75 protein-coding genes, 1 tRNA gene and 1 pseudogene are annotated in these 84,426 nt (G+C 70.1%); 38 read left to right on the top strand and 39 right to left on the bottom strand.

Features of this window, described 5'->3' with window-relative positions:
- Positions 1-490: 490 nt before the first annotated feature.
- A complete protein-coding gene (locus tag ACFOGJ_RS06470; RefSeq protein WP_379899009.1) occupies positions 491-922 on the bottom strand; it encodes a CBS domain-containing protein in 432 nt (143 codons plus the stop codon).
- Between the two features lie 276 nt (positions 923-1,198).
- On the opposite strand from ACFOGJ_RS06470, the gene ACFOGJ_RS06475 reads away from it, so the two are divergent.
- Together ACFOGJ_RS06475 and ACFOGJ_RS06480 are read left to right on the top strand one after the other, a co-directional pair.
- A complete protein-coding gene (locus ACFOGJ_RS06475) occupies positions 1,199-1,885 on the top strand; it encodes a DUF547 domain-containing protein (RefSeq protein WP_379899010.1) in 687 nt (228 codons plus the stop codon).
- Entirely contained in the window at positions 1,774-2,106 is a 333-nt protein-coding gene (locus tag ACFOGJ_RS06480; protein WP_379899094.1) for a hypothetical protein, read from the top strand. The genes ACFOGJ_RS06475 and ACFOGJ_RS06480 overlap by 112 nt, the downstream gene beginning before the upstream one ends.
- On the opposite strand, the gene ACFOGJ_RS06485 is transcribed toward ACFOGJ_RS06480, so the two are convergent.
- Positions 2,103-2,900 (bottom strand): alpha/beta fold hydrolase, encoded by a 798-nt coding sequence (locus ACFOGJ_RS06485; RefSeq protein ID WP_379899011.1) that lies wholly within the window; start codon positions 2,898-2,900, stop codon positions 2,103-2,105. The two genes, ACFOGJ_RS06480 and ACFOGJ_RS06485, sit on opposite strands and share 4 nt — an antisense overlap.
- 113 nt (positions 2,901-3,013) lie before the next feature.
- Between ACFOGJ_RS06485 and ACFOGJ_RS06490 the strand changes: the two genes are divergently transcribed.
- The 4 genes from ACFOGJ_RS06490 (at position 3,014) to ACFOGJ_RS06505 (ending at position 7,493) form a co-directional block, all read left to right on the top strand.
- Complete coding sequence (locus ACFOGJ_RS06490; RefSeq protein WP_379899012.1) at positions 3,014-4,543, top strand: acyl-CoA synthetase; 1,530 nt, start codon at positions 3,014-3,016, stop codon at positions 4,541-4,543.
- A gap of 163 nt (positions 4,544-4,706) precedes the next feature.
- A complete protein-coding gene (locus tag ACFOGJ_RS06495) occupies positions 4,707-5,891 on the top strand; it encodes a DUF3734 domain-containing protein (protein ID WP_379899013.1) in 1,185 nt (394 codons plus the stop codon).
- 64 nt (positions 5,892-5,955) lie between these two features.
- The gene (locus tag ACFOGJ_RS06500; RefSeq protein ID WP_379899014.1) at positions 5,956-6,693 is read left to right on the top strand and encodes an acetoacetate decarboxylase; all 738 of its coding nucleotides are present in this window, start codon (positions 5,956-5,958) and stop codon (positions 6,691-6,693) included.
- 17 nt (positions 6,694-6,710) lie between these two features.
- Positions 6,711-7,493 (top strand): 3-hydroxybutyrate dehydrogenase, encoded by a 783-nt coding sequence (locus tag ACFOGJ_RS06505; protein WP_379899015.1) that lies wholly within the window; start codon positions 6,711-6,713, stop codon positions 7,491-7,493.
- A 10-nt stretch (positions 7,494-7,503) separates the two neighbouring features.
- Here ACFOGJ_RS06505 and ACFOGJ_RS06510 read toward each other — a convergent pair whose 3' ends face one another.
- Positions 7,504-8,826 carry a threonine/serine exporter family protein gene (locus ACFOGJ_RS06510; protein WP_379899017.1) on the bottom strand — a complete coding sequence of 441 codons (1,323 nt, stop codon included), beginning with the start codon at positions 8,824-8,826 and terminating at the stop codon, positions 7,504-7,506.
- A 199-nt stretch (positions 8,827-9,025) separates the two neighbouring features.
- Here ACFOGJ_RS06510 and ACFOGJ_RS06515 point away from each other — a divergent pair, with 199 nt between their 5' ends.
- The gene (locus tag ACFOGJ_RS06515) at positions 9,026-9,622 is read left to right on the top strand and encodes a cell wall hydrolase (RefSeq protein WP_379899018.1); all 597 of its coding nucleotides are present in this window, start codon (positions 9,026-9,028) and stop codon (positions 9,620-9,622) included.
- Here the strand turns inward: ACFOGJ_RS06515 and ACFOGJ_RS06520 are convergent.
- From ACFOGJ_RS06520 to ACFOGJ_RS06560, 9 genes are all read right to left on the bottom strand, one after another.
- A complete protein-coding gene (locus ACFOGJ_RS06520) occupies positions 9,577-10,473 on the bottom strand; it encodes an ATP-binding cassette domain-containing protein (RefSeq protein ID WP_379899020.1) in 897 nt (298 codons plus the stop codon). The genes ACFOGJ_RS06515 and ACFOGJ_RS06520 overlap by 46 nt on opposite strands.
- Positions 10,470-11,351 carry an ABC transporter ATP-binding protein gene (locus tag ACFOGJ_RS06525; RefSeq protein WP_379899021.1) on the bottom strand — a complete coding sequence of 294 codons (882 nt, stop codon included), beginning with the start codon at positions 11,349-11,351 and terminating at the stop codon, positions 10,470-10,472. Before ACFOGJ_RS06525 ends, ACFOGJ_RS06520 begins: the two co-directional genes overlap by 4 nt.
- Positions 11,348-12,241 carry an ABC transporter permease gene (locus tag ACFOGJ_RS06530; RefSeq protein WP_379899023.1) on the bottom strand — a complete coding sequence of 298 codons (894 nt, stop codon included), beginning with the start codon at positions 12,239-12,241 and terminating at the stop codon, positions 11,348-11,350. The genes ACFOGJ_RS06525 and ACFOGJ_RS06530 overlap by 4 nt, the downstream gene beginning before the upstream one ends.
- Entirely contained in the window at positions 12,238-13,242 is a 1,005-nt protein-coding gene (locus ACFOGJ_RS06535; RefSeq protein WP_379899024.1) for an ABC transporter permease, read from the bottom strand. The genes ACFOGJ_RS06530 and ACFOGJ_RS06535 overlap by 4 nt, the downstream gene beginning before the upstream one ends.
- A gap of 80 nt (positions 13,243-13,322) precedes the next feature.
- Positions 13,323-14,858 (bottom strand): ABC transporter substrate-binding protein, encoded by a 1,536-nt coding sequence (locus ACFOGJ_RS06540; protein WP_379899025.1) that lies wholly within the window; start codon positions 14,856-14,858, stop codon positions 13,323-13,325.
- A gap of 82 nt (positions 14,859-14,940) precedes the next feature.
- Positions 14,941-16,179: a dienelactone hydrolase family protein gene (locus ACFOGJ_RS06545; protein ID WP_379899027.1), complete on the bottom strand. Its 1,239-nt coding sequence runs from the start codon at positions 16,177-16,179 to the stop codon at positions 14,941-14,943.
- A gap of 127 nt (positions 16,180-16,306) precedes the next feature.
- A complete protein-coding gene (locus tag ACFOGJ_RS06550) occupies positions 16,307-17,098 on the bottom strand; it encodes an enoyl-CoA hydratase/isomerase family protein (protein ID WP_379899029.1) in 792 nt (263 codons plus the stop codon).
- Between the two features lie 102 nt (positions 17,099-17,200).
- Positions 17,201-17,560: a VOC family protein gene (locus tag ACFOGJ_RS06555; RefSeq protein ID WP_379899095.1), complete on the bottom strand. Its 360-nt coding sequence runs from the start codon at positions 17,558-17,560 to the stop codon at positions 17,201-17,203.
- A gap of 5 nt (positions 17,561-17,565) precedes the next feature.
- Positions 17,566-17,979, bottom strand: a complete 414-nt coding sequence (locus ACFOGJ_RS06560) for an MAPEG family protein (RefSeq protein WP_379899030.1) — start codon at positions 17,977-17,979, stop codon at positions 17,566-17,568.
- 162 nt (positions 17,980-18,141) lie between these two features.
- On the opposite strand from ACFOGJ_RS06560, the gene ACFOGJ_RS06565 reads away from it, so the two are divergent.
- The 7 genes from ACFOGJ_RS06565 to ACFOGJ_RS06595 all read left to right on the top strand — a co-directional run bounded on the left by ACFOGJ_RS06565 (position 18,142) and on the right by ACFOGJ_RS06595 (position 26,441).
- Positions 18,142-18,558 (top strand): hypothetical protein, encoded by a 417-nt coding sequence (locus tag ACFOGJ_RS06565; RefSeq protein ID WP_379899031.1) that lies wholly within the window; start codon positions 18,142-18,144, stop codon positions 18,556-18,558.
- A 16-nt stretch (positions 18,559-18,574) separates the two neighbouring features.
- Positions 18,575-20,674 (top strand): hypothetical protein, encoded by a 2,100-nt coding sequence (locus tag ACFOGJ_RS06570; protein WP_379899032.1) that lies wholly within the window; start codon positions 18,575-18,577, stop codon positions 20,672-20,674.
- A gap of 237 nt (positions 20,675-20,911) precedes the next feature.
- Positions 20,912-21,334 (top strand): hypothetical protein, encoded by a 423-nt coding sequence (locus ACFOGJ_RS06575; protein ID WP_379899033.1) that lies wholly within the window; start codon positions 20,912-20,914, stop codon positions 21,332-21,334.
- 11 nt (positions 21,335-21,345) lie between these two features.
- Positions 21,346-24,057 carry a DUF2169 domain-containing protein gene (locus ACFOGJ_RS06580; RefSeq protein WP_379899034.1) on the top strand — a complete coding sequence of 904 codons (2,712 nt, stop codon included), beginning with the start codon at positions 21,346-21,348 and terminating at the stop codon, positions 24,055-24,057.
- Between the two features lie 18 nt (positions 24,058-24,075).
- Positions 24,076-24,468, top strand: a complete 393-nt coding sequence (locus ACFOGJ_RS06585; protein ID WP_379899036.1) for a DUF4150 domain-containing protein — start codon at positions 24,076-24,078, stop codon at positions 24,466-24,468.
- 15 nt (positions 24,469-24,483) lie between these two features.
- On the top strand, positions 24,484-25,695 hold the full coding sequence (locus ACFOGJ_RS06590) for a pentapeptide repeat-containing protein (protein WP_379899037.1): 1,212 nt from the start codon (positions 24,484-24,486) through the stop codon (positions 25,693-25,695).
- A 32-nt stretch (positions 25,696-25,727) separates the two neighbouring features.
- Complete coding sequence (locus ACFOGJ_RS06595) at positions 25,728-26,441, top strand: DUF3540 domain-containing protein (protein ID WP_379899038.1); 714 nt, start codon at positions 25,728-25,730, stop codon at positions 26,439-26,441.
- A gap of 7 nt (positions 26,442-26,448) precedes the next feature.
- Here the strand turns inward: ACFOGJ_RS06595 and ACFOGJ_RS06600 are convergent, their stop codons facing one another.
- The 4 genes from ACFOGJ_RS06600 to ACFOGJ_RS06615 all read right to left on the bottom strand — a co-directional run bounded on the left by ACFOGJ_RS06600 (position 26,449) and on the right by ACFOGJ_RS06615 (position 32,884).
- Positions 26,449-28,353: a tetratricopeptide repeat protein gene (locus tag ACFOGJ_RS06600; RefSeq protein ID WP_379899039.1), complete on the bottom strand. Its 1,905-nt coding sequence runs from the start codon at positions 28,351-28,353 to the stop codon at positions 26,449-26,451.
- Complete coding sequence (locus ACFOGJ_RS06605; protein WP_379899040.1) at positions 28,350-30,221, bottom strand: type VI secretion system Vgr family protein; 1,872 nt, start codon at positions 30,219-30,221, stop codon at positions 28,350-28,352. The genes ACFOGJ_RS06600 and ACFOGJ_RS06605 overlap by 4 nt, the downstream gene beginning before the upstream one ends.
- 133 nt (positions 30,222-30,354) lie before the next feature.
- On the bottom strand, positions 30,355-31,935 hold the full coding sequence (locus ACFOGJ_RS06610; RefSeq protein WP_379899041.1) for an FMN-binding glutamate synthase family protein: 1,581 nt from the start codon (positions 31,933-31,935) through the stop codon (positions 30,355-30,357).
- Between the two features lie 64 nt (positions 31,936-31,999).
- Positions 32,000-32,884, bottom strand: a complete 885-nt coding sequence (locus ACFOGJ_RS06615) for an SDR family NAD(P)-dependent oxidoreductase (protein ID WP_379899042.1) — start codon at positions 32,882-32,884, stop codon at positions 32,000-32,002.
- A gap of 110 nt (positions 32,885-32,994) precedes the next feature.
- On the opposite strand from ACFOGJ_RS06615, the gene ACFOGJ_RS06620 reads away from it, so the two are divergent.
- Together ACFOGJ_RS06620 and ACFOGJ_RS06625 are read left to right on the top strand one after the other, a co-directional pair.
- Positions 32,995-34,455, top strand: a complete 1,461-nt coding sequence (locus ACFOGJ_RS06620) for an amidase (protein ID WP_379899043.1) — start codon at positions 32,995-32,997, stop codon at positions 34,453-34,455.
- Positions 34,456-34,555: 100 nt separating this feature from the next.
- Positions 34,556-35,764, top strand: coding sequence for an ABC transporter substrate-binding protein (locus tag ACFOGJ_RS06625; RefSeq protein WP_379899044.1), 1,209 nt, complete (start codon positions 34,556-34,558; stop codon positions 35,762-35,764).
- Positions 35,765-35,798: 34 nt separating this feature from the next.
- Here the strand turns inward: ACFOGJ_RS06625 and ACFOGJ_RS06630 are convergent, their stop codons facing one another.
- The 3 genes from ACFOGJ_RS06630 to ACFOGJ_RS06640 form a co-directional block, all read right to left on the bottom strand.
- Positions 35,799-36,317 (bottom strand): DUF3291 domain-containing protein, encoded by a 519-nt coding sequence (locus ACFOGJ_RS06630; RefSeq protein WP_379899046.1) that lies wholly within the window; start codon positions 36,315-36,317, stop codon positions 35,799-35,801.
- Positions 36,318-36,388: 71 nt separating this feature from the next.
- Positions 36,389-36,988: a hypothetical protein gene (locus ACFOGJ_RS06635; RefSeq protein ID WP_379899047.1), complete on the bottom strand. Its 600-nt coding sequence runs from the start codon at positions 36,986-36,988 to the stop codon at positions 36,389-36,391.
- Between the two features lie 9 nt (positions 36,989-36,997).
- A complete protein-coding gene (locus ACFOGJ_RS06640) occupies positions 36,998-37,849 on the bottom strand; it encodes an MBL fold metallo-hydrolase (RefSeq protein ID WP_379899048.1) in 852 nt (283 codons plus the stop codon).
- Positions 37,850-38,000: 151 nt separating this feature from the next.
- Between ACFOGJ_RS06640 and ACFOGJ_RS06645 the strand changes: the two genes are divergently transcribed.
- Complete coding sequence (locus ACFOGJ_RS06645; protein WP_379899050.1) at positions 38,001-39,413, top strand: hypothetical protein; 1,413 nt, start codon at positions 38,001-38,003, stop codon at positions 39,411-39,413.
- A gap of 86 nt (positions 39,414-39,499) precedes the next feature.
- On the top strand, positions 39,500-40,939 hold the full coding sequence (locus ACFOGJ_RS06650; RefSeq protein WP_379899051.1) for a protein adenylyltransferase SelO: 1,440 nt from the start codon (positions 39,500-39,502) through the stop codon (positions 40,937-40,939).
- A gap of 7 nt (positions 40,940-40,946) precedes the next feature.
- Here ACFOGJ_RS06650 and ACFOGJ_RS06655 read toward each other — a convergent pair whose 3' ends face one another.
- Positions 40,947-41,822 (bottom strand): enoyl-CoA hydratase, encoded by an 876-nt coding sequence (locus ACFOGJ_RS06655; protein WP_379899053.1) that lies wholly within the window; start codon positions 41,820-41,822, stop codon positions 40,947-40,949.
- 210 nt (positions 41,823-42,032) lie between these two features.
- Between ACFOGJ_RS06655 and ACFOGJ_RS06660 the strand changes: the two are divergent.
- The 3 genes and pseudogenes from ACFOGJ_RS06660 to dusA all read left to right on the top strand — a co-directional run.
- A pseudogene (locus tag ACFOGJ_RS06660) lies at positions 42,033-42,614 on the top strand (glutathione S-transferase N-terminal domain-containing protein); the annotation flags it as partial.
- 192 nt (positions 42,615-42,806) lie between these two features.
- Positions 42,807-45,407, top strand: a complete 2,601-nt coding sequence (locus tag ACFOGJ_RS06665) for a cellulase family glycosylhydrolase (protein WP_379899054.1) — start codon at positions 42,807-42,809, stop codon at positions 45,405-45,407.
- A gap of 95 nt (positions 45,408-45,502) precedes the next feature.
- A complete protein-coding gene (gene dusA / locus ACFOGJ_RS06670; protein ID WP_379899055.1) occupies positions 45,503-46,543 on the top strand; it encodes a tRNA dihydrouridine(20/20a) synthase DusA in 1,041 nt (346 codons plus the stop codon).
- A 30-nt stretch (positions 46,544-46,573) separates the two neighbouring features.
- Here the strand turns inward: dusA and ACFOGJ_RS06675 are convergent, their stop codons facing one another.
- Positions 46,574-47,359 (bottom strand): GntR family transcriptional regulator, encoded by a 786-nt coding sequence (locus tag ACFOGJ_RS06675; RefSeq protein ID WP_379899056.1) that lies wholly within the window; start codon positions 47,357-47,359, stop codon positions 46,574-46,576.
- A gap of 383 nt (positions 47,360-47,742) precedes the next feature.
- On the opposite strand from ACFOGJ_RS06675, the gene ACFOGJ_RS06680 reads away from it, so the two are divergent.
- Both ACFOGJ_RS06680 and ACFOGJ_RS06685 read left to right on the top strand, forming a co-directional pair.
- Positions 47,743-48,525, top strand: coding sequence for an HAD family hydrolase (locus tag ACFOGJ_RS06680; RefSeq protein ID WP_379899058.1), 783 nt, complete (start codon positions 47,743-47,745; stop codon positions 48,523-48,525).
- Complete coding sequence (locus ACFOGJ_RS06685; RefSeq protein WP_379899059.1) at positions 48,522-49,430, top strand: TerB family tellurite resistance protein; 909 nt, start codon at positions 48,522-48,524, stop codon at positions 49,428-49,430. The genes ACFOGJ_RS06680 and ACFOGJ_RS06685 overlap by 4 nt, the downstream gene beginning before the upstream one ends.
- Here ACFOGJ_RS06685 and ACFOGJ_RS06690 read toward each other — a convergent pair.
- A complete protein-coding gene (locus ACFOGJ_RS06690; RefSeq protein ID WP_379899060.1) occupies positions 49,424-49,942 on the bottom strand; it encodes a DUF1523 family protein in 519 nt (172 codons plus the stop codon). The two genes, ACFOGJ_RS06685 and ACFOGJ_RS06690, sit on opposite strands and share 7 nt — an antisense overlap.
- Positions 49,943-50,126: 184 nt before the next feature.
- On the opposite strand from ACFOGJ_RS06690, the gene ACFOGJ_RS06695 reads away from it, so the two are divergent.
- On the top strand, positions 50,127-51,047 hold the full coding sequence (locus ACFOGJ_RS06695; RefSeq protein ID WP_379899061.1) for an NAD(P)H-dependent flavin oxidoreductase: 921 nt from the start codon (positions 50,127-50,129) through the stop codon (positions 51,045-51,047).
- 101 nt (positions 51,048-51,148) lie between these two features.
- Positions 51,149-52,384, top strand: a complete 1,236-nt coding sequence (locus ACFOGJ_RS06700; RefSeq protein ID WP_379899062.1) for an AI-2E family transporter — start codon at positions 51,149-51,151, stop codon at positions 52,382-52,384.
- Between the two features lie 45 nt (positions 52,385-52,429).
- Here the strand turns inward: ACFOGJ_RS06700 and ACFOGJ_RS06705 are convergent, their stop codons facing one another.
- Positions 52,430-53,077, bottom strand: coding sequence for a hypothetical protein (locus ACFOGJ_RS06705; protein ID WP_379899063.1), 648 nt, complete (start codon positions 53,075-53,077; stop codon positions 52,430-52,432).
- A gap of 346 nt (positions 53,078-53,423) precedes the next feature.
- Here ACFOGJ_RS06705 and ACFOGJ_RS06710 point away from each other — a divergent pair, with 346 nt between their 5' ends.
- The 4 genes from ACFOGJ_RS06710 (at position 53,424) to ACFOGJ_RS06725 (ending at position 58,119) form a co-directional block, all read left to right on the top strand.
- Positions 53,424-53,993, top strand: a complete 570-nt coding sequence (locus ACFOGJ_RS06710; RefSeq protein WP_379899064.1) for a hypothetical protein — start codon at positions 53,424-53,426, stop codon at positions 53,991-53,993.
- 92 nt (positions 53,994-54,085) lie between these two features.
- On the top strand, positions 54,086-55,066 hold the full coding sequence (locus ACFOGJ_RS06715) for an NADPH:quinone oxidoreductase family protein (RefSeq protein ID WP_379899065.1): 981 nt from the start codon (positions 54,086-54,088) through the stop codon (positions 55,064-55,066).
- A 12-nt stretch (positions 55,067-55,078) separates the two neighbouring features.
- Positions 55,079-56,356: an acetyl-CoA hydrolase/transferase family protein gene (locus ACFOGJ_RS06720; RefSeq protein ID WP_379899066.1), complete on the top strand. Its 1,278-nt coding sequence runs from the start codon at positions 55,079-55,081 to the stop codon at positions 56,354-56,356.
- A gap of 86 nt (positions 56,357-56,442) precedes the next feature.
- Complete coding sequence (locus ACFOGJ_RS06725) at positions 56,443-58,119, top strand: EAL domain-containing protein (protein ID WP_379899067.1); 1,677 nt, start codon at positions 56,443-56,445, stop codon at positions 58,117-58,119.
- An 18-nt stretch (positions 58,120-58,137) separates the two neighbouring features.
- On the opposite strand, the gene ACFOGJ_RS06730 is transcribed toward ACFOGJ_RS06725, so the two are convergent.
- The 4 genes from ACFOGJ_RS06730 to ACFOGJ_RS06745 form a co-directional block, all read right to left on the bottom strand.
- Entirely contained in the window at positions 58,138-59,448 is a 1,311-nt protein-coding gene (locus ACFOGJ_RS06730; RefSeq protein WP_379899068.1) for an FAD-dependent oxidoreductase, read from the bottom strand.
- A gap of 53 nt (positions 59,449-59,501) precedes the next feature.
- Positions 59,502-60,929: a benzoyl-CoA 2,3-epoxidase subunit BoxB gene (gene boxB, locus ACFOGJ_RS06735; RefSeq protein WP_379899069.1), complete on the bottom strand. Its 1,428-nt coding sequence runs from the start codon at positions 60,927-60,929 to the stop codon at positions 59,502-59,504.
- A 3-nt stretch (positions 60,930-60,932) separates the two neighbouring features.
- Complete coding sequence (gene boxC / locus ACFOGJ_RS06740) at positions 60,933-62,609, bottom strand: 2,3-epoxybenzoyl-CoA dihydrolase (RefSeq protein ID WP_379899070.1); 1,677 nt, start codon at positions 62,607-62,609, stop codon at positions 60,933-60,935.
- A 64-nt stretch (positions 62,610-62,673) separates the two neighbouring features.
- Positions 62,674-63,687 carry a helix-turn-helix transcriptional regulator gene (locus ACFOGJ_RS06745; protein ID WP_379899071.1) on the bottom strand — a complete coding sequence of 338 codons (1,014 nt, stop codon included), beginning with the start codon at positions 63,685-63,687 and terminating at the stop codon, positions 62,674-62,676.
- Between the two features lie 117 nt (positions 63,688-63,804).
- Between ACFOGJ_RS06745 and ACFOGJ_RS06750 the strand changes: the two genes are divergently transcribed.
- The 3 genes from ACFOGJ_RS06750 to ACFOGJ_RS06760 are packed head-to-tail and all read left to right on the top strand — an operon-like array spanning position 63,805 to position 67,019.
- The gene (locus ACFOGJ_RS06750; RefSeq protein ID WP_379899072.1) at positions 63,805-64,278 is read left to right on the top strand and encodes a flavodoxin domain-containing protein; all 474 of its coding nucleotides are present in this window, start codon (positions 63,805-63,807) and stop codon (positions 64,276-64,278) included.
- Positions 64,279-64,312: 34 nt separating this feature from the next.
- Positions 64,313-65,113 carry an alpha/beta fold hydrolase gene (locus tag ACFOGJ_RS06755; protein ID WP_379899074.1) on the top strand — a complete coding sequence of 267 codons (801 nt, stop codon included), beginning with the start codon at positions 64,313-64,315 and terminating at the stop codon, positions 65,111-65,113.
- 43 nt (positions 65,114-65,156) lie between these two features.
- A complete protein-coding gene (locus ACFOGJ_RS06760) occupies positions 65,157-67,019 on the top strand; it encodes a feruloyl-CoA synthase (RefSeq protein WP_379899075.1) in 1,863 nt (620 codons plus the stop codon).
- Positions 67,020-67,052: 33 nt separating this feature from the next.
- Here ACFOGJ_RS06760 and ACFOGJ_RS06765 read toward each other — a convergent pair whose 3' ends face one another.
- A complete protein-coding gene (locus tag ACFOGJ_RS06765) occupies positions 67,053-67,577 on the bottom strand; it encodes a DUF6622 family protein (RefSeq protein WP_379899076.1) in 525 nt (174 codons plus the stop codon).
- 144 nt (positions 67,578-67,721) lie between these two features.
- Here ACFOGJ_RS06765 and ACFOGJ_RS06770 point away from each other — a divergent pair, with 144 nt between their 5' ends.
- Positions 67,722-68,063 carry a hypothetical protein gene (locus tag ACFOGJ_RS06770; RefSeq protein WP_379899077.1) on the top strand — a complete coding sequence of 114 codons (342 nt, stop codon included), beginning with the start codon at positions 67,722-67,724 and terminating at the stop codon, positions 68,061-68,063.
- A 28-nt stretch (positions 68,064-68,091) separates the two neighbouring features.
- On the opposite strand, the gene ACFOGJ_RS06775 is transcribed toward ACFOGJ_RS06770, so the two are convergent.
- Together ACFOGJ_RS06775 and ACFOGJ_RS06780 are read right to left on the bottom strand one after the other, a co-directional pair.
- Entirely contained in the window at positions 68,092-68,994 is a 903-nt protein-coding gene (locus ACFOGJ_RS06775) for a COG3904 family protein (protein WP_379899078.1), read from the bottom strand.
- 12 nt (positions 68,995-69,006) lie between these two features.
- Entirely contained in the window at positions 69,007-70,287 is a 1,281-nt protein-coding gene (locus ACFOGJ_RS06780) for a hypothetical protein (RefSeq protein ID WP_379899079.1), read from the bottom strand.
- A 408-nt stretch (positions 70,288-70,695) separates the two neighbouring features.
- On the opposite strand from ACFOGJ_RS06780, the gene ACFOGJ_RS06785 reads away from it, so the two are divergent.
- Positions 70,696-71,739: a trypsin-like peptidase domain-containing protein gene (locus ACFOGJ_RS06785; RefSeq protein ID WP_379899080.1), complete on the top strand. Its 1,044-nt coding sequence runs from the start codon at positions 70,696-70,698 to the stop codon at positions 71,737-71,739.
- Positions 71,740-71,880: 141 nt separating this feature from the next.
- On the opposite strand, the gene ACFOGJ_RS06790 is transcribed toward ACFOGJ_RS06785, so the two are convergent.
- Positions 71,881-73,101 (bottom strand): FAD-dependent oxidoreductase, encoded by a 1,221-nt coding sequence (locus tag ACFOGJ_RS06790; RefSeq protein ID WP_379899081.1) that lies wholly within the window; start codon positions 73,099-73,101, stop codon positions 71,881-71,883.
- 286 nt (positions 73,102-73,387) lie between these two features.
- Between ACFOGJ_RS06790 and ACFOGJ_RS06795 the strand changes: the two genes are divergently transcribed.
- Entirely contained in the window at positions 73,388-74,518 is a 1,131-nt protein-coding gene (locus ACFOGJ_RS06795) for an HPP family protein (RefSeq protein WP_379899082.1), read from the top strand.
- Positions 74,519-74,532: 14 nt separating this feature from the next.
- On the opposite strand, the gene ACFOGJ_RS06800 is transcribed toward ACFOGJ_RS06795, so the two are convergent.
- From ACFOGJ_RS06800 to ACFOGJ_RS06825, 6 genes are all read right to left on the bottom strand, one after another.
- Positions 74,533-75,591, bottom strand: coding sequence for a YeiH family protein (locus ACFOGJ_RS06800; RefSeq protein ID WP_379899083.1), 1,059 nt, complete (start codon positions 75,589-75,591; stop codon positions 74,533-74,535).
- Positions 75,592-75,715: 124 nt separating this feature from the next.
- Positions 75,716-75,791 (bottom strand) — tRNA-Glu (locus ACFOGJ_RS06805).
- Positions 75,792-75,871: 80 nt separating this feature from the next.
- A complete protein-coding gene (locus tag ACFOGJ_RS06810) occupies positions 75,872-77,014 on the bottom strand; it encodes an acyl-CoA dehydrogenase family protein (protein ID WP_379899084.1) in 1,143 nt (380 codons plus the stop codon).
- A 40-nt stretch (positions 77,015-77,054) separates the two neighbouring features.
- Positions 77,055-77,714: an HAD-IA family hydrolase gene (locus ACFOGJ_RS06815; RefSeq protein ID WP_379899085.1), complete on the bottom strand. Its 660-nt coding sequence runs from the start codon at positions 77,712-77,714 to the stop codon at positions 77,055-77,057.
- Complete coding sequence (locus ACFOGJ_RS06820; protein WP_379899086.1) at positions 77,711-78,229, bottom strand: Mov34/MPN/PAD-1 family protein; 519 nt, start codon at positions 78,227-78,229, stop codon at positions 77,711-77,713. The genes ACFOGJ_RS06815 and ACFOGJ_RS06820 overlap by 4 nt, the downstream gene beginning before the upstream one ends.
- Positions 78,230-78,277: 48 nt before the next feature.
- Positions 78,278-78,724, bottom strand: coding sequence for a DUF6476 family protein (locus ACFOGJ_RS06825; RefSeq protein WP_379899087.1), 447 nt, complete (start codon positions 78,722-78,724; stop codon positions 78,278-78,280).
- Positions 78,725-78,772: 48 nt separating this feature from the next.
- On the opposite strand from ACFOGJ_RS06825, the gene ACFOGJ_RS06830 reads away from it, so the two are divergent.
- Entirely contained in the window at positions 78,773-79,936 is a 1,164-nt protein-coding gene (locus tag ACFOGJ_RS06830; RefSeq protein WP_379899088.1) for an RluA family pseudouridine synthase, read from the top strand.
- A gap of 25 nt (positions 79,937-79,961) precedes the next feature.
- On the opposite strand, the gene ACFOGJ_RS06835 is transcribed toward ACFOGJ_RS06830, so the two are convergent.
- On the bottom strand, positions 79,962-80,108 hold the full coding sequence (locus ACFOGJ_RS06835) for a DUF3096 domain-containing protein (protein ID WP_379899089.1): 147 nt from the start codon (positions 80,106-80,108) through the stop codon (positions 79,962-79,964).
- A 563-nt stretch (positions 80,109-80,671) separates the two neighbouring features.
- A complete protein-coding gene (locus ACFOGJ_RS06840; RefSeq protein ID WP_379899090.1) occupies positions 80,672-82,318 on the bottom strand; it encodes an acyl-CoA synthetase in 1,647 nt (548 codons plus the stop codon).
- A gap of 437 nt (positions 82,319-82,755) precedes the next feature.
- Here ACFOGJ_RS06840 and rpoH point away from each other — a divergent pair, with 437 nt between their 5' ends.
- Both rpoH and ACFOGJ_RS06850 read left to right on the top strand, forming a co-directional pair.
- Complete coding sequence (gene rpoH / locus ACFOGJ_RS06845) at positions 82,756-83,646, top strand: RNA polymerase sigma factor RpoH (RefSeq protein WP_379899091.1); 891 nt, start codon at positions 82,756-82,758, stop codon at positions 83,644-83,646.
- A gap of 76 nt (positions 83,647-83,722) precedes the next feature.
- Entirely contained in the window at positions 83,723-84,217 is a 495-nt protein-coding gene (locus ACFOGJ_RS06850) for a DinB family protein (protein WP_379899093.1), read from the top strand.
- The last annotated feature ends 209 nt before the right edge of the window (positions 84,218-84,426 follow it).

Raw genomic sequence — 84,426 nt, forward strand, 5'->3', positions numbered from 1 at the left:
TTTCCCTAAGCAGACAAGCACTCGTCAGAGCACCGCCGCCCACAAAAATCCTTCCACACTTCCAACAATGTCCAATAACGCGTGACAGGACCGGGTGACCCGAAACTGTCATGTCCCCGATTTCAGCGCGCAAGAGGCCGCCGGCGAAGAGCCGGTAGTGACCCGAATGCGATCCTAGTCGAGGGCCTCGCGGGACTTTCGTCTGCGACGCTGGCTGCCGCCTTGCGCGACCGCCGGGCACCGCCGCCCCGTGAGAGGCCGGCTTCTTACCGAGGCCGGAACAGCGTGTCAAACGCTTTTTTCCGATCGGCAGCTGCCGGCAAAAACGGCGCCAACAGGAACCTGCAGCGCCGCGTCACAAGAAACCAAGATGGGTGATCATCCCCATCCTGTCAACAGGTTTCGAGATCGCGATCTGCACCCCAGGCGTCTGCCCGTCCGGCCTACCCGGGCCGCCGGCCCGCGCCGCCGCGGTTTCCCGCGGAGTGCGTCAGCCGGAGGCGATGTAGGCCTTCAGCGCGTCGGCCTCGGCCTGCTGCTCGGCCATCCGGCTCTTCACCACGTCGCCGATCGAGATCAGGCCGATCAGCTTGCCGTTGCGCCGCACAGGCAGGTGCCGGAACCGACGCTCGGTCATCACGTCCATGACCTGGTCGACATTGTCTTCCGGCGCGCAGAACACGACGTCCCTGGTCATCGCCGCACTGACCGGCAGCTCCATGGCGGCGGCGCCGTCGCGGGCCAGACAACGCACGATGTCGCGTTCCGACAGGACGCCGACGATCCGGTCCGGACCGTCCAGGATCAGCACCGCGCCGATCTTCTCTGCCGCCAGCACGCGCGCGACCTGAAGCAGGCTGTCGTCGGGCCGCGCGGTGACCACCGCGGCCCCCTTGGCACGCAGGATATGCTCCACAAGCATGGGGCGACCTCCCTCGTCTCTTGCACGGCCGCGCGTTGCGGCGCGGGCCTTGCCGGAAAGTGTGTACCCACCCCGGCACCGTGGCAAGACGACGCAGGTTAACGCGCCGGCCGCCAACAGCGATGCCGGGAAGCGATACGGCTCCCACCCGCGCCCGGTGCGGCTGTCCCTCCCGGTGCGCGTCTCCCTGCCGTGCACGCAGGCGTGACCCCGCCTGTGCGGCTCCGCCTGCTATCTGTTGGATATGGGGATGCCACGTGCGGTTGCGAGGGCGTGATGACGGGATTGTCGAAGCTGCCGGGACGCGGGGCCGGAGGCGCTGCATGGGCCCCGCTGCGGTGCCTACTCCTGCTGCTGGCGCTGCCGCTGCTGGCGGGCTTCGGCGGCCTGTCATTCAATGCCGGCCCCGATGCGGAGCTGCTGCCCCACTGGCAGGCGCAGGATGCCGGGTCGACGGTCACGGTCGACCATGCGCCGTGGCAGCTTTTCCTGGACCGCCATCTGCGCCCGAACCCGGTTCCGGGCGGGCCGGCGCTGGTCGCCTATGGGGCGGTCACGGCAGCGGACAGGGCCGCGCTGCGCGCCTATATCGACCGGCTTGCCGGCATCGAGGTCACCGCGCTGAACCGGGCGGAACAGTTCGCCTACTGGATCAATCTCTACAACGCCCTGACCGTTGACCTGGTGCTGGCCCACTATCCGGTCGCAACGATCCGCGACATCGATATCTCCCCCGGCCTTTTCGCCGACGGCCCCTGGGGCCGGGACCTGGTAAATGTGGAGGGGCGCGCCCTGTCCCTGGACGATATCTCGAGCACGGCATCCTGCGCCCGATCTGGCAGGACCCGCGCATCCACTATGCCGTCAACTGCGCCTCGATCGGCTGCCCCGCCCTGCAGGACCGCGCCTTCACCGCCGCCAATGCCGAGGCGCTGCTGGACGCAGGCGCGGCAGCCTATGTGAACAGCCCGCGCGGCGCGCGACTCGATCGCGAGGGTAAGCTCACCGTCTCGAGCCTGTACGACTGGTATGCGGTCGATTTCGGCAACGGCGCCGCCGGCGTGCTGGCGCATCTGCGGGCGCATGCGGCACCCGAACTGCGCCGGCAGCTTGAGAAAATCACCGCCATCGCCGATTCCGACTATGACTGGGCGCTCAACGACGGATCCGGCGGCGCGCGCTAGAATCCTGCCGGCGGCAGATCGGCCAGGAAGGCCTCGAGCGCCGCGTTGAAGGCGGCCGGCCGCTCCAGATTGGAGATATGACCCGCGCCCTCGATCACAACGTAGCGGCTGCCGGGAATCGCCGCGGCCATGCGCTTCATCACCACCGGCGGCGCCACCCTGTCGGCGCTGCCGGCCAGCACCAGCACCGGCATCGACAGCGCGGCCAGCGCATCCCGCCGGTCGAAGACGGTGAGCATCGAGAGCATGCCGCGATAGGTGGCTTCCGGCACGGCGGCCATGGCGGCGGTCGCCGCCGCCTCCGCCGCCGGATCGGCGCCCTTCGCCACCATGTTGCGCATCAGCTCCGGCGCCAGGTGGGCCATGCTGCGGCCGGCATCCAGCGGCGCCAGGCGCTCCGCCAGGAACTTCGCCTGCCAGTCGCCGCTCGCCGGGCCGAAGGAGGGGCTGGTGCCCGACAGGACCAGGCCGCGCAGCCGGTCGCCATGCCGCGCGGCGACCTCCTGCGCCAGCATGCCGCCCATGGAATGGCCGACCAGCACCGTCTGGTCCATCTGGAGCGAATCCAGCAGGCGCGGCACCGCGGCCGCCAGCTCCGCCCAGTCGAACCGCGCCGGCGCAGGGCTGTCGCCATAGCCCGGCCCGTCCCAGGCCATCGCCCGCCAGCCGCGAGCGCCGAAATGGGCGAGCTGGGGGTCGAACAGGGTCCGGTTGCCGCCGATGCCGTGCAGGAACAGCAGCAGCGGCCCCTGCCCTTCCGACTTGAAGGCTGGAAGTGCCCCCGGGTTCGCCATGATGCCGTCCGTTCCGCCGATTGCAGGTCCCTGTCGCCGACGGCAGACTGCCGCGCAACCGGGCCGACGACAATCCGGACCGGGTTGCGAATCCAGTGGGATGGGGAGGAAGAATGGAGCCGTTCCTGCTTTCGGGCGAGCGCCGGCTGTCGCGCGCGCAGATGCTGGAGAACGCGGCACGCGCCGCCACCGGCTTCGACGCCCTCGGCATCGGGCCCGACGACAGCATCGCCTACATGCTGCGCAACGACTTCCCCGCGCTGGAGGTGCTGAACGCCGCCAATCATATCGGCGCCCTGGCGGTGCCGATGAACTGGCATTTCGGCCGGCGCGAGGCCGGGCATGTGCTGCGCGACTGCGCGGCGAAGGCGCTGGTGGTGCATGAGGACCTGCTGCCGCAGATCCCGCTGCAGGACTTCCCAGACCTGAAAGTGCTGGTGGTGCCGACTCCGCCGGAGCTCCGCGCCGCCTATCGCGCGCCGGCGGAGCCGGCAACGGTGCCGGCGACAGCCGCGGAATGGCACGGCTGGGTCGCCGGCCATGCGCCCTGGACGGCACCGCCGCCGCCGGCGCGCGGCTCGATGATCTACACCTCCGGCACCACCGGGGTGCCGAAGGGCGTGCGCCGCAAGCCGGCCGACGCGGCCACCGCCCAGGCCAGCCTCGCCCTACTGGCGCGCGGCTTCGGCGTGGTGCCGGGGATGCGCACGGTGATGACCGGGCCGCTCTATCACAGCGCCACCGTCTCCTATGCCCGCGGCGCCAGCCAGCAGGCGGACTGTTTCGTGCTGATGCCGCGCTTCGACGCGGAAGAGCTCCTGGCGCTGATCGAGCGTCACCGGCTGGGCCGCATGCACATGGTGCCGACCATGTTCGTCCGCCTGCTGCGCCTGCCCGACGCGGTGAAGCGGAAATACGACCTTTCCTCGCTGGAATTCGTCGTCCACGGCGCCGCCCCCTGCCCGCCGGAGGTGAAGCGGGCGATGATCGACTGGTGGGGGCCGGTGATCCACGAATATTACGGCTCCACCGAGGCCAGCATCGTCACCGTCGCCTCCAGCGACGACTGGCTGAAGCATCCCGGCACGGTCGGCCGCCCCGATCCGGAGCGGCGCTTTGCGATCGTCGGCGAGGACGGCCGGGTGCTGCCGCCGGGCGAGACGGGGGAGATCTTCGTCGGCCTGGAGGGGCTGTCGGACTTCACCTACAACCGCATGGACGAGAAGCGCGCCGAGATCGACCGCGACGGCATGGTCACCAACGGCGATGTCGGCTTCCTGAACGGCGACGGCTATCTGTTCCTGTGCGACCGCAAGCGCGACATGATCATCTCCGGCGGGGTGAACATCTACCCGGCGGAAATCGAGGCGGAGATCATGACCCATCCCGCCATCGCCGACTGCGCGGTGTTCGGCATTCCCGACGACGAGTTCGGTGAGGCGATCGCCGCCGCGATCTGCGTGCAGGCGGGCCACGATCTCTCCGCCAAGGATCTCTCCGCCTACCTGGCGGAGCGGATGGCCCGCTACAAGCTGCCGCGGGTGATCGACCTGCATGACAGCCTGCCGCGCGAGGACAGCGGCAAGATCTTCAAGCAGCGCCTGCGCGCGCCCTACTGGGAGAAGGCCGGCCGACAGATCTGAACGCGTTCCCGGTCCCTGCCGCGGCAGCGAGGCAGGGCGAAGATGCCGATTCCGCGGCGGCGCATGTCGAAGCATGTCGCGCGCCGCGAACGCATTGCCAAGCGGCGGCTTCCCGCTCATATTGCACCGCACAAGAGACCCCGAAGACGCGGGAGCGGAAGCCATGAACGTACCGGATTCCCGGAAGCCCAACCGGTCGGGCGACCTGCCCGCGGAATTCGCCAGCCAGACGCCGGCGACCCTGCGGGGCCCCTGCCAGCGGGTCGCGCTGATCCTGCAGGGCGGCGGTGCCCTGGGCTCCTACCAGGCCGGTGCTTACGAGGCGCTGCAGGACGGCGGCTACCTGCCCGACTGGGTGGCGGGCATCTCCATCGGTGCGATCAACACAGCGATCATCGTCGGCAACCGGCCGGAAGACCGGGTGAAGCGGCTGCGGGAATTCTGGGAGCGGATGACGGCCGTGCATCCGCTGCTGGACGCGATCAACTCCGACGCGACCGCCCACCTGATCAATGCCTGGTCGGCTAATTTCACCGCGCTGCGCGGCGTGCCCGGCTTCTTCTCCCCGCGGCTGCCGGCCCCCTTCTTCCAGCCGGTCGGCACGCCGGCGGCGACCAGCTACTACGACACCTCCGCCCTGCGGGAGACCCTGCTGGAGTTCGTCGACTTCGACCTGCTGAACAACGGGCCGGTGCGGCTCAGCGTCGGCGCGGTGAACGTGCAGACCGGCAACCAGGTCTTCTTCGACAATTCGCAGATGGAGATCCGGGTCGAGCATATCATGGCCTCCGGCGCCCTGCCGCCGGGCTTCCCGGCGGTGATGATCGACGGCGAGTTCTGGTGGGACGGCGGCATCGTCTCCAACAACCCGCTGCAGATCGTCCTCGACGAGGAGCCGCGGATCTCCACCCTCTGCTTCCAGATCGACCTGTTCTCCGCCCGCGGCGTGCTGCCCCGCACCCTGCCGGAGGTCGAGGCGCGGCAGAAGGACATCCAGTATTCCAGCCGCACCCGCGCCAATACCGACCGGGTGCGCCGGATGCAGGACCTGCGCCGCAAGCTGCACTATGCGCTGCAGCAGCTGCCGAAGGAGAAGCTGGAATCCAAGGAGATGCAAACGCTCTGGGATGAGAGCTGCGCGGCGCAGATGCACATCGCGCACCTGATCTACCGGCCGCGGCCGGGCGAACAGGCGTCGAAGGACTACGAATTCTCCCGCGCCACCATGCTCTCGCGCTGGCGCCGCGGGCGCTACGACACCCGCTACGGCCTGCGCAACAAGGGCTGGCTGAAGCCGCTGCCCGACAATGAGGGTGTCGCGACCTACGACCTGACCGCCCGGACCTGACCGCAACCTGCGGCCAGCCCGACCGCCACCCCACCGACCGCCCCAACCAGGCAAGAGGCCAGCCGTGACCGAAGACGAAGTGCGCGCCAAGGCGTTCGCGATGCCGCTCTACTGCCCGTCCTACCCGCCGGGGCCGTACCGGTTCATCAACCGCGAGTTCTTCATCATCACCTACCGCACCGACCCGGAGCTGCTGCGCCGGATCGTGCCGGCGCCGCTGGAGGTCGCGGCGCCGCATGTGAAGTTCGAGGTGATCAACATGCCGGACTCCGCCGGCTTCGGAAATTATGTGGAATCGGGCCAGGTGATCCCGGTGACCTACAAGGGCAAGCCCGGCGGCTATGTCCACATGATGTTCCTGAACGACCATCCGCCGATCGCCGGCGGGCGGGAGCTCTGGGGCTTCCCCAAGAAGCTCGCCGACCCGACCTTCGAGGTGGTGCGCGACACCCTGACCGGCACCCTGGACTATAACGGCCAGCGGGTCGCCACCGCGACGATGGGCTACAAGTACCAGAGCCTGGATGCGGCCGAGGTGAAGACCGCGCTGGAAGGCGACAACTACATGATGAAGATCCTGCCGCATGTGGACGGCACGCCCCGGGTCTGCGAGCTGGTCGGCTACAACCTGACCGACATCACGGTGAAGGGCGCCTGGCGCGGCCCGGCGCGGCTGGAGCTGTTCCACAACGCGATGGCGCCGGTGGCCGACCTGCCGGTGCTGGAAGTGATCGACGCGATCCACATCAACACCGACCTGACCCTGCCCTATGGCCGCGTCGTCCACGACTATCTCGCCTGAAAGAGGAGAGGAAGATCATGTCCGTGAGAGACAAGGTTTCCGTCGTCACCGGCGCCGCCTCCGGCATCGGCAAGGAGATCGCCATCGAGTTCGCCAAGGGCGGCGCCAAGGTGGTGATCGCCGACCTGAACCTGGACGGTGCGGAGGCCGCGGCGAAGGAGCTGCGCGACGGCGGCGGCCGGGCGATGGCGGTGGCGATGGACGTCACCAGCGAGGAGCAGGTGAATGCCGGCATCGACAAGGCGGCGTCGGAATTCGGCGGCATCGACGTGCTGGTCAGCAATGCCGGCATCCAGCACATCGCGGCGGTCGACGAGCTGGAATATTCCTGGTGGAAAAAGATGCTGGCGATCCACCTGGACGGCGCCTTCCTGACCACCAAGGCCTGCCTGAAGCATATGTATTCCCAGGGCCGCGGCGGCAGCGTGATCTACATGGGCTCCGTCCATTCCAAGGAGGCCTCGGTGCTGAAGGCGCCCTATGTCACCGCCAAGCACGGCCTGGAGGGCCTCTGCCGGGTGGTGGCAAAGGAAGGCGCGCAGCACAAGGTCCGCGCCAACCTGATCTGCCCCGGCTTCGTCCGCACCCCGCTGGTCGACAAGCAGATCCCGGAGCAGGCGCGCGACCTCGGCATCTCCGAGGAGGAGGTGGTGAAGAACGTGATGCTGAAGAACACCGTGGACGGCGAATTCACCACGGTGCAGGACGTCGCCCAGTGCGCCGTCTTCCTGGCCGGCTTCGAGACCAACGCGCTGACCGGCCAGTCGCTGATCGTCAGCCACGGCTGGTTCATGGAGTGACCCGGACCGCTCAGCCGGGCCTGCGGCCTGCTCCCGCATCGGGGCGCCGCAGGCCCGGCAGGCGGCTTTCCAGCGCCAGCCGGGGCAGGATCACACCGGCGCACATCACGAAGACGATCATCGCCGCGGTGGTGCCGCTCGCCACCGCCGTCAGCAGCAGCCGGGGCGGCGCGGTCGCGCCTGCCCGCGCGATATCGACCAGGGCGGCAGCCGTCTCGAACAGGTAGAGCCCCGGCATCATCGACACCGTGGAGACGAAGGCGAAGGCGGCGAAGGGAAAGCGCAGCCGGTCCGCCAGGACGGCCGCCGCGGTGCCGGCCAGCAGGCAGGCCAGGAAGGTCGATCCTTCCAGGCTCAGCCCCCATTCCAGCAGCCACCAGCGCAGGCCATGCGCCACCATGCCGATCGCCATCGGCACCGGCAGCGCCCGCCAGGGCATGCTGAAGAAGCTGCCGAAGGCGGCGACCGCCAGGCCCGCCGCCAGCATGTCGTGCCACCAGGCGACCTGCACCGCCCCCCCGCCGATCGGCAGCACGCCGCCGGCAAGCGACAGGCCCAGCAGCAGGCCGGCGCAGATCATCAGCACGATCAGCAGCGCATAGCTGACCCGCGCCAGGCCGATCGCCACCCGCAGCCGCGCCAGGTCCACCCCGCCGTTCAGCAGATGCGCGCCGGGCACCAGGATCATGCAGGGACAGACCAGGATAAGGCGCGGGTCGATGCCCAGCCCGGCGGCCGGGCCTGCGGCGATCACGGCGGGCCCCAGCAGGCCGGCCAGCAGCGCGGCGCAGAGCGGCTGCAGCAGCGGATTGTCGCTGACCCGCGCCAGCCCCCGCCGCAGCCAGGCGCCGAGGCCGGCGCTGACCATGATCGCCGCCAGGGTGGCCGGGTCGGCCGCGCCGAAAATCACCCCCAGCGCGGCGGCGCCGAGGGCCGCCATCACAGCGAAACGCAGGGTGGAAGACGGTGACAGGCGGCCGATCCGCGCGAATTCCGTCTGTGCCGCTGCCGGCGCCAGGCGGCCCGTGCATACCGCATCGACGGCGCGCAACCCTTCGGCGATCCGGTTCATGTCGGCGCCGACCGGCCGCGCCCGCACCACCATCGGCAGCGAACGACCGTCGACCAGCAGGGTCAGTTCGCCCCACTGCACCAGCAGGTCGGCACGCAGGCCAAGCGCCGCGCCCAGCCGCGCGATATTGGCGCTCAGCGCCTCGGAAGTCAGGCCGTTGACGAACAGCAGCCGCGCCGCGGTTTCCAGCAGGGCGACGTTGTCCGCAGCATCGGACGGCGCGTGCGGTTCCTGCGGCGGGTCGGATGGGATCTCAGGCAAGGTTCGGTCGTCCGGTGGCGCGGAAGGAGTGGGCAGGGCGCGACGGGAATCCGCTCGCCGCGGCCCATTCTGCGCGCGATCCAGTGCGGCGTCTCCTGCACTCCGCACCCCGGCTGTGGGCGGCGGACCCGCCGCACCTGCCGGAGATCGGCCATCTGCCGGCCCGATTGCCGCCGCAATCCCCGGGCATCCGGTTCGCATGAAGACGTTGACCCTGTTCCTTGCGGCCGCGCTGCTCTGCCTTCCGGCGGCGGCGCAGGCCGACCCCGCCGCGGCCCAGCGGCTGTCCAGTCCCGCCGCCCAGGCGCGCCTGCTGGCCATGACAGAGCCGGACTGCGACCGGCTGCGCGACGAGCCCCTCGCCTGCCTGGCCTGCAACCTCTATCACGAGGCCCGGTCGGAGGGCCGCGACGGCATGCGGCTGGTGGGCAAGGTCACGATGAACCGGGTCGCCAGCCCCGCTTTCCCCGATCGCATCTGCGAGGTGGTCTGGCAGCGCCGGGGGAAGGGCCGCGCCCAGTTCTCATGGACCGACGACGGGCGTGCCGACCTGGTGCGCGAGCCGGATGCCTGGCGCGACGCGGTCGCCAATGCTGCCGTGATGATCCACGACCATTTCGATCCCCACGTCACCGCCCGGATCGACGGCCGCAGCTATGGCCCGGACCTGCTCTGGTATCATACGGACTCGGTCACGCCGGACTGGAGCCGGCATCTGCAGAAGGCAGCCGCGGTGGGCCGCCACATCGCCTACCGCGCGCCGCCGGAACCGCCCGCGGAGGCGCCATCGACCTGATCCGCAGCACCACGGGCATCGTCGAAGATCCAGCCCGGCTGCACCTCCGGCAGCGGGATCGCCGCCAGAAGCTCCTGCGTATAGGGATCGCCGGGCGCGGCGAAGACGCCTTCGCAGGTCCCCTCTTCCACGATGCGGCCGTGGCGCAGCACCACGACCCGGTCGCAGAGCACCCGCACCACCGACAGGTCGTGGCTGATGAAGACCAGGGCCAGGCCCAGGTCGCGCTTCAGCTCGTTCAGCAGCGCCAGGATCTGCGCCTGGCTGGAGACGTCGAGGCCGGAGACCACCTCGTCCGCCACCACCAGGCGCGGCTTCAGGGCGATGGCGCGGGCGATGCCGACCCGCTGCCGCTGGCCGCCTGACAATTCGTGCGGATAGCGCCCGGCGAAGGATGGCGGCAGGCCGACCCGCTCCAGCAGCGCGGAAGCCTGGGCCCAGGCGTCGCGGCGGCCCTTCGCGCGGCCGAAGGCGTGCAGCGGCTGGGACAGGATCTCGCCGATCCGCGCCCGCGGGTTCAGGGAGGATTGCGGGTCCTGGAAGATGAACTGCATGTCCGCCCGCAACGGCCGAAGTGCGCCTTCCCCCAGCCCGGTGATGTCGCGGTCCTCGAAGGTCAGGCGCCCGGCCGTGGGCCGGTAGAGCCGCATCAGGGTGCGGCCCAGGCTGGTCTTGCCGGACCCGCTCTCCCCCACCAGGCCGACGCTCTCGCCCGCGCCAACGGTCAGGTCGATGTCCTGCAGGATGTCGAGCAGCGGCGGGGCGCCGAAGCCGAGCCGGCCGGCACGGGCGCCGCGGTCCGGCAGGCTGAGGCCAAGGCCCTCCGCACGGATCAGCGGTTCGGCGGTCACGTGCCCGCCTCCCCCCGGTCCTGCGCATGCGCCTCGGCCCAGAGCCTGGACAGCAGCTCCGGCGGGATCGGGTGCAGCGCGTCGGCCGGCTGGTCGTAGCGCGGCGTCGCGGCGAACAGGGCCTGCGTATAGGGGTGCTGCGGCGCGGCGAACAGGTCGGCGGTGAGGCCCGCCTCCAGGATGCGGCCGGCATGGATCACGGTGACCCGGTCGCAGATCTTCGCCACGACACCGAGGTCGTGGGTGACGAACAGAATTGCCGTGTCGGCGCGGCCCTGCATTTCCTTCAGCAGGCGCAGGATCTGGCGCTGCACGGTGACGTCCAGGGCCGTGGTCGGTTCGTCGGCGACGATCAGGTCCGGGTCGCAGGCAAAGGCGATGGCGATCAGCACCCGCTGGCGCATGCCGCCGGACAGTTCGTGCGGGTATTGCCGCAGCACCCGGGCCGGGTTGCGGATATGCACTGAGTCCAGCAGCGCCTCCGCCCGGGCCAGGGCCTCCGCCTTCGACAGCGCCAGGTGCAGGCGCAGCACGTCGGTGACCTGGCGGCCGATCCGGTGCACCGGGTTCAGCGCGGTCATCGGGTCCTGCGGGATCAGCGCGATCTTTGCGCCCAGCAGCCGCCGCCGCTCCGCCACCGGCATCGCCAGCAGGTCGCGGCCGCGATAGCGCACCGTGCCGGCGGTCACCCGCGCCGAACCGGGCAGCAGGTCCAGCACGGTGCGGCCCACCATCGACTTGCCGGCTCCGCTCTCCCCCACCAGGCCCAGCACCTCGCCCGGTGCCACCGACAGGTCGACGCCGCGCAGGATCGGCACGGCCGCCCGGCCGCGGCCGACGGACATGTGCAGGCCGGCAACCTCCAATGTCGCCGTCATCGCCGCATCACCGGATCCAGGACCCGCCGCAGACCGTCGCCGAGCGCGTTGAAGCCCAGCACCACGACGATCAGGCAGAGGATGGGGAAGGTCATGATCCACCAGGCGTCGTGGATGTATTGCCGGCCCTCCGCGATCAGCCCGCCCCAGGTCGGTTCGTCGGACGAGATCGACAGGCCGACGAAGCTGAGGATCGCCTCCACGATCACGGCGATGCCCATCTCCAGGGTCAGCAGGGTGATCAAGAGCGGCATCACGTTCGGCAGCACTTCGGTGCGCAGGGTGCGGAACGAGGCCAGGCCCAGGGTGCGGGCGGCCAGGACATAGTCCTGCTCCTTCTGCACCAAGGTCTCCGCCCGGACGACGCGGCAGAAGCGGGTCCAGTCGATCACCGCGATGGCGATGATGACGGCCTCCAGCCCGGTGCCGATCACCGCGACCAGGACGATGGCGAGCAGCACCGCGGGGAAGGCCATCCAGATGTCGACCAGGCGGCTGATCACGGCATCGACCCAGCCGCCGAAGAAGCCCGCCAGCAGCCCCAGCACGGTGCCCATCACCGCGGCGGCCAAAGCCGCCACCACCGCCACGATCACCGCCACCCGGGCGCCGTAGATCAGGCGGGAGGCCAGGTCCCGGCCCAGGCTGTCGGTGCCCAGCGGATAGCCGGGCTCCGCACCCTCGACCCAGAACGGCGGCAGCTGGCCCAGCATCAGGTCCTGCTGCAGCGGGTCGTGCGGCGCCAGCAGCGGCGCGAAGATGGCAGCCAGCAGCAGCAGCGCCGCGACGATGCCGCCGAACCAGACCCGCGGGTTGCGCAGCGCCGCCGCCAGCGCTCCGGTACGCGGCCGTTCGCCCGGCGCTGCCAGGGAAGCAGATGCGCCGCTCATCGCCGCAGCCGCGGGTTCAGGGCCGCATAGCTCATGTCGACCAGAAGGTTCACGACGATGAAGATCACCGCGAAGGTCAGCACCAGGCCCTGGATCAGCGGCAGGTCGCGCTGGATCACAGCGCCGATCGCCATGTTGCCGATACCGGGATAGGAGAAGATGCGTTCGATCAGCACGGTGCCGCCGATCAGGAAGGTGAACTGCACCCCGCCCAGGGTGACGGTCGGGATCGCTGCGTTCTGCAGCGCCTGGTGCAGGATGATCCGCCAGCGGCCCATGCCGCGCGCCTTCGCCATGGCGACGTAATCCTCCTGCAGCACCCCCTGCAGGGAGGATTTCAGCAGCCGCGCCACCGCGGCGACCAGCGGCAGGGCCAGCGCCACCGCCGGCAGCACCAGGTGCGCGACGATATCGCCGAAGATGCGCCATTCGCCGCGGACCAGGCTCTCCACCAGATAGAAGCCGGTGGCGAACTCGAAGCCCAGCCTGGGGTCGATGCGGCCGGAGATCGGCAGCAGCGGCACCGCCACCCCCAGCAGCAGGATGAAGATCAGGCCCCACAGGAAGTCGGGGATCGCCAGGGTCAGGCCGGTGAAGCCGTCGACCAGCACCTCCGCCGGACCGTCCTGCCCCCAGGTGCCGACCAGGGCCAGCGCGACACCCAGCGCGACGGCCAGGACGATGGCGGCGACCGCCAGCTCCAGGGTGGCGGGCAGGCGGCCCAGGATCAGCTCCACCACGTCGCGGCGCATGCTGATCGAGGTGCCGAACTCGCCCTGCAGGATCTCCCCCGCCCAGCGGATGAACTGCTGCCAGATCGGCGCGTCCAGGCCGTAGAGCCGGCGCAGGTTGGCGATATCGGCTTCCGACGCGCCGGGCGGGATCATCATCGCGATCGGGTCGCCGGGGACGACGCGCAGCAGCACGAAGACGATCACCGCGACCCCGATCAGGGTCGGCACGGCGAGCGCCAGGCGTTTCAGGACGAAGGCGGCGGGCATAGTTCAGTCGGAACGCAGAGGGGCGGCCGGACCGCGCCGGCCGCCCCCTGCTCCGCCCATGGACCCGTGAGGCCGCAGCCTCACATGTCCAGCTTCACGTTCTGCGGCAGGACGAAGTTGGCGACATGCGGCGTCACCGTGATCCCGTCGCGATGCACGATCGGCTGCACGTATTGCAGCAGCGGGATCACATAGGCGTTCTCGGCGATATACCTGTCCACCGCCTTGTAGCCCTCGATCCGCTTCGCCTCGTCCGTCTCGCCCCAGAGCGGGCCGATCATCGCGTCCAGGTCGTCGGTGTCCCAGGTGGAATGCGGCGACGGCCCGAACATGGCGAAGCCGGTGGAGGTCGCCGGGTCGCCGATCGCATTGCCCCAGTTGTAGAAGGCGGCCGGCGCCAGGGTGTCCTGCGCGCGCAGTTCGTAATGCTTGGCGATCTCATAGACCTCGATGTCGGCCTCGATCCCGACATTGCGCCACATGCCGACGATCGCCTGGATCATCTCATAGTCCTTCGGCTTGAAGCCGCGGGTCGTCTGGATCGTGAACTTGACCGGGTTGTCCTTCGAATAGCCGGAAGCCGCCAGCAGCTCCTTCGCCTTCTCCGGGTCGTAGGGCACGGACGTGCCGGCGTCGAAGGCCGCATATTCGGGCGCCTGCAGGGTGTCGATCGGCACGCCGTAGCCGCGCAGCAGCCGGTCGACGATCGCCTTCTTGTTGATCGCGAGCGCCGCCGCCTTGCGGACGTTCGGGTCTTCCATCGGACCCACGTCGTTCAGGAAGATCATGCCGATGTCGGAGACCGGGGTGGAGACGCCTTCCAGCCCCTCCTTCTCCTTCAGGCGGTCGAACTGCTCGTAGGGGATCTCGAGCGTGATGTCGGCGGAGCCGCTCTCCACCTCCGCCACGCGGGAGGTGGCGTCGGGCACGAACTTGAAGACCACCGTCTCGAAGTCCGGCTTCGGGCCCCAGTACTTGTCGAAGCGCTTCAGGCGAACGAAGCCGTTGGGCTGGAACTCCTCCACCATGTAGGGGCCGGAACCGATGGGCGCCTTCTCAAAGCCTTCGGCACCGACCTTCTCGTAATAGGCCTTGGGCAGCACGAAGCCGGTCAGGAAGGCCATCCACTTGAACAGGGTCGGCTCGAACTCCTTCACGTCGGCGGTGATTTTGTTGCCGTCGATCTGGAAGTTGCCGATCTTGCCCCAGACGAACTGGATCGGATTGCCGGTGTCCGGATTGCCGGCGCGCTCCAGCGACCAGACCACGTCCTCGGGCGTGACCTTGGACCCGTCATGCCAGAAGGCATCGTCGCGCACGGTCATGTGGACCTTGGTCTTGTCCTCGTTCCAGCCCCATTCGGTCAGAATGCCGGGCTTGAAGCTCAGGTCCGGGTTCTGGTCGATATAGGTGTCGAAGACCGACTTGTAGATCGACTGGATCGTCGGATTGACCGCCGACAACCCGACCGTCGGATCCCAGGACGGCAGGTTGACGTTGTAGGCGATGGTCAGGGTCTTGTCGTCGGCGGCACGGGCATCGCCCGGCACGGCCGCGACCGCCACAGCACCGGCCAGCAGGGCCGTCGCCAGCGCGGTCCGCAGAAGCTTCTTCATGTTCCTCACACTCCCCGTCGTTCGGCTCCGGCCGCCGGTCCCCCGGCGGCCATCGGCTTTCCGTCCCGAAAGTCCGGCGGTTCTATTCTGCCGCCTGGTTCTCGCTCTCCGCCCACCGCTTCATCAGGGTGTTGGAGGGCAGGGTCTCGTCGATCAGCTTCTTCGCCGTCTCCTGGCCCGCCACCGGCAGGTTGGCCGGGTCCAGCAGGCCGATCTGCACCAGGACCGAGGCCTGATCCCAGTAGATATGCTCGTGATAGAGCTTGTCGCCGCGGAAGCAGACGATGGCGACCAGCGGGATCTCGACATACTTGCCCGTCGGCTTCACGCCGGGAAGCATCCAGTCGATCTCGGTATCGTGGGTGAAGCAGAACAGCATCTCGTCCACCACCCGGTCGGCGCCGATGGTGCGGCTGACCGGGATCAGCTTCGTGTCGGCCGGATTGCTGTTCACGAAATGGTGCTGGTAGAAGCGCGCCAGATGCTTCTGCCCCACCCCGCCGGTCATCGTCGGGATGTGGTTGACATAGGGCTCCGCCACCATCGTCGACATCGTCGCCGGCACGTCGCGGGTCGCGAACTCGTAGTAGCAGTGCATGTCCCACAGGGCCGACAGGTCGTAATGCGGTCCCATCACCCGGCGGAACAGGGCGATGGCGCGGGAATGCGCCATGCTGGAGGCCGGCTTGTCGTACTGCGCCCGGCCCTTGGCGGAAAAGCCGTGGTCGGCGCCGGGATAGACATAGACCTCCGCTTCCGGCACGTCCTTGAGGCCGTCGCGGATCTTCTCCACCACCTCCGGCGGGGTGTACTTGTCCAGCTCGCCCAGATGCAGCTGCAGCGGGCAGGAGATCTCCTTCGCCGCGTCCAGCAGCTGCTCGATGCCGACGCCGTAATAGCCGACGGCGCAGTCCACGTCGGTCTTCGCCGCGGTCAGGTAGGCCAGGGTGCCGCCCAGGCAGAAGCCGATCGCACCGACCTTACCCTTGCAGGCCGGATGGGACCGCAGCGCGGCGATGGTCGCCGCGATGTCCGCCACCGCCTGCGGCTGGTCGAAGCGTTCCAGAAAGCCGAAGGCCTTCTTGAAGTCCGCCTCGCCATAGCCCAGGTCGACACCGGGCTCCATGCGCCAGAACAGGTCCGGCGCCACGGCGACATAGCCTTCCTCGGCATAATAGTCGCAGACGCCGCGGATATTGGCGTTGACGCCGAAGATCTCCTGCAGGACCACGATGCCGGGCCCCGAGCCCTTCTCCGGCAGAGCCAGATAGCCCTTGAAGCTGCCGCCGTCGGCGGCCTGGATGTCGATCATCGTCCCCATGGCACCCGCTCCTCAACCAAGATCCGGATTCTGCGCGCCCGCCGCAGCGAAGCGCCTTCGTATGCAAATGGTCGCCGGCCGCCGATGGTAGCCGGCCACTGGGCCCGGCGACAGGCCATTCCGGCGGTCAGCCGCCGACGAAATTCGGCTTGCGCTTCTCGACGAAGGCGGCGATCCCTTCCTGCGCGTCCTGGGTGCGCACGATATTGGCCATGCCGCGCGCCTCATATTCCATCTGCGTGTCGAGCGGCGCGTTCTGCGAATCCAGCAACAGCGCCTTCACCACGCCGAACGCCATCGTCGGCCCGCGGGCCAGGTCCTCCGCCAGGCCGATGGCGGTGTCCATCAGCTCCGCCGCCGGCACCACCCGGTTCACCAGCCCCCAGGCCTGCGCCTCCTCCGCCGACAGCACCCGGTTGGTGAACAGCAGTTCCTTCGCCCGGTGCACGCCGATCAGCCGCGGCAGGAAATGGGTGGAGGAACCGTCCGGCGACAGCCCGGCGGCGGTATAGGCCATGGTGAACTTCGCCTTGTCGGCCGCCAGGATCAGGTCGCCGGTCATCGCGAAGCTGAAGCCGCCGCCGGCGGCGGTGCCGTTCACCGCCATGATCACCGGCGCTTCCATCCGGTTGAAGACCGAGATCGCGCGGTGCAGCTGGCTGGTGATCCGCATCATGAAGCTGGGCAGGTCGGCGGCATTGTCCAGGAAGCCCTTCAGGTCGCCGCCGGCACAGAACATCTTCTCGCCCGCGCCGGTGATCACCACCGCACGAACGGTCGGGTCGGCATCGCAGGCGAGCGCCGCGTCGTGCAGCTCCGTCGCCATCCGCAGGGTCAGGGCATTCGCCTCGTTCGGCCGGTTCAGGGTGATGATCGCCACGGTGTCGCGGCGCTCGATCGTGATGTCCTGGAAGTCCATATCGTCCCCCTCGCAACTGGCCCCGGCAGCCCGGCCGGCGGTTCCGGCGGGCCAGCATAGGCGGTGCGGCGGCGGGCACAAGACGGTGGTGCGGCCATTCCGTCAGCCGAGATCCTGTCCGAACATGATGCGATGGCCGTCCGGCGTGGCGACCGGCATTTCCCGCATCCCCCAGGGCTTGTCCTGCGGTGGCGGGACGGCCGCGCCGCGGGCGGCGATCTCGGCGTGATAGGCATCCACATCGGCCAGCACGACATAGGCGAAATACTGGTGGTCGCCGAGGTCCGCCGGCGGGATCGCGTCCGGGCATTCGCCGAGCATCAGGGAGCAGGCGCCGCGGCGCAGGAAGATCCAGCCCGGCGGTTCCGCCCAGACCTGGAAGCCCATCACCTCCGTCCACCAGCGCGCCGTGGCGGCGATGTCCGGTACCGCCAGGACATGATGCTGGGCGGTCACCTGCATTGCGTTCACCCGCCGGCGCCCTGCAGCAGGCCGGCAATCAGCATGAGGATCGTGGCCAGGAACCCCACAGCCCAGACGACGCTGCGCCACCAGCGCACACCGAACCCGTAAAGCGGGATGTAGACGATGCGGGCCGCCAGATAGGCGATGGCGCAGCCTTCGGTGAAGGGGCCGGAAGCCCCGGCAGCCGTGACGACGATCGCCGCCGGGGCATACATGACGAGCCCCTCCAGCTGGTTGCGGAAGGCGCGCTCCAGCCGCCCCGCCACCCCGGTCAACTGGCGCTGCTCGTCGCGGGCGGAGCCGGTGTAGCGCGGCCCCAGCTGCATGTTCGCCGGCACCGCCATCAGGGCCAGTTGCACTGCGGCCAGCAGGCCCGACCAGCCCAGGACCTGCAGTTCGATCGTCAACGCGTTCATGGCACCCCTCCGGACCCGCCGAGATCCCAGCCTAACCCGCACCGCCAGCTGCGCCCAGACACATTGCCGGCAGCTGCGGACGCAGACGGACATGAAACCGCGACGCGCCTGCTGCTATGGTGCCGGACGGAATCGGCAGCGGGGTACGGAGGACCGGGAAGGATGGGACAGCAGGCCTGGCACCAGAACCCGCCCAAGTCGGAGACGAAGACCGGCGACAGCAAGACGCTGAACATCTCCTTCGGCCTGTCCGGCTGCATCGGCCAGATGACGGAGACCAGCCAGTACGCCTTCAACATCGCGCTCTACGGCCTGGGCCTCAGCCTGACGATGGGCATCGGCCAGATGGACCAGTACCTTAACGCGATGGTGGACCTGGCCGTCGACGGCTCCCTGAACGAGAAGAACGGCCATCACGCCATGAAGGTCACCGGGGTCGCGGCAGAGGTCAACGCGCTGAGCAAGGCATCCGCCGACCTGAAGTCCGGCGCCGTCGGCGTGGACAGCCTGGTGATCGGCACCTTCCAGTCGAAGGCCGCGATCCAGACGAAGATCCCCGGCATCGAGATCAACGGCTAGCGGGAAGGATACCGGAATGGCCCAGCAGCCGGTCTGGTCGGGGACCTATAATGCCGACCAGTACAAATGCACGACCTCCTTCGTCTTCGACTTCAGCCTGGGGGCGTCGTTCACGAAGTACTATGACCGCAACGTCACGATGTATTTCGGCATCTCGGCCTATCTCTATCTCGTCGCGCTGACGAACCTGGAGTTCAGCGGCGGCCCGGCCCTGAAGTTCCTGGCCCCCGGCATGACCCTGGCGAAGACCACGGGCGAGACCGCGATCAAGGGCGCCAGCGCCAAGGCCAATGCGGCAAAGGTCGGGGTGAACAAGAAAAAGCTCTCCGCCGAGGGGCTGCGCAGCCAGATCTATGCCGGAATCCGCGAGAATCTGGGCACCGGCGCCCAAGTCGCCGGCGCCGACATCAATGTCGACGCCCAGCAGCACAACGATGAGGGCGGCGGTGCGCCGCAGGTGCAGGACCCGCCCGGGCCCGGCGTGGGGTCGCTGGCCGCGGTGCCGGTCGGTGCGATCGCCGAGGAGGCCGCCGGCAAGGCCACCCGGGAGGCGGCGGGAACCGCCGCCAAGGATGCGGCCAGGACGGTCGCCGGCGATGCCGGGAAGGATGCGGCAGAGAAGGCGGCGAAGGACGCCGCGGAGACGGCGGCGAAGAAGCCGGCCAAGGAGGCTGCGGAGAAGGCGGCCGAGAAGGCCGCCGCCGAGGGCCTGAACGCCGCCAAGCAGGCCGGCAGGGAGGCGGGGGAAAGGGCCGCGAAGGAGGCGGCCGACAAGGCCGCCGAGGCGGCGAAGGCGGCCCGGGCGGCGGCGGAGAAGGCCGCCGAAGACGCCGCGGAGGCGGCGAAGGGTGCCGCCGCGAAGGTCGCCGAGCAGCAGGCCAAGGAAGCCGCCGAAAAGGCCGCCGAAGAGGCCGCCGGTGCCGCCAGGCAGGCGGCGAAGGAAGCGGCGGAGAAAGCCGCAAAGGCAGCGGAGGCGGCGGCGGAGGCGACGGCGAAGGAAGCGGGCGAAAAGGCCGGCAGCCAGGCCGCCGAGGAGGCCGCCCGGACGGCCAAGGCGGCCGCGTCGACCGCCAGGCAGGCCGCCGACGCGGCCACGAAGGCTGCGGAAGAGGCGGCCAGGACCGCTGCGAAGGAGGCGGCGGAAGCCGCGGCCAAAGCCGGCGGCAAGGATGCCGCGGCCGCAGCGGAAAAGGCGGCCATCGCCGAAGCCAAGGCGGAGATCGCGAAGGAGGCGGCAGCAGCGGCGTCGCACGATGCGGAGGCCGCCGCGGAGCGGGCGGCCGAAAAGGAAGCCGCCGCGGCGGCGGGAAAGCAGGCGGCGGAGCAGGCCGCCAAGGAGACCGCTGCCGCCAAGGCCGCCCGGGAGGCGGCCCAACAGGCCGCGAAGGACGCGGCGAAGGCGCAGGCGGAAGCCGAGGCCAGGGCCGCCGCCGAACGGGAGGCCCGCGAGGCCGCCGCCAAAGAGGCCGCAGACGCCCTGGCCAACGAGATCAAGGCAAATGCCAGGCAGGTCGCGCAGGACAGGGCCTACAAGGAAGCCGAGGAGCAGATCGAGAAGGCGGCGGAAGCGGCTGCCAAGAAGGCCGCCCACGGGGCGGAGAAGCAGGCACTGGAGAAGGCGGCCAGGGAAGCGGCCGAGAAGGCCGCACAGGACGCCGCGAAGGAAGCCGTCGCGAAGGCCGCCACGAAGCAAGCCATCGAGAAGGCGGCGCAGAAGGCCGCGGCCGAAGCCGCGCTGAGCCTGAAGGCCGAGATCCTGCACGGTCTGCCTCTGCTGGCGTTCGACCGCGCGGTGGAGGCCGCGAAACGGTTCGGCTGGGATCCGCACATGGCCAAGAAACTGGAGGAAGAGGCGGAGAAAGCCGGCGAGGCGGCGCATGGCGAAAAGACAGCGGAACCGGCGGCGTCACCGGCCCGGCTGAACGCGGCGCTGAAGGAGGCCGAACGCAGCTATGTCCGGTTCCTGCGCGCCGATGCCGGTACGGGCAGCGACAATGCCGCCTCGCTGATCCGGGCGGAGGAGGCCCTGCAGCGGAGCCTGACCCGGCTGGCCCAAGCGGAGGGCAGGCCCACGCCCCCCGACCTCGCCCGCCTGTTCACCCGCAATGACCGGTAGCGCGGTCCGGTCCGGCGGTCGCCCCATTCCGGCATGCCAGCGGCCACCATGCCAGACGAAAGTCCGGTGACATGGGCGGTGGCGCCGCGACATCCTCCACCGGCTTGGCTGATTGGCCTTGCAGAACCCGGCCCGGTCCCAACAATGACGGGGAACGGTTCGTCGCGGCCGTGACCCGGTGGTGAACCGGTTGTCGCGGGCGGAAGCCGGATCATTGGCAGGCCGGGACGAAGGACGATGGCGAACGACCTGAATGCACAGGGCAAGAAGGACTGGTACTGGCTGAACTTCGGCGTGTCGGAGACCACCAACAACGGGACCAGCACGACCATCAACCTGAGCCTTCTGGCCAGCCCCTATATCGGCATGATGAAGGACATCTACCAGAAGTCCTCGACCGGCATGAAGATCTACCTGCCGGGCATCAATCTGACCATCAATCCGAAGCTCTATGACAAGTTCACGGCCCTGTCGTCGGAGGTCGGCGTCTCCGCCTATGCCAAGGAGGCGGTCGATACCGTCATCGATGTCAAGGGCGTGAGCGCGGCGGTCAGCCCGATGGCGAAGATCGAGACGATCGCCGAGGCGGTACAGAAAGGCGTGAAGGCCGGCACCACCGCAATGTATTGCGGCACCAAGACGATGAAGTCCTCGGTCTGACGGGCCCCGCGGTGAAGGTCTACAAGCCACTGCGCCTGGGCTATCTGAGCCGGGTGGTGATGCATGCCGGGCAGGCCCGGCTGGCAGTCGCCCTGCTGAGCTACTTCCCCTTCGATGCACCGCGGCGCATCGGGCTGGAACAGGACATGTGGCAGGAGATCATGCCGGTCCTGGGCCAGCAGGTGCTCGACCCCTGCGACCCGAAGCCCCGGGCCGAGGTCCTGGTGCACGGCGCCTTCCATGCCGCCGGCGGCCAGGCGGTACCGAGCGGGCATGTGCGCCTGCAGCTGGGCGAGGCGATCGACAAGCGGCTGCGGGTATCCGGCCACCGGGAATGGCTGCGCTCCCCTGTCGGACGGGTCCATGCCAGCGCCCCGGTTCCGCTCGCCAGCCTGCCGCTGGACTGGCGCCATGCGTTCGGCGGCCATGACTGCAGCGACAATCCGGACGGCATCGGCCATTGGGGCCGGGCCAATGCCGACGGGCGCCGGCCGCTGCCCTGCCTAGAATATCCCGACGAGCCGATGGCCCTGCCGGACGACCATATCCGCCCCGCCGCGATGGCGCCGCGGCCGCTGACCCTGCCGGCGCGGCAGAAGCTGGCCGGCACCTACGACGCGCGCTGGTTCCGGCACCACCACCCGGGCTATCCGGCGGACATCGATCCCGACTTCTTCCTGGCCGCACCGCCCGATCAGGTCCTGCCGGGCTATTTCGCCGGCCGCGAAGCGTTCCGGCTGGAGGGCATGCACCCGGACCGGCCGGTCCAGTCCGGCCACCTGCCCGGCCTGCGCGCGCGCTGCTTCGTGGAGCGGAAGCCGGCCGGCACGGCGGCACCCGGTTTCGACGAAGTGCCGCTGCATGCCGACACCCTGTTCCTGTTCCCGGAGATCGGGCGCGGCATCCTGGCCCATCACGGCAGCGTGGCGGTGGAGGGGCTGGACGCGCTGGACATCGGCTACCTGATCGCCGGTTTCGAGTGGCAGGAGGATGCGCCGCGCCCGCCGACCCACTGGCATCAAGCGCTGGAACGGCGGCGCGACCCTGCGGGCGGCGCGATGGCGCTGCTGGCGACCGACGATATCTGCCCCCTGGGCTGGGACGAGCCGACCCTGGAGGCCGCCCGCACGATCCGGCCGCTCGTCCCGCGCGAGAACCAGGGGGTGCCGCCGCGCCTCGTCCGCCTGTTCGACAAGGGGCGCGCGAAGGCCGCCGCGACGATGGCGGCCGCAGGGCTCGCCCCGCTGAAGGAGGAACCGCCGGCAGGTCCGCCGAAGGAACCGCCGGAGCTGAAGGAGATCATGGCCGCGTGCGAGGCGCTGAAGGGATTGACCCTGAACAGCCAGGCGGACGCGGACGCTTTCAACGCGCAGATGCAGGCCATCGCCGAAAAGGTGGAACGCCTGGCGCGCGGCGAGACCTTCGAGACCCTGCGCGCCGCGCGGCAGGTGGCGGGCCGCTTCGGCTATGATTTCGACGACCTGCTGGCGCGGTCGCAGGCGGAGGCGGAGACCGACCCCGACGATGTCGCCGCGCGGATCATGCGCACCCTTCACCAGGGCGACGGAATGCTGCCGCCGGACCGAGCCGGCGAACTGGCAGCCGCACTGCCGCCGGACCTGCAGGGCGAGATGGCCGGCCATCTGCGGGAGGCCGCCGGCGGCATCGCCGCCATGAAGCGCGACGGCGCCCACCTGCTGCCGCCGCCGGCCCGCTTGCCGGCCAGCCGCCAGGCGGCGAAGGCCCGTGTCCTGGCCGCGGCCCTATCCTCGGGCCAGCCGCCGGCGGACCCCGCCATGGCCGGCCTGGACCTGAGTGGCCGGCGGCTGGACGGCATGAACCTGGCCGGGGTCGATTTCACCGGCAGCGACTTCACCGGTGCCTCGCTGATCGGGACAAATCTGGAAGGGGCCGGGCTGGCCCATGCCGACCTGAGCCGCGCGAACCTGTCCGGCGCCAGCCTGAAGGGTGCCAACCTGGACAAGGCGCGGATGGACGCGACCCTGTTCAACGGGGCGGACCTGAGCGGGCTGATCCTGACCGGGGTCGCGGGCGAACGCCTGTCCTTCGACGGCGGCACCCTGACCGACACGCGCTTCGTCGATGCCCGCATGCCTGGCGCCAGCTTCGCCGGCGCCAGCCTGTCGGGCACGATGTTCGACCGCTGCGAGATGCCGACCGCGGACTTCCGCAAGGCGAAACTGGCAGGGGCCACCTTCGCGGCCTGCCGGCTGCCGGGCGCCCATTTCGACGGCGCCGCCGGCAAGGGGCTGCTGATGCTCAACTGCATCGCACCCGGCGCCCGCTTCAACGGCTGCAGCATCGTGCAGTTCGCCGTCGGCGGCACGACGAACCTGGACGGGGCGAGCTTCCTGGGCTGCACGATGCCATCCTGCAACCTGAGCATGGCGTCGCTGCGGGGCGCGATGATCGCCGACAGCCTGCTGACCGGCGGCAACTTCATGCAGAGCGACCTGACCGGCGCGGATCTGTCGGGCAGCCATCTGCGGAATGCCGTGATGATGCGCGCCAACCTGACGGATGCCCGCCTAGAGGGCACCGATGCGATGCGCGCCAACCTGCTGCACGCCCGCTTCGACGGTGCGAAGCTGCAGGGCGCAAACCTCTATGGCGCAAACCTGATGAAGGCCGCGTTCCGCAAGACGGATCTGGGCACGGCCAACCTGGCCAAGACTCAGCTCGACCGGTCGAACGCACCCTGACGGGGGACGAGAAGGCGGATGTTCAACAACACCTCGATGGGCGGGCAGAGCCTGGGCTTTCCCGATGTCTGCAAGACGCCGACCCCGGTCGGCTCGGTGCCGATCCCCTATCCGAACACGGCGGAGGAGCCGCTGAACCTGCCCTTCATGCCGTCGGTCTTCTACGGCTGCGGCCCGGCCCACGTGGTGTCCGGGGTGACCGAACTCAGCGAGGGCGACGAGCCCGGCGTCGGCATGGGGGTCGCCTCGGGCCAGGATTCCGGGCCGGAGCGGACGATCCTGCCCTCGATGACCGTCTTCGTGAACGGCCAGCCGGTCGACAAGATGACCTCGCCCACCAGCCATAACGGCAACAATGCCATCGGCGCCAAGCTGGTCCCCAGCCAGGTGGTGACGATGACCCTGACCTGACGCGGGGCACGCGAGATGGCCGAGAGCGCCCCGAACGAGAGCATCCTGAGTGGGATGCAGCGCGAGATCGAGGAGGCGGTCAGCGGCACCGTCTTCATGTCCCGCGACGAGCTGCTGCACGAATATAACGGCTGCCAGGTGCTGACCCGCATCGACACCGATGGCGAGGATCTGCGCGGCCTCGACCTCAGCCATGCGCTGTGGGAGGGCTGCAGCTTCCGAGGCGCCGACCTGCGCGGCAGCAACCTGTCCTCCGGCGTCTTCAACAACTGCCGTTTCGACGATGCCCTGCTGGACGGGACGGACGCCACCTCCGCGATGTTCAGCGGCTGCAGCTGGGAAGGCACGCAGTTCGGCGCCGCGCAGCTGCCGAGCGCGACCCTGTCGGATGGTTTTCTCCGCGGCGCCGACCTGCACCGGGTCGCGCTGGACGGCGCCATCCTCAGCAAGCTGGACCTCAGCGGCTGCCGCCTGCCCCGGCAGCTGAAGCGCTGCGCCATCGCGAGCACGATCCTGCAGAAGGCTGACCTGTCGGGGGGGACCTACGAGCGCTGCGCCTTCGTCAACTGCGACACAGGCGCCATCGACCTGACCGGCGCCGTGCTGCTGCAATGCGTGCTGGTGAAGCCCGACCTGGCGGAGGCACGGCTGCATGGGGTGCGGCTTAACCGCTGCAACATCGTCGAGGCGGTGCTGCCGGGACGCAGCTTCGACAGCCACGATTTCACTCAGACCCAGTTCATCAAGGCGAAGATGCCGCGCTGCAGCCTGCGCGGCGCCCGCCTCGATCGCTGCAACTTCTTCGCCGCCGACCTGGCGGGCTGCGATTTCACCGGGGCCGGCATCGCCAACGGCATCTTCACCGGTGCCGACCTGACCGGCGCGACCCTGGCGGGCGCGCAGCTGGGCGGCGCCAATTTCACTGAGGCGAAGCTGGCCCAGGCCGACCTCGCCGGGGCGCAGGCGAAGCATGCGAATTTCGGCAAGGCGGTGCTGACCGGCGCCGTGCTGCGGGACTGCGGCCTGGAACATGCGCTGTTCGGCCATGCCGACCTGACCGATGTCGACGGCAGCGGCGCCAATCTCCACCGGGCGCGCTTCCATCGCGCGATCGAGGAACGGACCGACTGGCGGCGCGCGAACCGCAAGGCCGCGCTGGGCGACGACGAGGAACTGAAGCGTGCGGAGGACTGGCCCACCGCGCGCAAGGCCGGGGCGAAGGCCTGATCGCTCCGGGCCGGCACAGGGAGAACCCGAAGATGACCGAGACAAGGCTGGCAGAGGCGCCGCGGAACAGTTCGCCGACCGGTCCGGCACGCGGTACGGACATGGCCGGCGAGCATGTCTTCTCCGCCCATGTGCTGGGCGGCACCGCCGATCCGCGCCGCTTCCACCTGGCCTGCGGGGCCGACGGCGCGGAATCCGAGGCCGGCATGGCCGCCGGCTGCCTGATCCTGCCGGAGCCGGGCGACCTGGTGCTTTGCGGCGCCTGCCGGGACGGCACCGGAACCAGGGTCTACATCCTCTCGGTGCTGGTGCGTGCCGCCGCCGACCGGCCGCCGGTGCTCAGCCCGGCCGGCGGCCTGCATGTCGATGCCGCCCAGGGGCCCCTCACCCTGAGTGCCGGCACCATGGTCCTGGAGGCTGCGACAGCGCTGCAGATGAAGGCGGCCACGGCCGACATGGAGGCCGGCGCCGGCACTTTCCGGATCGCCAGCGTGATGCTGGAAAGCCGCGCGGCGCTGGCCCGGATCGGCAGCCTGCAGCTGCTGGGCGAACGGCTGCTGTCGCTGGTCCGCTCGGTCTCCGGCCGGCACCAGCGCGCCACCCGCACGGTGGAGGAACTGGACCAGCTGAAGGCCGGCGAGGTGGCGGTCAATGCCGAGCGCCTGATCACCAACCAGGCGCACCACATCGTCCATGTCTCGACCGAGGATATGCGCTTCGACGGCGCCCGCATCCATATGGGGTGAGGCGCCCTCAGCCGATCCGGGCGCGCAGCTCGCCGCGGAGATCGTCGACCACGGCCGGCCAGTCGCCGGTGCGGGCGGCGCGGAAGGTCCGCACGCTGGGATAGGCTTCCGCCACTAGGCCGCGCCGGCCCCAGAGCCAGCCGGGCAGCACCGGCAGGGCGGCCCAGCATTCCCGTCCCAATGCGCCGGCCAGGTGCGGGATCAGCCCGTCGGCGGAGATCACCAGGTCCGCCAGCGACAGCGCGGCGGCGACATCGTCCAGGTCCCGGCATAGCCCCGCCAGGTCGCCGATGCCGAAATCCTCCATCAGCGCCGCGTCGTTCGCGCCGGTCTGGTAGCTGAGCGACAGGAAGCGCACCGGCATACCGTCGAACAGCGGCTCCAGGGTCCTGAACGGCAGGTCCTGGTCGGGCCCGAAGGCCGTGCCGGCTTCGCGCCAGCAGACGATGACGACGGGTTCGTTCGCGACGAACAGGGATGCCGGCCAGGGACGATCGCGCCCCGGAGCCGGGACGAGATAGGGAATGTCACCCGGCAGCGCGCGGCCGCGCAGGCCCAGGACCGACGGCAGGGCCGGCAGCGCCAGGCGGGCGTCCTCGGCCGCCCCAGCCGCCGCCTCGAAGCGCAGCTCCGCCACACCGTCCAGCGACTGCAGCAGGGGACCGAAGACCGGCTCGCAGCACAGGACCAGCCGGCCGGCCCGCGCGGCCGCCTGCGGCACCAGGCGGGCGAGCGCGATCACCAGCTGCGGATCGACCCCCGTCGCGTCTATGGTCAGGGTGCCCGGCACCGCCTGCCCGTCCCAGCGCGCGGCACCTGCCGGCCCAGGCCCGGCCTCCGCCGCCAGCAGCGCCCAGGCGTCGGTCTTGCCCTCCGTCATGTCGAGGAACTGCAGCAGGCGGCGGGCATCCGACAGATCCGCGATCTGGCCCAGCAGTTCGCGCGCCTTGCCGAACTTGCCGTCCTCGATCAGGCCGAGCCCGAGGCAGAACTTCGCCGCCCGATGCTCCGGGTCGCGGGCCAGCACTTCCATGCTGGCGGCCATCGACCGGTTGCGCTTGCCGGCCGACAGTGCGGCCTGGGCCAGGGCCGCCCGCGCATCCAGGCTGTCGGGATGGGCCAGGACCGCATTTTCCAGCGCCACGACGGCAAGGCCCCTGCTGCCCAGGGCATCATGCACCTGCGCCTTGGTCATCAGCAGCGGCAGGTCGCGCGGCACCTGCAACTCCGCCCGCTCGACAAGGTCCAGCGCGGCCTCCGCCTCGCCCCGCGCCAATAGAAGCTGCGCCAGATTAACCGCCGCCTGCGCGAATGCGGGATCGCAGTCCAACGCGGCGCGATAGGCGGCGATGGCCGCCTCGATCCGGTCGCTGCCGGGCGCCGCCTCGCGCCAGGCCGCGTCGCTCATCGCCTGGATCGCCAGCGCCATGCCGAAATGGCTCTGCGGTGCGTCCGGCCGCAGCTCTTGCACATCGCGGAAGACGGCGATCGCCGCCGCCGGCTCGCCTGCCTCCACCAGGACGCTGCCCAGGTTGCACAGAATGTCCGGATTGTCCGGCTCCAGCGCATGGGCACGGCGGAAGCTGCCGACGGCCGCCTCGACCTCCTGCACCGCGGCCAGGGCGCCGCCCTTGTTGACGAACAGCCGCGCCGACCCTTGCGGGTGCTGCTTCTGCGCATTGCCATAAGCCATCAGGGCATCGCCCGGCTGGCCGCGCGCCAGCAGCAGGTCGCCGATGCCGACCATTGCCTCGAAGTTGCGCGGCTCCAGCTCCAGGACCCGGCGGTAGACCTCGCCCGCCTCCTCCAGCCGCCCGCGCCGCAGATGCTGGTCCGCCGCGTCGAGCGCCTCGCGCAGCGCCTGCTCCCGCTCCGCCGCCTCGCCGTCCGGTTTGCCGTGGGGGCCGGTCATTCGTGCGTGAAGGTGAAGGAGCCCAGGATCTTCACGTCGACATCGCCCTTGATGACGACCTTGGTGTCGCCCTCGATCGTCAGGGTGTAGCCGCCGCCGATCTGCTCCAGCTTGGCGTCGTGGACATATTCCACCGTCTGGTAGGACGCGGTGGTCCAGCGGTTCGCCGTCATGTCGTCGCGGTCGCGCCCGGCCGTCGTCACCAGCCGCTCCGCGCCCTGGTCGTCGAACATGAAGACCCGGTTGCCGCCGGCATCCGAAATGCCGGTCAGGCGGCGGTGCGGGCCCGACGCCTTGCTGAGCTCGGAGAACTCGCCGCTGCGGCTGGGCTCGAAGGGCATGCGGTTGCGGCTGTTGTACAGGCTGGCGACGATTACCGGCCGGTCCGGGTGGTCGTCGACATAGGCGACCAGCACCTCGTCGCCGACCCGCGGCAGCACCTGCATGCCGTGATTGCCGCCCGCCCAGCCCTGCGCCAGCCGCAGCCGGACCTTTGTGCCCCAGTTGTCCCACTTGAACGACACCAGCGGCCGATTGAACTGGTCGACATCGACCTGCTGGCCGGGGGCGGCGGTCTCCACCACCGCGATCTGCGCGGTGTTGAGCTCCGGATAGGGGGTCAGCTGCGACGGGCTGTACTGGAACTCCAGCTTCTGCGCCTCGAACACGTTGCTGAAATCCGGCTGCTCCAGCCCGTCGCGGGCGTGGCGCACCATGTCGTGCACCACCTGCCGGATGAAGAAGCTGCTGTCGGCGAACTCGCTCGGTGTGCCCCATTCCAGGTCGTAGGGCAGCACCACCTCCTCGCCCGCGGCGATGAACTGGGAGCGCGAGGCGCCGGTGGCCAGCAGCCGGTGCGACTGCTGGGCGCGGTTGCGCCGGGGCGACACCCGGTCGGCGCCTTCCAGCAGTTCGTCGAACATGCCGGGATACTGGAACACCTGCTGCGCATGGTCGATTGTCGGCGCCTTGCCCTGCAGCCGGGCGCCGGCATTGCGCGGGTTGTAGTCGCGGGTGACGTATTGCTGCGGCACGGTCTGTGCCTCGTAGACCAGGTCGGAGACCACGTCCGCCGGCTCGTTGCCGGTGGGTACCCGCCCCTCCGACAGCGCCAGCCGGCGTCCGAACAGCTGGCCGACGCGGAAATGGCCGTTGTCCTGCCCCAGGACGACCTGATAGCCCGCCGGCTCATGCGCGATGTAGTAGAAGATCCCTTCGCGTTCGAAATGGCGGTTGATGAAGTTGTAGTCGCTTTCGTTGTGCTGGATCAGGTATTCGTGATTGCGGGGCCTTGTCTTCAGTCCGGCCGTGTTCACCACCGCACGCGACTTCACGGCGTCGGGATAGTCGTCGACGATCTGGTCCAGCACGTCCAGGATGCTGCCGCTCCAGACCCGCGACTTGCGGCTGAAGGCCAGCGACCAGATCCAGGGATAGACGAACAGGTCGTAGGCGGCCCTGGCCTGGCTGGCGCCGCTGAGGTGGCGGGCGCGGAAGATCTCGCCATGGAAGGTGCGGGAATCGGCGCCGCGGCCGATGGTCAGGCTGGCCGCCTTGTGCAGGATGCGCGACACCCGCATATGGCTGCGCACGCCGGCGCGCTGCACCCGGATCCAGAAATAGAAGGGCGGCGGCGGTCCTTCCGGCAGGCCCAGGCTGGGTTCCAGATGCGGAAAGTCCCGGTCCTGGAACGGCGACAAGGCCGGCGGTGCCGACGGCATCTCGTTGAGCGCAAAGACCGGCGGCCGCGCCGGCAGGGTCTGGCGGATCCCGGACACGCTCTCCACGACCCGGAAGGCGAGGATGTCCTCGTCACGGAATCTCAGGTCGTCGGCGATGAACTCGTAGGTCTCGTACGCGTCGGCCACCGGCACCCTCCCCCAAACGCCCCGCCCGGGCGGCCGGCAGTGGCCGCCCCCGTCCATAATCGCGGGGTGCCGGTTCGATTGCCACCGACTTTGGGCTGGAATCCTGCGCCTGGATGACCGTTTGTGACGCCGCTCAGAAGGCGGAGGCGCTGGCCCGCGCCCATTCAGCGGCATAGACGGGGCTGATCTCCTCCCCCAGCAGCTCGCCCGGCTGCAGGTAGGGATAGATCTCGCCATAGGTCTTCATCGTCTCGTTCTCCACCCGGCGGAAGATATGGCCGGGGCCCAGCGCGTCGGGATGGTCGATGCCCATCGCGCCGCAGATGTCCAGGAAGCTCTCCACCGTCGCGTTGTGGAAGTTCTTCACCCAGACCGACTTCGTCGGCACGTCCACGGCGCGCGCCCGGTTCGGATCCTGGGTGGCGACCCCGGTCGGGCAGGAATTGTCGTTGCAGCGCAGCGCCTGGATGCAGCCGACGGAGAACATGAAGGCGCGAGCCGCGTTGCACATGTCGGCGCCTAGCGACAGCTTGGTCACCATGTCGAAGCCGTTGGCCACCTTGCCGCTGGCGATGACGTGGATCTTCTGGCGCAGGTTCACGCCCACCAGGCAGGAATGCACGAAGGCCAGCCCTTCGTTGATCGGCAGGCCCATATAGTCGGTGAATTCCACTGGCGCCGCGCCGGTGCCGCCCTCGGCCCCGTCCACGGTGATGAAGTCGGGCGTGATGCCGGTCTCCACCATCGCCTTGCAGATCGACATGAATTCGCTCTTCACGCCGATGCAGAGCTTGAAGCCGACCGGCTTGCCGCCCGACAGCTCCCGCAGGCGGGCGACGAATTCCAGCAGCGCCTTCGGGGTGCCGAACTGGGTATGGGCAGGCGGCGAAACGCAGTCCTGGCCGCGCGGCACGCCGCGGATCTCCGAGATCTCGCGGCTGATCTTCGCCGCCGGCAGGATGCCGCCATGGCTGGGCTTGGCACCCTGGCTCAACTTGATCTCGATCATCTTGACGACGTCGAGGGCGGCCTTCTTGCGGAACTGCTCCGGATCGAAGCCGCCATCGGCGGTGCGGCAGCCGAAATAGCCGGTGCCGATCTGCCAGATGATGTCGCCGCCATGTTCCAGGTGGTAGGGGCTGAGGCCGCCTTCGCCGGTATTGTGGGCGAAGCCGCCCAGCTTCGCGCCCCGGTTCATCGCCATGATCGCATTCGGACTCAACGCACCGAAACTCATTGCCGAGATGTTCAGGCGCGAGGCGTTGTAGGGATGCTTGCAGTCCGGTCCGCCGACCGTGGTGCGGCCATCCTCCTCCCCCAGCTTCTTGGGCGAGAGCGAATGGACCGTGCTTTCATAGCCGATGTCGTAGATGTCCTGCTGGGTGCCGAACGGCAGGGTGTCCAGGCTGTGCTGCGCCCGGTGATAGACCAGCTCCCGCTGCTCGCGGTTGAACGGGCGGCCGGACAGATTGGTGTTGATGAAGTACTGCTGGATCTCCGGCCGGATGAACTCGAACATGTAGCGCAGATGTCCGATCACCGGGTAGTTGGCCAGCACGTTGATCCGGCTGAGATGGATGTCGTACAGGCCGAGCGCGATATAGATGGCAACCGGGATCAGCAGCCAGAAGACCCACGGCACCGCCGCGCCGACCACGCAGACCAGGACCAGGCCGATCACCGAGATGTAATAGAAGACGGCACGCTGCGTCACCGATATCCCCCTCCCCGCTTGCGGCGCCGCGCCCGGCCCCGCCGATTCTCGGGCCGCAGTCTAGCTAGGCCGAAGGAGGCGGGCCAGAGCCGCTCTGGCGCCTACGGAAGCGGCCGGAGGCACGCGCCACCAGCGCCGTGGCCAGGGCAGCCGGCATCAGCCGGAAAGCGAGGGCGATGATCCGGTTCACCCGGCCGGTCACCACCACCGGACGGCCCGCCAGGGCCGCGTCGATGCCCTGGCGGGCCACCGCCTGCGCATCCATCCACAGCCAGCGCGGCAGGCGGGCGACCGTCTCGCGGCTGCCGGTGATGTCGTGGAACTCGCTGTAGGTGAAGCCCGGGCAGATCGCGCTGACCGTCACTCCGCTGCCGCGCAGTTCCTGCGACAGCGCCTCGGAAAAGCGGAGCATCCAGGCCTTCGCCGCGCCGTACTGGGTGCTGCCCGGCGCCCCCGGCAGGAAGGCCGCCAGCGAGGCGATGTTGAGGATCTGCCCCCGGCCCCGCGCGATCATCCCGGGCAGGCAGAGATGGCTCAGCTCCGCCACGGCCGTTACCATCACCGTCATGAAATCGCGCTGGGCCAGCCAGAGGCTGTCCGCATAATCGCCCGGCACCGCATAGCCGGCATTGTTCACCAGCATGTCGACCCGCCAGCCGGCCTCCGCCACGGCACGCATCAGGGCCTGCGGCGCCTGCGGGTCGGCCAGGTCGGCCGGCAGCACCAGGCAGGCCGCGTCATGGTCCGCTGCCAGCCGTGCCGCCAGGGCCGCCAGCCGCTCCTCCCGCCGGGCCGTCAGCACAAGGTCGTAGCCCCGGGCCGCCAGCGCCTCCGCGAAGGCCGCGCCGATGCCGGCGGAGGCGCCGGTCACCATCGCGACGGGACGGATCGTCCTGGGCATCGTCACGGCGGCCGCGTCATCCGAATGGGTCGCACCGTCCTGCGTCATCGTGCCATCATCGCCCGCCCGCCGGCACCGAAACAATCTCGGACCGCAGCCCGGCGGAGAATTGCGGCCGGACCGCCCACCGGGGGCGCCGCCCAGAGGGGAGAAACATCGTGACCGATCAGCCGGAGCACCAGGGGACCGCGGCAGCGGCCTCGCTGACCATGACCGCGACGGAGATGCTGCGCCGCTTCCGCGCCGGCACCCTGTCGCCGGTCACGGTGGCGGAGGCGCAGCTGCTGCGCATGGAGAAGGTGGAACCGCAGCTGAACGCCTTCCAGTACCGGGCGGAGGCGGCCGCAGTCCTGGACCAGGCCAGGGCCTCGGCGCAGCGCTGGCAGGACGGCGCGCCCGCCGGGCCGCTGGACGGCGTGCCCGTCACCATCAAGGACCTGGTCGATGTCGCGGGCTGGCCGATGCGGCGCGGATCCGCCACCACCGCCACGCAGCCGGCGACGGAGGATTCGCCCTGCGTCGCGCGGCTGCGGGAGGCGGGGGCCATCTTCCTGGGCAAGACCACAACGCCGGAATTCGGCTGGAAGGCGATGACCGACGGCCCGCTGTTCGGCACCACCCGTAGCCCCTGGAACCTGGACCACAGCCCCGGCGGCTCCTCTGGCGGCGCGGCAGCGGCGCTGGCGGCCGGGGTCGGCACCCTGGCGCATGGCAATGACGGCGGCGGCTCGGTGCGGATCCCGTCCAGCTATTGCGGCCTGGTCGGGCTGAAGCCGACCTTCGGCCGGGTGCCGCATGTCCCGGCGCCGACCCCCTACGCCACCCTGGGCATCAGCGGGCCGATCGTGCGGTCAGTGGCGGATGCTGCCCTGATGCTCAACGTGATGGCCGGTCCGGACCCGCGCGACTGGTACAGCCTGCCTCATCATGGCCATGACTGGCGGACCGATGTCCGCCCCGACATTGACGGCCTGCGGGTCGCCGTCACCACCCAGTTCGGCGAGGCAGAGGTCGAGCCGGAGGTACGGGCGGCGGTGGAAATGGCCGCGGCGAAGCTGGAGGCCCATGGCATCCCGGTCACCCGCATCGACAGCCTGCTGGAGCCGCTGGCGCCGCGCTTCCACGAATACTGGCGGCTGGGCTTCGCGACCCTGATCCGCGACCTGGACGGGGCGCAGCGGGAAAAGCTGGACCAGAATTTCCGCCGCTTCGCGGAAGAGGGCGAAAAGCTGGACCTGGCAGCCTTTTACCGGGGCCATGACGCGCGGGTCGAACTGGGCAGCTTCTTCGGCAGCTTCCATGCCCAGTACGACATCCTGCTGACACCCACCACGCCGACCGCGGCGCCAAGCCTGGACCTGGTCTATGGCAGCGCGACACATGACCGCTACAAGCGGGCGGTACCCTTCACCCTGCCGTTCAACCTGACCGGCCAGCCGGCCTGCTCCCTGCCCTGCGGCCTGACCGATTCGGGCCTGCCGATAGGCCTGCAGATCGTCGCCGCCCGCTTCCGCGAAGATCTGGTCCTGCGCGCCGCACGGCTGATGGAAACCCTGCTGGACTTTCCGCAGCCGCATCCGGCCCTGCAGGCCTCCGTCGCGCGGCTGGCCGGAGCCTGACCTCGCAACGGGACCCTGAATCCGCAGCAAATCCCCTATAGTGGGTCGCGGGCCGCCAACCGAGACAAAGGCCGGCCATGGCCGGGCAAGGGAGAACGCGATGGGGTACCGACCCGCGACGCGCCGCGGCGCATGGGCGATCGCCGCAGGATTTGTGCTGGGCGGCCTGCTGCTGGCCGGCCAGCCGCTGGCAAGCGGCAGCGCCGCTGCCGCCGACCCGATCAAGATCGGCACCGTCTTCAACACCACCGGCGGGCAGGCGATCCTGGACGTCCCCGCCAGCCATGGCGCGCAGCTGGCGATCGGGCAGATCAATGCCGCCGGCGGGGTCGAGGGGCGGCCGCTGCAATGGGTGGCGGTGGACGGCAACAGCGTGCCGCTGGACCTGGCCGCGCAGACCGGTCAGGCGCTGAACGACGATCCCGGCATCGTCGCCTTCCTGGGGCTGTCGGACACCGACAATGTGCTGGCGGCGGCGCCGGTGGCGGCCGCGGCCTCCCGCGTCTTCCTGACCAGCGGCGCCACCTCCCCGCTGCTGCCCGGCCAGGTGCCGACCTGGCTCTTCCTGGCCTGCTTCGGCGACAATGTGCAGGCGGCAGCCGGCGCGGAATGGGCCTACCGGCACCTCAAGGCCCGCCGTGTCGCGATCTTCTACGAGCCCACCGAGAGCTATACGAAGCTGCTGCAGCGCTATTTCGGCGAACGCTTCACCGCGCTGGGCGGCAGGATCGTCGCCACGAAGAAGGTCTATCCCGGCGCGGCGATCCCGCATCTGCCGCGCACCGACATGCTGGCCTCCGGCGATGTCGACCTGCTGTTCCTCAGCGTGCAGACGGCCGAGGATGCCGTACGCCTGGTGCCGCTGATCCGCAGGGCCGGCTATCGCGGGCCGATCCTGGGCGGCGACGGCTACGATGCCGAAGCGGTCTGGGCAAAGCATCCCGACATCGGGGACACCTACTTCACCACCCATGTCTACCTGGCGCCGGACAATCCGAACCCGAAGGTGGGCGCCTTCCTGAAGGCCTATGCCGCGGCCCGTCCGGGCGAGGATCCCGGCGCCTTCGGCGCCCTGGGCTTTGATGCCGCCGGCCTGGTCGCCGCCGCCATGACCCGCGCCGGCGCAACCGACCCGGGCGGCGTGCTGGAGGGGCTGACCGGACTGGAAGGCTATCAGGGCGTGACCGGGACCATCAGCTTCCCGGGGGAGAGCCGGATTCCCCTGAAAAGCGTGACGATCCTGAAGGTCGACAAAGGCCGCCAGGCCTTCGTCGACCAGATCCTGCCAGAGTCGGTGCCGAAACCCTGACCTGGGCGCCCCCCGACCCCGGCTGGGGCCGCACCTATTGCCAGCCGACGCACCAGGGATCGGGCTCGAGGTCGGACGGCCGGCCGGCCGGCTCGGTCCCGGCCTCGCCGGGCGGGGGGAAGGCCTTCTTGAAGGTGAAGGCGAAGGGCGAAGGGCCCTCGCGCTCCAGCAGCTTCAGGCGCTCCAGCGCCTCTTCCGCGGTCGGACGATGGCCTGCGGGCACCCACCACAGCACCTGGTAGGGGCCGTCGGGGCGCGCGAACCATTGCCGGCGGCCCGCCATCACGCCCTGGTGGGCGGTGCGATAGACGAACCGGAACAGGTCCTCGACATTTTCCCAGACCGACATGTTGACCAGGAAGCTGGGATCGTCGCTGACCAGGATGTCGGTGGCGTTGCCGCTGTCGCTCTGCAGGCGCCAGACGAAGCCGGGCGCGGCATCGGCCAGGGCGTTGATCTCGTCCAGCCGGTCCGTGAAACCCGCCATGCGCGGATCCTCCACCGGGTACAGCACATGCCCCACGTTCAACTGGGCAATCTGCCAGGCGCCCATTCGCCGTTTCCTTCCCTGTATCTCCGGCCAGGCGGCCTTCGCCCGATCCGCATGTCCTATACTTGGCCGTATCAGTCCCGCGCCGCAATCGGCCTGTCGCTGACCGCGACGACCGGATGGCCGATGGCCACCTCCCGGAAGCTGTGCGCCAGCGGACCCGGCTCCCAGAACTGCATCGGCGCCAGGCCCGGCCTGGGCACGGTCGCATAGGGGATGTTCCAGCCGGCCTGCGACGGCAGCGCCTTGCGCCGGTCCGGCGTCAGGCGGCCGCGGGTCACGCTGCCGGCGGCCGGGTCGACCAGCCAGATCGCCTCCGGTCCGGCATGCTGCAGCAGCCCCGCGGTCGCGTCAGGCGCGACATAGACCGTCAGGTCCGAGCGCCTGTGCCAGCCAGGAAGGCCCGGGCTCGACCCGGCGGCCCGTCGCGCCCTGTGCCAGTAGGTGGTGCCGTCGGCCTGCACCAGATAGACGGAGCCCTGGTCGGTCTGCAGCCACAGGCGGGTATCGGCGGCACCGGCCGGCGGCCCCTCCGCCGCCGTCGCAACCCGCTCCGCCACCACCCCGGCCCCCAGGATCGCGGCAGCCAGGCAGATCGTCGCGGCAACGGTCTTTGCCTTCCCGCCCCCGGCGCTCCCGCGCCCCGACCCCACGGCATTCGCTTTCCGGATCATGGCCCGGCCTCAGACCTCCAGCCGATAAGCATCGCCGTCGCGGCGCAGCCGCCCCGCCGTGGGCCCCGCGAAATGCGTGCCGATGACCAGGGTCGGGGTTTCCGCCAGCGCCTCGAACATGCGCCGGCGGGTCTGCCGCGCCGCGTCCGGGTCGTAGTCCACCGCACTGGACCAGTCGACATGCGCCATCTGGCAGGGATGGTGGATGAAATCGCCGGTGATCAGCGCCTCCTCCCCGCGGGAGGAGATGCGCACGCTGACATGGCCCGGCGTATGGCCGTGGGTGGGCACCAGCGACACCTCGGGGCAGATCAGGTGCTCCGTGCCGATCAGGTCGACCAGGCCCGCATCGAAGACCGGTGCGACGGAATCGGCAAAGATCGCCGCCTGGTCCGCGCCATGGTCGCCGTCGCGCCAATAGCCGAATTCCGGCGCCGCCATCAGGTAGCGCGCATTGGGGAAGGTCGGCAGCCATTTCCCGTCCACCAGCATGGTGTTCCAGCCGACATGGTCGACATGCAGGTGGGTGCACATGACCGTATCGATGCTGTCGCGCGGATAGCCGGCCGCCTCCAGGTCCGACAGGAAGCTGGTCTGCAGGTTCGACCAGTTCGGGTTCGCCCGCTCCTTGCCGTTGCCCAGGCAGGTATCCACCACGATGCGCCGGTCCGGCGTCTCCACCACCAGGGCATGGACGCTCATCTTCAGGCGCCCCTCCTCGTCCATGAAATGGGGGAACATCCAGTCGATCGGCTGCACCGCCTCCCGGGTCGCCTGCGGCAGGATGAAGCGCGAGCCGCCGGTCGCCTCCAGTTCCAGCACCTTCGTGATGCGGACATCGCCGATCTGCCATCGCTGCATCGCATTCCTCCCTTCCGTTTCCGTCTCCGCCCATTTCCATCTCTGCGAGGCCGCTTGTCTCTGCTAAAGATCTGGCTGCGGCTGCGGGCGCATTGGCCGTGTTCTTGCACGGGCGCCAGCGTGACCGCCACGGAAGCGAAAGGCCAGCCCCTTGGCACTGGGCAAGATCGTCAGACAGATCCTGCGCCGCGAGGCGGAGGAGAAGCCGCCGCCGAAGCCGGCGCGGCGCAGCCCCCTGGAGGACCTGGAGGAGGGCTCGATCTCCCTGGCGGATGTGCTGCGGCACAAGCCGGAGACCCTGGGCGCCGTCCTGCACATCGTCACCGTGCGGAAGATCCGCGAGATCCTGGGCGAGGAATGGCCGGTCTATGCCCAGAAGATCTATGCCCTGGCCGACCGACTGTTCCAGCGGCATCTGGGCAGCTTCGGCATCTATGCCATCCATGAGGAGGACACCTTCCTGTTCTCCTTCGGCGCCACCGCGAAGATCAAGCCGGAGGAGGAGGAGGCCAAGTCGCAGGAGATCGCCAGCGACCTGATGCGCTGGCTGATCGGCGACACCTTCGCCGGCGCCGAGATCGGCATCGCCAAGGTGGCCACGGCCGACGCGCGCAATCCGGACGGCAGCCTCAACACCAAGGTGGTGGAGACCGCCCGGGCTCAGGCGCGCATCATCCGGGCCGTCGACGTAACGCCGGAAGGCAGGACCGGCGGCGGCGGCAGCGTGTCCGGCCAGGGCGACGGAAAGGGCGATGGGGCACCGGGCTGGCGGCCGCTCGCCTGGCCGCCGGACGGCATGAAGCGCGGCCAGGACCCGGTCCTGGACATCGCCCTGCCGCCCGACCTGCGGCTGGGCTTCCGCCCGGTCTGGCAGGCCCGCAACGAACGCCTCGACCTGGCGATCTGCGAGCCGTTGCGCCTGGCCGGGGAAGAAGGACGTCCGGCGCCGCTGGCGGTGCCGCGCAACCCGGACGCCGCCGCCGCCCTGGAGCTGGCGGTGATGAAGGCGGCGCTGGAGCAGATGGAGCGCGAGATCGAGCGGCGCAGCGGCCTGACCCTGATCGTGCCCCTGTCGATGAGCACGGTGACCGGCGCGCGGGAGGCCCTGGCCATGGCGATCGCGGAGACCGCGCCGGCCGGTGCCCGCGGCCGCCACCTGTTCATCGAACTGCGCGGCGTCTCGGAGGTGCCGCAGCAGGGCGGCACGCCGCTGCCGCAGCTGCTGGCACGGCTCCGCGCGCTGAGCCGCGACGTGCTGCTGGATTGCGGCGATGTCGGCGATGCCGCCGTGCTGACCGGGCTGATGCCGCTGGCGCTGGGCACCCGCCTGCGGCCGAAGGTCTCCGGCCCGGCGGCGGCGGCGCACAACGCAACCGAGCTGCGGCGCCTGGCGCAGTTCGCCGAAAGCCTGCCGCTCTACCTCTGGGGGGTATCGCCGGCGCTGGAGCTGCCGGCGGGCCTGCGCCGCCGGCTGGTCTTCGCCAGCGGCCCGGCCGCGGGCGGCCTGGTGCCGGAACCGCCGGTGCCGAAGCCGCTGCCCGCGGCGGACCTGCTGGGGGGCTGAGACCGGCGGGCGGTGGCCGCCGGCCGGTCGCCGCGCTATCTCCGCCCCGGAAGCCATGCCGCGGCCGAAGAACCCCGGAGTATCCCTTGCCCGCCTATCGCCCCTCCGCCCGTCATGCCGAACTCGGGCCGGCCTTCTTCGACCCGGTGGAGGCCGCCGATTTCCCGGTACACGAGCTGCGCTTCCGCAACCAGCGCTGGGCCGCACGGGTCGGCCTGGACGACCTGGACGCGGATGCCTGGATCGCGCATTTCGGCCGCTTCGCCCCCCTCCCGGGCAGCCTGTCGGAGCCCCTGGCCCTGCGCTATCACGGCCATCAGTTCCGGGTCTACAACCCGGACCTGGGCGATGGCCGCGGCTTCCTGCATGCGCAGCTGCACGACCTGGTCGACGGCCGGCTGCTCGACCTGGGCACCAAGGGCAGCGGCCGCACGCCCTGGTCGCGGTCGGGCGACGGGCGGCTGACCCTGAAGGGCGCCGTGCGGGAGGTCCTGGCGACCGAAATGCTGGAGGCCCTCGGTGTCGACACCTCGAAGACCTTCAGCGTGATCGAAACCGGCGAGCAGTTGCATCGGGGCGACGAGCCCTCGCCCACCCGCGCCGCCGTGCTGGTCCGCCTCAGCCACAGCCATATCCGCATCGGCACCTTCCAGCGCCAGCTTTTCCTGGCCGAGCATGACAATATCGCCGCGCTGCTGGACCACAGCATCCGCAGCTACATGCCGGAGCTGTGGCGCGAGGCGGTCGCCGACCGGGCCGCCGCCTTCCTGGCGGAGGTCTGCCGCCGGGTGGCGCGCACCGGAGGCCAGTGGATGGCCGCCGGCTTCGTCCATGGCGTGCTGAACAGCGACAATATCAACATCACCGGCGAGAGCTTCGACTACGGCCCCTGGCGCTTCCTGCCGGAACTCGACCCGGCCTTCACCGCCGCCTATTTCGACCAGGGCGGGCTCTACGCCTTCGGCCGCCAGCCGGAGGCGCTGGCCTGGAACCTCGCCCGGCTGGGCGAATGCCTGCTGCCGCTGGCCAGCCTGGAGCGGCTGCAGGCGGTGCTGGAGGGCTTCGAGCCGGCGCTGCATGCGGCCTTCGCTTTGGCCGTGCTGCGGCGCCTGGGCCTCGCCTCCGCCGGGGCGGAAGCCGACGACGCCCTGGCGCGCGCAATCTGGCACTTCCTGTCAGACAGCCGCGCGCCGTTCGCGCAGGTCTTCCACGACTGGCATGGCGGGGTGGCCGCAGCGCACCGTGCTGCCGGCAGCCCGGCGGCGGACCATTATCACGGCGAGAGCTTCGACCGCTTCCAGACCGCGCTGGAACCCTTCCGGCCCAGCGAGGCGGGGCGGGCCGGCGCCGGACATTTCGATGCCAGCCCGCTATGCGACCTGACCATCGACGAGGTCGAGGCCCTGTGGGCGCCGATCGCAGAGTCCGACGACTGGCAGCCGTTCGAGGTCAAGATCGCCGCGATCCGGGCGCTCGGCACCGCCCTGGGCAACACGCCGGCGATGCCGGATCCGGCGACGGGCTGAACCCCGATCAGCCGCCCGCCTGTTCCGGCCGCGCGGCCAGCGCCTTCCGGGTCGCCTCCGGCAGGACGGTCGGGTCCACCAGCATGTCGAAGACCTTCAGGTTGTGGGTATGCGCCAGCTGGTGCAGGTGGAAGGCGTTGCGCATCGCCACCTCGCGACCCTGGGCGTCCGCCACGCCGTTCACCGCCAGCTTCGTCAGCTTCAGCGCGAAGCGCGACTTCTGCGCGATCTTCCGCGCCATGGCGAGGACCGCCTCCTGCAGTTCGGCGCGCGGCACCACCTTGTTCACCATGCCCAGCGCCAGGGCGTCCGCGGCGGAGATCTCGTCGGAGGTGAACAGCATCTCCTTCGCCTTGCGCAGGCCGACCTCCCAGACATGGGCGAAATATTCCACCCCGCCGACGCCGAAGCTGACCGTGGGATCGGCGAAGGCGGCATCGTCGCTGGCCACGATCAGGTCGCAGGGCCAGGCCAGCATCAGCCCGCCGGCGATGCACTTGCCCTGCACCGCGGCGATCGTCGGCTTGGGGATGTTCCGCCAGCGTTCCGAGAAGCCGATATAGATCTCCTCCTCCCGCGCCATCTGCGCCTCCGCCCCGGCGCAGCCGAAGCCGCAGACCGGCGCCACCGTGGCCTGCGCCCGCATCGCCGCGGCGGTGTCGCCTTCCGCCAGGTCATGGCCGGCGGAGAAATGCTTGCCCTCCGCCGCCAGCACGATCACCCGGATCTCGTCGTCATGGGCGGCGCGGTCGAAGGCGGCGTTCAGTTCATAGAGAAGGACCGTGTCCTGCGCATTGGCACGGTCCGGACGGTTGAGGCGGATGCGCGCGATATGCGGCTCCGGCACCTCGTAGATCAGGGTCGCGAAGGGCTGGTCCGTCATGTTTCCTCCCGTCATTCCCGGTCCTGCGGCGGCCGGCATGCCCATCATGGCATCCGCAGCGGCCGGCCGGCAGCCTCTCATTATTTTTTACTGTTCCGCATATTATTCATTGCGCAGGCCATTTTAATGCGAAATAGTACATAAACATGAACCGACCGGACGGATGCCCGCCATGGACCTCTATTTCGCCCCCTCGCCTGCTCCCTCGCCGCCCGCATCGCGCTGTACGAGGCCGGCCTGCAGGCCGGCTTCCGGCAGGTCACCCTGTCGACGAAGCGGCTCACCGATGGCGGCGGCGACTACTGGCCGGTCAACCCGAAGGGACAGGTGCCGGCCCTGACCCTTCCCGACGGCGGCATCCTGACCGAGGTGCCGGCCGTGCTGCAGTACATCGCCGACCTGGACCCGCAGGGCCGGCTGGCGCCGGCGCAGGGCACCGCGGAACGCTATCGACTGCAGGAATGGCTGAACTTCGTCGCCACCGAACTGCACAAGGGTGTCTTCTACCTGCTGTTCAACCCGGCCGCCCCGCCGGAAGCGAAGACCTTCGCGCGCGAGGCCGTGCTGCCGCCGCGCTACCGCCACCTGTCCCGCCACCTGGCTGACCGTCCCTTCCTGCTGCTGGACTTCAGCGTGGCCGATGCCTATCTGCTGACCAGCCTGAACTGGGCGCTGGCCACCGGGCTGCTGGCGGACTGGCCGGTCCTGGCGGCCTATCGCGATCGCCTGCTGGATCGCCCCGCCGTGGCCCGTGCGGTCGCCGAGGAGACGGCCCTGCGCGACGCCGCCTGAGCGCCGCGCCGGCAAGCGCCTTGCCCCGGCCCCCTTCCATTTGGAGATGCACCGCCTCATTCCCGCCACGATGCGGCAACACTGGCACATGCGGGCTGCGTCACGACGCCCAGCGGTGGCTGTACGACAGACCCTCCCCCGGGCAATGCAGGCCGGCGGGATCGGGTCAACAGCATCCTGGGAAATGAGAAGATGGAATACACCACAGCCGATGCGGCGCTGAACTACGCCGTGCGCGACCAGTGGGGCAGCGGCTTCGTTGCCGATCTGGCGCTTGATGTCGACCAGGCCGTCAACGGCTGGCGCATCAGCTTCGAGCTGGATGCCGATATCGACAATATCTGGAACGCCCGGATCGTGTCCCGCGTCGGCAATGTCTATACGATCGAGAGCCTGTCCTATAACGCCGAGCTGCCGGCCGGCGGCACGGCGGGCTTCGGCTTCACGGCCAGCGGAACCGACACCGCCATCGATCCGGCATCGGTCGCGATCAACGGACAGCCCGCCAGCGACGGCGGCGGCGATCCCGACCCGGTCCTGCCGACCGTCGCCGTGGGCGACCTGGTGGCGAGCGAGGAAGGCGGAGCCGCGCAGGTGCCGGTCACCCTGTCCGCCGCCAGCGATCAGGACGTGATCCTGAACTATGAGACCTATGACCTGACAGCGACGGCCGGCGCGGACTATGTACCGGTCAGCGGCCAGCTGGTGATCCCGGCCGGACAGCTGACCGCGTCCATCGCCCTGGACCTGATCGACGACGCGCTGGTCGATGACGGCGAGAGCCTGGGCCTGCGGCTGACGGCTGTGCAGGGCGCCACCATCGCCGATGCCGAAGCGGTGGTCACCATCACCGACGCCGACACCCCGGACCCGGTCCTGCCACATGCCAGCATCGCCGACATCCAGGTGGTGGAAGGCAACCCGGTCGACGGCGGCGGCGGCACGGGGGGCGGCGCCACCGGCCAGTTCGCCGACGGGCCGCTGTCGACATCCGGCAACCAGATCGTCGACTCCAACGGCGCGCCGGTGGAGATCCGTGCCGTGAACTGGTTCGGCTTCGAGACCCAGAACAATGTCCCGCACGGCCTCTGGGCCCGCAACTGGCAGGACATGATGGACCAGATGCAGGAACTGGGCTTCAACGCCATCCGCCTGCCCTTCTCCGGCCAGCTGGTGCAGGACAATCCGCTGCCCGACAGCATCAACACCAGCCTGAACCCGGACCTGGCGGGCCTGCGCGCCATGGAGATCATGGACAAGATCGTCGGCTATGCCGACCAGATCGGCATGCGCATCCTGCTGGACCATCACCGCAGCCTGCCGGGCAACAGCGCCAACGAGAACGGCCTGTGGACCGCGGACGGCTATACCGAGCAGGACTGGATCGAAGTCTGGCGCAGCCTGGCCCAGCGCTACAACGGCGACGACACGATCATCGGCGCCGACCTGCACAACGAGCCGCACGGTCCGGCCAGCTGGGGCGATGGCGGGGCTACCGACTGGGCCCGCGCCGCGACCGCGGCCGGCGATGCCATCCACGAGGTCAATCCCGACTGGCTGATCGTTGTGGAAGGCATCGGCGACTACCAGGGCAACAACTACTGGTGGGGCGGCAACCTGCAGGGGGTCGCCGACCATCCGGTGGAGCTGGCGCAGTCCGGCAAGCTCGTCTATTCGCCGCACGACTATCCGGCCTCGGTCTACAACCAGCCCTGGTTCAGCGACGGCTCCGACCTGCACCAGGTGTTCCGCGAGACCTGGGGCTATATCTACGAGCAGGACATCGCACCGATCCTGGTGGGCGAGTTCGGCTCCCGGCTGGAAACCGCCGTCGACCAGGCATGGGCCGATGCGATCACCAGCTACATGCAGGGCGATTTCGACGGCGATGGCAGCATCGACAAGCCGGCCGGCGACGGCGATATCAGCTTCGCCTGGTGGTCCTGGAACCCCAATTCCGGCGATACCGGGGGGATCCTGAACGACGACTGGACGAGTGTGCGGCAGAACGCGATGGACCTGCTGCAGCCGATGCTGGCGGAGCCTGCGGGCGATGGCGGCGGCGGGCCGGTGGTGGGCGAGGACGAGGCGGCCCATGCCTTCGCCACCTTCACGATCGCCCTGGACGCACCGGCCGGCGAAGAGGTGGTGCTGGACTACCAGACCGGCGACGGCACGGCGCTGGCCTGGCAGGACTATCTGCCGGAGAGCGGCCAGCTGGTCTTCGCCCCGGGCGAGCAGGAAAAGACCGTCACCGTCGAGATCCTACCCGACAGCCTGGTGGAGGGCGACGAGACCTTCAGCCTGACCGTGACCGGCACGGCCGACGGACCGCTGCAGGCGGTGGCGACGATCGTCGACGATGACGGCGATGGCGGGGGCGATGGCGGCTCCGGGGGCGATGGCGGCTCGGGCGGCGATGGCGGTTCGGGTGGCGATGGCGGTTCGGGTGGCGATGGCGGCGGGTCCGGCGACGGGCCGCTGGAAGCCCAGTTCGTCCTGCGCAGCGATTGGGGATCGGGCGCAACCGTCGACATGGTGCTGACCAACACCGGCAGCGCGTCGGTGAAGGGCTGGGAGGTCGCCTTCGACCTGCCGGTGGAGATCCAGCATATCTGGAACGCCAGCGCAGAGGCGGCGGGCAGCGACCGCTACGAGGTCGCCAATGCCGACTGGAACGGCAGCATCGCACCGGGCCAGAGCGTGACCCTGGGCTTCAACACCGGCGGCGGCGGGCTGGACGCCCAGGCCCTGAACGCGGAGGCCAATTTCGGCTACAGCTACTGGCTCTGAGACCCTGCCGACGACCGGAGGGGGGTAAGGGGGGCGCCGCACGGGCCGTGCGGCGCCCCCTTTCCGTTCCCGTCATTTTCTGCTTCAACCCCGGCATGATGCAGCGATCCACAGAGCAGATCCGGGCCACCACGGCGGCGCCCGCACGGCAGAACCGCGATGCGATGGCGCCGCGGCGCTTCTGCGTTGCGCCGATGATGGACTGCACCGACCGCTTCGACCGCGTGCTGCTGCGACTGATCTCCCGCCGGGCGCGGCTCTATACCGAGATGGTGACCACCGGCGCGCTGATCCACGGCGACCGCGACCGCTTCCTGCGCTTCGACCCCGCGGAACATCCGGTGGCACTGCAGCTGGGCGGCTCCGACCCGCAGGCGCTCGCGGCCTGCACCGCGATGGCGGCGGATCATGGCTATGACGAGGTGAACCTGAACGTCGGCTGCCCCAGCGACCGTGTGCAGTCCGGCCGCTTCGGCGCCTGCCTGATGGCGGAGCCGAAACTGGTGGCCGACTGCGTCGCGGCGATGGCTGCCGCGGCCGACATCGCGGTCACCGTGAAATGCCGCATCGGCATCGATGCGCAGGACCCGGCGGAGGCCCTGCCCCGCTTTGTCGAGACGGTGGCCCAGGCCGGCTGCCGGACCTTCATCGTGCATGCCCGCAAGGCCTGGCTCGACGGCCTGAGCCCGAAGCAGAACCGCGACGTGCCGCCACTGGACTATCCGCTGGTCCATGCCCTGAAGGCGGCGCATCCGGAGCTGGAGATCGTACTGAACGGCGGCCTGACCGAGATGGCGGCAGCGGCCCGGCATCTGGACCATGTCGACGGCGTCATGGTCGGCCGGGAGGCCTATCGCAACCCCTACTGCCTGTCGGTCGTCGACGGGCTGTTCTTCGGCGATGCCCGCCCGCCGCGCAGCCGCGCCGGGGTGCTGGCCGAATACCTGCCCTACGTCGAAGGCTGGATGGCGGAAGGGGTGCCGCTGAAGCATATCACCCGCCACATGGTGGGGCTTTACCAGGGCCTGCCGGGGGCGCGGGCCTGGCGCCGCGCGATCGCCGAGCAGGCGCATCTGCCGGATGCCCGGCCGGCTTTCCTGGAACAGGCCGCCCGGCAGGTGCGCGAGGCGGCCTGACGGCCGCCCGTTCCGGCCGGCCGGCCCTCATCAGGCTTTGCGGTTGCGTTCCCTGGCCGGCTGCCAGCTGCGCGCCAGCTTGGTCTCGAAGCCGAAGCGGCTCTGCGGGAACAGGCTGAGGGAGACGCAGTAGGGCTCGCCGTCGCGCAGCATGCGCCGGACGACGGACAGTGCGGCCAGCGACGGGTCGACCGCCAGGACCTCCGCCTGGCGTGCGCTCATGCGGCGCGCCTCGATGGCCACGTCGATCAGTTCCGCCTGCTCCATGCAGCGCTGCTCCAGCAGCGCGTTGGCCGCGGCCGGCGGCCGGGCGCCGTCGCCGGACAGGACCGACGGGCAGACATAGAGGTCGGTCCAGCAGACCGGCGGCCCTTCCGGCGAGCGGCGCACGATGCCGAACCAGGACCAGGGCCGCCCCTCCACGCAGCCCAAGGTCCGCGCCAGGGCGATGTCGGTGATGATGCTGCCGCGCTCCTGGATGTCGGCGATCAGGTCGCGCGGGATCTCCAGCAGGGCCGCGGTCGACGGCAGCGCCTGCCGGTAGCGCCCCTCCGGATAGCGGGCCCGCACCAGGGTGCCCAGCGCACGCCGCCGCTCCACCAGGCCGCGATTTGCCAGGCGCTTCAGCGCCTCGCGCACGGTATGGCGGCTGACCCCGAAGGTGCGGCAAAGCACCGCTTCCGTTGGCAGGTTCTTCCCCACCGGATAGGTGCCGTCGGCGATCTTGGACTGCAGGTCGGTGGCGATATCGTGATAGCGCGGCGCCCGCCGGCTGTCCGCGCCCCGCAGCACGGTGCTGTCGCGGGTTCGGCCCACCGGTCTGCGGCCGGGGGATTTCTGGACTTTGCCGGTCGAATCCCCGCCTGCCGACATGCGCCGTCCCCTCCGCTCGGTTGCCGCCCCGCCGCGGCTCCCAGATGCCGCGACGACCGATCCAGCCTTGCCCCTGAGTCGCGCCCGCGATCGCGGCGCGCCATTGCGGGCCGGCCGCGAAAGCCCGACCCGAAGGTCGATATTTACATGGAACGGTGATCGACGCGAGAGTGCTCCTGGCAGGCTGCGGGCGGCGCGGGACCGTCGCCCGTCCCTGTCATCCCCCGTCCGCCGTTGCGGGCAGGCCGCGGAGAGCTGGCTCTGGGGGATAAGCCCCGGCCGAGCATGTATACTCGGCCTGCCTGCGGAACATGAGGAAGGCGCGCATGGCGGAAGCCGATCGCATCACCCGCCCCGACAGAATGGCCCGAGGCGCCCCGGACCGGATCGCCGGCCATGGCATTGCCGAAGGCCGTGTCGGCGGCGAGCGGCTGGTGCGCGGCGAGGCCGGCCTGCCGGCAAGCGAGCATGCCGGACATGGCGTTCTCGGCTCGCTTCCGCCCAGCGGCACGGCAGAGGCGGACCGCGCCGCCTTCTTCGATTTCGACGCCACCCTGACCCGCCGCGATACGCTGTTTCCCTGGCTGATCCTGTTGCGCGGCCGCCGCCGCGTCTACCGCGCCGCCGCGCAGGCGCTGGCGGGCCAGGCGATGGGCCGGACGACAGGGGCGGAGGATATGCGCGGCCGGGTGAAGGCTGCCTTCCTGCGCCGCCTGATCGCCGGCATCCCGGTTGAAGAGGCGCGCGCCGCAGCGCTGGACCTGGGCCGCAGCATCGCCTGGAAGTCGCATATCGTGGCGGAACTGCACGAGCATCGGCGGGCGGGCCACCGGGTGGTGGTCGCCAGCGGCTCCCCCATGATCGTCGTCCAGACCATCGTTTCCGACCGGTTCGGCGTCGACGAGGTGATGGCGACCGAACTGGAGGTCGTGGACGGGCGGCTGACCGGCCGGCTGGAGGGCCGCAACTGCATCCGCACCGAGAAGGCGGCGCGGGTGGCCGACTGGCTGCAGGCCCATGGCCCGTTCGTGCAGACCTTCGGCTATGGCAACCTGCCGCACGACCGTCCGATGCTGGATCTTCTGGACCACGGAACGATCGTGCCGTGAGCGGGCGGCGCCAGGATGCCGCCGCCGGCGGGCAGGCGGAGAAGGAGACCGGCGGCGGCACCCTGCCGGCGTCGGCGCCCCAGGCGGGCATGCCGCAGCCGGTGCCGCCGCGCGCCGGTGGCGGGCTCTGGCGTGCGATCCGCGAGACCGGACCGGCGATCCGGCGCCTCGGCGAGCCGTTCGTCGCTCTGGTGGAGGCGCTGGGCCGGACCCTGGGCGGGCCCGCCGGCAGCGGCGGGCGGACCAGCCGCGAACCCACAGAGCGGGTCGGCTTCACCATCGCGGCCATCGCGCTGGCGGCGAAGATGGCGGCCGTGGACAAGCGCCGCTACGAACGCCAGGTGGCCGCTTTCCACGAGGTGTTCCAGGTGCCGGAGGCGGAGAAGGAGAATGTCCGGCGGCTGTTCGACCTGGCGAGCGGGACGACCGCCGGCTACGAGGCCTATGCCGGCCGCATCGCCGACCTGCTGCAGGGCCGCGACGCGGTGAAGGAGAAGCTGCTGGACGCCCTGTTCCACATCGCCTGGGGCGACGACAGGATCGTGCAGCCGGAGATGGACTTCCTGCAGCGGGTGGCGAGCATCTTCGGCTTCGAGGACAGCGCCTTCGAACGCATCGCCGCCGCCCACGGCGTCGGCCAGCCCAGCCCCTACAGCCTGCTTGGTGTCGGCCGGGACGCCAGCTGGCCGGACGTGCAGGCCGCCTATCGCCGGCTGATGAAGGAGCACCATCCCGACCGGCTGATGGCGCAGGGCATGCCGCAGGAACTGGTGCGCCTCGCCCAGGAGCGGGTGGCGGCCTTCGCCGGCGCCTATGAGAGCATCCGCGCCGCCCAGCCGCGTACCGGGCGCGAGGAGGGCGCCGGGCGGGGCGGGCGGACCGCGACCGGTCGTGCGGGTCAGTAGCGCGACGCCCGCCAGCGGCGGATCCGCAGGAACAGGAAGATCGCCAGCGCGGCGAGCAACAGCAGGACGAGGATCGTCGTATAGGGAATCGGCGTATAGTCGGCATCGACCCGGTACAGGCTGACTGCGTTCGGATACAGGTCGAAGATCTCCACCCGCCAGCCATAGTAGGTCACCGCCACGTGGGCCTGCGGGTCGGAGGCGAGGATGTTCTGCACCCGGGTCGTGACGTCGCCGGAATCGAACTTGAAATAGAACGGAAAGCCCCAGCCGGTATCCTCGTTGCGGAAGGTGATCGGCTGGTCGCCGTCGAACGCCATGGCGGAGATGAAGCGGACATCGCGGGTGCGCTCCACGCCGGCGGGGTCCACCTTCTTGGCATCCATCCGCTTCACGTCGGTGCCGGTCACCCGCACCACCTCCGTGGACGGCAGGTAGTAGTTCAGGAAGCCCACGAAGGCGACGGCGAACAAAGCCACCAGGACCCACAGGGCGATCCGCAGCACACGCATGTCGGGGCAACTCCTTCCGCCGATACCTGCCGCCCCGGATATCCGGCCAGAGGATGACCCGCCTCGCTCCGGATGTCCGTCTCGCCTGCCGGCGGCACTTTCGCTTAGATAGGCATTCCGCCATCCCTTGCCAGCATCCGGCAAGCCCGCATCGCCGACCGAGCCACCCAGAGCAGGAGGTACCATGACCCCCGAGCAGCTTCACGCGCGGCTGCGACTGCCACTGATCGCGGCGCCGATGTTCCTGGTCTCCGGCCCCGACCTGGTGGTCGCCGCGTCCAGGGCCGGGATCATCGGCTCCTTTCCGACGGTGAACTGCCGCACGGCGGCGGAGCTGGACGGCTGGTTGCAGCGGATCACGGCCGAGACCGCGGGCGCCGCCCCTTTCGCCGCCAACCTGATCGTCCACCGCTCCAACCCACGGCTGGCCGAGGACCTGGACCTGCTGGTGCGCCACAGGGTCCCGCTGGTGATCGCCAGCGTGGGCAATCCGGAGCCGGTCATCGCGCCGATCCATGACGCCGGCGGCCTGGTCTATGCCGATATCGCATCCGTCCGGCATGCCGAGAAGGCGATCGCCGCCGGTGTCGATGGGCTGATCCTGCTGACCGCCGGTGCCGGCGGCCAGACCGGCTGGGCCAATCCCTTCGCCTTCGTCCGCGCGGTGCGGGACCTGTTCGACGGCCCGGTCGTGCTGGCCGGCGGCATTTCCGACGGCACGGCGCTGCGGGCCGCCCGCGTGCTGGGCTGCGACCTGGCCTATATGGGCACCCGCTTCATCGCCACACAGGAAAGCATGGCGGCGCCGGCCTACAAGCAGATGCTGGTCGACAGCCGCCTGGACGACGTGCTGCTGACCCGGGCCTTCAGCGGCCTGGAAACCAACATGCTGCGACCCTCGATCCGGGCCGCGGGACTGGATCCCGATGCCCTGCAGCCGCGCGACCGCTTCGACGTCAGCGAAAGCATCGATGTCGATAAGGCACGCGCGTCACGCTGGCGTGACATCTGGTCGGCGGGCCATTCTGTGTCCGGCGTCCAGGATCTGCCGACAGTCGCAGATCTGGTCGAACGGCTCGCCGCGGCGTACGAAGCGGCGGCATGACGGACGCCGACAGCGTTCCTGAGCGGCGTCGGCACGGCTAGACTGCGCCGCTCGGCGGACGGACATGTGGGATCAGGACCAGTGACGGCAGGAACGGCAAGGTGAGCGACAGCGATCCGAACAAGCGCGGCAAGACCGAGATCCGCTCGCGCCTGATGCGCGCCTTCGACTTGCGGGACGACGACCGGTCGCCCAGGTCCCCGAGCGCCGATGACGGCCATCTGGGTCCCGAGCTGGGGGAGCGGACGGCGGAAATGGGCGGCCTGTCGGCGCTGCGGCCGGGACTGCCGGCCTCCTTCGGCCTGGCGCTGGCGATCGGCGTGCTGTTCCTGACCGGCTGGCTGCTGGCGGTGGGACGGGACCTTCTGATCCCGATCGCCATCGCCTTCATGATCTGGTTCCTGCTGAACGCGCTGGCCCGCTTCTTCCGCCGCATGCATTGGGGCGGGCATCACCTGCCGGCCGTCGCGGCGATGACATTGTCGATCATCGCCGTGCTGATCGTGCTGGTCTTCCTGGTCAACATGGTCGCCAACAACATTTCCGCCGTGACCCAGGTCCTTCCCACCTACGAGGAAAATCTGGACAAGCTGACGGCGCAGGCAAGCGGCTGGATCGGCAAGGACCTGACGGCCTCGTTCGACAAGATGATCGCCGACATCCCGGTGGCGCAGCTGCTGACCCGGATCGCCGGCACCCTGGCCAATGTCGCCAGCCAGTTCGGCATCGTGCTGGTCTATGTCCTGTTCCTGCTGGTGGAGCAGCAGGCCTTCGACAGCAAGATCCATGCGCTGTTCCCGGACCCGCGGCGGGAACGCCGCGTGCGCGCGGTGCTGAGCGACATCCAGCGGGAGATCCAGACCTATATCTGGATCAAGACCCTGATGAGCGTGCTGACCGGCGGCATCAGCTATGTGGTGCTGATCGCCGTCGGCGTCTCCTTCGCGGAGTTCTGGGCGGTCTTCATCTTCCTGCTGAACTACATCCCCACCATCGGCTCGCTGCTGGGCATCCTGTTCCCGGCGGCGCTGACCCTGATGCAGTTCGGCGCCTTCGTGCCCTTCCTGCTGGTGCTGGTGCCGCTGGCGGTCGCCCAGATCATCATCGGCAATGTTATCGAGCCGCGGCTGATGGGTTCCTCGCTGAACATCAGCGCCCTGGTGGTGATCCTGTCGCTGACCCTGTGGGGCGCGATCTGGGGGATCACGGGCATGTTCCTCAGCGTGCCGATCATGGTTGTGCTGATGATCGTGCTGGGTCACTTCCCGGTGACCCGGCCGATCGCCATCCTGATGTCGGCGGACGGCCGGATCCGCGACGAGGAGGCCGCCCGCTAGGCCCTGCGGACGGGCCCCTGCCGGGCCCGGATGGCTGCTTGAGGCCTAGGGGTACTCGCCGCCCAGCATCTGGTAGACCCGCATGTCGTTGCGGCGCAGGACGAAGGTGGAGTTCGTCCGCTTCGCATGCTCCACCAGTTCGTCGAACATCCGCTTCAGGATCTGCAGTTCCTCGTTCGACAGGTTGAAGCGCTCCGGCACCTCCTCGCCCTTCTGCTCCAGGTGCAGGAAATGCTCCACCAGGAAGATGCAGGGACGGTCGACCATCGGCAGCCCGTCGGGAAACTTGAAGCCGCGATAGGATTCGATCAGGCCGGTATCCTGGAACACCTCGATGAACTGGTTGTAGATGCTGGTCCGGTATCGATCCAGGGTGGCAAAAAAATCGCGCCGGTCCTCAACCCGGGCCGATTCCGCGTCCAGCGGCAGGCCGGCATTCTCGTTCGCCTCTTCGACCTTCGGCACCGCCGGCACCAGTGCCGGCAGCCGGCCCAGCAGGCGGATCCCGGCGACCAGCCATGCCAGGGCCGGCGGCGCCAGCCCGCCGCCGATCATGGCGCCGCACCAGGCCAGCCGCTCCAGCGCGGTGGCAGGCATGCCCCCGTCCGGTGCATGGCCGGTGAGCAGCAGGACGACGGCCGCGACGACCAGGACGAGGCCGTAGGCCAGGGTGGCAATGATCCCAATCCGCATGAAATCCTCAAACGACAGGTGGGAGCGCAACGTGCGAGGGCCAGGGACCGGCGCTGCCGGGCCGATGGCCGGCCGGGAGCCGCGATGGCTGCCCGCCGCCGCAAAAGGACGGGCAGACCGGACCGGACAAATTTGCGCCCCATCGGACAGGCAGGTTCGGTATACTGCCGCGAAGCCGTTACTTACCGCCGTTGCCGGCGCGCCGCCAGTGGCGGGTCCTATGGACGGTGGCGCGGCCCCGGGTCTGCGGCAAGAGGTCGCCGACCCTGCTGCCAAGGTGCAGCGCCCAGAATTGATCGCTGGATGAATCGCCGGCTGGATCGCCGGAGGTCGTCCAGGAACCCGCTTGAGCGTCATGACCCCGCGTGAACGAACGAAATTCCACAACCTGCTGAAGCTCGCCGCGGAAAGCCCGTTTGCCGGCGAGCGGCAGAGCGCCCTGGCGGCGGCGGAGCGCCTGGCGGGGCGGCACGGCATGACCCTGGATGAGGCGGCCGCCATGCCGCAGGACGACGGCCCGCGGCAGAGCCGCGCGCAGGAGCCGGACTTCGATCCGGCCGCCGATCCGTTCGATGCGGCCGACGCGACGCCGGAAGGCCGGCGCTGGGCCCGCGATTTCGCCCAGGCCGCCCATCTGCACGACGCGGTGACCGCTGCCGACAAGGAACGGCGCGCCCGGGCGATGCGGGCGGCCTTCGCCCGCGGCCTGGACCAGAGCCAGACCCGGCGCCACAACCGGCCTTCGCACCACCGCCGCGGCAGCCGCCGGATGAATCCGAAGCGCTTCGCGAAGACCCTGCTGCGGGAGACTCGGCTGCCGTTCCGGGAGATCGCCGCCCTCACCGGGCTCAGCGTGCATGCCGTGGTGGCCCTGAAGCTGCAGATGCGCGCCGGCAGCACCGGCAACGAGGCGTGAGCCGGTCCGCCTTGGCCTTCCCGTCACTCCGCTGCCAGTGCCGCCAGTCCCAGCCGTTGTCCCGATGAAATCCGTCATATGAAGGTCGTCATATGAAAGCCGTCATGGTCCATGCCTGGCTGGAGGAGCCGGGCGCCCTGCAGGTTGAGGATGTGCCCGTGCCGGAGCCCGGCCCGGGCCAGGTGCGGATCCAGGTCGCGGCCTGCGGCGTCAACTTCGCCGACACCCTGATCGTGCGGGGCCGCTACCAGGTGCGTCCCGCCCTGCCCTTCTCGCCCGGCTTCGAGTTCGCCGGCACCGTCGACGCGCTGGGCGACGGCGTCACCGACATCCGCCCGGGCGACCGGGTGGCGGCGCGCGCGCCGCATGGCGGCTATGCCGAATATGCCCTGGCGCCTGCAGCCGCCCTGTTCCCGCTGCCGGACGGCATCGCCTTCGAGGAGGCCGCCGCCATGCCGGTGGCCTATGGTACCGCCGCCTACGCCCTGCGCGACCGCGGCCGCCTGGTCCCCGGCGAAACAGCGCTGATCCTGGGCGCGACCGGCGGGGTGGGCCTGGCGGCCCTGCATGTGGCGAAGGCGGCCGGCGCGACCGTGCTCGCGGCGGTGGGCGGTCCGGCAAAAGCCGAGGCCGCGCTGGCGGCGGGCGCCGACATCGCGATCGACTATGACGGGGCGGTCCCGTTGAAGGACCAGGTCCGCGAACGGACCGGCGGCCGCGGCGTCCATCTCGTCTACGACCCGGTCGGCGGCGACATGCTGGACGAGGCGATGCGGGCCACCTGCTGGGGCGGCCGCTACCTGATCGTCGGCTTCGCCGCAGGGCGGATCCCGGATGTCCGCGGCAACCTGGCCCTGATCAAGGGGATCGAGGTGATGGGCATCAACTGGCCTGCCTTCGCCCAGGAGGAACCGCGGGCGAGCCGCGCCCTGCTGGCCGGCTGCTTCGCCGACCGTCTTGCCGGCCGCCTGCCGCCGATGCCGGTGGAGACGCGGCCGCTGGCCGAGGCGCCGTCGGCGCTGGCCGATATCGCCGCGCGGCGGGTGCGCGGCAAGCTCGTCCTGCAGCCCTGAGCGGCAGAGGTCATGACCGCACCAATCACGGCGGAGCGCATCCCGGAGCTCCTGAAACCGGGCATGCGGGTCTTCGTGTCCGGCTGCCTGGGCGAATCCGCCACCATCCGCAGGGCCCTGCAGGCGGCACCGGAGGCGGCACGCGGCGTCACCTTCTGCGGCGTCCTGGTCCCTGGACTGTCGGACACGGACTATGCCGCGCTGCATCCGGAGGCGGAGGGCGAGAGTTTCTTCCTGCCGCCCTGGCAGCGGGACAGTTTCGACGCAGGGCGGCTGCGCCTGCTGCCGCTGAACTACAGCGCGATCCCGGACTATCTGGAGAACGGGCCGCGGTTCGACCTGGCGATCGTGCAGGTCGCGGCCGACGGCACGGCCGACCACGGCTTTGGCGCCTGCGCCGACTTCCAGCCCTATGCGCTGCGCAACTGCGACCGGGTCCTGGCGCACCTCAACCCGCGGCTGCCGGCGACACGCGGCCATGACCGCCTGCCCGCGGCACGGATCGACTGGCTGCTGGAGGCGGAGGAGGCATTGCCGGACTTCCCGGATGCGGCGCCCAATCCGGTCCAGCAGGCCATCGCCCAAAACTGTGCGACCCTGATCCGTGACGGCGACGTGATCCAGATCGGCATCGGCAAGGTGCAGTCGGCGATCCTGCAGGCGCTGTCGGGGCATCGCGACCTGGGCTTTCATTCCGGCCTGGTGACCGACGCAGCCTGGCAGCTGGTCGAGAGCGGCGCGATCACCGGTGCGCGACGCAACGTGGATCGCGGGCTGCTGGTGGCCGGTTCCGCCGCCGGGACGGCTGCGCTCTACCGCGGCCTGTCGGCGGATTTCGTCGAGATCCGCCCCGTCCGGCGCACCCACATGGTGACCGAGGTCGCGCGGATCGAGAACTTCGTCTCCCTGAACGGGGCGCTGGAGGTCGACCTGTTCGGCCAGGTCAATTCGGAGCTGGTCGATGGCCGCTTCTTCAGCGGCGTCGGCGGCTTCAACGATTTTGTGCGCGGCGCGCGCCTGTCGCCCGGCGGCCGCTCCATCGTCGCGCTGCCGGCCGCCCTGCGCGGCGGCGGCAGCCGGATCGTGGCGAGCCTGTCCGGCGCTGGGCGGCCGGCGGCGCCGCTGACCGGCGCACGGGCGGACAGCGACATCGTCGTGACGGAGTTCGGGGTTGCGGACCTGCGGCATCTCGACCTGGACGGCCGCGCGGCCGCACTGATCGCGATCGCCCCGGAATCCGCACGCGAGACGCTTTCCCGTGCCTGGCAGGCGATGCGCCGGGCGCTGTGACCAGGACCTGCTCCCAACGGATCGTTTACCAATCCGAAATCCCCTGCCACTAGTGTCCATTCCACAGTGTGGATGCGGGGATAGTGATGGCCGACAAGCTGGCTGTGCTGCAAGCACAGCGCGATCGTTTCCTGGCCTTTTCCTTTGCGGCTGCGGATCTTCTGCTGGAGGTCGATTCCGTGGACGGGATCGCCTATGCCAGCGGCGCGACCATGAAGCTGCTGGGCCGCGAGGCGACCGACCTGCAGGGCGGCAGCTTCCTCGACACCGTCGCGCCGACCGATCGCGCCCTGGTGAAGGCGGCCGTCCGGGACATGGGGCCGGGCAAGCGGCTGCCGACTCTCAACGTGCAGCTGGCCCATGGCAACGGAGCCCTGCGGGCCTGGGTGAACGGCTATCGCATGCCGATGGCGGACGGCCGCGCCTATATCGCGATGAGCACCGCGGAGCGCTTCCGGCAGCGCGTGCCGCAGGACGGGGCGCGCGACGGCCAGAGCGGCCTGCTCGACGGGGAGGCGCTGACCCAGGCGCTGGCCCGCGCGGTGGAGAGCGGGGCCACGGAAAATGGCAGGGAGATGCTCACCCTGCTGGAGGTCGAGGGGCTGGACGGGCTGGGGCAGCGGCTCGCCCCGGCTGCCTTCCAGAACCTGATGAGCGAGATCGGCGGCTTCCTCCGCCTGCAGAGCGGCGGCCGCGACCTGGCCGGGCGCCTGGGCGAAAGCCGCTTCGGCGTCGTCCACGAGGGCGGCGACGGCCGTTCCATCGAGGCCCGGATCGCGCAGATGACCCGCGATGCGGACCCGGACGGCAACGGGTTGTCGGTCGTCGCAACCGACATGGCGATGGACGCGCCGGCCCTGACGCCGGCGGAAGCGGCACGCGCCGTCATCCACACCCTGAAGCAGTTCGAGAAGCTGGGCGCCAAGGGTGTCCCCAACGGGGACCTGGCCAGTGCCTTCCACGACCTGCTGAACGGCACCATCGCCAAGCTCGCCGACTTCAAGCAGATCCTGTCGCAGAACGCCATCGACCTGGTCTACCAGCCGATCGTCGGGCTGAACGACGGCCAGCTGCACCATTATGAGCTGCTCGCCCGCTTCCGCGACGGCCGCAAGACGTTCGAATACATCAATTTCGGCGAGAGCATGGGCATGAACGCCCAGCTCGACCTGCTGGTCACCCGACGCGCGATCGAGGACCTGACCACCGACTTCGATGGCACGAAGCTGTCGCTGGCGGTGAACCTGTCGGGCAATTCTCTGCAGGATGCCGGCTTCACCCAGACCCTGCTGGAACTGCTGCGCGATCACGGCAAGCTGTCCGGGCACCTGCTGTTCGAAGTCACGGAATCGGCGGAGATCAACGACCTTGCCGGCGTGAACGAGGTGCTGCAGGACATCCGCGCGATGGGGTTCGAGGTCTGCCTGGACGATTTCGGCGCCGGCGCCGCCTCGTTCCAGTACCTGCAGGCGCTGAATGTCGACTTCGTCAAGATCGATGGCGCCTATGTCCACCGCCTCGCGGATTCCGCCCGCGACCGCCACATGCTGGCGGCGATCACCGCCATGTGCGCCGACCTCAAAGTCGGGGTGATTGCCGAAATGGTGGAGACCGAGGAGCAGGTCCGCCTGCTGCGCGAACTGGGCGCCACCCACGCCCAGGGTTATCTGTTCGGCAAGCCCGCCGCCGAGCCAGCCGGTGTCGAACGCCGCACGGCCGGCCGGGTCGGCCGCCGCTCCGGCGCCCGCGAACTCTGGGCCTGAGGCAGGCGCACCCGCCACTCAGGATTTCGCCGCGGACAGCAACTCTTCCGTCGTCGTGAACTTCTCCCGCGGGGCAGGGTGTTCCGCCGCCGCGACCTCCGCCTCGTCGATGCGGCGCCAGGCGTCGAAATCCACCAGGTCGACCCCCGCCGCCTTCAGAAGCGGCAACAGCGCGGCGCGTCCCGGGCGGCCCTGCGGCGCCAGTTCCGCGGCGATGCGGTCGGCGCTGCGATAGGCCTCCGACTTGTTGGTGGCGATCGTGCCGGTCGGCCCGCGCGCCGCCCAGCCGGCGGCATAGAGCCCTTCGGCAATCAGCCCGTCATCGTTGCGGAAGCGCCCGCCATCGACCTCGAGCTGCTCCAGGGTCGGGCCCTGATAGCCGATGCAGGTCACCACCAGCTGCGCCGGCACCTCCAGCACCTCGTCGGTATCCACCGCCCGGTCGCCCTCCAGCCGGGTCCGGACGAAGCGCACCCCCGAGACATGGCCATCGCCCAGGACCGCCGCGGGCCGGGCGCGGAACAGGAACTCGATGCGCGCCGGCTTCGCCGGGTCGGGCTCGATCGCGGCGAGCCGGCCGAGGATTTCCATCGTCCGCTTCGGCTCGGTGCCTTCCGGCGGCAGCTCCGCCGGGTCGACCACCGGCACCGCCTGCGCCAGCTCGCTGAACTCCCGCAGCTCCGCCGGGCTGAACTTCACATGGGCGGCGCCGCGGCGGCCGGCGATCACCACCTTCCGCACGTTCGTGCGGGCCAGCACCTCGCGCACCGGTCGCGGCGCGTCGGTCGCGGCAAGCTCCTCCGGCGTGCGCACCAGCATACGCGCCGCATCGAGCGCGACATTGCCGTTGCCGATCACGACAGCCGTCTCGACCTTCGGCAGGTCGATATCCAGTTCCGTGAAATCGGGATGGGCGTTGTACCAGCTGCAGAAGCGCGCCGCGCCGGTGACCCCGGGCAGGCCGTCGCCCGGCAGGCCCAGCGGCCGGTCCAGCGGCGTGCCGGTGGCCAGCACGACAACGTCGTAGAAGTCGCGCAGCTGCGCGAGACTGACGTCGCGGCCGAGCTCGACATTGCCGATGAAGCGGGTGGCGGGATTCTGGAAGGCCTGTTCCAGCTTGCGAACGACATTCTTGGTCGTCCAATGGTCCGGCGCCACGCCGGACCGGATCAGGCCGTAGGGGGTGGGCAGGCGCTCGATCACGTCGAGCTCCACCGGCTCCACCAGCTTCAGGAGCTTTTCCGCGAGATAGAGGCCGGCAGGACCGCTGCCGACGATCGCGATCTTCGGGATCTTCTGCGACGCGCTACGCTGTACGCCAGCATTCATGAACGACACCTCCCGCCGCCGGTTGACGGCGGCGGGAGGGCCGCGCCCCGGCTCTAGTTGGCCAGGTGGACGTACTCGTATTCCACCGGCAGATTGTTGATTCCCCGGTCCGGCGGGGCAATCCAGCTTGCCATCTTACCAGGATCGGTGACCTGCACCATGAGGCCGCGGACATGCTGGCGGTCGGCCTCGGTCGGCAGCCATTCGCCGGCCATCGCGGCATGCTTCTCCGGGTCGGTGAACTTGCCCTCCGGCGTGATCGGCAGGCCGGCCCAGGCGCCGATCTTGCGGTTGAACCGCTCGCTCGGCAGGGTCAGCTGGAAGTCCGCGCCGGCCTTCTCGATGGTCCGGTTCCAGCGCTTCACGCCGATCTCGCAGTCGCGGATATAGGCCGACCGGGTGATGTAGTTCATCGCGTTGCGGGTCGGCACCTCTTCCTCGTTGATCCCGCCCTTGCCGTCCGGCACCGGGATCTTCGTTACGGTGTCGGCCTCGACATGGTCCTCGTAGCGGGTCTCGTCCGGCCGGCCCTTCAGGCCGGCGGCGAAGGAGGTCGCGGCGTTCGACGAGATGTCGGCGCCGAACAGATCCAGCGAGGAAGAGAACCAGAAGTTCATGTAGCGCTGGATCGTGGGCAGGTCGATGCCGCCTGCGCGGCGTACCGCCGCCGGATCGTCGGTGCCCAGCTCCTTCATCAGCTCCAGGCAGCGCTTCACCACCCGGCCGATGCCGGTCTCGCCCACGAACATGTGGTGGGCTTCCTCGGTCAGCATGAACTGGCAGGTCCGCGCCAGCGGGTCGAAGCCGGATTCCGCCAGCGACTTCAGCTGGTACTTGCCATCCCGGTCGGTGAAGTAGGTGAACATGAAGAACGACAGCCAGTCGCTGATCGGCTCGTTGAAGGTGCCCAGGATCCGCGGATTGTCGCTGGAGCCGGAATGGCGGGCCAGCAGCAGCTCCGCCTCCTCGCGGCCGTCGCGGCCGAAATGGGCGTGCAGCAGGTAGACCATCGCCCACAGATGGCGCCCCTCCTCCACGTTCACCTGGAACAGGTTGCGCAGGTCGTAGAGCGACGGACAGGTCAGGCCCAGCAGGCGCTGCTGCTCCACCGAGGCGGGCTCGGTATCGCCCTGGGTGACGATCAGCCGGCGCAGGGTGGCCCGATGCTCGCCCGGCACCTGCTGCCAGGCCGGCTCGCCCATATTGTCGCCGAAGCCGATGCGGCGGTCCTCCACCCGGTCGGCCAGGAAGATGCCCCAGCGATAGTCCGGCATCTTCACCGCGCCGTAGGTGGCCCAGCCCTTGGCATCCACCGAGGTGGCGGTGCGCAGGTAGACGTCGGCGGCCTGGAAGCCTTCCGGGCCCAGCTCCATCCACCAGTCCAGGAACTTCGGCTGCCAATGCTCCAGCGCGCGCTGCAGGCGGCGGTCGGAGCTCAGGTCAACGTTGTTGGGGATTCGCTCCTGATAGTTGATGGCCATGGTTCACACCCTTTCCCAGTCGAATTTCGCACGGGAGCCCGAGCCGTAGCTCTGCAGGGCGCCCTCCTTGCCGACCGCGTTGGGCCGGTTGAAGATCCAGTTCTGCCAGGCCGTCAGGCGGCCGAAGATCTTGCTGTGCAGGCTTTCCCTGCCGCCGAAGCGGAGCGAGGCCTCCATGCCGGTCAGCGCGTCGGGGGACAGCGAGGCCCGCTCCTCCACCGCGATGCGGACCTCGTCCTCCCAGTCGATATCGTCGGGGGCGAAGGTCACCAGCCCGGCATCCAGTGCCGCGGCAGCATCCAGCAGCTTGCCGGCGCCGTTGCGCAGCGCATTCAGCTTTTCCTCGTCGCCGCCGAACCGGGTGGTCAGCCGGTCGACGCCGGTCGCCATCAGGTAGGTGCCGAAGTTCATCGGGCTGAGCGCGATCTGCGGCCCTTCGCCATCGCCCTCGTCGGCTTCCGACAGGTCCAGCATGTACGACCGGTCGGCGGCCAGCGCCGCCTCCAGGAAGGTGCCGGCGAAGGCGGAGCCCTCGTCGATCACCGCGATCAGGCTGCGGGAGGAGACGTCGAGCCGGCTTAAGGTGCGCTCCCAGAAGTTCACCACCTCGCGCACCAGCCAGAAGCCGGACTGCTCCGACAGGATCCGGTCCATTTCCAGCACCGCTTCGGCGCTGCCGCGGGAGGCGACGATCCAAGTGCCCAGCTCCAGATAGTTGGTGCGCAGCATCAGGATCGCATCGTCCAGCGCACGGGCCAGCGCCAGCGGGTACCAGTCGGCGCCCGCCGCCTGGATCGCCTCCGGCGTACCTTCGATCGCCCCTTCCGGCGCGTGCAGGACCAGTTTCGCGGTGCGCGCCTGTGCGTCGATCTCCACGTCCAGGTGCGGATAGTGCAGGCCGCTCTCGTCGATGCGCCGCTTCAGCGGGGTCAGGCGGATGCCTTCCGCGTCCGCCGGCCGGTCGCTCTGCGCCGCCAGCGCCGCGGCGCGCTCTGCCACCAGGTCGGCGAACTTCGCCGGCGCGGCATAGCGGTCGACCAGGTTCCATTCCTTGGCGCGCTGCGCCCGGACGCCCTCCGACGTGGTGCAGAAGACATCGGCCAGGTCGCGGCGCACGCGGCGCTTGTCCACCACCCGGGTCAGACCGCCGGTGCCCGGCAGGACGCCCAGCAGCGGCACCTCCGGCAGGCTGACGGTGGAGGAGCCGTCGTCGACCATCGCGATCTCGTCGCAGGCCAGGGCGACCTCGTAGCCGCCGCCGGCACAGGCGCCGTTCACGGCCGCCAGGAACTTCAGGCCGGACTTCGCGCTGGCCTGCTCCATGCCGTTGCGGGTCTCGTTGGTGAACTTGCAGAAGTTCACCTTCCAGCTGTGGGGCGAGGAGCGCAGCATGTAGATGTTCGCGCCGGAGCAGAACATGCGCTCCTTCGCCGAGGTCAGCACGACCGTGCGGACTTCCGGATGCTCGAAGCGGATCCGCTGCAGGATGTCGTTGAGCTCGATATCGACACCGAGGTCGTAGGAATTGAGCTTCAGCACATAGCCGGGCCGCAGCCCGCCTTCCTCATCGACGTCGAGCTTCACCGTGGCCACCGGGCCGGCGAACTCCACCTGCCAGTGGCGATACGCCTCCGGATCGACGTCGAAGGTCACGATGTCGGTGCCAACGCGGCTATCCATCACTGCCTCCTCCCAAGGAATATGCACTATTGTGCATAATCAGACCAAAAAATTGCAATATGATTCATCCGGCAGCCACGCCATCGGCGGTCAGGTCCCGCGTCCGCCCGCGGTCCACCTCGCCCTCACCTGCCGCAGCCAAGCCGGCCCGACGGGCGATCGCCTCCAGGCCGGCGAGGCTCTCGGCGATGGTCTGGCCGCTGGTGTCCAGCACCGCATCCGCCAGTGCATAGAGCGCCCCGCGCGCGGCCAGGATCTGCCGCAGGTCCTGCATGGCCGCGCGGTTGCCGGCCATCGGCCGGACATCGCCCTGCGCCAGCACCCGCTGCATATGTTCCTCCGGCGCGGCCTGCACCCAGACCGTCACGCAGCGCGCGCGCAGCAGGTCGAAGGTCGCCGGCTCCGTCACCAGCGAGCCGCCGGTGGCGATCACCGCCGCCGGGTGCCGTGCCACCAGGTCGGCCAGGGCTTCGCGCTCCAGGCGGCGGTACATCGACTGGCCGCCGAGGTTGAAGATCTCGTCCACCGTCAGCCCGGCGGACTGCTCGATGGCCGGGCGCATTTCCAGGAACGGCACCTCGAGCGCATGGGCCAGCAGCCGGCCCAGGGTGGTCTTGCCGGCGCCGCGTAGCCCGATCAGGGCGATCCGCCGGCCGCGATCGCCGCTGGCGCGCGGCCCGAAGCGTTCCTGCAGCAGGCGCCGCGCCTCCGCCAGGTCCGGCGCGGGCAGCCGGGCCAGCAGGTCCTGCAGCGCCCGCAGTTCGGCATTGGGCGGCGCCCGTTCGTCGACCAGGTCGGCCAGCGGCAGGTCCATCGCCGCAGCCACCCGACGCAGAAGGCTGATCGACAGATTGCCTTCGCCGCCCTCCAGCTTTGCCAGGTAGCGCTCGGACACGTCGGAATCGCGGGCCAGCATGCGCCGCGTCATGCCGCGCGCCGCGCGCGTGGAGCGGACCCGATGGCCCAGGGCGGCCAGATAGGCCACGTCGCCGGGGCCGTCTCCCAGCCCGGTCGCGGCAGCGGCTGGCCCGTCCCCCGCACTTGCGTGGTCCGGGCGTTTTGCGGAACGTTCGGTCACGATGGGTTTCCCTCACGGTTGCGGCAGACCCGAGATCAATATGCACTATAATTCTTGCCTTGGCCAGCGCATGCATTATAGTTGCAGAAACTCATGTCTAGAGGAGACCCGTGCGTCATGCGCATTGAGATCTTTGTCGGCACGATGACCGGCACCGCCGAGCTTGTTGCAGAGGAAGTTGCCGACAGCCTGCGGTCGGCCGAGCATGACGTGGACGTGTCGATGATGGACAAGCTGGATGCCGGCGCCTTCGCCGATCCGGCATCGGTCTACCTGATCTGCACCTCGACCTACGGCCAGGGCGACGTGCCGGACAATGCCCAGGATTTCTTCGAGGATCTGAAGGCGAAACGGCCCGACCTGTCGGAGATCCGCTACGGCGTGATCGGCCTGGGCGATTCCACCTACCAGCAGACCTTCAATTTCGGCGGCAAGCGCTTCGACGACCTGCTGCAGGAACTCGGCGCGCAGCGGATCGGCGAGCGCTTCATCCACGACGCCGCCGACGGCACCATGCCGGAGGAAGAGGCCCTGACCTGGCTGGAAGGCTGGCGCCAGGCGCTCGACGACGCCATCGCCCAGGCGGCCTGAAGGCGCCGATGCGGCCGCGGGCGACGGCAGCGCCATGGTCCCGGCTGTGACCGGCGGGGACGGCACGACCCGCCAGGTGACACTGGACTGGGGACCGGTGGAGGTCCGTGAGATCGGCGAGCGGCGTGAGCCGGCGCCGGTCCTGGTCTTTCTGCACGAAGGGCTGGGCGCGGCCGCGCACTGGAAGGACTTTCCGGACGCGATCGCCGCGGCGACCGGCCTGCCGGCGATCGTCTATTCCCGCTACGGCTATGGCCGATCCGGGCCGGCGCCCTTGCCGCGGCCGGTATCCTACATGCATGTCGAAGGGCAGGAGGTGCTGCCCGCCCTGCTCGAGGCGCTGGAGATCCGCCGGCCGATCCTGGTCGGCCACAGCGACGGCGCCTCGATCGCCCTGATCCATGCCGCGTTGCCCGACAGCGACCCGCTGGCGCTGGTCCTGGAGGCACCGCATGTCTTCGTCGAGGAACTCTCGCTGGCCGGCATCCGCGACGCGAAGGCCGCTTATGAGAGCGGCGGGCTGCGCGACGCCCTCGCGCGCTGGCACGACGATGTCGAGGGCGCCTTCCGCGGCTGGAACGACATCTGGCTGAACCCCGATTTCCGGGCCTGGAACATCGAGGGCGTGCTGAAGATGATCCGCTGCCCGATCCTGCAGATCCAGGGCCGCGACGATGCCTACGGCACCGCGGCGCAGCTGCAGTCGATCGAGGCGGAAAGCGGCGGCCCGGTGCAGACCCTGCTGCTGGACGATTGCGGCCATGCCCCGCATCGCGACCGGCGCGCGGCCACCGAAGAAGCGATGACGGCGTTCATCCGCCGGGTGACAGCCTGACGCCGCAGCGGGCAGGCAAAGAAACGAACGAGGGGAGGACGGCATGGCACAGCCGGCACAGACGGGCACGGGCGTGCCGCAGCTGAATTTCGCGACACCGGCGGCCGAGCGCGAGAGCCGCGCCGATGGCAGCTTCGTCCTGCGGTCGCCGGCGCCGCTGGGCGATCATGCCCGGCGGGTCGGCGACTGGCTGGCGCATTGGGCCGAGCGGGCGCCCGGGCGCACCTTCCTGGCCGACCGCAGCGGTCCCGACGGCACCTGGCGCAGGGTCGGCTATGCCGAGGCGCAGGACCTGGTCCGGCGCATCGCCGCCGGGCTGGTCGACCGCGGCGTCGGCCCCGACAAGCCGGTCATGCTGCTGTCCGACAATGCGGTCGACAACGGGCTGCTGCAGCTGGCGGCGATGCATATCGGCGCACCGGCCGCCCCGGTCTCGCCCGCCTATTCGCTGATGTCCGCCGATCACGGCAAGCTGAAGCGCATCGCCGGCCTGCTGAAGCCGGCTTTGGTCTATGCCGCGGATGGCGCGGCCTTCGCCCGGGCGATCGAGGCGGTGCGGAGCGATTGCGGCGCCATATATGTCGGCAGCGGCACGGATGCGGTCGCTGGCGCGCACGCCTTCGCCGAACTGGCGGCGGTGCAGCCCGACGCCCGGGTCGACCAGGCCTATGCCGGCACCGGCCCGGACACGGTGGCGAAGATCCTGTTCACCTCCGGCTCCACCGGCGAGCCGAAAGGCGTCATCAACACCCAGCGCATGCTGACCGCGAACCAGCAGATGTCGCTGCAGGTCTGGCCCTTCCTGGGCGAGCGCCCGCCGGTGCTGGTCGACTGGCTGCCCTGGCATCACACCTTCGGCGGCAACTACACCTTCAACCTGGTGCTCTCCAACGGCGGCACCCTGTTCGTCGACAATGGCAAGCCGGCACCCGGCCTGTTCGAGCGCACGGTGGCGAACCTGAAGGAGGTCTCCCCCACCCTGTCCTACAACGTGCCGCGCGGCTATGCCTTCCTGCTGGACGCGCTGGAGGCGGATGGCGAACTGCGGGAGAGCTATTTCCGGGAGCTGGACTTCATCTTCTATGCCGCCGCGGCGCTGCCGCAGAACCTGTGGCAGCGCATGGAGGCGCAGTCGATGGCGGCGCGCGGCGGCCTGGTTCCGATGGTTTCCGCCTGGGGCAGCACGGAGACGGCGCCGCTGGTGACGGCCGTGCACTACCGCATCGAGCGGGCCGGCAATATCGGCATCCCGACGCCGGGCAACGAACTGAAGTTCGTGCCGAACGGCGAGAAGCTGGAGATGCGGGTCCGCGGCCCCAACGTCACCCCCGGCTACTGGAAGCAGCCCGACCTGACGAAGTCGGCGTTCGACGAGGAGGGTTTCTACCGGATCGGCGATGCCGGCCGGCTGGCGGATCCCGACCATCCCGAGAAAGGGGTGATCTTCGACGGCCGGGTGGCGGAAGACTTCAAGCTGACCTCAGGCACCTGGGTGAATGTGGGGCCGCTGCGGATCGCCGCCATCGCCGCCTGCGAACCGGTGATCCAGGATGCCGTCGTCACCGGCCACGACCGGGAGGAGATCGGCCTTCTGGTCTTCGCCAACCCGGCCGGCTGCCGGCAGGTGATCGGCGCCGCCGCAGCGGGGCTGGACGATGCCGCAGCGATGGCGCATCCGGCCGTGGCGTCCTTCCTGGCGGAAAAGCTGGCCGCGATGAACGCGGAGGCCGGCGGCGCCTCCCGCCGCATCACCCGCGCCCTGGTGCTGGACAGCCCGCCCTCCATCGACGCGAACGAGATCACCGACAAGGGCTATATCAACCAGCGCGCGGTGCTGGCCCATCGCGCCGCGGCGGTGGAGCGGCTCTATGCCGGCGGCGACGGGGTCATCCAGGTCACAGGCTGATTGCGGCGGCGGCCCGATCGCCGCAGCCGCGGCTCAGGCCGCCGCGGACAGATCCTCCTGCGGCGCGCTGCGATACTTCCGGAAATACTGTGCGAAGCGACCGGCGAACATGCCGGCGATCAGGCCGGACACGCCGCAATCGACCAGGATGAACCAGGTCTCGCCCGCCGCCGCCGGCGCCATGCCCAGCCAGACGCCGATGGTGTATTTCACCGCGAAGATGACCAGGATCAGGATCAGGGTGGAGGGGCCGCCCGGCACCTCGACCAGGCCGTGCTCGCGGTCGGCGCGGACCGCCAGCCCGGCGCCCATCAGCCAGCCGATGCCGATGCCCGCGATCAGCGCCACCAGATAGCCGCCGACGCTGAGGCCGGTCAGGCCCAGGTCGGTGACCAGGCTGGAGATGCCCCAGGCCAGGAAGATCACCGGGATGATGGCGAAGCGCCAGAGCGGCCCGGTGGTCGGCCGCAGCGCCTTGATCCCGCGATGGACAAGGACCACCAGCAGCACCCAGACCCACCACGGGGTGTCTTCCAGAATCCGCCAGACATATTCCATCGTCCTTGGCCCCCTCAGTCTTCCGGCATGTCCCGCCGCACCGGCCGCGAGCATCACCGTCCCCGCCGCCGGAGGCAATGATGAAACCAGCGGAACCCGCCACCGGCCGCTGCGTTCTATCGCAGTGCAGCAAAGGAGGCGCCGATGCCTTTCACGCCCTGGAATGTTCGCGCCGCCGGCCTTGCGGTGCCCCGTGACGCCTGGCAGGCCTGGATGCAGCTCGGCTCCGCCGCCACGGCCACCTGGCTCGCGGCGGCGGAAGTCGTTGCGCTGCGCCTGCCGATGCTCGCACTTGCCGGTCTGACCGCCGGCGGGCAGGGTTCGGCGGAACTGCGTCGCATGATTGCCGAGAAGCCGGGCGCCTTCTCCCGTTCCTGGCAGATCCTGGCCTGGCAGCTGGCCACCGCACCGGTCCGCGCCCAGACCGCGGCCCTTGCGCCGATCCGCCGGCGGGCGGAGGCCAATGTGCGCCGCCTGCGCGCCTGATCGCATCGCGGGCGGCGGCGGAAAGCCGCTACTGCATGCGGATATTGTCGCTGACGATCGTCGCCAGGCGGAAGTCCCGCAGTTCCTCCGCCGTCAGCAGGTAGATCTCCTGCGGCGGCGTCTCGCTGGCCAGCCGCCACAGCAGCGGGTCGACCGCCATCTCCTCCAGATAGCGCATCGAACGCGCCACGCTGTCGATGCCGGCGGAAAAGGCCGCCGCCGTGGAGCCGCGGGAATCCGCGGCCAGATAGGCCTGATGCACCCCCACCCAGGCTTCGGGATAGACCACCCGGGTGGTGCCGCCGGCCAGGATCAGCGGGCAGGCGGACAGGCACCAGCCGTCCTGCGGCACGATCACCTTCAGGTCGCGATCGCGGATGTAGCGGCCCATCGCCTCCGCCTCCTGGGTCACGCCGCCGTTGGAGACGACGACGAAATAGCGCGCCCGCAGATCATGCGCCCGGTCGAAGCGGCGCAACTCCTCCGCCAGGCCGATGGCGATGTCGCCGCGGCCCAGGATGAAGGGCACCCCGTCCGGGCTCTCCCGGAAGCTGAATTCCATCCGCTGCAGGGAAGGCGGCGCGATCGGCGTGCCGTCGGGCAGCCGCGGCCGGGCCGGCCGGCCGTCGGGCGCCGCCGGCTGCATGTCGGGGGTGTAGGGACGGAGATGGTCGCCGGCCCCGGGCCGTTCCAGCGGCATCGGCTGCGGCGCCGCCGGAAAGGGCGGCCGGCCCGCATCCGCACCGCTGCCCAGGCCGGCCTCCGCCGGCAGCATGCCGGCAGCGTCCAGCACCACCGCGGCCAGGGTGCCGGCCAGCATCAGCCGGAAGATCTGCCGCAGCAGCCAGCCTTCCGGCCGGGCGCGGAACCAGGCCAGCGGCCCGCCCGCGGGGGAGGCTGGCGGCCGGTCGCCATCGGTCGTCGCGTGCATCGTCCGGTCCGGTCAGGCGACCGCCATCGGCCCGCGCCGGCCGCCATCATCCTTCTCCGCCGGCTGCCCGTCCCGCTCTTCCGCCGTCGGGGCCGCGGTCTGCGCCGGCATCTCCGCCTGCACCGCCTCGATCCGCTTCAGGGCGAGCATTGCCGCCTGCATCTCGCGCAGGGTGATGGTGTCCTCCGCGGCCAGCGGATCCTCCTCGCGGCGGATCGACGCCTGCACGATGAACAGGATCATCACGATCACGCCCGGCAGCAGGTCGATGGCAATCGCCCCCGCCCAGGACGGCACGAAATCGCCGGCATAGAGCAGCACCGCCTCCGCCGTGGAGATCGGCGTGAAGCGCGGCAGCTCCACCGGCGGCGCCGCCAGCACCTGCTCCGCCCCGGCCGCCAGAGCACTGCTCTGCTGCTGGATCGTCTCGCGGACATTCTCCACCACCCGCGCCTGCTGCGCGCGCAGCGCGGCGGAGCCGCCGTCGGGTGCCGGCGCGACATAGCTGCGCGCCAGGTCCTCCGCCGCGCGCAGCACCGCCGGCGCGATCGAGGACTGCTTCAGCTGGGTGATCAGGCCGGCGACCTGCACCGCCTCCTCCGCGAACTCGATGGAGCGTTCCTCAACTGGGCCGGGCTGCGCCACCAGCTCGCGCATCCGGCGCAGATGCTGGGTGCCCTGGCCGAACAGGCTCTCCACATCGGCGCGGGAGGAGACGATCTGCCCCTCCAACTCGCGCAGCTGCGAGCTCATCTGGGTCAGCAGCTGCACCACCGTGCCGCTGCCGCTGGTGCCGGTCAGCGCGCCCTGGCCGCGCTCCTGCTCCGCCAGGTTCTCGAAATTGGCGGCGGCGATGCGGATGTCGGGCAGCAGGCCGAGGGCGGCCAGCGCCTGCTCGTGGGTGCGGCCCAGCGCTTCCTGATAGTCCTCCACCGTTTCCGCCAGGTGCTGTTCCACCGCCGCGCTGCCGGCCAGGGCGGCGGCGTTCAGCCAGGACGACATCGCGACGATGGCGGCGGATCCCAGCAGGATCGCCATCACCATCTGCATGCGCGCCGCCTGGCTCTTCAGCAGCGGGAAGAAGCGCAGGACATAGGTCCAGAACACGTAGATGCCGACCGACACGGCGGCCGAATAGGCGATCGCGGCCAGCGCCGACAGCCCGCCGGTGCCGTCGAGTAGGCCGCGGACGCCGATATAGGTGTAGATGCCGCTGGCCAGGGCCAGGATGCCGAGCGCGGCACTGGTGGTGGCCTGGAGTGCGGTGATTCCGTCTTTCAGCTGGCGCGCCATGCGGCACTCCCTGTTCCCGGGCCCCGCCCCACCCCATGTTCTGCCCCATGTGACCGTCCGACGCTAGATCCCCCCTGCCGGAGGGACAAGCGCGGCGGCGACACGTTCGCGCGAGGCGCTGTGGGCGACCCTTTCCGTCCGTCACGGCCTGCGCCACAATGGCGCCGCACGGACAGTCGGGGGATTTGACCGCGGCGCCCATCACGGGCCGCCGCCAAACGTGCTGTTCTGCTCCGGAGGATGTGCCTCACCATGTGGAGTTCCGTACTGGTTGCGACCGCTCTGCTGGCCGCGGGCCTGTTGCCTGCGGCGGGTTGCAGCCGACCGGATATGGCCGGCGGCCCCGCCACCGGCCAGCCGGCACAGACGCAATCAGCTCCGACGCAGCCGTCCCCGGCCCAGTCGGCAGTGTCCGCCGGCTGGCCCGGCACTTCGGCACCGCTGCCGCATGCCGCCGACGTCGCCGCGCTGGCGGCCTCCTTCGACGACCGCCCCTGTACCGACCTCGCCGCCTGCGAACGGCTGGCGGCGTCCGGCAGCGCGACGGCGCATTTCCAGCTGGGCGCCTGGTACTATCTGGGCAATCGCCTGCCGCGCGACCCGGATGCCGCGCTGCGCCACTTCCGCATCGCCGCAGAGGCCGGCGAGGTCCGCGCCCAGCACCTGCTGGGCCTGGCCTACATGACCGGCGACATGGTGATGCCCGACCGCGCGGAAGGCGGCCGCTGGCTGACCGCGGCAGCGGAGGCCGGCTTCCCCCCCTCGCAGCAGATGCTGTCGCATTTCGGCTTTGCCGCGCCGCAATCGCCCGCGCCGCAGGCGCCGGTCCTGCAGACCGCGGGGCCGGCGGAAACGCCCGGCGACATGGACGACCCCCTGCCGATGGACCCGGTGGCCCTGTTCGAGTCCGTGGAACCCGCGGTCTGGACCGTGCTGGCGGCGGAGCGCTATCGGGGCGGCATTGCGGAACGTTCCGGCTCCGCCGTGGCGGTGACGCAGCACTGGCTGTTCACCAACTGTCACGTGGTCGGCGGCGCGGACTTCATCCTGATCAAGCGCCGCGAGCGGATCGAGCCAGCGCGGCTGATCCACGCCAACGACTCCACCGACCGCTGCGTGCTGGAGACCCCGACCGACCTGGAGCCGGTGCGCCGGATCGCCCCCTATGCCGGGCTGAAGGTCGGCCAGACGGTCTACAGCATCGGCTCGCCCTCGGGGCTGGAGAACACCCTGGGCCCGGGCCTGGTCACCGGCCTGCGGCAATGGCAGGGGGTGCCGATCATCCAGACCAACGCGCCGATCTCGCCCGGTTCCTCCGGCGGCGCCCTGTTCGACGATCGCGGCAACCTGATCGGCATCACCACCTTCACCGTCGGCGGCGGCGGCGCGCTGGGCTTCGCGGTGGCGGCCGACAGCTATATCCAGGCGATGCTGCCGGAGGCGAAGGGGTAGCGGCGGCCACATTGCCACCTCCTGCGCCGTCGCCCTCGGGCCTGACCCGAGGGTCGTGACGGGACCGTGCCGCCGCGCAGCTTCCCCGTATCGTCACGGTCCTTGGGTCGAGCCCAAGGACGACGGCAACGATCGTGCGTCCTACCCCGTCACCAGCTTCGGGTCCGCCAGTTCCGGCGAAGCCAGGTTGAAGGAGTAGCTGCCGACGGTCGCGTTGAAGTCCGGCTCCTCGCGCAGGCGGCGGAAGCGCTCCAGGTCCTCCGCCTTCTTCGCCGGGTCGCGCTCGCGGAAACGGCGCAGATTGTCGCTCGCCGCCGGCGATGTCTTCTCCAGGAAGATGCGCTTCCGCTCCGCGGCATAGCGGTCCAGGATGCCCTCGTCCTGCCGGCCCAGGCACACCGCGGCCAGCGGATGGCCCAGCGCCACCGCGTCCAGCAGCCCCGAGGTCAGGCCGAAGCCGCCGCAGGGGTTGCAGATATGTGCCGCGTCGCCGGCCAGCAGGGCGCGACCGACCCGGAAGCTGTCGGCGGCGCGCTCATGCACCCGGTAGGGGGAGACGGCCCTGATCTCATAGTTCGGGCTGCCGTCGGCGCGGGTCATGCGCCGCATGAAATGGGCATAGTTCTCCGGCACCCGGTCGCGAATGCCCTCCGCCGGCAGGTCGGCGCTTTCGCCATAGGTGCAGCGCCACAGATTCTCCTCGTTGATCTTCACGATGATCGCCCAATGGTCGGCGTCGATCACGAAGGTGGCGCGGGCATAGCCGTCGGCCTCGAAATCGTAGACCACGTTGGTGGCGACGAAGCGGTCGGGCCAGGTCTTCCCCTCGAAGCCCAGGCCCAGGGCCTGGCGGGTCGCCGACGAGGCGCCGTCGGCGCCGACCAGCCAGCGCCCCGCCAGCCGCACCTCGCCCGCCGGCCCGGCGGCGATCGCGGTGATGCTCTCATCATCCTGCTCGATCGCGGTCAGGCGGTGGTTCCACAGCACCTCCGTCCCCGGCAGCCGCTCCAGATGCTGCAGCACGATGCCGGCCAGCACGTCCTGGCCCAGATGCAGGTTGTAGGGATAGGCGGTGCGGCCTTCCAGATGGCGGTAGTCGATCTGCGCCAGGTCGTTTCCCTGTCCGTCCTTGAACAGCAGCTGCTGCTTCAGGACCCCTGCCGCGGTCAGGTCCTCCATCAGGCCCAGCTGCGCCAGCGCCTCCAGGGTCGGCGGATGGTAGACCAGCGCCCGCGGCGAGAAGACGATGCCCGCCTCCGCCTCGATCACCGTCACCGGCACGCCATGCTGCGCCAGGGTGAAGGCGGTGGTCAGTCCCACCGGCCCGCCACCCACTACGATCACCCGATCCGTCTCCGCCACTGGACGCTGCTCTCCTGCATGATGAAACGGCGGCCAAGCTAGGAAGGGGGTCGCGGGGGGTCAAGCGAGGCGCCGCGGCGGATCGACCGCCTGCCGGCGGGTTGCATCGCCCCCCGGGCGGGAATAGATGTCCCTGCCATTGATCTGTCCCGGCAGCCACCTCCGGCCCGGGGCAGCCCCGCCACGCGCCTTAAGCAACCGCGCGCCCTTCCCCTGCCCGGCAGTGCCGACCGGCGCTGCTCCTCGCCCCCAGGCCGGCGGACCCGGCCGCAGCCCCCGATGCCGCATGGCCCTTCGGTTCCCCGCGACCTTCCTGCCGCGCCTCGGCCGTCTCGCCCGCCATCTGCGGACCGCCGGCCTGCCCGGCCACCTGGACAGCCTGCATGCCGGGATCGGCGCCCTTATCGGCATCGCCGTCACCGGGCTGGTGGCGGCCTGGTGGGGGGATGGCAGCCTATTCGCCTGGCTGGTCGCGCCGATGGGCGCTTCCGCCGTGCTGCTGTTCGCGGTGCCGGCCAGCCCGCTGGCCCGGCCCTGGGCGATCCTGGGCGGCAATTCGGTCTCCGCGGCCGTAGGCACCGCCTGCGCCGCGGCAGTGCCGCAGCCCGCCCTCGCCGCCGGGCTCGCCGTCGGCCTGGCGATCGTGGCGATGCGGGCGACCCGCTGCCTGCACCCGCCCGGCGGTGCGGCGGCGCTGACCGCGGTGCTGGGCGGCCAGGCGGTGGCGCAGGCGGGATGGGGCTTCGCCCTGGCCCCCGTCGCCCTGAACGCCGCCCTGCTGGTTGCTGCCGGCTGGCTCTACCACCGGCTGACCGGCCATGCCTATCCGCATGGCGGCTGGCTCGCCGCGCGGCGCCCGCCGCCGGAACCGGAACCGGCGACCGGCTTCACGGCGGAGGACCTGGAGGCCGCGCTCGCCGACCAGGACGAGCTGCTCGACATCGACCGGCAGGACCTGTCGGACCTGCTGCACCGGGTGGAACGACTCGCCATGGCGCGGACCGGCCGCCGCCTGACCTGCGCCGCGATGATGGTGCCGGCGCCCGCACCGGCCGGGCCGGAGACCCGGGTCGCCGCGGCGCGGGAGCGGCTGCTGCGGGAGGGACTGACCGACCTGCCGGTGGTCGGCACCGCAGGCCGGGTGATCGGCACGGTCGGCCACGCCCATCTTGCAGGCAGCCCCCTCGGCATGATCGACGCGGTGATGGACCCCATGCCCTGCCTGGCGGCGCCGGACCGCACCGCCGCGCAGCTGATCCCGCAGCTGGCGGACGGAAGGCACCGGGTGGCCTGGATCGTGGACCGGGAGGGCCGCCTGCAGGGCGCCGTCTGGCAGGCGGACCTGCTGGCCGCCCTTGCCGGCCGCCTTGGCGCAGGCGCAGAGATCCCGCGGACGGCGGCAGCGCGCCACGCCTGAACGGGCCGCGCCGCCTATACCAGCCAGAGGATGCCGGCCAGCACCCAGAGCGCCAGGAAGGCGGTCTCCGCCAGCATCAGCAGCACCGCCTGCGGCCCCACCCCGGCGAGCGAGCGCAGCGAGGTGCGCACGCCGATCGAGGCGATCGCCGTGACCAGGCACCAGGAGGACAGCTCCACCAGCGGCAGCCGCACCCCGTCGGGAATGGGAAACAGGGTGTTCAGCGCCACCAGGGCGCAGAACGCCAGGACGAAGACCGGCAGGGCCTGGCGCAGGCTGACGGACGCCGCGGGCGGGGCCCCGGCGCCGGACGGCCGGTTGCCGCTGCGGCGGCCGGCCAGGCCGAACCAGAGCCCCAGCCCCAGCACCACCGGCACCAGCAGGGCGACCCGGAACAGCTTGGTGATGGTGGAATCGTCACCCACCGCGGTCGACAGGCCATAGCCCGCGCCCACCACCTGCGCCACGTCGTGGATCGTGCCGCCCAGGAACAGGCCGGCATGGCGCTCGTCCAGGCCCAGCTGCACCGCCAGGATCGGGTAGAAGATCATCGCCAGGGTGGAGAAGGTGGTCACCGTCACCACGACGAAGGTGGTGTTGCGCTCCTGATTGGCATGCGCCGGCATCACCGAGGAGATCGCCAGCGCGGCGGAGGCGCCGCAGATCCCGACCGCGCCGCCGCTGAGCAGCCCCAGCCCGCCGCCGGGCCCCAGCAGCCGCCCCAGAGCCACGCCGAAGGCCAGGGTCGCCGCCACCCCGGCGGCGATCCACGCCGCGGCGTCCAGCCCCAGGTCGGCGACCTGCCCCACCGTGATCCGCAGCCCCAGCAGCGCCACCCCCAGCCGCAGCACGGTGCGGCTGCAGAAGGCGATGCCCGGCGCGCTCTTCGGCTCTTCCGACAGGAAATGCACCGCCATGCCGATCAACAGCGCGAACAGCATCTGCGGCGCGCCGTAATGGTCGGCCAGGAAGCGGGCGGCGGCGGCGATGATCAGGCAGATCGCGATCCCCGGCAGCAGGGTGCCGGCATGCCGGGCGCGGCCGGCCAGAAAGTCGCGAAGGGAGGAGGTCATGACGCCTCGACGCTTTGGCGCGGGCGTAGGCCCGCCGGTCGCGGCGGATTGGGGGCGATGGGGCCCACAAATGCAAGCGCCGGCGCAATGGCCGGCGGCAGGCGGTCCGCAAGATGCGGAAAGATGGCGACCCCTACGGGACTCGAACCCGTGTTTTCGCCGTGAGAGGGCGATGTCCTAGACCGCTAGACGAAGGGGTCGTGAGGCGCGGGGTATAACGGTTCGCCGGGGCGGAATCAAGGGTCGAATTTGGCCCAGGCCCCGCCACCGTCCGTTTCCCCTATCCGCGCCCCAGCAGGTGCCGCGCCAGCACCCGGTTCTGGATCTCGCTGGAGCCGTCCATGTACTGGGCGAGCTTCGCCGCCGCCAGGTGGCGGGGCAGCGGGTTGTCCTGCTTCAGCCCGTCGGCGCCCATCATCTGCATGCAGGCGGCCAGCCCCTCCAGCGCGCGGGCGGGCGCGAACTTCTTCACATGCGCCGCGGCGATCTGCGCGTCCTCGCCCGCATCGACCCGGCGGGCGGCATCGGCGGCCATGCAGCGGATCGCGTGCAGGTCGGTGGCGACATCGGCCAGCCGCCATTGCAGGCCCTGGAAATCGGCCAGGTCCCGACCGAAGGCGCGGCGGCCGGTCAGCGCGGCGGTGGCCTGGTCCACAGCGGCCTGCAGCATGCCGGCGCACATCGCCGGAACCACGATACGGGCGATGGTGATGCCGCCCAGCGCCGCCTTGAAGCCCTCCCCCGGCGGGAACAGCATGCGGTCGGCCGGCACCTTTGCGCCGTCGAAGCGGAAGCCGCCGACCCCCATGGAATGGCCGCCCAGCATGAAATAGGGTTCCTCCCGGATCACGCCGGGATCGTCGGCCTGCACCAGGAAGGCGGCGATGCCGCGCCAGCCGGCTTCCGGGTCGGTCTGGGCATAGACGTGCAGCAGGTCGGCAGAGGCGGCGTTGGTCACCCAGGTCTTCGCGCCGTCGATCCGCCAGTCCGCGCCGTCCTGCACCGCCCGGGTGAGGATGCCGGCGGCGTCGGAGCCGCTCTGCTTCTCGGTCAGCAGGAAGGCGCCCAGACAGTCGCCCGACATCATTGCCGGCACGTAGCGGTCGCGCTGCGCGGCGCTGCCGTTGCGGGCGATCGCGGCGGCGAAGGCGGTATGCACGACCAGGCTGAAGGTGAAGCCGAAATCGGCTCTCGCCATCACCTCCCACAGCGCGATCCGTTCCTGGCAGGAAATGTCCAGTCCGCCGGCCTCCCGCGGCACGAACAGGCCGCAGAGCCCGGCAGCCGCGGCCCGGGCGAAGGCATCGCGCGGATAGCGGCGCTCGCGCTCCCAGGCGGCGGCGTTCGGCGCCATCTCCTCGGCCGCGAAACGCTCCGCCACCGCCAGCACCGGCGGCGCTGCAGTCAGCAGGTCCTTCAGCATCTTCCCCTTCCTCCCCCGTTATCCGCTGCCGTCTTTGCCGTCAGCGCAGGCCGTGGCCCAGGATCGCTTCCAGCTCGTCCAGCGCCTGGCCCGCGCCGGCTACCTTGATCGTGCGCATGCCCATCGCCTTCGCCGGCTTCAGGTTCACGCCCAGATCGTCCAGGTAGACGGCCTCCGACGGCTCCACCTCCAGCGCGCGGCAGGCCATCTGGTAGATCCCCGGCTCCGGCTTGCGCATGCCGACCTTGCTGCTCTCGATCACCACCTCGAACAGGTCGAGGATGCCGGAGATCCGCGACGCCTTCGCGGTGTCGCCCGCCATCGCCGGGCCATGGCCCATCCGCATGTTGTTGGTGATGCAGGCGGTGCGGTAGCGGTCGGCGACGATCTTCAGGGCGGTCACCATTTCCTCCCGCACATCGCCGGACAGCAGGTCCAGCACGTCGCGGCCCGGCACCTCGTGCCCGGCGGCGGCGCTTTCCGCGCGGAAGCGGCGGTCGAACTCGTCGACGCTGATCTCGCTGCGCTCCATCGCCGCCCAGGCATTGCCGTCCGGGTTGGTGGCATTGACCTGCCGCAGGAAGTCCTTCGGCAGGCCCTTCTCCGCCTCGTAGCGGGCAAAGGCCTCGAACGGGCTGGTCGTGAAGACCCCGCCGAAATCCCACAACACGGCCCGGACCGGCGCCTGCGCATCACTCATGAACTCATCCCCTTTTCTTGCATCCCGTCCGGCAGCGCCACCGCCACCAGGCTCTCTTCCAGGAATCCCGCCACCGGCCCGAAGCCGCCGATCGCCCCCCATCGCGCCCGCGCGAAGCCCGGGCCGGGCAGCGGGCGGAAGGCCCGCGGCCGGCCTGCCGTGCCGCGGTCCACCGCGCTGACCAGCCACAGCATATCCTCCTGCACCGCGGCGCGGTCGCGCTCCGACGGCCGGTCGGGGCCGTCGGGGTGCGAATGCCAGAGGCCGACCAGGCGCTCGGCGCCGGTCACCGCCCCGCCCGGCGGGTCGCGCAGTTCCCGCTCCAGCCCGATCCGCAGGCCCAGGTCGATCTCGAAGGCCTGCTCCGGCGTGGCCGAGAGATTACGGCTGGGCACCAGGCGGGTCAGGTCCAGCACGGCGCCGGGACGCCAGCGGCCGGCCAGCAGGGCACAGGCCTCCTGCGGATAGGCGGCCTGCGCCCAGTCCGCCAGGCGGGCCAGGTCCGCTGCGGCCATGCGAATCATGAAGGCCGGGTCATCCGATCCGGGAGAAGGCGGCCGGCCTCACCGGGCCGGATCCTGGGTCGATGCGGGGGCCGCCCCCTCCGGCAGCCGGCGCTCCAGCTCCAGCCGCCCGCGTTCCTGCCCGGTCGCGGCGTCCAGCACCACGACACTGTCCGGGCGGCCCGGCGCCCGCAGGGTCAGCAGGATCACATCGCCGCCGGCATTGGCATCGACGATCTCGGTTTCCGGTCCGGCCTGGATCGCCGCGCGGCCGAACGCGGCCGGCAGGCGCACCGGGTCGGTGGCCGTCGCGCTGCTGCCGCCCATCCGGTTGGCGACCGTGACCACCACGACGCCGAGCCCGATGACGATCAGGACCCCCAGCCCGATGACAATCCATTTCAGCAGTGCGAGATTGGGGCCGCCTTCGTCCTGGTCCTCTTCGGCATCACTGCCGTCGCTCCGGCCGCCGCCGGCCGTGCCGTCCGTCGCCTTGTCCCGGGTCATCGCCGCTTCCTCCGCCTCCCGCCGCCGCCATACAACACACCATCGCCCATGACCGTACCCGCATCATCCGATCCCGACAGCCCGGACGGCGGCGCATCGCCCGGCGAATGCCCGACCGCGGAACTGGAGGAGGAAGGGCCGGCCGGCCTGCGGTTCCGCATCAGCCCCGCGCCTGCGGAGGCCGGCGCGCGGCTCGACCGGGTGCTGGCCCGGCACCTGGCAGGGACCGAAGCCGCGCCCTCGCGCGAGCGGGTGAAGGCATTGATCGCCGCCGGTGCCATAACGGCCGAAACGGCGCCCGGGGCGCCCCCCGGAACGCCCCCCGGCGCGGGCGGCGCGACGATAGGCGAGCCCTCCTACAGGGTCAAACCGGGGGAGAGCTACCTGCTCCTCCTGCCGCCGGCGGAGGCGGCCCTGCCCGCGGCGCAGGACATCCCGCTGGCCGTGCTGTTCGAGGATGCGCACCTGATCGTGGTCGACAAGCCGGCCGGGCTGGTGGTGCATCCCGCGCCCGGCAACCCGGACAGCACCCTGGTCAATGCCCTGCTGCGCCATTGCGGCGACAGCCTGTCGGGCATCAACGGGGTGCGCCGTCCGGGCATCGTGCACCGGCTGGACAAGGAGACCTCGGGCGTGATGGTGGCGGCGAAGACCGATGCCGCGCATCGCGGCTTGGCGGCCCTGTTCGAAAGCCACGACCTGGAACGGGAATATCTGGCGCTGGCCTGGGGGCGGCCGATGCCGCCGGCCGGCCGGATCGAGGCGCCGATCGGCCGCGACCCAAATCTGCGCACCCGGATGGCCGTGCGCGGCGGCGCCGGCAGCCGGTACGCCGCGACCGACTACCGGCTGCTGCGGTCGTTCGACGAGGGGGCGGACGGCGTGCCCCTGGCCAGCCTGCTCGCCTGCCGGCTGCAGACCGGCCGCACCCACCAGATCCGGGTGCATCTGGCACATATCGGCCATCCGGTGGTCGGCGACCCGGTTTATGGCCGCACCCGCCGGCCGAAGCGGCCCCACGGGAAGGGGAGCAAGGGAAAGGGCGCTGGCGAGAACGGCGCCGGCGCGGCCTCCCTGCTGGCCGCCTTTCCCCGCCAGGCCCTGCATGCCGCGGTGCTGGGCTTCCGTCACCCGGTCACGGGCGAGGAGATGCGGTTCGAGACCCCGCCGCCGGCGGATTTCGCCGCCCTGCTGGCGGCGCTGGAGGCCTGACCGGCGCCGGCCGGGCCTGCACCCGTCAGCCGGTGAACTGCGGCACGATCCCCATCAGCCCGATCAGGATCAGGTAGATGGCGACGATGTAGTTCAGCAGGGTCGGGAATATCAGGATCAGTATCCCGGCCACCAGCGCACCCAGCGGCTGCAGCAATACCTGGTCGATCATGGCAATCCCCTCCTTCGCGCGGTTCCCCCGGTAACGCCACGCCGGCGCAACCGGTTCCGCCTCGCTTCGGGGCAGGCCGGCGAAACAGGGGCGCGGAAGCCTTCCCATCTCGGCTGGAATTTATTCGGTGGCCGGCTCGGTTCGGGCGCGACACCCCCAACTTCGGCATTCCATGGCTTGACCCACGGCTGTCCGGTTAAGCAGGAATTGTTAGTGCGCAGAGCCACGATACCGCAGACATTCTGCCGCAATCGGACGAAAAGGGACGGGAACCCGACAATATTTCTCTAACTTTCGTCACCGCCGGGCCAGGCTCAATAGAGGCCAGATCTTATTGAGGTGCGGCACAATGGATGCGCGGAACAGGTCCGCGCATGACGAATGAAGGGTGCGGTGTGGCTTTCTTCACATCGCCGAATGCCTGAACCGGACAGCCGTGGGCTTGACCATGGAATCCATTCCGCGGGCCGCGCGGTATGGCACCGCGGGCGGAATGGATCACCGATCAAGTCGGGGACGACGATTGTGAATGTGGTGCCGCTTCCGTCTTTTCCGGCAGCATTCTAGGCCTTGCCGTCGCCGCCCTCGCCCGCGCGCAGTTCCACCCGGCGGATCTTGCCGGAGATGGTCTTCGGCAGGGCGTCGACGAACTCGATCTCCCGCGGATATTTGTAGGGGGCGGTCTGCTTCTTCACGAAGTCCTGGATGTCGGTCTTCAGCGCCTCGCCGGGCCGATGGCCGGCGGCCAGGATGACATAGGCCTTCACGATCTCGCCGCGCAGTTCGTCGGGCTTGCCGATCACCGCGGATTCCGCCACCGCCGGATGCTCGATCAGGGCGCTCTCCACCTCGAACGGGCTGATCCGGTAGCCGGCGGAGAGGATGATGTCGTCGGCCCGGCCGACGAACCAGATATAGCCGTCGGCGTCCCGCCGCCCGGTGTCGCCGGTATAGTACCAGCCGTGCCGGAACACCCGGGCATTGGTGTCCTCGTCGTCGTAATAGCCCCGGAACAGGCCGTAGGCGCCGCCGTCGCGGTCCAGCTTCACCGCAATATGACCGATCGTATCGTCGGCCACCGGCTGCCCGTCATCGTCGATCACGTCGACGGTGATGCCGGGCACCGGCCGGCCCATGGAGCCGGGGCGGATCTCGAACCCCGGCAGATTGGCGACGATGTTGATCGTCTCCGTCTGGCCATAGCCGTCATGCACCTCCGTGCCCGTGGCCTGCTTCCAGACCCGCATCACCTCCGGGTTCAGCGGCTCGCCGGCGCCCAGGCAGTGCCGCAGGGAGGTCAGGTCGTAGCCGGACAGGTCGGTCTGCGCGAACAGCCGGTAGACGGTGGGCGGCGCGCAGAAGGTGGTCACCCCCAGGCGCTGGATCAGCTTCAGGTGCAGGTCGGTGTCGAACTTCGCATCGCCGTCATAGACCACGACGGCGGCGCCCATCAGCATCGGCGGGAACAGGATGCCCCAGGCCGCCTTCGCCCAGCCGGTGTCGGTCAGGGTCCAGTGCACATCGCCTTCCCGCAGGTCCATCCAGTAGCGGCCGGTGATGGTGTGGGCCAGCGCGTAGCCGAAGTCCCGCGGCACCATCTTCGGCTGCGAGGTGGTGCCGGAGGTGAAGTAGATCATCATGTCGTCATCGGCGCGGGTGGACGGCGCCCGGTCCCGCGACAGGCTGGCCGGCTGCGCCGCGATCCCCGCCTCGAAGCCGGTCCAGCCGTCGCGGGTGCCCCCGACCAGGATCAGATGCTCCAGGGTCGGGCAGTCGCCGCGGATCTGCTCGATCTTCTCCACATGCTCCTGCGTCACGACGGCGAAGCGGGCGCCGGAGCGCTGCACCCGGTAGGCGATGTCCTTCGCGGTCAGCAGGTTGGTGCCGGGCATCGAGACGACGCCCGCCTTCATGCAGCCGAACAGGGTGTCGAACCAGGCCGGGATGCGCGGCAGCATCACCACCGCCTTGTCGCCCTTCGCCGCGCCGAGGGACAGCAGCAGATTGCCGAAGCGGGCGGAATTGGCCGCCATCTCGCCATAGCCGACGGGCCGCACCTCGCTGGCATCGCGGTTCACCGCGATCAGGCAGGTCATGTCCGGCCGCTCCGCCGCACGGCGGTCGATCAGGTCGAAGGCGAAATTGTAGTCGTCCGGGATGGCGAGAGCGAAATCCTCGCGCAGGCGCTTGTAGGCATCCATGTCCGTCATCGGCCGTTCCTTCCCCCGAAAATCCGCCCCGGATCGCCGCCGCGGACCGACCGGCCCGCAGCGCCCCGACAGGGCTGCGTTTGCGCCGATTATCGCATCACCGCGGCGGCGCAAGGCAAGGTCTTCGTCGCCACATTCATCACCGGTTCACGGTTTCGCTGCCACAATTCCTGCGCATTCCACGGCTAGCGTTCCGGCAGTGGATCGATGATCGGGACGATGGCCGCAGGAACCGCAAGCCGGCGGCCGATGTTCCGGCAACGATCCGTATCGATCTGCCCTCTCGCAATGCGGCGAGGTCGAACCCATATATTGGAACGAACGGTTCAGAATCTGCCGCCGGGCCATCGGGCGGCGCTGCCGCAGGGCCCTTTGACGGGTTCTTCGGCGGCACTCGGCCCGGCGGATCCTGCCCGACCAGTTCAGGGGAGACGGACATGGCGACACCTACCTTGCCAGCAGTGCCCAGCGATGGCGGCCTGTCACAGTACCTGCAGGAAATCCGCAAGTTCCCGATGCTGGAGCCGAACCAGGAGTTCATGCTCGCCAAGGCCTGGCGCGAGCACGAGGACACCGATGCGGCCCACCAGCTGGTGACCAGCCATCTGCGCCTCGTGGCGAAGATCGCGATGGGCTATCGGGGCTACGGCCTGCCGCTCTCGGAACTGATCGCCGAGGGCAATATCGGCATGATGCAGGCGGTGAAGCGGTTCGAACCCGACAAGGGCTTCCGCCTGGCGACCTATGCCATGTGGTGGATCCGGGCGGCGATCCAGGAATATATCCTGCGCTCCTGGTCGCTGGTGAAGATCGGCACCACCGCGGCGCAGAAGAAGCTGTTCTTCAACCTGCGCAAGGTGAAGGGCCAGATCCAGGCGATCGACGAGGGCGACCTCTCGCCGGAGCAGGTGAAGACCATCGCCACCCGGCTGGACGTGTCCGAGGACGATGTGGTCACCATGAACCGCCGCCTCGCCGCGCCCGACAATTCGCTGAACGCACCGCTGCGCATCGACGGCGAGGGCGAGTGGCAGGACTGGCTGGTCGACGACGAGCTCGACCAGGAGACCCGCTTTGCCGAGGCCGAGGAGCTGGAGAGCCGGCGCGGCCTGCTGCAGGCGGCGATGAAGACCCTGAGCGAGCGGGAACGCCACATCCTGACGGAACGGCGCCTCAACGACGAGCCGAAGACCCTGGAGGAGCTGTCGAAGGAGTACGACATCTCCCGCGAACGGGTGCGGCAGATCGAGGTCCGCGCCTTCGAGAAGCTGCAGAAGAACATGCGCACCGCCGCGATCGAGCAGCGCCTGCTGCCGGCCGGCGCCTGAGCGGCGACGACAACGGAAACAGTCACCGGGCGGCCGGTCGCGGATGCGGCCGGCCGCCTTTTCTTTCGGACCGCCAATGCTGGATCACTTCCGCACCTTCGCCCGCTACATCCGCTGGGCCAATGCCATCCTCTACGACGCCGCGGCTGACCTGTCCGCGACCGACTATTTCGCCGACCGCGGCGCCTTCTTCGGCTCCCTGCACGGCACCCTGAACCATGTCCTGGCGGGCGACCGGATCTGGCTGAAGCGGATCACCGGGGAGGGCGAGGCGCCGCCGCGCCTGGACGGCATCCTGGCCGAAGACCTTGCCGGCCTGCGGGCGGCGCGCGAGGCGGAGGATGCCCGGATCGTCGCGGTCGTCGACGGGATGGACCCGGCCGCGCTGGACGGGATGCTGCACTACCGCACCGTCGCCGGCCGCCCCCAGGCGGAGCCGCTGGCCCAGGTGCTGGCGCATCTCTTCAACCACCAGACCCACCATCGCGGCCAGGCCAGCGCGATCCTGACCGGGCTGGGCCGGCCGGCGCCGGAGATGGACCTGATCTTCTTCCTGCGGCAGGCGGGGTAGCGGCACCGGCGGCTGAACCCGGTAGCCGCGCCTCTCTCATTTCCGTCGCCCTTGGGCCCGACCCGAGGGTCACGACGGGACCGTGCCGCCGCGCAGCATCACCGCTCCGTCGCGATCCCCGGGTCAAGCCCAGTGCTGTCCGGCACGATTTCGGATGACGGGGTGCATGGCATTGATTCTACTTGGAAACGAGCGTTCTGGCGGAATGT

This window comes from Marinibaculum pumilum (assembly GCF_042646425.1).
Classification (GTDB): Bacteria; Pseudomonadota; Alphaproteobacteria; order Ferrovibrionales; family Ferrovibrionaceae; genus Marinibaculum; species Marinibaculum pumilum.

What these genes read in the sequence shown, in the direction of transcription:
- ACFOGJ_RS06630 (WP_379899046.1), bottom strand. Translation starts at nt 36,317, where the DNA reads ATGGGCGCCTGGCAGATTGCCCAGTTGAACGTGGGGCATGTGCTGTAC.
- ACFOGJ_RS06665 (WP_379899054.1), top strand. Translation starts at nt 42,807, where the DNA reads ATGGAATACACCACAGCCGATGCGGCGCTGAACTACGCCGTGCGCGAC.
- ACFOGJ_RS06705 (WP_379899063.1), bottom strand. Translation starts at nt 53,077, where the DNA reads ATGCGGATTGGGATCATTGCCACCCTGGCCTACGGCCTCGTCCTGGTC.
- ACFOGJ_RS06770 (WP_379899077.1), top strand. Translation starts at nt 67,722, where the DNA reads ATGCCTTTCACGCCCTGGAATGTTCGCGCCGCCGGCCTTGCGGTGCCC.
- ACFOGJ_RS06750 (WP_379899072.1), top strand. Translation starts at nt 63,805, where the DNA reads ATGCGCATTGAGATCTTTGTCGGCACGATGACCGGCACCGCCGAGCTT.
- ACFOGJ_RS06690 (WP_379899060.1), bottom strand. Translation starts at nt 49,942, where the DNA reads ATGCGTGTGCTGCGGATCGCCCTGTGGGTCCTGGTGGCTTTGTTCGCC.
- ACFOGJ_RS06535 (WP_379899024.1), bottom strand. Translation starts at nt 13,242, where the DNA reads ATGCCCGCCGCCTTCGTCCTGAAACGCCTGGCGCTCGCCGTGCCGACC.
- ACFOGJ_RS06475 (WP_379899010.1), top strand. Translation starts at nt 1,199, where the DNA reads ATGACGGGATTGTCGAAGCTGCCGGGACGCGGGGCCGGAGGCGCTGCA.
- rpoH (WP_379899091.1), top strand. Translation starts at nt 82,756, where the DNA reads ATGGCGACACCTACCTTGCCAGCAGTGCCCAGCGATGGCGGCCTGTCA.
- ACFOGJ_RS06680 (WP_379899058.1), top strand. Translation starts at nt 47,743, where the DNA reads ATGGCGGAAGCCGATCGCATCACCCGCCCCGACAGAATGGCCCGAGGC.
- ACFOGJ_RS06490 (WP_379899012.1), top strand. Translation starts at nt 3,014, where the DNA reads ATGGAGCCGTTCCTGCTTTCGGGCGAGCGCCGGCTGTCGCGCGCGCAG.
- ACFOGJ_RS06515 (WP_379899018.1), top strand. Translation starts at nt 9,026, where the DNA reads ATGAAGACGTTGACCCTGTTCCTTGCGGCCGCGCTGCTCTGCCTTCCG.
- ACFOGJ_RS06695 (WP_379899061.1), top strand. Translation starts at nt 50,127, where the DNA reads ATGACCCCCGAGCAGCTTCACGCGCGGCTGCGACTGCCACTGATCGCG.
- ACFOGJ_RS06615 (WP_379899042.1), bottom strand. Translation starts at nt 32,884, where the DNA reads ATGACGCAGGACGGTGCGACCCATTCGGATGACGCGGCCGCCGTGACG.
- ACFOGJ_RS06550 (WP_379899029.1), bottom strand. Translation starts at nt 17,098, where the DNA reads ATGGACTTCCAGGACATCACGATCGAGCGCCGCGACACCGTGGCGATC.
- ACFOGJ_RS06755 (WP_379899074.1), top strand. Translation starts at nt 64,313, where the DNA reads ATGGTCCCGGCTGTGACCGGCGGGGACGGCACGACCCGCCAGGTGACA.
- ACFOGJ_RS06760 (WP_379899075.1), top strand. Translation starts at nt 65,157, where the DNA reads ATGGCACAGCCGGCACAGACGGGCACGGGCGTGCCGCAGCTGAATTTC.
- ACFOGJ_RS06840 (WP_379899090.1), bottom strand. Translation starts at nt 82,318, where the DNA reads ATGACGGACATGGATGCCTACAAGCGCCTGCGCGAGGATTTCGCTCTC.
- ACFOGJ_RS06570 (WP_379899032.1), top strand. Translation starts at nt 18,575, where the DNA reads ATGGCCCAGCAGCCGGTCTGGTCGGGGACCTATAATGCCGACCAGTAC.
- ACFOGJ_RS06625 (WP_379899044.1), top strand. Translation starts at nt 34,556, where the DNA reads ATGGGGTACCGACCCGCGACGCGCCGCGGCGCATGGGCGATCGCCGCA.
- boxB (WP_379899069.1), bottom strand. Translation starts at nt 60,929, where the DNA reads ATGGCCATCAACTATCAGGAGCGAATCCCCAACAACGTTGACCTGAGC.
- ACFOGJ_RS06715 (WP_379899065.1), top strand. Translation starts at nt 54,086, where the DNA reads ATGAAAGCCGTCATGGTCCATGCCTGGCTGGAGGAGCCGGGCGCCCTG.
- ACFOGJ_RS06525 (WP_379899021.1), bottom strand. Translation starts at nt 11,351, where the DNA reads ATGACGGCGACATTGGAGGTTGCCGGCCTGCACATGTCCGTCGGCCGC.
- ACFOGJ_RS06655 (WP_379899053.1), bottom strand. Translation starts at nt 41,822, where the DNA reads ATGACGGACCAGCCCTTCGCGACCCTGATCTACGAGGTGCCGGAGCCG.
- ACFOGJ_RS06810 (WP_379899084.1), bottom strand. Translation starts at nt 77,014, where the DNA reads ATGCTGAAGGACCTGCTGACTGCAGCGCCGCCGGTGCTGGCGGTGGCG.
- ACFOGJ_RS06730 (WP_379899068.1), bottom strand. Translation starts at nt 59,448, where the DNA reads ATGAATGCTGGCGTACAGCGTAGCGCGTCGCAGAAGATCCCGAAGATC.
- ACFOGJ_RS06590 (WP_379899037.1), top strand. Translation starts at nt 24,484, where the DNA reads ATGGCCGAGAGCGCCCCGAACGAGAGCATCCTGAGTGGGATGCAGCGC.
- ACFOGJ_RS06545 (WP_379899027.1), bottom strand. Translation starts at nt 16,179, where the DNA reads ATGGGGACGATGATCGACATCCAGGCCGCCGACGGCGGCAGCTTCAAG.
- ACFOGJ_RS06595 (WP_379899038.1), top strand. Translation starts at nt 25,728, where the DNA reads ATGACCGAGACAAGGCTGGCAGAGGCGCCGCGGAACAGTTCGCCGACC.
- ACFOGJ_RS06725 (WP_379899067.1), top strand. Translation starts at nt 56,443, where the DNA reads ATGGCCGACAAGCTGGCTGTGCTGCAAGCACAGCGCGATCGTTTCCTG.
- ACFOGJ_RS06850 (WP_379899093.1), top strand. Translation starts at nt 83,723, where the DNA reads ATGCTGGATCACTTCCGCACCTTCGCCCGCTACATCCGCTGGGCCAAT.
- ACFOGJ_RS06485 (WP_379899011.1), bottom strand. Translation starts at nt 2,900, where the DNA reads ATGGCGAACCCGGGGGCACTTCCAGCCTTCAAGTCGGAAGGGCAGGGG.
- ACFOGJ_RS06600 (WP_379899039.1), bottom strand. Translation starts at nt 28,353, where the DNA reads ATGACCGGCCCCCACGGCAAACCGGACGGCGAGGCGGCGGAGCGGGAG.
- ACFOGJ_RS06575 (WP_379899033.1), top strand. Translation starts at nt 20,912, where the DNA reads ATGGCGAACGACCTGAATGCACAGGGCAAGAAGGACTGGTACTGGCTG.
- ACFOGJ_RS06825 (WP_379899087.1), bottom strand. Translation starts at nt 78,724, where the DNA reads ATGACCCGGGACAAGGCGACGGACGGCACGGCCGGCGGCGGCCGGAGC.
- ACFOGJ_RS06635 (WP_379899047.1), bottom strand. Translation starts at nt 36,988, where the DNA reads ATGATCCGGAAAGCGAATGCCGTGGGGTCGGGGCGCGGGAGCGCCGGG.
- ACFOGJ_RS06540 (WP_379899025.1), bottom strand. Translation starts at nt 14,858, where the DNA reads ATGAAGAAGCTTCTGCGGACCGCGCTGGCGACGGCCCTGCTGGCCGGT.
- ACFOGJ_RS06470 (WP_379899009.1), bottom strand. Translation starts at nt 922, where the DNA reads ATGCTTGTGGAGCATATCCTGCGTGCCAAGGGGGCCGCGGTGGTCACC.
- ACFOGJ_RS06835 (WP_379899089.1), bottom strand. Translation starts at nt 80,108, where the DNA reads ATGATCGACCAGGTATTGCTGCAGCCGCTGGGTGCGCTGGTGGCCGGG.
- ACFOGJ_RS06505 (WP_379899015.1), top strand. Translation starts at nt 6,711, where the DNA reads ATGTCCGTGAGAGACAAGGTTTCCGTCGTCACCGGCGCCGCCTCCGGC.
- ACFOGJ_RS06780 (WP_379899079.1), bottom strand. Translation starts at nt 70,287, where the DNA reads ATGGCGCGCCAGCTGAAAGACGGAATCACCGCACTCCAGGCCACCACC.
- ACFOGJ_RS06795 (WP_379899082.1), top strand. Translation starts at nt 73,388, where the DNA reads ATGGCCCTTCGGTTCCCCGCGACCTTCCTGCCGCGCCTCGGCCGTCTC.
- ACFOGJ_RS06585 (WP_379899036.1), top strand. Translation starts at nt 24,076, where the DNA reads ATGTTCAACAACACCTCGATGGGCGGGCAGAGCCTGGGCTTTCCCGAT.
- ACFOGJ_RS06565 (WP_379899031.1), top strand. Translation starts at nt 18,142, where the DNA reads ATGGGACAGCAGGCCTGGCACCAGAACCCGCCCAAGTCGGAGACGAAG.
- ACFOGJ_RS06495 (WP_379899013.1), top strand. Translation starts at nt 4,707, where the DNA reads ATGAACGTACCGGATTCCCGGAAGCCCAACCGGTCGGGCGACCTGCCC.
- ACFOGJ_RS06720 (WP_379899066.1), top strand. Translation starts at nt 55,079, where the DNA reads ATGACCGCACCAATCACGGCGGAGCGCATCCCGGAGCTCCTGAAACCG.
- ACFOGJ_RS06560 (WP_379899030.1), bottom strand. Translation starts at nt 17,979, where the DNA reads ATGAACGCGTTGACGATCGAACTGCAGGTCCTGGGCTGGTCGGGCCTG.
- ACFOGJ_RS06530 (WP_379899023.1), bottom strand. Translation starts at nt 12,241, where the DNA reads ATGAGCGGCGCATCTGCTTCCCTGGCAGCGCCGGGCGAACGGCCGCGT.
- boxC (WP_379899070.1), bottom strand. Translation starts at nt 62,609, where the DNA reads ATGGATAGCCGCGTTGGCACCGACATCGTGACCTTCGACGTCGATCCG.
- ACFOGJ_RS06555 (WP_379899095.1), bottom strand. Translation starts at nt 17,560, where the DNA reads ATGCAGGTGACCGCCCAGCATCATGTCCTGGCGGTACCGGACATCGCC.
- ACFOGJ_RS06775 (WP_379899078.1), bottom strand. Translation starts at nt 68,994, where the DNA reads ATGCACGCGACGACCGATGGCGACCGGCCGCCAGCCTCCCCCGCGGGC.
- ACFOGJ_RS06820 (WP_379899086.1), bottom strand. Translation starts at nt 78,229, where the DNA reads ATGGCCGCAGCGGACCTGGCCCGCCTGGCGGACTGGGCGCAGGCCGCC.
- ACFOGJ_RS06640 (WP_379899048.1), bottom strand. Translation starts at nt 37,849, where the DNA reads ATGCAGCGATGGCAGATCGGCGATGTCCGCATCACGAAGGTGCTGGAA.
- ACFOGJ_RS06765 (WP_379899076.1), bottom strand. Translation starts at nt 67,577, where the DNA reads ATGGAATATGTCTGGCGGATTCTGGAAGACACCCCGTGGTGGGTCTGG.
- ACFOGJ_RS06830 (WP_379899088.1), top strand. Translation starts at nt 78,773, where the DNA reads ATGACCGTACCCGCATCATCCGATCCCGACAGCCCGGACGGCGGCGCA.
- ACFOGJ_RS06800 (WP_379899083.1), bottom strand. Translation starts at nt 75,591, where the DNA reads ATGACCTCCTCCCTTCGCGACTTTCTGGCCGGCCGCGCCCGGCATGCC.
- ACFOGJ_RS06815 (WP_379899085.1), bottom strand. Translation starts at nt 77,714, where the DNA reads ATGAGTGATGCGCAGGCGCCGGTCCGGGCCGTGTTGTGGGATTTCGGC.
- dusA (WP_379899055.1), top strand. Translation starts at nt 45,503, where the DNA reads ATGATGCAGCGATCCACAGAGCAGATCCGGGCCACCACGGCGGCGCCC.